General features: G+C 38.6%; 102 protein-coding genes, 1 tRNA gene, 1 other RNA gene and 3 pseudogenes (2 of these 107 cut by a window edge). 45 read left to right on the top strand and 62 right to left on the bottom strand.

Annotated features, from left to right (window positions below):
• Positions 1-1,484, top strand: partial view of a hypothetical protein gene (locus CLV96_RS05585; protein WP_004788973.1) — the 3' portion only. 106 nt of this gene lie to the left of the window's left edge; the window shows 1,484 of its 1,590 coding nt (coding positions 107-1,590); its start codon lies beyond the left edge, outside the window; the stop codon is at positions 1,482-1,484.
• A 48-nt stretch (positions 1,485-1,532) separates the two neighbouring features.
• Here the strand turns inward: CLV96_RS05585 and CLV96_RS05580 are convergent, their stop codons facing one another.
• From CLV96_RS05580 to CLV96_RS05565, 4 genes are all read right to left on the bottom strand, one after another.
• Positions 1,533-2,216, bottom strand: coding sequence for an SH3 domain-containing protein (locus CLV96_RS05580; protein ID WP_004789193.1), 684 nt, complete (start codon positions 2,214-2,216; stop codon positions 1,533-1,535).
• 83 nt (positions 2,217-2,299) lie between these two features.
• Positions 2,300-3,586: a TolC family protein gene (locus tag CLV96_RS05575; RefSeq protein WP_004789129.1), complete on the bottom strand. Its 1,287-nt coding sequence runs from the start codon at positions 3,584-3,586 to the stop codon at positions 2,300-2,302.
• Positions 3,573-6,692 (bottom strand): efflux RND transporter permease subunit, encoded by a 3,120-nt coding sequence (locus CLV96_RS05570; protein ID WP_004788797.1) that lies wholly within the window; start codon positions 6,690-6,692, stop codon positions 3,573-3,575. The genes CLV96_RS05575 and CLV96_RS05570 overlap by 14 nt, the downstream gene beginning before the upstream one ends.
• The gene (locus CLV96_RS05565) at positions 6,692-7,645 is read right to left on the bottom strand and encodes an efflux RND transporter periplasmic adaptor subunit (protein ID WP_004788405.1); all 954 of its coding nucleotides are present in this window, start codon (positions 7,643-7,645) and stop codon (positions 6,692-6,694) included. The genes CLV96_RS05570 and CLV96_RS05565 overlap by 1 nt, the downstream gene beginning before the upstream one ends.
• Positions 7,646-7,841: 196 nt before the next feature.
• Here CLV96_RS05565 and CLV96_RS05560 point away from each other — a divergent pair, with 196 nt between their 5' ends.
• On the top strand, positions 7,842-8,954 hold the full coding sequence (locus CLV96_RS05560) for an MBL fold metallo-hydrolase (RefSeq protein ID WP_004788641.1): 1,113 nt from the start codon (positions 7,842-7,844) through the stop codon (positions 8,952-8,954).
• 2 nt (positions 8,955-8,956) lie between these two features.
• Here CLV96_RS05560 and CLV96_RS20075 read toward each other — a convergent pair whose 3' ends face one another.
• A complete protein-coding gene (locus CLV96_RS20075) occupies positions 8,957-9,085 on the bottom strand; it encodes a hypothetical protein (protein ID WP_004788664.1) in 129 nt (42 codons plus the stop codon).
• 114 nt (positions 9,086-9,199) lie between these two features.
• Between CLV96_RS20075 and CLV96_RS05555 the strand changes: the two genes are divergently transcribed.
• The 7 genes from CLV96_RS05555 (at position 9,200) to CLV96_RS05525 (ending at position 14,787) form a co-directional block, all read left to right on the top strand.
• Positions 9,200-10,231 carry a DUF6242 domain-containing protein gene (locus tag CLV96_RS05555; protein WP_004788762.1) on the top strand — a complete coding sequence of 344 codons (1,032 nt, stop codon included), beginning with the start codon at positions 9,200-9,202 and terminating at the stop codon, positions 10,229-10,231.
• Positions 10,232-10,456: 225 nt separating this feature from the next.
• The gene (locus tag CLV96_RS05550) at positions 10,457-10,723 is read left to right on the top strand and encodes a hypothetical protein (protein ID WP_004788754.1); all 267 of its coding nucleotides are present in this window, start codon (positions 10,457-10,459) and stop codon (positions 10,721-10,723) included.
• A 78-nt stretch (positions 10,724-10,801) separates the two neighbouring features.
• Entirely contained in the window at positions 10,802-11,710 is a 909-nt protein-coding gene (locus CLV96_RS05545) for a hypothetical protein (protein WP_040917568.1), read from the top strand.
• A 124-nt stretch (positions 11,711-11,834) separates the two neighbouring features.
• Positions 11,835-12,410: a hypothetical protein gene (locus tag CLV96_RS05540; protein ID WP_004789105.1), complete on the top strand. Its 576-nt coding sequence runs from the start codon at positions 11,835-11,837 to the stop codon at positions 12,408-12,410.
• Between the two features lie 128 nt (positions 12,411-12,538).
• The gene (locus CLV96_RS05535; protein WP_004788979.1) at positions 12,539-13,051 is read left to right on the top strand and encodes a hypothetical protein; all 513 of its coding nucleotides are present in this window, start codon (positions 12,539-12,541) and stop codon (positions 13,049-13,051) included.
• Between the two features lie 75 nt (positions 13,052-13,126).
• Positions 13,127-14,188, top strand: a complete 1,062-nt coding sequence (locus CLV96_RS05530) for an alkaline phosphatase D family protein (RefSeq protein WP_004788630.1) — start codon at positions 13,127-13,129, stop codon at positions 14,186-14,188.
• A 32-nt stretch (positions 14,189-14,220) separates the two neighbouring features.
• The gene (locus tag CLV96_RS05525; RefSeq protein WP_004788346.1) at positions 14,221-14,787 is read left to right on the top strand and encodes a TetR/AcrR family transcriptional regulator; all 567 of its coding nucleotides are present in this window, start codon (positions 14,221-14,223) and stop codon (positions 14,785-14,787) included.
• A 3-nt stretch (positions 14,788-14,790) separates the two neighbouring features.
• Here the strand turns inward: CLV96_RS05525 and CLV96_RS05520 are convergent, their stop codons facing one another.
• From CLV96_RS05520 to CLV96_RS05495, 6 genes are all read right to left on the bottom strand, one after another.
• Positions 14,791-16,548, bottom strand: a complete 1,758-nt coding sequence (locus CLV96_RS05520; protein WP_004788452.1) for a TPM domain-containing protein — start codon at positions 16,546-16,548, stop codon at positions 14,791-14,793.
• On the bottom strand, positions 16,545-17,345 hold the full coding sequence (locus CLV96_RS05515) for a DUF4349 domain-containing protein (RefSeq protein ID WP_004789038.1): 801 nt from the start codon (positions 17,343-17,345) through the stop codon (positions 16,545-16,547). Before CLV96_RS05515 ends, CLV96_RS05520 begins: the two co-directional genes overlap by 4 nt.
• A 48-nt stretch (positions 17,346-17,393) precedes the next feature.
• The gene (locus tag CLV96_RS05510; RefSeq protein ID WP_004788813.1) at positions 17,394-19,142 is read right to left on the bottom strand and encodes an N-acyl-D-amino-acid deacylase family protein; all 1,749 of its coding nucleotides are present in this window, start codon (positions 19,140-19,142) and stop codon (positions 17,394-17,396) included.
• A 105-nt stretch (positions 19,143-19,247) separates the two neighbouring features.
• Positions 19,248-20,432, bottom strand: a complete 1,185-nt coding sequence (gene leuA2 / locus CLV96_RS05505) for a 2-isopropylmalate synthase LeuA2 (RefSeq protein ID WP_040917708.1) — start codon at positions 20,430-20,432, stop codon at positions 19,248-19,250.
• Positions 20,433-20,624: 192 nt separating this feature from the next.
• The gene (locus CLV96_RS05500) at positions 20,625-22,058 is read right to left on the bottom strand and encodes a sodium:solute symporter (RefSeq protein ID WP_134151854.1); all 1,434 of its coding nucleotides are present in this window, start codon (positions 22,056-22,058) and stop codon (positions 20,625-20,627) included.
• A gap of 9 nt (positions 22,059-22,067) precedes the next feature.
• Positions 22,068-22,667 (bottom strand): CBS domain-containing protein, encoded by a 600-nt coding sequence (locus CLV96_RS05495; RefSeq protein WP_004788414.1) that lies wholly within the window; start codon positions 22,665-22,667, stop codon positions 22,068-22,070.
• 118 nt (positions 22,668-22,785) lie between these two features.
• Here CLV96_RS05495 and CLV96_RS05490 point away from each other — a divergent pair, with 118 nt between their 5' ends.
• From CLV96_RS05490 to CLV96_RS05475, 4 genes are read left to right on the top strand one after another with little or no spacing between them, the layout of a single operon-like run.
• A complete protein-coding gene (locus CLV96_RS05490; protein ID WP_040917710.1) occupies positions 22,786-24,687 on the top strand; it encodes an AMP-dependent synthetase/ligase in 1,902 nt (633 codons plus the stop codon).
• The gene (locus CLV96_RS05485) at positions 24,684-26,258 is read left to right on the top strand and encodes an acyl-CoA dehydrogenase family protein (protein WP_004788583.1); all 1,575 of its coding nucleotides are present in this window, start codon (positions 24,684-24,686) and stop codon (positions 26,256-26,258) included. The genes CLV96_RS05490 and CLV96_RS05485 overlap by 4 nt, the downstream gene beginning before the upstream one ends.
• A 3-nt stretch (positions 26,259-26,261) precedes the next feature.
• Positions 26,262-27,527 carry a sensor histidine kinase gene (locus tag CLV96_RS05480; RefSeq protein WP_004788528.1) on the top strand — a complete coding sequence of 422 codons (1,266 nt, stop codon included), beginning with the start codon at positions 26,262-26,264 and terminating at the stop codon, positions 27,525-27,527.
• Positions 27,511-27,933 (top strand): MaoC family dehydratase, encoded by a 423-nt coding sequence (locus tag CLV96_RS05475; RefSeq protein ID WP_004788910.1) that lies wholly within the window; start codon positions 27,511-27,513, stop codon positions 27,931-27,933. The genes CLV96_RS05480 and CLV96_RS05475 overlap by 17 nt, the downstream gene beginning before the upstream one ends.
• Here the strand turns inward: CLV96_RS05475 and CLV96_RS05470 are convergent.
• Complete coding sequence (locus CLV96_RS05470; protein ID WP_004789002.1) at positions 27,917-28,282, bottom strand: DUF1292 domain-containing protein; 366 nt, start codon at positions 28,280-28,282, stop codon at positions 27,917-27,919. The genes CLV96_RS05475 and CLV96_RS05470 overlap by 17 nt on opposite strands.
• Positions 28,282-28,575 carry an HNH endonuclease gene (locus CLV96_RS05465; protein WP_004788310.1) on the bottom strand — a complete coding sequence of 98 codons (294 nt, stop codon included), beginning with the start codon at positions 28,573-28,575 and terminating at the stop codon, positions 28,282-28,284. Before CLV96_RS05465 ends, CLV96_RS05470 begins: the two co-directional genes overlap by 1 nt.
• Before the next feature lie 49 nt (positions 28,576-28,624).
• Between CLV96_RS05465 and CLV96_RS05460 the strand changes: the two genes are divergently transcribed.
• Complete coding sequence (locus CLV96_RS05460; protein WP_004789241.1) at positions 28,625-29,737, top strand: acyltransferase family protein; 1,113 nt, start codon at positions 28,625-28,627, stop codon at positions 29,735-29,737.
• A gap of 3 nt (positions 29,738-29,740) precedes the next feature.
• Here the strand turns inward: CLV96_RS05460 and CLV96_RS05455 are convergent, their stop codons facing one another.
• Entirely contained in the window at positions 29,741-31,117 is a 1,377-nt protein-coding gene (locus CLV96_RS05455; RefSeq protein WP_004788508.1) for a flavin monoamine oxidase family protein, read from the bottom strand.
• Between the two features lie 105 nt (positions 31,118-31,222).
• On the opposite strand from CLV96_RS05455, the gene CLV96_RS05450 reads away from it, so the two are divergent.
• A complete protein-coding gene (locus tag CLV96_RS05450) occupies positions 31,223-33,337 on the top strand; it encodes a 7TM diverse intracellular signaling domain-containing protein (protein ID WP_004788700.1) in 2,115 nt (704 codons plus the stop codon).
• Here the strand turns inward: CLV96_RS05450 and CLV96_RS05445 are convergent.
• From CLV96_RS05445 to CLV96_RS05375, 15 genes are all read right to left on the bottom strand, one after another.
• Positions 33,334-34,260 carry a 50S ribosomal protein L11 methyltransferase gene (locus CLV96_RS05445; protein WP_004788875.1) on the bottom strand — a complete coding sequence of 309 codons (927 nt, stop codon included), beginning with the start codon at positions 34,258-34,260 and terminating at the stop codon, positions 33,334-33,336. The genes CLV96_RS05450 and CLV96_RS05445 overlap by 4 nt on opposite strands.
• A 2-nt stretch (positions 34,261-34,262) precedes the next feature.
• Entirely contained in the window at positions 34,263-34,886 is a 624-nt protein-coding gene (locus CLV96_RS05440; protein ID WP_035983954.1) for a helix-turn-helix domain-containing protein, read from the bottom strand.
• Between the two features lie 39 nt (positions 34,887-34,925).
• Positions 34,926-35,612, bottom strand: a complete 687-nt coding sequence (rsmI, locus tag CLV96_RS05435) for a 16S rRNA (cytidine(1402)-2'-O)-methyltransferase (RefSeq protein WP_004788772.1) — start codon at positions 35,610-35,612, stop codon at positions 34,926-34,928.
• The gene (locus CLV96_RS05430; protein WP_004788584.1) at positions 35,609-36,436 is read right to left on the bottom strand and encodes an HAD family hydrolase; all 828 of its coding nucleotides are present in this window, start codon (positions 36,434-36,436) and stop codon (positions 35,609-35,611) included. The genes rsmI and CLV96_RS05430 overlap by 4 nt, the downstream gene beginning before the upstream one ends.
• A gap of 6 nt (positions 36,437-36,442) precedes the next feature.
• Positions 36,443-37,228, bottom strand: a complete 786-nt coding sequence (locus tag CLV96_RS05425; RefSeq protein WP_004789267.1) for a M23 family metallopeptidase — start codon at positions 37,226-37,228, stop codon at positions 36,443-36,445.
• Between the two features lie 252 nt (positions 37,229-37,480).
• Positions 37,481-38,722 carry a sterol desaturase family protein gene (locus tag CLV96_RS05420; RefSeq protein ID WP_004788752.1) on the bottom strand — a complete coding sequence of 414 codons (1,242 nt, stop codon included), beginning with the start codon at positions 38,720-38,722 and terminating at the stop codon, positions 37,481-37,483.
• A gap of 19 nt (positions 38,723-38,741) precedes the next feature.
• Positions 38,742-39,617, bottom strand: coding sequence for a 16S rRNA (adenine(1518)-N(6)/adenine(1519)-N(6))-dimethyltransferase RsmA (gene rsmA / locus CLV96_RS05415; RefSeq protein ID WP_004788481.1), 876 nt, complete (start codon positions 39,615-39,617; stop codon positions 38,742-38,744).
• Entirely contained in the window at positions 39,571-41,403 is a 1,833-nt protein-coding gene (locus CLV96_RS05410; RefSeq protein WP_004788966.1) for a ComEC/Rec2 family competence protein, read from the bottom strand. Before CLV96_RS05410 ends, rsmA begins: the two co-directional genes overlap by 47 nt.
• Positions 41,404-41,445: 42 nt before the next feature.
• Positions 41,446-42,414 (bottom strand): tryptophan--tRNA ligase, encoded by a 969-nt coding sequence (gene trpS / locus CLV96_RS05405; protein ID WP_004788738.1) that lies wholly within the window; start codon positions 42,412-42,414, stop codon positions 41,446-41,448.
• Positions 42,411-44,381 carry a hypothetical protein gene (locus CLV96_RS05400; protein WP_004789020.1) on the bottom strand — a complete coding sequence of 657 codons (1,971 nt, stop codon included), beginning with the start codon at positions 44,379-44,381 and terminating at the stop codon, positions 42,411-42,413. Before CLV96_RS05400 ends, trpS begins: the two co-directional genes overlap by 4 nt.
• A 2-nt stretch (positions 44,382-44,383) precedes the next feature.
• Positions 44,384-44,965, bottom strand: a complete 582-nt coding sequence (locus CLV96_RS05395; RefSeq protein WP_004788865.1) for a LolA family protein — start codon at positions 44,963-44,965, stop codon at positions 44,384-44,386.
• A gap of 22 nt (positions 44,966-44,987) precedes the next feature.
• Positions 44,988-45,947 (bottom strand): electron transfer flavoprotein subunit alpha/FixB family protein, encoded by a 960-nt coding sequence (locus tag CLV96_RS05390; protein WP_004788769.1) that lies wholly within the window; start codon positions 45,945-45,947, stop codon positions 44,988-44,990.
• Between the two features lie 10 nt (positions 45,948-45,957).
• Positions 45,958-46,719, bottom strand: coding sequence for an electron transfer flavoprotein subunit beta/FixA family protein (locus CLV96_RS05385; RefSeq protein WP_004788877.1), 762 nt, complete (start codon positions 46,717-46,719; stop codon positions 45,958-45,960).
• 67 nt (positions 46,720-46,786) lie between these two features.
• A complete protein-coding gene (locus tag CLV96_RS05380) occupies positions 46,787-47,086 on the bottom strand; it encodes an LIC10362 family protein (protein ID WP_040917572.1) in 300 nt (99 codons plus the stop codon).
• A gap of 16 nt (positions 47,087-47,102) precedes the next feature.
• Complete coding sequence (locus CLV96_RS05375; RefSeq protein WP_243836413.1) at positions 47,103-47,933, bottom strand: hypothetical protein; 831 nt, start codon at positions 47,931-47,933, stop codon at positions 47,103-47,105.
• Positions 47,934-48,013: 80 nt separating this feature from the next.
• Here CLV96_RS05375 and CLV96_RS05370 point away from each other — a divergent pair, with 80 nt between their 5' ends.
• Positions 48,014-49,363 carry an adenylate/guanylate cyclase domain-containing protein gene (locus CLV96_RS05370; RefSeq protein WP_004788538.1) on the top strand — a complete coding sequence of 450 codons (1,350 nt, stop codon included), beginning with the start codon at positions 48,014-48,016 and terminating at the stop codon, positions 49,361-49,363.
• Here the strand turns inward: CLV96_RS05370 and CLV96_RS05365 are convergent.
• A complete protein-coding gene (locus CLV96_RS05365; protein WP_004788448.1) occupies positions 49,360-50,829 on the bottom strand; it encodes an HD domain-containing phosphohydrolase in 1,470 nt (489 codons plus the stop codon). The genes CLV96_RS05370 and CLV96_RS05365 overlap by 4 nt on opposite strands.
• A 374-nt stretch (positions 50,830-51,203) precedes the next feature.
• Here CLV96_RS05365 and CLV96_RS05360 point away from each other — a divergent pair, with 374 nt between their 5' ends.
• Genes CLV96_RS05360 through thrB form a run of 3 tightly spaced genes read left to right on the top strand, consistent with a single transcriptional unit; the run spans position 51,204 to position 54,950 of the window.
• Positions 51,204-52,388, top strand: a complete 1,185-nt coding sequence (locus CLV96_RS05360; protein WP_004788542.1) for an acyl-CoA dehydrogenase family protein — start codon at positions 51,204-51,206, stop codon at positions 52,386-52,388.
• A gap of 53 nt (positions 52,389-52,441) precedes the next feature.
• Positions 52,442-53,962, top strand: coding sequence for a phytoene desaturase family protein (locus tag CLV96_RS05355; protein ID WP_004789047.1), 1,521 nt, complete (start codon positions 52,442-52,444; stop codon positions 53,960-53,962).
• Between the two features lie 34 nt (positions 53,963-53,996).
• Positions 53,997-54,950: a homoserine kinase gene (gene thrB, locus CLV96_RS05350; protein ID WP_004788491.1), complete on the top strand. Its 954-nt coding sequence runs from the start codon at positions 53,997-53,999 to the stop codon at positions 54,948-54,950.
• A 2-nt stretch (positions 54,951-54,952) separates the two neighbouring features.
• Here thrB and CLV96_RS05345 read toward each other — a convergent pair whose 3' ends face one another.
• Positions 54,953-55,591 carry a hypothetical protein gene (locus tag CLV96_RS05345; protein WP_004788309.1) on the bottom strand — a complete coding sequence of 213 codons (639 nt, stop codon included), beginning with the start codon at positions 55,589-55,591 and terminating at the stop codon, positions 54,953-54,955.
• 2 nt (positions 55,592-55,593) lie between these two features.
• A complete protein-coding gene (locus CLV96_RS05340) occupies positions 55,594-55,905 on the bottom strand; it encodes a hypothetical protein (RefSeq protein WP_004788721.1) in 312 nt (103 codons plus the stop codon).
• 162 nt (positions 55,906-56,067) lie between these two features.
• On the opposite strand from CLV96_RS05340, the gene CLV96_RS05335 reads away from it, so the two are divergent.
• Positions 56,068-57,117, top strand: a complete 1,050-nt coding sequence (locus CLV96_RS05335) for a DsbA family protein (protein WP_004788564.1) — start codon at positions 56,068-56,070, stop codon at positions 57,115-57,117.
• 31 nt (positions 57,118-57,148) lie between these two features.
• Positions 57,149-58,132: a malate dehydrogenase gene (locus tag CLV96_RS05330; protein WP_004789024.1), complete on the top strand. Its 984-nt coding sequence runs from the start codon at positions 57,149-57,151 to the stop codon at positions 58,130-58,132.
• A 98-nt stretch (positions 58,133-58,230) separates the two neighbouring features.
• Here CLV96_RS05330 and CLV96_RS05325 read toward each other — a convergent pair whose 3' ends face one another.
• Positions 58,231-59,088, bottom strand: coding sequence for an alpha/beta fold hydrolase (locus tag CLV96_RS05325; protein ID WP_004789220.1), 858 nt, complete (start codon positions 59,086-59,088; stop codon positions 58,231-58,233).
• 189 nt (positions 59,089-59,277) lie between these two features.
• Between CLV96_RS05325 and CLV96_RS05320 the strand changes: the two genes are divergently transcribed.
• Complete coding sequence (locus CLV96_RS05320) at positions 59,278-59,694, top strand: MarR family winged helix-turn-helix transcriptional regulator (protein ID WP_051012812.1); 417 nt, start codon at positions 59,278-59,280, stop codon at positions 59,692-59,694.
• 6 nt (positions 59,695-59,700) lie between these two features.
• On the opposite strand, the gene prmC is transcribed toward CLV96_RS05320, so the two are convergent.
• From prmC to fusA, 7 genes are all read right to left on the bottom strand, one after another.
• Positions 59,701-60,582 (bottom strand): peptide chain release factor N(5)-glutamine methyltransferase, encoded by an 882-nt coding sequence (gene prmC / locus CLV96_RS05315; RefSeq protein ID WP_004789100.1) that lies wholly within the window; start codon positions 60,580-60,582, stop codon positions 59,701-59,703.
• 6 nt (positions 60,583-60,588) lie between these two features.
• Positions 60,589-60,661: transfer RNA gene (locus tag CLV96_RS05310), tRNA-Arg, on the bottom strand.
• Between the two features lie 2 nt (positions 60,662-60,663).
• Positions 60,664-61,296, bottom strand: coding sequence for a Crp/Fnr family transcriptional regulator (locus CLV96_RS05305; protein WP_035983956.1), 633 nt, complete (start codon positions 61,294-61,296; stop codon positions 60,664-60,666).
• 11 nt (positions 61,297-61,307) lie between these two features.
• Positions 61,308-62,360: a tetratricopeptide repeat protein gene (locus CLV96_RS05300; protein ID WP_035983957.1), complete on the bottom strand. Its 1,053-nt coding sequence runs from the start codon at positions 62,358-62,360 to the stop codon at positions 61,308-61,310.
• A 25-nt stretch (positions 62,361-62,385) separates the two neighbouring features.
• Positions 62,386-63,615 (bottom strand): amidohydrolase family protein, encoded by a 1,230-nt coding sequence (locus tag CLV96_RS05295; RefSeq protein ID WP_004788778.1) that lies wholly within the window; start codon positions 63,613-63,615, stop codon positions 62,386-62,388.
• Positions 63,615-64,253, bottom strand: a complete 639-nt coding sequence (locus CLV96_RS05290) for an LIC_10271 family cell wall hydrolase (RefSeq protein ID WP_004789048.1) — start codon at positions 64,251-64,253, stop codon at positions 63,615-63,617. Before CLV96_RS05290 ends, CLV96_RS05295 begins: the two co-directional genes overlap by 1 nt.
• 102 nt (positions 64,254-64,355) lie before the next feature.
• Positions 64,356-66,473, bottom strand: a complete 2,118-nt coding sequence (gene fusA / locus CLV96_RS05285; protein ID WP_004788960.1) for an elongation factor G — start codon at positions 66,471-66,473, stop codon at positions 64,356-64,358.
• A 126-nt stretch (positions 66,474-66,599) separates the two neighbouring features.
• Between fusA and CLV96_RS05280 the strand changes: the two genes are divergently transcribed.
• From CLV96_RS05280 to CLV96_RS05260, 5 genes and pseudogenes are all read left to right on the top strand, one after another.
• Positions 66,600-68,126: a TrkH family potassium uptake protein gene (locus tag CLV96_RS05280; RefSeq protein ID WP_134151852.1), complete on the top strand. Its 1,527-nt coding sequence runs from the start codon at positions 66,600-66,602 to the stop codon at positions 68,124-68,126.
• A 45-nt stretch (positions 68,127-68,171) separates the two neighbouring features.
• Complete coding sequence (locus tag CLV96_RS05275; RefSeq protein WP_040917576.1) at positions 68,172-69,206, top strand: hypothetical protein; 1,035 nt, start codon at positions 68,172-68,174, stop codon at positions 69,204-69,206.
• Positions 69,203-70,102 carry a decaprenyl-phosphate phosphoribosyltransferase gene (locus tag CLV96_RS05270; RefSeq protein ID WP_040917577.1) on the top strand — a complete coding sequence of 300 codons (900 nt, stop codon included), beginning with the start codon at positions 69,203-69,205 and terminating at the stop codon, positions 70,100-70,102. Before CLV96_RS05275 ends, CLV96_RS05270 begins: the two co-directional genes overlap by 4 nt.
• A gap of 5 nt (positions 70,103-70,107) precedes the next feature.
• Positions 70,108-70,617 (top strand): TlpA family protein disulfide reductase, encoded by a 510-nt coding sequence (locus CLV96_RS05265; protein WP_004788853.1) that lies wholly within the window; start codon positions 70,108-70,110, stop codon positions 70,615-70,617.
• Between the two features lie 17 nt (positions 70,618-70,634).
• Positions 70,635-71,408 (top strand): annotated as a pseudogene (locus CLV96_RS05260) (hypothetical protein).
• Between the two features lie 16 nt (positions 71,409-71,424).
• Here CLV96_RS05260 and CLV96_RS05255 read toward each other — a convergent pair.
• On the bottom strand, positions 71,425-72,288 hold the full coding sequence (locus tag CLV96_RS05255; RefSeq protein ID WP_004788863.1) for a hypothetical protein: 864 nt from the start codon (positions 72,286-72,288) through the stop codon (positions 71,425-71,427).
• Between the two features lie 58 nt (positions 72,289-72,346).
• Here CLV96_RS05255 and CLV96_RS05250 point away from each other — a divergent pair, with 58 nt between their 5' ends.
• The 5 genes from CLV96_RS05250 (at position 72,347) to hemH (ending at position 77,839) form a co-directional block, all read left to right on the top strand.
• On the top strand, positions 72,347-72,895 hold the full coding sequence (locus CLV96_RS05250; RefSeq protein ID WP_004789271.1) for a polyhydroxyalkanoate synthesis regulator DNA-binding domain-containing protein: 549 nt from the start codon (positions 72,347-72,349) through the stop codon (positions 72,893-72,895).
• Positions 72,896-72,940: 45 nt separating this feature from the next.
• Positions 72,941-73,828, top strand: coding sequence for a HEAT repeat domain-containing protein (locus CLV96_RS05245; protein WP_004788636.1), 888 nt, complete (start codon positions 72,941-72,943; stop codon positions 73,826-73,828).
• 65 nt (positions 73,829-73,893) lie between these two features.
• Positions 73,894-74,808: a cysteine synthase A gene (gene cysK, locus CLV96_RS05240; protein WP_004788535.1), complete on the top strand. Its 915-nt coding sequence runs from the start codon at positions 73,894-73,896 to the stop codon at positions 74,806-74,808.
• Between the two features lie 57 nt (positions 74,809-74,865).
• Positions 74,866-76,761 carry a type IA DNA topoisomerase gene (locus CLV96_RS05235; protein ID WP_040917580.1) on the top strand — a complete coding sequence of 632 codons (1,896 nt, stop codon included), beginning with the start codon at positions 74,866-74,868 and terminating at the stop codon, positions 76,759-76,761.
• Positions 76,751-77,839 carry a ferrochelatase gene (gene hemH, locus CLV96_RS05230; protein WP_004788336.1) on the top strand — a complete coding sequence of 363 codons (1,089 nt, stop codon included), beginning with the start codon at positions 76,751-76,753 and terminating at the stop codon, positions 77,837-77,839. Before CLV96_RS05235 ends, hemH begins: the two co-directional genes overlap by 11 nt.
• Here hemH and CLV96_RS05225 read toward each other — a convergent pair.
• Genes CLV96_RS05225 through CLV96_RS05195 form a run of 7 tightly spaced genes read right to left on the bottom strand, consistent with a single transcriptional unit; the run spans position 77,810 to position 86,025 of the window.
• Positions 77,810-79,021 (bottom strand): protoporphyrinogen/coproporphyrinogen oxidase, encoded by a 1,212-nt coding sequence (locus CLV96_RS05225; protein WP_004789109.1) that lies wholly within the window; start codon positions 79,019-79,021, stop codon positions 77,810-77,812. The genes hemH and CLV96_RS05225 overlap by 30 nt on opposite strands.
• Positions 79,018-80,358, bottom strand: coding sequence for an oxygen-independent coproporphyrinogen III oxidase (gene hemN / locus CLV96_RS05220; protein ID WP_004788377.1), 1,341 nt, complete (start codon positions 80,356-80,358; stop codon positions 79,018-79,020). Before hemN ends, CLV96_RS05225 begins: the two co-directional genes overlap by 4 nt.
• The gene (locus CLV96_RS05215; protein ID WP_040917581.1) at positions 80,355-81,398 is read right to left on the bottom strand and encodes a uroporphyrinogen decarboxylase family protein; all 1,044 of its coding nucleotides are present in this window, start codon (positions 81,396-81,398) and stop codon (positions 80,355-80,357) included. Before CLV96_RS05215 ends, hemN begins: the two co-directional genes overlap by 4 nt.
• Positions 81,395-82,678: a glutamate-1-semialdehyde 2,1-aminomutase gene (gene hemL, locus CLV96_RS05210; protein WP_004788763.1), complete on the bottom strand. Its 1,284-nt coding sequence runs from the start codon at positions 82,676-82,678 to the stop codon at positions 81,395-81,397. The genes CLV96_RS05215 and hemL overlap by 4 nt, the downstream gene beginning before the upstream one ends.
• Positions 82,675-83,628: a porphobilinogen synthase gene (hemB, locus tag CLV96_RS05205; protein ID WP_004788534.1), complete on the bottom strand. Its 954-nt coding sequence runs from the start codon at positions 83,626-83,628 to the stop codon at positions 82,675-82,677. Before hemB ends, hemL begins: the two co-directional genes overlap by 4 nt.
• Positions 83,625-85,178 carry a hydroxymethylbilane synthase gene (gene hemC, locus CLV96_RS05200; protein WP_243836411.1) on the bottom strand — a complete coding sequence of 518 codons (1,554 nt, stop codon included), beginning with the start codon at positions 85,176-85,178 and terminating at the stop codon, positions 83,625-83,627. Before hemC ends, hemB begins: the two co-directional genes overlap by 4 nt.
• Positions 85,153-86,025, bottom strand: coding sequence for a Rossmann-fold NAD(P)-binding domain-containing protein (locus CLV96_RS05195; protein ID WP_004789170.1), 873 nt, complete (start codon positions 86,023-86,025; stop codon positions 85,153-85,155). The genes hemC and CLV96_RS05195 overlap by 26 nt, the downstream gene beginning before the upstream one ends.
• Before the next feature lie 106 nt (positions 86,026-86,131).
• Between CLV96_RS05195 and msrB the strand changes: the two genes are divergently transcribed.
• Positions 86,132-86,512 (top strand): peptide-methionine (R)-S-oxide reductase MsrB, encoded by a 381-nt coding sequence (gene msrB / locus CLV96_RS05190; RefSeq protein ID WP_004788485.1) that lies wholly within the window; start codon positions 86,132-86,134, stop codon positions 86,510-86,512.
• A gap of 160 nt (positions 86,513-86,672) precedes the next feature.
• Here the strand turns inward: msrB and CLV96_RS05185 are convergent, their stop codons facing one another.
• Entirely contained in the window at positions 86,673-87,119 is a 447-nt protein-coding gene (locus CLV96_RS05185) for an LEPBI_I1174 family sigma 54-regulated protein (protein ID WP_004788591.1), read from the bottom strand.
• Positions 87,120-87,224: 105 nt separating this feature from the next.
• Between CLV96_RS05185 and rnpB the strand changes: the two genes are divergently transcribed.
• Positions 87,225-87,573, top strand: an RNA gene (gene rnpB / locus CLV96_RS05180) — RNase P RNA component class A.
• A 1,199-nt stretch (positions 87,574-88,772) separates the two neighbouring features.
• On the opposite strand, the pseudogene CLV96_RS20145 reads toward rnpB, so the two are convergent.
• A pseudogene (locus tag CLV96_RS20145) lies at positions 88,773-89,114 on the bottom strand (nuclease-related domain-containing protein); the annotation flags it as partial.
• Positions 89,115-89,157: 43 nt separating this feature from the next.
• Here CLV96_RS20145 and CLV96_RS05170 point away from each other — a divergent pair.
• Positions 89,158-89,763: an LBF_1134 family protein gene (locus CLV96_RS05170; protein WP_004788361.1), complete on the top strand. Its 606-nt coding sequence runs from the start codon at positions 89,158-89,160 to the stop codon at positions 89,761-89,763.
• Here the strand turns inward: CLV96_RS05170 and CLV96_RS05165 are convergent.
• Positions 89,760-90,353, bottom strand: a complete 594-nt coding sequence (locus CLV96_RS05165) for a precorrin-2 dehydrogenase/sirohydrochlorin ferrochelatase family protein (RefSeq protein WP_004788656.1) — start codon at positions 90,351-90,353, stop codon at positions 89,760-89,762. The two genes, CLV96_RS05170 and CLV96_RS05165, sit on opposite strands and share 4 nt — an antisense overlap.
• Positions 90,350-91,135 carry a uroporphyrinogen-III C-methyltransferase gene (gene cobA, locus CLV96_RS05160; RefSeq protein WP_004788443.1) on the bottom strand — a complete coding sequence of 262 codons (786 nt, stop codon included), beginning with the start codon at positions 91,133-91,135 and terminating at the stop codon, positions 90,350-90,352. Before cobA ends, CLV96_RS05165 begins: the two co-directional genes overlap by 4 nt.
• A 165-nt stretch (positions 91,136-91,300) precedes the next feature.
• On the opposite strand from cobA, the gene CLV96_RS05155 reads away from it, so the two are divergent.
• On the top strand, positions 91,301-93,067 hold the full coding sequence (locus CLV96_RS05155; RefSeq protein ID WP_004788558.1) for a diflavin oxidoreductase: 1,767 nt from the start codon (positions 91,301-91,303) through the stop codon (positions 93,065-93,067).
• Positions 93,068-93,074: 7 nt separating this feature from the next.
• Entirely contained in the window at positions 93,075-94,742 is a 1,668-nt protein-coding gene (locus CLV96_RS05150) for an NADPH-dependent assimilatory sulfite reductase hemoprotein subunit (protein ID WP_004788669.1), read from the top strand.
• Here the strand turns inward: CLV96_RS05150 and CLV96_RS05145 are convergent.
• The 9 genes from CLV96_RS05145 to CLV96_RS05105 all read right to left on the bottom strand — a co-directional run bounded on the left by CLV96_RS05145 (position 94,739) and on the right by CLV96_RS05105 (position 103,459).
• Entirely contained in the window at positions 94,739-95,644 is a 906-nt protein-coding gene (locus tag CLV96_RS05145; RefSeq protein WP_004788881.1) for a bile acid:sodium symporter family protein, read from the bottom strand. The two genes, CLV96_RS05150 and CLV96_RS05145, sit on opposite strands and share 4 nt — an antisense overlap.
• On the bottom strand, positions 95,645-96,715 hold the full coding sequence (locus tag CLV96_RS05140) for a TauD/TfdA family dioxygenase (protein WP_004789243.1): 1,071 nt from the start codon (positions 96,713-96,715) through the stop codon (positions 95,645-95,647).
• Between the two features lie 68 nt (positions 96,716-96,783).
• Positions 96,784-98,016 carry a sulfate adenylyltransferase subunit 1 gene (locus tag CLV96_RS05135; RefSeq protein WP_004789059.1) on the bottom strand — a complete coding sequence of 411 codons (1,233 nt, stop codon included), beginning with the start codon at positions 98,014-98,016 and terminating at the stop codon, positions 96,784-96,786.
• A complete protein-coding gene (cysD, locus tag CLV96_RS05130) occupies positions 98,016-98,924 on the bottom strand; it encodes a sulfate adenylyltransferase subunit CysD (protein WP_004788435.1) in 909 nt (302 codons plus the stop codon). The genes CLV96_RS05135 and cysD overlap by 1 nt, the downstream gene beginning before the upstream one ends.
• A 7-nt stretch (positions 98,925-98,931) precedes the next feature.
• Positions 98,932-99,657, bottom strand: coding sequence for a phosphoadenylyl-sulfate reductase (locus tag CLV96_RS05125; protein WP_040917712.1), 726 nt, complete (start codon positions 99,655-99,657; stop codon positions 98,932-98,934).
• A 67-nt stretch (positions 99,658-99,724) separates the two neighbouring features.
• The gene (locus CLV96_RS05120) at positions 99,725-100,789 is read right to left on the bottom strand and encodes a sulfate/molybdate ABC transporter ATP-binding protein (RefSeq protein ID WP_004788856.1); all 1,065 of its coding nucleotides are present in this window, start codon (positions 100,787-100,789) and stop codon (positions 99,725-99,727) included.
• A complete protein-coding gene (cysW, locus tag CLV96_RS05115; protein WP_004788731.1) occupies positions 100,779-101,594 on the bottom strand; it encodes a sulfate ABC transporter permease subunit CysW in 816 nt (271 codons plus the stop codon). The genes CLV96_RS05120 and cysW overlap by 11 nt, the downstream gene beginning before the upstream one ends.
• Positions 101,591-102,418 carry a sulfate ABC transporter permease subunit CysT gene (cysT, locus tag CLV96_RS05110; RefSeq protein ID WP_004789168.1) on the bottom strand — a complete coding sequence of 276 codons (828 nt, stop codon included), beginning with the start codon at positions 102,416-102,418 and terminating at the stop codon, positions 101,591-101,593. The genes cysW and cysT overlap by 4 nt, the downstream gene beginning before the upstream one ends.
• A gap of 3 nt (positions 102,419-102,421) precedes the next feature.
• Positions 102,422-103,459, bottom strand: coding sequence for a sulfate ABC transporter substrate-binding protein (locus tag CLV96_RS05105; protein ID WP_004788427.1), 1,038 nt, complete (start codon positions 103,457-103,459; stop codon positions 102,422-102,424).
• 178 nt (positions 103,460-103,637) lie between these two features.
• Between CLV96_RS05105 and CLV96_RS05100 the strand changes: the two genes are divergently transcribed.
• The 7 genes and pseudogenes from CLV96_RS05100 to CLV96_RS05070 all read left to right on the top strand — a co-directional run bounded on the left by CLV96_RS05100 (position 103,638) and on the right by CLV96_RS05070 (position 113,697).
• Positions 103,638-105,278, top strand: coding sequence for a flagellar hook-length control protein FliK (locus CLV96_RS05100; RefSeq protein WP_004788314.1), 1,641 nt, complete (start codon positions 103,638-103,640; stop codon positions 105,276-105,278).
• A gap of 46 nt (positions 105,279-105,324) precedes the next feature.
• Positions 105,325-105,858 (top strand): annotated as a pseudogene (locus CLV96_RS05095) (flagellar hook capping FlgD N-terminal domain-containing protein); the annotation flags it as partial.
• A gap of 68 nt (positions 105,859-105,926) precedes the next feature.
• The gene (flgE, locus tag CLV96_RS05090) at positions 105,927-107,321 is read left to right on the top strand and encodes a flagellar hook protein FlgE (protein WP_004788893.1); all 1,395 of its coding nucleotides are present in this window, start codon (positions 105,927-105,929) and stop codon (positions 107,319-107,321) included.
• Between the two features lie 97 nt (positions 107,322-107,418).
• Positions 107,419-109,764: a tetratricopeptide repeat protein gene (locus tag CLV96_RS05085; protein WP_208325384.1), complete on the top strand. Its 2,346-nt coding sequence runs from the start codon at positions 107,419-107,421 to the stop codon at positions 109,762-109,764.
• Entirely contained in the window at positions 109,761-110,756 is a 996-nt protein-coding gene (locus tag CLV96_RS05080; protein ID WP_004788864.1) for a hypothetical protein, read from the top strand. The genes CLV96_RS05085 and CLV96_RS05080 overlap by 4 nt, the downstream gene beginning before the upstream one ends.
• A gap of 50 nt (positions 110,757-110,806) precedes the next feature.
• Positions 110,807-112,786 (top strand): HD family phosphohydrolase, encoded by a 1,980-nt coding sequence (locus tag CLV96_RS05075; RefSeq protein ID WP_004788972.1) that lies wholly within the window; start codon positions 110,807-110,809, stop codon positions 112,784-112,786.
• Between the two features lie 74 nt (positions 112,787-112,860).
• The gene (locus CLV96_RS05070; RefSeq protein ID WP_004789175.1) at positions 112,861-113,697 is read left to right on the top strand and encodes an enoyl-ACP reductase FabI; all 837 of its coding nucleotides are present in this window, start codon (positions 112,861-112,863) and stop codon (positions 113,695-113,697) included.
• A 2-nt stretch (positions 113,698-113,699) separates the two neighbouring features.
• On the opposite strand, the gene murD is transcribed toward CLV96_RS05070, so the two are convergent.
• Positions 113,700-115,121: a UDP-N-acetylmuramoyl-L-alanine--D-glutamate ligase gene (murD, locus tag CLV96_RS05065; RefSeq protein WP_004788333.1), complete on the bottom strand. Its 1,422-nt coding sequence runs from the start codon at positions 115,119-115,121 to the stop codon at positions 113,700-113,702.
• A gap of 59 nt (positions 115,122-115,180) precedes the next feature.
• Between murD and CLV96_RS05060 the strand changes: the two genes are divergently transcribed.
• Positions 115,181-115,343: the start of an STAS domain-containing protein gene (locus tag CLV96_RS05060; protein ID WP_002971981.1), read on the top strand. Its footprint extends 170 nt past the window's final position; only the first 163 of its 333 coding nucleotides appear in the window; the start codon lies at positions 115,181-115,183; its stop codon lies off the right edge, out of view.

Raw genomic sequence — 115,343 nt, 5'->3', positions numbered from 1 at the left:
ATAAGGGTGCTTTTAAACTTTCCGATTCCATTATCGAAAAAAATCCAGAAGATGTTTTTGGATGGCAATTAAGAATGAATTCATCATCCCAATTGGCAGATACCAAAGGCCAATGGCCGAGGGAATGTGTTTCTTCTGCTTTGAAGTTTGCTGAGATTAACAAAGCGGAAGAAGCTTCTAGCATAACAACTGCAATCTGGTGTTTAAATCACGAAAATCAATATACAAAAATGGTAGAGTTGATTCCCAAGGTGATTCCGCATGCAAGAACCAAAGTGGGAGACGGCAACTATGCACTTCTTATCAATGTTTTAGCGGTAGCATTCGATAGATTAAATGATCAGAAAAACGCTCGTTCTATCTTGATGCGAGGGCTAAGCGAATTGAGTGGGACGCCGGCTGCTTTACAAACCGGATACAATTTAGGTGATCTTTTCCGGGATGAAACGATGTCTTTGGAGGAAAGAGAAAATTGGCATAACCTTTTTTCTGAAAACCTTTTTAAAGAAAAAAAGGATCATCCACTTTTTCCTTCCATAGCATGGAATACTTCTTTACTTACCGATCTTTATGTTTCGAAAAAAAAATACCATGATGCTTTTGAGGTGATCTCCCTTTTGTATCCTGAGATGGATGCCCAACTGCTTGGTCATTGGAAATTTTTAAGAGATCAAATTTACATCAAGTATCTTGCTCTCAAATTTAAAACAAAAAGACTTAAGATTCCTCCACGAAAAACCTTGAAGATGGTGTTTTTAGTCATACCCAAAACACGTTTGAAAGGAGATTTGCCATCCCAAGTAGCCAAATTTCAAAATTTAGATTCTGATTTGAATCCCAAAGATGTTTCAGATCTACTTCTGAGTTTTGAATATTTCCGAGATTCTTTTGAAGACCTTTCCAACGGTATCCACTGGGATCATGAAGTTTTGCAAACCAACTCAGAAATTCAATATACAAATTGTATCGATGATCGATTTCGGTTTGTGATGCAACCTTCTATTGGTTCCATTGTCCCTCAACTTACAGAAGACCAGTTGAAAACCATACGTGCTGCTGATGGTGTCATCGTAGTATGGGCTGGCACTCGCCAACCGGATGGTGTGCTCATCACCAATGGAGGTGGGACAGAATGGAATTATGGAACTGAAGAAGATCCGGATGTTCGTTTGACCATTCTTTCTGACTCAAACAAAAAAATTGCAAGTGGTAACCATGCGAACCATCCTATCTTTATCTACCATGAGTTGTTTCATGTTTTAGAGTGGGCATACCACCAACTAAAATTTCCAAAAGACAATCATCCTTACCAAAGAAGAAATGTTTGGCCATATGATTATCAGGGTGAAACGGAATGGGATTTTTATTCAGAAACTTTTCAAAAACGAATGATGAAAGAAGACAACCTTGATCGTGTTTATTGGCAAGGTCGGAAAGAAGGTTTTTACGGTATTTTAATGAAAGAACAAGGGAAATCAAAATAAATTGAGAACATCCACTTCCTTTGAAAGAGAGGAAGTGGATAGAAGTTTTTAGTCTCCACCTTGAACAAAAAAAATCATCTTCCAATTTTTATTTTTTTTTGAAAAACCAACTCGGTGGTCCATAGGGCTTCTTAAGTATTGTTCACAAACATACCCAATCTGTCCGTCGGAAATACAAACTTTATTCCAATTACATGGTTCGCTGGGGTCTGGCTTTAGTGTTTCATCATATTCATTTTTAACAAACTCCCAGCTAAGCTGCGTTAGGACTGCACCTTTTTTTGATGGTTTGTTCCGAATATTGACTGTGTTTCCTGTGATGAGTGAGAAACTATAAGAATCAACCGATTCCGGAGTTTGGGTAAATAAAAATGGAGCTGACCAAATATTGTCTTTATAGGCAAAACCAAGATTGATGGTTTTCGAAAAAACATTCCAAAAATCAGATTTTTTTGGATTTTTATCCAAATTCCAATACTTTAAAAATTTTGTTTTTCCCATTCCATCTTCGGAGAAATCAAAAGATATCTGTGGATCGACAATAGATTCTACAAACTTTATATCTTTGTCTTGGATTGCTTTTTCTAACTTTTGTTTAAAAGAAAAAAAATCCTTATCTTCTCTCGACGCATCTGTTGGTTTTAGAAAAACGGGTTCAAAAGGTTCGCAAGGTAAGATTTGAGAAAAAGTTGAGGTGAGGATGAAAGATATGATGGAAATTTGAATTTTCATTTTCGTTCCTGGTGTTCAAGTTTTTTTGATTGCCCATTATGGTATAGGAGTTGAACAGATGGCAACTAAATTTTAGTGGTTTGTTAATTCGGTTCGTAATCAAAACCGGCAATGTATTTCAAATTTAATAAAGCCCTTTCATATTCTACTAAAGCATCAATGTATTTTAATCTTGTTTCGTTATAGGACCTTGTCGTGTCTAAAAACTCAAGTAAGGTGGATCCACCACCTTTATAAGCTAACTCAACAATTTTGACCGCTTGTTGTGACTTGAGTAAAGAAATTTGGCGCATTTGTTCAAGAGCATCAAACCTAACTTTTAATTCCTCTTCGGTAATCGCCATTTCTTTGGCTAAGTTCAGATACAGTTCTTCGCGAAACAGCGCTGCCTGTTTTCTGGCTGATTGGCTTTTGGCAATTTCGCCTTGGTTTCTGGAAAAAACAGGTAATTCTAAATTAGCGGACATACCATACATAAATTGATTTTGTTGGACAAGTGAATCAAATAGAATACTGACATTGGGAACTGCATTTGCTTTTTGTAGTTTAAAATTTGCCAAAGCTACGTCTTCAGCATTTGCCAGAGCTAAATAGTCGGGACGTCCTTCCGTAGCTAGTTTTAATAATCGATCAGGATCAATTTGTGGAAATTTTTTTAAAGAATCTAAATTACCTGAAAGGATGATATCCATATCACTTGGATTTAAACCTAAAACAACAATGAGTTCATTTTTTAGTTTTAAATAATCAACTTGGGCAGAAACTTTTGCTACTGCATATTGGTCTTGGGCTACTTCCGATCTTAATAATTCTAATTTTGATATATCTTCTTTTTTGAATCGAATTTTATTAATTTCTACAATATTGACAAGATTCTTATAGTTTTCTTCGGCTAATAAATATCTTTCTCTAGCAGCAAGCGTTGCAATAAATAAATTCCCCGTACCCAATGATATTTTGCGAAGTGATTCAAGGAAAATGAGTTCCTCCATTTTTAGTCGTTTGTTTGCGACATTGATCCTTTCTTCTCGTTTGTTTTCTGTCTCATAAATAAAGCCAAAGCTGACACCATATTGATTTCGATTGGGGTCAAATTCTTTGGAGGTTGGGTTGTAGGGTAAAACATCAGCAACAATATTTAAAAAAGGATTAGGGCGAAGACCAGCAGTGATTTTATCTGCTTTACTAAATTCAATTTCGTATTTTGCTATCGCCACTTGTTTGTTGTTTTGAAGTGCGAAACGGATGGCTTCATCGAAGGTAAATTCTTTTTTCTGTTTTTCCTTTGCAAGAATAGGTAAACAAACAAAACAAAAAGTTAGCAAAAAACAAACAATTGAATGTTCTAAATTACAATTAGATTTGCGCATGACGTAATTTTCTTTGTTCGCTTAAATAACAGAGTAGGGGAATGGTAAAATTTCCTATGATGAGAGTAAATAACAAACCACCCACAATCACAGTTGCCATTGGCCTTTGAATGTCGGAGCCAATTTCATTAGTTAACATGGCGGGAAGTAGGCCAATGATTGCGGTCGTGAGTGTTAAAAATCTCGGACGAAATTGAACTTCTGAAACATGGGAAATTAGTTTTTTAAGATCTTCTTCTGTTTTGATTGGTAAATTTTCTTTTTCGTGGTTAAAATTAGAGACAAAGAGTACGCCACCCATAATGGAGATCCCGAAAAGAGATATGAGTCCCACACCTGAAGACACGTTAAAGTGCATTCCTCTCATCAAAAGAAAAGAGAGTCCTCCCAGAGCTGCAACAGGTATACTCGACATAACCAAAAGACTATCAGAAATGTTATGAAACATTAGGTATAATATAAACAAAATAATTGCAAATGTAAGTGGGACTGCAACCATCAAACGTTTACTTGCTCTTGTTAGGTTTTCGAATTGTCCTCCCCACTCTATCTCAACATCGGCTGGTAGTTTGATTTGATTTGTAACGATTTTTTTTGCCTCATTCACAAATCCACCTTGGTCTCTTCCTTCGATGTTGATCCAAACCGATACCATCCGATTCCCATTTTTCCTGGCAATTTTTGCAGGCATTTCCTTTAGTTCTAATTTGGCTACTGAAGATAATGGATATTTACTTTCATATTTACTTTTGATATTAATATTCCCGATTGAATTAACAGACGTTCTATACTCTTCTGGATATCGAACTGTAATATTATAAATGTGATTATCTAAGTAAAGTTTGCTAATCTCTTTGCCACCAACGGCAATTTCTGTTATATCTTGGATGTCAGAAAAATTGATTCCGGCCCTTGCTGCCGCTTCTCTATCAATTGAAATCACCAGTTCTGTATTTGGACCTTCTTGTTCGATTCCTATGGCAGAGACACCTTGAACCTTTTCCAATGCAGACTCAATTTCCGTTGCTTTTTGCCAAAGGACAGAAACATCCCTACCCGAAAGTTGAATGGATAGGTCTGCTGCAGATCCTGTCACTGCTTCCGCAACATTGTCAAGAATGGGTTGCGAAAAACTAAACTTAGCACCGGGAACAATTCGTTCAAATTTCTCTTTGATTCGTTCAATCATTTCGGATTTTGAACCAACGGTTTTCCATTTAGAATAATCTTCCAGGGTGATCAAACCTTCAATTCGATTGGGACCAAATGGATCGGTTCCATCATCGTTCCTTCCTGATTGGGTAATGATTACCTTTGCTTCAGGAAATTCTCCTACTGTTTCTCTCAATAAGTTGGCTACGTTTGCAGTTCTATCTAAATGAATTCCGGTTGGTAGTTTACATCGGAAATTGATCGCACCTTCATCTAGTTCCGGTAAAAACTCTGTTCCAAGTCCTATGAAAACTAAAAACAGAAGTGTGGCGACAACGAGATAGATACGAAGACTTATCTTTTTTGAATGGTTTAGAAAAAAATGAAGAAACTGAAGGAAGTAAGCCCTTGCTTGCGTAAGGATAAATAATTCTTTTGTTTGGCGACGATGTTCTTCGTTAAAAAAACGAGAGAAAATAACTGGTAATACCGTAAGAGAAAATAACAAAGCACCAATGAGTGTGAATGCCAATCCAAAAGCCATTGGTTTGAATAATTTTCCTTCCACTCGTTCAAAAAGAAAAATTGGAAGATAAGCACAAAGGATGACTGCGATAGAATAAAAAACTTCTTTTTCTGTATGGTCTGAAGAACGAAGGATCATTTCGTCTAGGGATAATTTCTTTTTTGATAACGAGGAAATGGCAATTGTTGTAATAATTCCTTCTATGATTACAATTGAACTATCTACAATGATTCCAAAGTCAATGGCACCTAAGGAGAGGAGATTGGCAGGAATTTCGATCAAATGCATCAAACAAAATGAGAATAATAAAGAAAATGGAATGGTGACTGCAACCGCTAGTGCCACTCGATAATTTCCGAGAAGAAAAATCAAAACAATCATGACGATTGTGATTCCTTCCATCATGGTTCGAACTACTGTTTTTAGAGTATTGGATACGAGTTCTTCTCGATCATATAAGATGCGAAGGCGTATACCTTTATTTTTTAAAAAACCTTCCAGATTTTTAATTCTGTCTTTTACTAATCGTAATACCTCTGTTGGATTTTCCCCTTTCCGCATCATGATGATGCCTTGTACACCTGAATTGATTTCTTTTCCTGATTTTAAGCGATACCCTAAAATTCCTTTAGGAGGATGCGGTATGACTCTTACTTTCCCGATGTCTTTTACATAAATTGGAATGTCTTTTTTTTCTGTAACAATTATGTTCTCAATATCTTTTTCGTTTTCTATTGCACCTAATGCTCTAACCGGGATCGCTTGGTTACCATGTTTAAAAATGTTACCTCCGGTATTGGCATTGTTTTCTTCAATTGCTAACACCAAGTCTCTTAGGAAAACATTGTATTTATCCTGATTGATTGGATTGATTTCGATTTGGTATTCTTTGATATCTCCCCCGAAGGTGATGACATCAGCTACACCTTGGATCTGTTGGAGCCTAGGTGCTAACTCCCAATCTTGAATGCTTCGAAGTTCCATCGTGGGCATTCCGTCTCCTTCCACAGCATACCGGAGAATTTCCCCGACAGGAGAAGTTAAAGGTCCAAGTTCAGGAACTTCCGTTCCTTCGGGTAATTGAATGGATTTTAATCTTTCGTTGACCTGGTTTCTTGCAAAATACTCATCAGTGTGATCTTTGAAAGTCAAACGGATCACAGACAATCCAAAAATACTTTGTGACCTAGTTGTTGTTAGGCCTGGAATCCCGGTTAACGCGCGTTCTAAGGGAATGGATACCAATTTTTCAACTTCAGAGGAGGCGCGACCATCAAACTTTGTAATCACAATGACTTCGGTATCCGAAACATCTGGATAAGCATCGATTTTTAAATGTGTTACAGAATAAACTCCAAAAGCAGATATCATTAAAAAACAAAATAATACGATTGGTGAATTTTTAAGTGAAAAACGAATAAAACTCATTAGTAACCGAAACTAAGTCCTTTTAATAATGTTGATCCATGTGATACAACTCGATCGTTAATTTTTAGTCCCGATAAAATTTGTGTATATTCTTCCGTTTCGATTCCCGTTTCGACTTGGATTCTCTGAAAGCTACTGGAATCTACCTGTTTGAAAATATAACTAGTATCACCAATCAAAATGATCGATTCATTAGGTACTGAGAGTGCTTCGATATTTTCTAATTCAACTTGTCCTGTACCAAACATTCCAGGTTTGAATTGGTTGCCGGTATTTTTTGTAACGATTAAAACTTTGACTGTTCGGCTTACAGGATCAATCACATCGGAAATGGAATCTATTCGTGTTTCAAATCGTTCACCGGGGAAGGCAGAAAACTTAATATACAATCTGGATTGGATTTTAACTCGGTTTAGTTTTGTTTCCGGGATGTCTCCTACGATTAAAATATTCCCTGGTTTGAGTTTTGTTAATTTATCAATCGGTATCCCTTGCATGCGGAGTCGATTTAAATTTTCTTCCATCGACGCACTCATTTGTTGTAATTGAACATTGGCATCATTTAGTTCTTTGCCAGCAGCTGCTTGGTTTTCTACTAGATATTTCAAACGAGAATAAGACTTTTTGGCTCCATAAAGTGCGGCTTTGCTTTTTAAATATTCAGAATAGATGATGGACTGTTCTTCTGTTTCAAAGTGATAGGAGTAACTAGCTTCTTTGGATAAGACACAGACTACGGCAATGCGTACAGGAATGGAAAGTCCTGCACCGAGATTACGGTATTCGGCACTGGATAGAGAAATTGTGGAAGGGAGGTCACCTTCTGATTTTTTGATGATCTCTCCATCTTGAATTACGTGGAAACTTGCGATGCGAGGACGATTCTCTTCGGGTTTAGAGTGGCAGAAAAGGGAAAAAAGGAACAAAAATAAAAGAGCAAGAAACTGAGGCATACCGAGACCTTTTCTTACTCTATTCGGTAAGTAAGTGAAAGCAACCGGAAAAAGGTTTTCTTAAATCTAAAAACCGGCTTTTGGTATAACAAAGCCAAAGAAAAATTAAAAGTACTCGAAAAATGAAGGTCACCAAAGTTACTTTTTTTTCCATTCATTGAGTCTAAACTCAGATTCATTTATTGGAGAGAGTTACTTGCGATATTTATCATTTTATCTATTTTTATTCTTTGTCCTTTCCCTTACGCAATGCAAAGCCTTCGGAAAAGATCCGGAGGGTTCCCATCTTGAAAAAATAAAAACATCCACACATTATGACCACACTCGTGAACAATTTGTAAATCGCAGGCCTGATGTTTTAGAGAAAATGCGAGAGAAACAAAATTTCTTTTCGCTTTTCTTTAAATTTGTCTTCGGTGGAGACAAACACCAAAAACCAGATGTAAAATTACCCGAAGAAAAACCAGACTTCTCTGAATTTTTAAAACCGGACGAAAATATAAAATTTATTTGGTTTGGGCATTCTACCTTTCTTGTGAATATAGAAGGAAAACTTTTGTTTTTTGATCCCGTGTTTTCCGAGTCCGCTGCTCCTTTTAGTTTTATGGTGAAACGATTTCAAGATGCAGTGGTTAAGTTAGAAGAACTGCCTCCCATTGATTATATCATTATCTCTCATGATCATTATGATCATTTGGATATGCCTACCATAGAATTTTTTAAATCAACAAAAACTAAATTCATCACACCACTGGGAGTTACTTCTCATATAAAAGAATGGGGTGTTTCGGACGATCGACTAACGGAACTTGATTGGTGGCAGAGTTTTGATCTTGGAAAAATAAAAATTGTTTGTACACCAGCCCAACATTTTTCGGGAAGACGAGGAATGAATGGGAATAAAACTTTATGGTCTTCATGGACTGTGATTGGTGAAAAAGAAAGATTCTATTTTAGCGGTGACTCTGGATATGATGTACATTTCAAAGACATTGGAGATAAATTTGGGCCATTCGATCTTACCTTTATCGAAAATGGACAATACAATCCGATGTGGGAAGCCGTACATGTTTTGCCAGAACAAACAGCAAAAGCACATTTGGATTTAAAAGGCAAAAGGCTTGTGCCAGTTCACTGGGGGATGTTCAACTTATCACTCCATAGTTGGTACGAACCAGCAGAGTCTTTGGAGAAACAAGCTGAGGTTTATCACATTGATCTTCTCACACCAAAATTTGGACAAATTGTTAAAATTCGAGAACCCAACCTAATGGAACGTTGGTGGAAAAAATTCATCCAATCGGAATGATTCTAATTTAATGCCATCTGACAAACTTCGCTTTCGCCAGTTTGTCGGTGGATAGACACGATGATGGGATCATTCTCATCCATTTGTAGCAAAATCCTAGACAAAACATCCAAAAATAGTTCATTTAACATAGGAAAGTTTTTCCCTCATTTCTCTCTAATTTATGTTAAATGCAGGAATTGAGGTTTGACAGGTCATTAGAATATTCAAATAGTGAACGTTAAATTTTATATTGGTGTTCTAAAATGAGAAAAATCCTCCGCCCTGTTCTTTTATCAACTTTGCTTATTTATTCCGCAATTGGTTGTACTCCGAAATCGGATAACAATGATTCCTTGGCTTTGGTTTTGTTAGGGGGTTTGGCTTCGGCCAATGGTTCCAGTGAGGATTTAAGTTGCCAAAATAAAACCCTCAATTGGACGATCAGAACATCGCCGAATACAAATATGTGGACATCAGTAACATACGGCAATGGACTTTTTGCTGCAATTTCCACTGCTGGTGCGGCAATGACATCCCCTGACGGAATCACATGGACAGCGCGTTCTTTTACTCAGGCAAATGCGTTTCAAGGTATCACTTTTGGCAATGGGCTGTTTGTTGGCGTTTCTGCCAACGGAACCGATCGAGTGGTGACCTCAACTGACGGAATTACATGGACACCACGGGCACATGTGGGAACAAATCCGTCCTACCAATCGGTAGCTTATGGAAACGGTATCTATGTAGCAGTGGCTTTTACTGGTCATGTAATGACATCCCCCGACGGAATCACTTGGACTAGCAGGACTGCTTCGGAAACAAACCAATGGAATGCAGTAACGTACGGAAAAGGTCAATTTGTGGCTGTAGCTAGTAGTGGAAACAATCGGGTAATGACATCTTCCGATGGAATCACTTGGACGGCACAAGCTGCCGCAGAAGCAAATGCATGGCTGGGCGTTACTTATGGAAATGGTTTGTATGTAGCCGTTGCTGGTTTTGGAAGTACGAATAGCAATCGAGTAATGACCTCTCCGGACGGAATCACCTGGACGGCCCGTACTCCTCCAGAGGCTAACGATTGGCGAGGGATTACATATGCAAAAGGCATCTATGTCGCTTTGTCTTTAACAGATGGAACCAATCGAATCATGAGTTCCCCAGATGGGATCAATTGGAAAGGTCAAGTCTCACCAGAAGCTGTGGGTTGGAAATCAATTGTTTATGCAGATAATAAATTTGTCGCTGTCTCTGGTTTTACTGCAAGTAGAGCGATGACTGCTAGTTGCGAATAAATGTAGTCTAGTTGTTGTTATGTGATAGGTTTTATATAACAGAAGTTACAGATTGTTTGCACTACTTCCCAACCAGAAAGTTTACTGATGGTTGGTCCAAAGAAACACGAAAGTCTGTAGGAACGTAATTACGTTTGAAAAAATCGAGTATTTGGGGAAAGGATTTTTCTGGGAATTGTACGGAACGATCCTTTCTTTTTTGGAGTTCTCATTTCTGTATTTTTGATGGATCAAAGATCTGTTTATGGGTATTTGTCTTTTTTTCCTTTGGTGACTTCTGCTTTCTATTGTTATTTTTTTCGCGGTCACTTAGAAAAATCAGATATAATAAAACTCTTTGAAACTTTTCAAATCCTCTCAAATTCCGAAAACTTACAGATTTTTGAGAAACTGGGATCCAATCGGTTGGCTGCGATTATTTTTCTTGGTGGTACTTTTGTGATTCTTACCTTGTATCCAATTTATTTGATTCTTTTGGCTTTGTTTAGATGATGAATTTGAATAAAAAAAATAAGTTTTAAAACCAACATCCATAGTTCATCACCCATCTCTCCTATAGAGGTGGTCAAGATGACAAAAAAAATATTTCTATTTCTGATCATTAAGATTGGATTGTTCACTACATCTTTCTTCGTGATATTGAGTTGTTCTTCTAATGATCCAAGTGGAAGTGGGTCTTGGATGGTGAGCCTTCTCGGACTTGTATCCCCGGCGGCAGACGGTAAAAAAGAAACAGGAGAGGATCCAGGTTTTGGATCTGAGGATGTTTTTTCCATTGAATCTGTTTCACCTACAGTGGTATTAGAAAATTCTGAATTTACGATAGTCGGTAAAAATTTAGAAAATGTAACAGAAAAGCAATTGTTTGGTGATGATTATTCTAAGTATTTAAAATTTAAAGAGGTTACAAATTCAAAAATTACCGTTTCCGTGGGGCTTTGTGCCGATTTGTACTTTGTTGTTCCCTTATTTGGAAACAAAGAGAACAGCCAACAAATTTCTATCTCCTGTCTCGGATCTTTTCGTTATCCGATTCGTTCTGCTAAGTTTGATTTGGGTAAGGCCATCACTGCTATCTCACCCAATTTTTCTGAAAATTCTTTGAAGGTTCTAAAATCTTTGGGAGAAATCAAATTTGTTTTAGAATCGAAATTACCAGAAGGAATACTTTTGGATGCAAACTCAGGGGATATTTCGGGAACACCAACGGAGACAACAGGGAATGAGTTTCGATCTTACAAGGTATTTGCAGAGTTAAAATCAAATCCTACTTTCAGAATCCAATCGGAGGTGCGAATGATTGTTCTCACAGAAGAAGAAAAAATCAATCGGACCTGTCGGGTTATGGTTCAGACTTCCACTTGTAAAGGACCTTCGCCGCACCTTTGTTCCAATTCCTCAATCTGTTATATGAGCCAGTTTGCTTGTGAAATGGATCCAAAATGTGGGTTTATAGAACCACCTAACGCCAGCGATTGAAGCGGAAATCCTTTTGCAAAGCAAAAGATTGCAGCGGAAAGCGCGGTCGCTGCAAGGGGTCTGAGTTCCATTTACAAAAATTTGCGAGGCGCCCTAATTTTTTCTAAAATGAGGAACCAAACAAATGAATTTTGAACCTACCAAAAAAACAATAAGTAGGTTATGTATGTTTAAATATTTGGTTTGGTTGTCGTTTCTTTCTCTCCTTTTTTGGAGTTGTTCTCACAAGGAGGATCAGGATCTCATTCCTGGGACAGAACTTACGGGAGATAAAATGGCAGATGTGTTAGTGCTTGCTGTTCTTGCCACTCCACCTTGTCAGTATTTAACGACTGCCAATTCTAGTTCTCCATTTGTTTTGGGCGAAGGTTCCATTTCCATTTGTAGTGTTCAGGCAGTAAATGGATCACTTACGGTTCAGGTTACGGGAACGTATGAAGTAACGGCTAACTCGGGGAGGCAAACTCTTACATCCTCGAGTTGTACTTCGAGTCGGTTTGATTACCATATCGCTTTGAAAGACGGGAATACCGAACTTTTTTCTTCAGGGGTTTCTTCTACCAAACAACTAACATTGGAATCCGGGAAAAACTACATCCTGCAATCGTCAGGGTTAGTGGATGCTTCCCAATACCAGTGTCAGGGAAGACCTGTTGCTTCCAGTATCACTCCGTATCGAATCAATCTTCGAAAATTATGATTTAAAATTTTACCGAAGGATCCATTTCTTTCATTTCTGTTTAGAATGGAATCTTCGGTTTTAGGTAGTATCCGCAATTGCGGTAATCTCTCATCGCATCTCTGTTAGTTTTTATTTAGAATGGGAACATGAAACTTTTGATTTGGGTTATGTTGCCAAACCTTCTGATCTGCGTTACACTTGGATTTTTATTCCAATGTACGCCAGTGGATAAAAAAACATATTTTAAAGGTTTTTATCATACCCTGGACAGACGGCCGCATGGACAACTGGCTTATGCAGAGAAACACGGCTACAATTCTGAATGTTTGGTTTTAATGGAAGGACCTGTCCCCAGTCGTATGGAACCTTGTTCCATCGGGGATAGGAGGTCGGGAAGAGATATGTATCAGGAATCTGAGGTAATTGTGGCGGGAGATTTTTTTCCGATTGATTGGTCCTTTGCTGGTTACGGGTATGAGTTACATGTAACAAATGAAACTTATCAAAGTATTGTTTTTTTCTCGAGTTATTCAAAAAGAAAGGGGCCTTCTCGGTTTTCACCTTGGTATTATCGCCGTGATATGTATGGGACAGAAGTGAAGCGATACAATCCCGGATACCCGTATCGAATCACTCCATTTTATGCAATAGGTCGTTAGAAGATTTCCGATTGACGAACAGGGGAAAATTCTAAAAAAATTTAGATACAATTCTGATTTGAATTTGAACCCAATATGAAACAGTTTTCCACCTTTCTTTTGTTTTTTTTATCCATCCTTTGTTTGCAATTTTTTCAGTCTCCTGTGTTTGGGAAAGACCATAAAAAGATTCATATTGGATTTGGCTCTTGCCTTCACCAAGACAAAGAAAGTCCCATTCTTGGGTTATGGGAAAAGGAATCATTTGATCTCATTCTTTTGTTAGGTGATAATATTTATGCAGACAGTTTGGTTGCTGAGGAAAAAATTCCTGCTTACCAAAAACAATTTCTTCGCCCTGAGTGGAAAAAAATCAGAACACAATCTAAAATCCTGGCAACTTGGGACGATCATGATTACGGGATCAACGATAGTGGGGGAGAATATACCGACAAAGTAAAAAGTCGCGAGGTATTTATATCTTTAGTGGGACCCTTGATGCCAAAAGGTCGAAGTTTTGGAACCAAGGAAGGAAAAGGAATTTTTCATTCTTATTTTTTAGAATTGAATCAGAAAAAAATTCATATCATCATCCCAGACACAAGATACTTTCGTTCTCCATTAAAACGTACGTTTTTTTCTTATTTTACAGGCAAAGGTCGTTATCGTCCCAATGACTCTCCGGACGCCACACTTTTAGGAGAGGAACAATGGGCATGGTTAATTGAAGAATTTAATAAACCTTCAGATTTACTTGTTTTTGTTTCTGGAATACAAGTGATTCCGACAGAACAGCCATTTGAAAAATGGGGAAACTTTCCAAGTGACAGAGAAAGACTGTTTCAACTTTTTAGGGAAGCGAAAACAAAGGAATTCGTCATTCTTTCTGGAGACAGACATATTGCAGAAATATATGAATTTCCAATAACGGAATCCCGAAAATTAATCGAAATCACATCCAGTTCTCTTAATTTACCACTTCCATTTTTGCCATTGGAATATGATTCCGAATATAAACTTGGGTCTGCCTTTAGAGAAGAGAACTATGGGTCTTTACAGATTCAATTTAAAGATGGAAAATTGGTTTGGCGTTCTCAGATCAAAGACAAAACTGGAAATGTAGTTCTTTCCTATCCTAACAATGATTCTAAAGAATGAACTTTTAAAAAAACAATCGGAGGATCCTCGTTTTGAAACCCAAACAAAAAATCTTAGAAAGTTCCTTTGCATTGTTTCGAGAAAAAGGTTTTCAAGCCACGGGAATTGCAGAAATTTTAGATAAAGCTGGTGCTTACAAAAAAACCTTATACGATCATTTCAAATCCAAAGATGACATTGGGTTCGAATATCTAAATTATCTTTCTGAACAACAAAGAGTTGTTATGTTAAAGGTTCTGGCGAAAGCAAATAATATGTCAGACTTCATTGAAAAATGGGTAAACTTTATTGTCAGAAACCAAAGAAATACTTCTCGAAAGGACTGCCCGATCGCTCTTTTTTCAGGGGAAATTTCTCATTTAAGTCAGTTTGATGCATATCGAAATAAAGCAGTACACCATGTTCTAGAAACAGTGGAAACTTGTATTCTTACCTTTTCTCCTAACTTAAAACCTGAACTTGTTAAGGCATTGAGTTATGAATTATATATGAGTTACCTCGGTGGCCTTCGGTTATATGCTTTAACGAAAGATCGTAAGGTGATTGAGAGGATGAAGTCACAAATGGTTGCATCCGCAGAACGTGTTGTTAAAAGTTAAGTATCACCAACTTCCACTCGCACCACCACCTCCCGACCGTCCGCCGCCACCGGAATAGGAGCTACTTGATGACCTGTAGCTTGACCCGGAACTAGAACCAAATCCACCACTTGAGGGGGAAGTCATGAAGTTTGTGAGTGCACTGTGAACTTTATTGGACCATCCAAGTTTTCGAAAGATCATAACAAGGATTAGTGCCAAAAATATAGAACTAAAAAATGAAATGGTTTGGTATATGTTAGGTGAATCATATAAGAAGGAAGTATGTAGTCTTATTCTTTGCCAGAGAATAAAAAACAATGCATTAAAGAATAGAAAACCTTCACCTCCAATAAACCCCAAAAAACCGATCAAAAAGGAAAGAGCAAAATACCACTTCCATAAAAAATGTGGCTCTAACGTTGGTTTTACGGTTTCTTTTTTTGATTCTTCCTTTTGAGAAGGATCTAACTTAGTTAAATGATAAAGAAAATAGTTTGTTGCTTCTGCTGCTCTGATACATATCCAATCAATGTCTCCCGACTTTAAATCGGATTCTATTTCAGATCTAATTTTTGAATTTAGAAGTTTTTGTTCATTTTCTGGATCATTTGATGCAAATGGGAGAAATGTATTATGATCAGTATGAACATAGAGCTCTTTCCTGTTCAGTGAAAATAAAATTGTGATTGCAGGTGAATTTTTAAAAGCTAAGTAATGGAATTTTTTTGCGTCTAGTGCTAAATCGGTGTTTGTATCAAGAAATAGAATTTGTGTTTTTATTTTAAAATTGGACTCGATTTCGTTTACTGTATCTTTTGCTCGTTCATATGAAAATGATTCTAATACATCATGGGGATCGTAAACTCCTGTACCTTCCGTAATGACTTGTTTGTTTTTATGCTTTAGATAGTTGAGCATATCTAAAAAAGAAAGATAACTGTAGTTCGTAAAATCTGATTGTTGTTTTTCTTGGTATCTTCTGTTGAAGATTGTGTTTATTTTATTGCGACTGAGTGACCATCCGAGTTCGGGGGAAGTGACAATGGTCCCCATAAAACCATTTTTAGGAGAAACAACAAATATCACTTTGTTTTTATTTTCTTTGGTATCTTGGTTATTTAAAAGTAACTTTGTTGCTTTTGCCTCTAATCCCCAGGTGGTTTCAGATGGTAATACACAAAATTGAAAGTGCAAATTGGATAGAGCTTTAATTTCCTTTTTTAAAAGCGGAATTGTATCTGGATGTAACTCTTTTTCGACATCATTAAAAGGTTCTGGGCAATTTTTCTCCAAAAAAGAGGCGGAACCTGTTCTCAATTGGTCTAGTATTGCGATTGTGCCTAAACGTACTGCCTCCGATGAGTTACCTGATTTCATATTGGGGATAATGATTTCATCAATGATTCGCTTGGAAAGGATGTCTGTAAGAGTGTCTTCTAGACCATAACCAGCTTCAATGCGAACCTTTCTATTATTGGGAGCTAATAAAAGTAATATACCATTGTCCTTTTCTTTGGATCCTAGTTTCCATTTTTCAAAAACTGCAATCGCTTCTTCCTCTATGGTATTTTTTTCTAACGAATCCGTAATATAAATCACGAGTTGGTTTGTTGTTTTTTTTTCTTCCTCTAATAATCGTTTTTCTAATTCTATTTTTACTTCATTCGGCAAAAAGCCAGTAGGATCAACCACGGGACCTGTGAGTTCGGGGTATGGATCCTTAATTAGATTACAAAAACTACAAAATAAGATGAGTGAAAGGAGTGGAAAACATTTCATTCAGGAATTTCTGTTTTCTCTTTTGGGATCTCTTGGACAAACATCCAAATGATTCCGTCTTTTACTTTCCCAAGACCGAGATAAAGATAATAAAAAGGATATCCTAGTGGCCCAGGTTTGTATTCCTTTTGTACAACTGGTTCCCATTTTTGACGTACTTGCACATGAACAGAAGATAGTTGGACCGCACTAGAAAGATATTTTAATTTCCCCTCCCATCTTTCAATGGATTCGGAAACCTTATTTAATTCTGCTTCGACTTTTAATGTTTCTTCTAAAGTTTTTGCCGATTTTAATATTTCCAAAAGTCGAACTCTCATTTTAAGAGAATTCTCCATTCGTATTTCAGTGTCTGTGTAATCTTCCGTTACGTCTTGTGCAGATACTTCTTCGGAATAGTTTTGTGATTGGTTTCGTAAGGTAAATAAAAACTGTTTTAGTTTTTCTGCGGGGATTTTAAGCTGAACACTTCCATTTGAACTGTATTGAAGCGCATAACCTCCATAAGATTCTGCAAGTTTGATGATCTCGGTTACTTTGGATTCAATTTCTTTTGACTGCAAATTAACATTCACAGAATAGACCATCATTCTTTTGTGGACTTTGGGATTATTTTGGTTTGCCTCCCCAGAAGGAGTTACTACGGGAGCGGAGGAAACATAGTCAGGACCTTCATCATAAGAACGACTGAATGATTTTTTTTCTCTGCCCATTTCTTTTGAGGAAGAACAGGATACAAAAAGAAAGGAAATGCTGAGGAAAAATACGAAGGAAAAAAGTTTTTTAAAGATTTCCATGTTGGATACTGAGTTTAATCCTCTCAGTATCCAATCGCAAATCTTTTTTTATGTGCCGATTGTGGATTCTAAAAAGCTACCATAACCTTTTTCTTTTCCAAGGGCAGTGACAGGTTTTCCTTGGTCAATGGCCAGTTTTCCGTTGATGTACACTTTTTTCACAGTATCATCGTTACGGCGAACCCAACGTTTGAAGTCTTCCATAAATGGCATAGGAGCTTCTACATCTTTTGCCAGAGACTCGTCCAATTTATTTGGGTCGATTAAAACTAAGTCGGCTCGTTTTCCTTCTTTGATGTATCCAGCATCAATTCCAAACCAATCTCCAATTTCTCCCGTAAGTCTATGGACTGCTCTTTCCATTGTCATAAAAGGTTTTTTTTCGAGTTCTGCATCTCTTACTAGTTTTAACATACGAAGTGGAAAATTGTAGTGGGCCATTCCTCGTAAGTGCGCACCCGCATCCGAAAAACCGATTAAAATGTCTGGATAGGATACAATTTTTTGTAATGGTTCTTTCCTGTGATTGGCCATCACCGTATACCAACGTACTTTATTTCCATGTTCGGCTACAAGATCTAGGAAAGCTGTTACGGAATGAACACCTTTCTCTTTGGCAACATCATCAATTGATTTCCCAATGAGAGATTTGTCAGGTGCGTCCACGATCTTTGTTTCTTTGAAGTTACGATGGAAAACTCTTGGTAAAAACCAATTTGTCCATTGGCGTTTAAACCAAGACCTATAACTTGGATCTTTCATAAGTTGTTTTCTTTCTAATTCATCTTCGATATGATTTGCTTTGGCTCCGGCAGCAAATTCTTCAAAAACAACAACGTCCATTCCATCTGCATACAAATCGAAAGGTTCCGGAAGGGCTTGGAATTTAAAGTCAGATCTGAAAATGGTGTTTGTGATCCTTCCGATGAGTCCAAGAAGTTTATATAAACCTGGATCAAACTTAACATCCATAAGAGAGATGATTGTTGTTTTTAGTGGTTTACGAAATAAACCAAACGCTTCTTTTAAAAACATCAAAACATTGACTTTTGTCGAAACATTCGGAACACCTTGGAAGACCTTTCCTCTTTTCCTCAGTGTTTTGTTTAGGTATTGGTATTCGCTCCAATTTGCATACGTGGAAGGTAGAGGTCTTGATCGAAATCGAGATCCATCCATCTTATCCCAAATCAGAGTGTTGATAGAAAGACCCATAAAACCGGCATCAAGTGCTTCTTCGAGAATTTGATTCATTCTTTCTAACTCTTGTTTTGTGGGAACTTCTCCTTTTGTTAAGGATCGTTCGAGTCCCATAACATGAGCACGAATGGCTGAGTGGCCAGCAAAAGATGTAACATTAGGCCCAAGGGGAATATTGTTTAAATGTTTTTTGTATTCTAAAGCAGAGTTCCAATTTTTTTTACTTTCGAGGATGGATAAAACATTCTTCCTGGGAATTGCTTCCACACGACTAAACATGTCAGCCAAATCAGTTGGATCACCAACGGCCAAACTTAAAGAACAACTTCCGAGAGAAATGGTGGTGATTCCATGGCGAACTGACTCTGAAAGGTCTGGAGACATTTCAATCTCTGCATCATAATGTGTATGAAAGTCGATGAATCCCGGTGTGAGCCAAAGACCTTTTGCATCGACGACTGTTTCACCAGGCTTCGGACTTAATTCTGTTTTTGATATGGATAAAACGACTCCATCCTTAATTCGCACATCCCCTATATAAGATGGATTTGTGCTGCCGTCGAAAATTCTCGCCTGTTTGATGAGAGTGTCTGCCATGATACCTCCGGAAAAACCAAACGAAATTATGGCAGATTGACAAAGATTTGTCAATGATTCGTTAAGAATCACTCAAAAGATTCTCTGGACGAAAACTCTCTTTGTTCAGAGAGATGCCACCAAACCTGTCGCTAATTCCACTAACTCTGCTTCGGTGATTTCTCTGTTGTTTTCCTTTGAAGAAATGGACTTGGCTGTCTCAAATAACTGATGTACTTTTGTTTGGGGCACAAAAATTCCTCGGTTTTCTAATAAAAATTGGATGGCTCTATGTCCCGATTGGTTGGTAAACGAGATGGTTTCTGCATCTTTTCTGCCGACAAATTCGGGAGAGAAAGTCCGGTAAGCACCTTTTGATTGTTTTATGGTCTTTGCGACACCATCTTGGTGGATACCAGACCTGTGCGAAAAAATATCTTCTCCAATGATGGGTGTTTTTTCTCCAATAGGAATGCCTGTCATTTCAGCAATTCGTTTTGCAGTAGGATAAATCCTTTGGAAATTAATTCCTAAAGTTTCACCATTTTGATGTAAGGCGATACACGTTTCATACAAATTAGTATTTCCTGCTCTTTCTCCTAATCCATTCAAAGCCACTTCAATTTGTTCAGCCCCCACATAAACACATTCTACGGAAGTGGCAGTGGCCATTCCTAAATCATTGTGTGTATGAACCGAAACTTTGGCTTTGTTTCCAATGAACTCACTTATTTCCTTGACCATATTTACAAACACCATCGGTCGGTAACGTTCGACTGTATTGGGTAAGTTGATGATATTGGCACCAGCTTCAATCGCCGATAGAAACGCATCTTTCGTGAATGCAAAATTTTCGATGGCATCACCAAAATGTTCACCTGAGAATTGGATCTCAACTTCTGGTCCGACAATGGACCTAGCAAAAGAAACAGACTTTTGAATCTTTTGGATGACTTCTTTTTCAGAAATTTTTAAAACATTCCGAATGGAAAAATCACTTACGGGAAATACAATATGCATTCTCGGTTTGTTCGCATATTGGATGGCATCCCAGGTTTTGGCGATTTCTGTTTCATTGGCTCTTGATAATCCTGCAATCGGTTTACCAACTGGTGCTCGTTTGGCTAAGGTCTTACTTGCAACAAATTCTGTTTCATTAGAAGAGGGGAATCCTACTTCGATTCCATCTACATTCAATTCGACAAGTAAGTCGAAGACTTCTATTTTTTCTTCTAAGGTCCAGGGTTTTCGTAAAGCCTGGTTTCCATCCCGCAAAGTAACATCTTGGATTTTAATTTGATTTGGTTTCATGGTTCCTCCACATCCGCTGCCACTACCACCGGGAGGACCCAAAATAAAAAAAGCCCACTTCCCGGTTGGGAGTGGGCTTTGTCACACAGCACGTTCTCCCTCGATCTATAAAAGTCCGAGGAGGAGGAGTAACTGAATGTTAGCAGATAATTTCATACTTAATTTTTAGACGAACTCGTATGGGATTTCCTGTCAATTTTTTTTACGGAAGAAATGGGAAATTTGAACAAGAAATAACAAAGTTCCAAATCCGATGGGGACAAGAAGGGTGAAGGAAATTTGAAATCCAAGTCCAATGGCCACTGTAGAGAGAATGCTTAAGAGAAAAAACGTTGAAAACACAAATCCAGAAACAGGCAAATTGGTTTTCCCACGAGCTAAAAAGAATACAGCAATGGATGGTCCCAAGGTGTAGGAAAAGATGGTGAGTCCCATTTCTAATATTCCTTTCTCCCAAGTTTGGATGAGAAAGTAAGGAATGAGACTGGAACCAAAAAGGGTGATCCCAAAAAAGAGTGAAAGAACTTTGGGGCTAAACCACCGGTCCATTTCCCAATCCCTGGCCCAAGTCAAAGAAAGGGAATTGATTGTAGAACTCAATGTGGACATGGCACTAGCAAGGATAGCCGCAACAAGGATGCCAAGAAAAGGAGAAGGAACTTCATTGATAATGAATTGGCTAAAGACTTTATCAGGAGCCATGTTCTGGCCCGCATAAAATAAATAAAGGAATGAGCCGATCAGTAGAAAAAGAAAAAATTGTAGGATTACAACAATTGCACTTCCAATTAAAATCTTTTGACCTGAGACCAAATTTTTTGTGGCTATGACTCGTTGAACAAGCATTAGATCGGTTCCGTGAGATCCAATCGAAATGAACGCACCACCTATCAGTGCAAATATGATAAAATAACTATTATCTCCTGTGGGAAGATAATCCAAAACCAAAAAGTTCCACTTTCCTAAATTTTGTAATTGGCTTATACTTTCTCCCAAATCTATATCCAACTTTAAAACAAGAAGTCCTAAAGCAAATATTCCGCCGATGATATAAATAAACCATTGAAGTACATCGGTAAATACAATGGCCCGAAATCCACCTACCACAGAGTAAATGATGGTAACGATGCTAAGAATGGTAAGAGCAAAGATCCCCAGAAGTTCTGGTGAAAAATTTAAACCCATTCTTTCCAATAAAAAAGCAATTGGTAAAGAACTAACATACAATCTGATTCCATCACCTAAAAGTCGAGAAATGGTAAATACAAATGAGATAGTTTTTTGTGGAGATTTGCCAAATCGATTTCCTACATATTCGTAAACAGAAATGGTATTTCCAGAAAAATAAGATGGCAAAAGGTATAAGGCAACGATGGTTCTTCCAATCAAATACCCGAACGCAATTTCTAGGAACCGATAATCACCTTTAAATGATAACGATGGAATACTTAAAAATGTTAAACTTGAAGTTTCCGTTGCGACAAGAGAAAGTAAAAGAAAAATCCAATGGATTTCTTTTTTTGCTAAATAAAAATCCTCTTCTTTTTGGTTGTTTTTTGCAAAATGAAATCCAAAATAAAATACGATGATAAAATAAAATACAAGAACGAATAAGTCCCAAATCATAGAATTCCTTTAAGCAATGATATTTAAATTTGGATATTTCAACAACAACCGGAGTAAATCTGAACGAGTGATAATACCAATAGGATGATTATCGTCATCTACCACAGGAATACATCCAATTCTTTCTTCCAAAAGTACTTTGGTTACCCCTCTAATTTCTGATCCCGGAGATCCGACTAACACTCGCTTGGTCATAATGTCTGAAATGGGCCAGTCCCTCTCGTAAGACTTACTTTTTTCTAAAATGTCCCTATCAGAAACAAAACCGACTAGAGCCCCTAAATCGTTTGTGATGGGGAGGTGCCGGATTCCGTTTTCCAACATAAAATCCAAACAATTGGATATGGTTTCGGAAGAGGGAAGACTGAAAGCAGGTTTTGACATGATTTCATGGAGGAAATAGACCGGTTTTTCCGTTTGGCCCGCTGATTCCTGATACACATCACCCGGTGAGCGATGCAAAAAAGAAGAGGTGGGAGGTGGGGAGGTTTCTTCTCCTTTCCCTGAAACAGGTGAAGACTTCCCTCCGGGGTGGATTTTGTGGACTCGATCGGCGTAAGTTGCCGGTGGATTGGGTAAAATGCGTCCATCGTGAATCCAAAAGAACATAATTGTGCCTACCTATCAGAAAAGTTTGTCAAAAATACGAAAAAACTTGCAAAAAACGAACAGTGGTTTTTTATGCATCCTACATTTCCGAAAAGTTCCATACGAAAAGGCAAAATCCATGACCCAACACTACGATAACCTCTACCAAGCCCTCACCCACGTTGCAGAAACTCAGCCAAATAAAATTTCCTTTCGGAAGCGAAAATCGGCCAAAGATTTCCCTGGAATCAGCTTCGGAGATCTGAAACAGTTTGTCGACCACTTGAGTTTGGGTTTTATCGAACTTGGTGTGGAGGTTGGTGACCGGATTGGATTTTTCTGTGATGCCACAGTCAATTGGCTTAGGACTGACATTTCGATTTTAACCTCCGGGGCCGTGGTAGTGCCAAGGGGAACAGACATTGTCCGTGAAGAGATTCTTTATATTCTAAACCATTCCGAAGCAAAATTCCTGGTAGTTCAAAAACCGAAAGATAAAAAACGAATTGATGATCTGTTAGGTGAACTTCCGCACCTCAAACAAATTTTTATTTTGGAAAATGACCAAGGTGATTTGTATACGGGTGAAAATTCAATCCTATCAATCGCCGAAAAAGGCAACGAGAGATGGGGTCAGAACGGCAAACAAACGTTAGAGAATAGGATTCGTCAAACTGATCCTGATGCACTTTCCACTTTGATTTACACTTCTGGAACCACGGGGAATCCCAAAGGTGTGATGTTATCCCAAAAAGGATGGATCACAGCCATTCAAAATACAATTTCTCGCCTGGATATGAATTCAAACGATAATGCCGTAAGTTTACTCCCTCCATGGCATGCATTTGAAAGAGCCATTGAATATGCAGGAATTTTTCTTGGGATCGACTTTTTAGTTTCCAATATGTCGTCATTAAAAGATGACCTAAGAGACTTTCGACCTACAATTTTTCCTTCTGTTCCAAGAATTTGGGAATCGGTTTATAACGGAATCATTGCTAAAGTTGCAAAAGAAGGTGGGTTTAAAGAAAAGTTATTCCATTTCTTTTTAAGATTTGGTTCCACTTGGGCGCATTATTATGCAATGTGTTTTGGTTTCGAATTTGAAATTAAAAAACCGAACTTCATTGTGTCTCTCGTAAAACGTACCTATGCCTTTTTGATTTTAGTGTTTCTCTCTCCATTAAAACTAATTAGCATTCAAATTTTTTCTGCCATTCATAAAGCCTTAGGAGGAAGGATTCGGATCTGTATTTCTGCTGGTTCTGCTCTTCCAAGTGTTGTGGATGGATTTTTATCTGCCATAGGACTAAAGGTTTTGGAAGGATATGGGATGACAGAAACTTCAGCTGTTGTTTCCATACGGTCCAATACAAAACCAACCAAAGGTACAGTGGGGATTCCAATTGCTGGTTATCAAATTCGACTAAAGGATGATACTGGTAAGATACTCACAGATGTTGGAGCGAAAGGAACTCTTTGGATCAAATCAAAACAAATTTTAAAAGGTTACTACAAACGTCCAGAACTCAACCAAGTTGTTTTTGATACTGACGGTTTTTTTGATACTGGAGATTTAATGATGATCTCCCATCGAAACGAATTGGTTTTTGCTGGTCGTTCTAAGGATACTATCGCTCTGATTGGTGGAGAAAACGTAGAACCCATTCCGATTGAAGACAAACTATTAACTTCTTCTTTTATCGACCAAGTAATGGTTGTGGGGCATGACAAAAAAACTCTTGGTGCTCTCATTGTTCCCAACTTTGAAGCAGTGGAGACAAAGATCCCTGGCATTTCTAAAGAAAAAGCAGATGAGTGGAATGCCAATCCCAAGGTTCGGGAGTTATACCGAGCAGAAATTTCACGCATTATATCTCGCGAAAACGGATTCAAAGGGTTTGAGATGATACCAGCTAACAATTTCTATGTGGTTCCTCGGCCATTTGATCCCGATGTCGAAATGACACGAACTTTAAAAATGAAGAGAAATGTCATTTCTGATGTATTCTCAAAACAAATTGAAGGAATTTACCAATGATACACCCAAAACTGAATCCCTATCTAAATGAGGAGGAAAGAAGTTTTTACAATACAGTTTTCCAATTTTCGGAAGATAAAGTTTTCCCTTCTGCAGAAGAAAGAGATGAAAAAGAAATCTGGTCGGATGATTTATGGAAAGAATTTAGCAAAGCAGGTTTGACCGGGCTTACTATCCCATCGGAATTTGGTGGGGAGGGCGCAAGTTGTTTACAATGTTCAATCGCAACTGATGCATTCGCATCTGGATCGTTAGATGGTGGAATGGGGCTTTCCTGGGTTGCTCACTTAGTCATTGGAACCATGCCGATTATTTTCCAAGGAACTAACGAACAAAAATCAAAATACCTTCCGAAACTTGCTTCCGGTGAATGGATGGCCGGTTTTGCTCTTACCGAACCAGCTTCTGGATCAGATGCCGCTTCACTATTAACAAAAGCTGAGGAGGTTGAGGACGGTTGGAAATTGAATGGTACAAAAATGTACATCACCAATGGTCCCGTTGGCCAGGTATTTGTTGTAATGGCCCGTACATCTGAAAAAGGAAGAGGGCCAATGGGGATATCCGCTTTCATCGTTGAAAGTCATACTCCCGGATTTAAGGTCAGTAAGGTTTTGAAAAAATTAGGTCACCATACTTCTATGACCGCTGAACTAGTGTTTGAGGATATGATCATTCCGAAAGAAAATTTACTGGGTCCAATCAATACCGGGTTTATGAGGATAGGGAAAGAAACTTTGGAATGGGAACGGACTGTTTTTGTTGCTGGTCTTGCTGGTGCCATGGAGTTTTGTTTTCGCAAAGGGCTTCGTTATGCGAACGAGAGGATACAGTTTGGAAAACCAATTTCAAGTTTTTATGGAATGCGTGATATCCTAGTTCGGAACTGGGTTTATATCCAAGCTGCACGAAGATTGATTTATTGGGTAGCAGAAAGGAAGGATCGAGGAGTTGCATCTCCATTAGAAAGTAGTTTAGGTAAACTTATCTCTTCGGAAATTGCAGAGGATGTTGCAAAAGATTCTGTACAGTTGTTTGGTGGATATGGTTATATGAAGGAATATTCGGTCGAACGATTTTACCGAGATGTAAAATTGGGCACCATTGGTGGAGGGACCAGTGAAATCCAACGTTCGATCATTTCTTCCTTATATCCAGGGAAAGAAAAGTTTTTAAAAGATTTTTCTAAATTAGAACTAGAATCAACCCTAACAGACAAAATTCAAAATGTACTTTTTGAAATCATACTTTCTATGGATTCAGAACCAAATCGAAAAAAACAACAATCCGTGGAATTTGCTTTTGCAGACGTTTTGTCCATTTTTGTCATCCTTTCTCTTTCAGAAATTGACACTCATAAATCTACAGAATACTATTCTCGTGATGAAAAATTGATGGATCGAAAGTTACTTTCGTATTATCTTGTGGGCAAGTATCTTATGTCATTCACACGACTTTCTCATTATGTTCCCGAAAAATTGATCCAACTTTGGGATTTTTATTCTCAATTAGGGAAATCAATTGAGGAGTCTGTACATGAGCGTTTTCACTCTCTTCAGGAACTTTTGTAACCCATGAAAGCAGCTAGCCGAATTGCATTTTTTTATTTGTTATTTGGCTACGTCTGGATTTACTTTTCAGACTATGCAATTTCTCTTATATTCAAATCTACTGAAGATATTAGGGAATCCCAAAGTCTAAAAGGTTGGGGATTTGTGACTGTATCTGCAGTCATCATTTTTATACTTTTGGTTCGGGAGCTAAGGAGGCAGAAACACGTTCTATTTGAAAAAATAGAGTCTGACCAACTTTTCCAAATCATTTTGGAACGGATTGAAGATGCAGTGATTGTTTTCAATTTGGATACTTGGAAAATAGATTTTTTAAGTGAACAAGTTTCTCGTTTATTTGATATCCCGACAAAAGAAATTCTCATTCATCCTGAACTCCTGATCGAACGTGTCCACGAAGGCGATAGAGCTCGGATGACCAATATTTGGATGAACCAATTACGAGAAAATCATACTGGGTTGCTATATCGTATTTGTATGTTAGATGGGAAAATAAAGTGGGCGTTAGAACATCGTCTGTATATCCCAACAAAAGGTGGAAGTGCCAATAAAGCCGTAGCTGTCATTTCGGATATGACAAGTTATATGGAAAACCAATCCCAGCTTGAACGTTCACTAAAGGAAAATGAAACTTTGTTGACGGAAGTCCATCACAGAGTGAAAAATAATTTAGCGGTTATCATTTCATTTTTACAACTTCAAGTATATTCCTCTCCACCAGAAACTGCTGATATTCTGGAACAAAGTATTGTCAGAATCAAAGCTATCGCTTTGGTGCATGAAAAACTTTATAGTAGCAAAAACTTATCAGGTCTTAGTTCTGTAGATTATATTACAAGTCTTGTGGAAAATATCAAACTCATGTATATGAGAACAGACATTCGCATCGAACTTGATATACAAAAAATCGAATTTAATATTGTCGATGCAATCCCTATGGGTCTCATGATCACGGAAATGTTGACTAATAGTTTTCGTCATGCATTCGGCGGTGGACAATCTGATGCTCTCATTAAAATTGATTTTATTGTAATGGATCAATTCAATTATGAATTAAAATATCGAGACAATGGAATTGGTTTCCCTCCTGGCCTTAATTATAAAAAAGCAGAATCCATTGGATTATCTGTAATTTTTTCGTTATGCAGTCAGATGAACGGTCGCGAAGTGGAATGTTCTTCCGCACCAAATGAAGGTGTATTTTATCATTTTGCCTTTTCACCAAAAAAGGCAATCCCAAAGGAAAATATAAATGTATCAAAAGGGTAAAAGTTTTTTAGAAATTCAAATCGGTGATTCTGCGTCATTTACCAAAACAATTACTGAAACGGATGTATATCTCTTTGCAGGGATTAGCGGGGATTTTAATCCGCTTCATGTTGATGAAGAATACGCAAAATCAACTAGTTTTGGAACGAGGATTGCTCATGGAGGACTTGCTGCATCACTCCTTGCCCCTGTGCTTGGGATGAAGTTGCCAGGCCTTGGAACGGTTGCTTTAGAAACGACAACCAAATTCAGAAAACCTGTTTATTTTGGAGATACAATCACTTGTTTGGTGGAAGTTGTTGAAAAGGTAGAAAGATTAAAAGCAGTAAAAATGAAGATTGTTTGGACCAACCAAAAATCAGAAGTAGTGAGCAAAGGAGAAACTCTTGTCATTCCTCCCGGTTGAGGAATTGACCTACGAGTCCAATTTCGTCTTCAACATATTCACGAATTTCTTCCAATTCATCTTCATCTAATATTTCTTCTAAAATTTCCTCTCCTGACTCATCTTGCCCAATTCGCATGACGATGTATCCTGGGACGTCGGAATCAGGATCATCCATTTCCACATTAACAAATTGAAATTCTTGTTCTGTGCTTGGTAGGAAAACAAGGTAATCATTTCCCATTTGAGAAAAGGAATAAAATACTTCCCATTGATAATTGTTTCCCTTTTCATCCACCAGATCTATTTCTTCTGTGACTCTACTAGGAAGAAAGTCATCACCTTGGAATCCGAAATCTTTTATATCCATTAGGAGAAAAACTCCTTCTCAAAGGGAAGACTATGTTTTTTCTTGAAGTTGCATTCTTTGCATGCTGGAACTAAATTAGCCTTGACTGATTTCCCGCCTCGAATAAGGGGAATTAGGTGGTCCATTGTCAATTCTTCCACTTTAAATTTTTTTCCACAATAATGGCAAATTCCGGAAGAACGTTTGTTCTTCCACCACGCACTAGTTTTTAGTTCTTTTGCCTTCTTTCGTTCCCTTGCTATTTCTTCATCGCTCACATCGGAAAAAAAAGAATCGGAAGGTGTATCCGTCATAATTTAAAAAAATCTGTTTTTTTCTCTTCGTCAAGAAAAAGATGGAGGAATGGGAAGATTGGTTTACCTAGATAACTTGAGGTCCTTTGCACTTTTACTCGGAATTGTGTTTCATGCTGCCATTGTGTATGCTTCGGAGATCAAATATGCCATTCAAGTTGAGGATCGGAGCGATGTTCTTTCTTATTTTTGTTATTGGATTCATAGTTATCGAATGCCAATGTTTTATATGATTTCAGGTTTTTTTTCCGCTATGGTTTGGGAAAAAAAAGGGAGGAACTTTTATTTAGAGGCAAGATTTAAACGTGTGTTAGTTCCAACGATCTTTGGACTTATTTTTCTAGCACCTATCCAATACTACCTTACCGAAAGGATAAAAAGTCCCAATATAGAGCTTTTATCATTTTTAAAATTCTTTTTCACAAAAGAAAATTTTCAACATTCTCATATTTGGTTCCTTGTTGATTTGTTTTGTTTTAGTATTTTATATAGTTTGATTCCAAAATCCATTTTTAAATCAAAACTATGGAATCAAATTTCTCATGATTTTTTTAGATATCTAATACTTATTGGTTTTTGTTTTTTTACTGTATTTCTAAGTCATATTCAGATTTCCAAAGGAGAATCTTATTACGGAATCTTTAAACTAACATTTATTTTTCAGTTTTCTTTTTTTCTTTCTGGAGTCTTTTGTTATCATTGGAAAACCATTTTGACACCTAAAAATATTTCCCTATTGAAAGTGTTCTCTGTTTTTGTTTGGGCGATTGTTGTCTACTTAGTATTTCGAGATTTGGAGATTGAGGATCCGCTTTGGATATATTTTCATTATGCGAACGTTTGGTTGAGGCCAATTCATATTTTTTTATGGGTTCTTTCTCCGTTCCTTTGGACAAATTTTCTTGTTTCTGTGTTCCAAACCTTTGGCAATAAAGAGGGAAAATTAGGATCTTATTTGATTGAAGCAAGCCTGCCCATCTATTTAGTCCACCATCCTATCTCTTTATTTTATGCGTATTGGGTGAGAGAGATGGATTGGGGGATATGGGTGAAGTTTTTTTCCCATATCCTTTTTGTTTTACTGGTCAGTTTTTTCTTATACGAAGTTTTCATCCGAAAAATAAAACTCTTTCGTTTTGTTTTCGGATTAAAAACAAAATAGGTTTTATGTTTTACTGATGGCTTGGATTGCAGAGGCGACTGCAGAATCCATACTTCCAGTATGCAAGGCCAAATGTTCTCCAGCAAAATAAACACGTTCAAAAGGTTCGGCCCAAATATCTTTGATTCCGAAACTTCCCGGTGGAAACAAAGATACAAAACCCGGGCGCCCAGTTGTTTTTTGAAAACTATGGAAAACGAATGGAGATTCAAGAATTAACTCTAAATTTTCAACTTCTTCCAATGAGGATGTCATAAGATTCTTTTTCTGGCGATCACTTCCTTTTTCAAATAAAGCCGCTCTATCTCCAGTTGAAATTGATGTAACGGCAGTTACGCTACTCCCAATGGCTGCTTCAGAAACATACAAAGTTTCGGCAGCTGTATTCGTGGAAAGAAAGAGTTTTGATAGAGATTCTTTGGATTTAACTAAACTCAAGTTTTTGGAAATTTTCCCTGTTTGCATTCTCAATGCAGAATAAATCAAATCTTTTGGTAATCCAGGAGTCCATTTGATATCTAGAACGGCAGCAGCAGGTAAGGCACAAATGACTAAACTTCCTTTTACAGATCTACCAGAAAACAATTCAACTGTGACTTGATTTTTTTGTTGTGAGACTTTGGTTACGGTTTCTCCTAAAATGATTTCCTGATTTCGCAATGAGTTCGTTAGTTCTTTGATGATTCGTTCAGCCCCACCTCTCACTTGGAATTTAGGTTTGAGAGCCGATTGTAAAGCAGAAAGATCATCTAGCACGGATTCGCTTGAAATTTGGTTGAGATCCGCACCTAGAATCACTCGGTAAAGATCATTCATTGAACGGATTTCTTCTTCTGTTAATCCTTGGTATCTTGCATAAGAAGAGAAATTGATTTTGTCCAATCCTTGTTTTTGCGTAGTTCCCAAAGATTTATGTAGTTCAATGACTTTGTCTAAGGTTTCGATGGATGCAGATGAAATTTTTAAGAAATCAGCATTTGTTTTTTGGAATGAAAATCGATCGGTTATACTTGCGGGAACCAAATCTAAGTTCAGTTGTTTTACTAAACTTTTAATGTCGGTTTGGCCTTCGCCTATCCACTCACCACCTAAATCTTGTAAGATCCCTAGTTCTGGGTTTTCATAAGTGGCAATCCTTCCACCCAATTTTTCTCCTCTTTCGATGACGGTCACATCATAGCCGGTTTGTTTTAAGAGGTAAGCCGCATAGAGACCCGAGAGTCCTCCACCAAGAACAATGGCTTTTTTCCCACCACTAGACTTCGGTTTGGTTTCAGTCGTTGTTATCGTTGTGGTTTGTCCGAATGATTTTTTGGGAAGCAGGACGCCTGCACCGAAAGTGACAGCGCTCATCTTTTGTAGGAAACTTTTTCGATTCATAGAACTTTCCCCTATTTTAACATTGGAAACAAAAAAGGCTAGAAAAATTAGAAAAATACAATCTAGTAACTTTGTCTTTTTAAGCGAATTGGGAGATTATTGCCTTTGTCTTTCCAGAATATAAAATTATTTTTCCTTAGTCTCCTGGTGTTTTTACCTGGAATTTTGTTTTCGGAACCTGCGGTTCTGCTTTCCCCAGAAATCACCGGTAAATCAATTTGGTCGGACGTTCTTGTTTTGGAAGACAAAGGCCAATCCATTTCTGAAGAAAGTATTACCAATGGATCTTTGGATTCCAAATTTCAAAAAATTAGTTCTCCCAATTTAGGTTTTTCTCAATCTACTTTTTGGATTCGAGTTTTGGTAAAAAATCCAACCGAAGATACAATCCGTTGGAATTTAGTATTTGATTTCCCACTTTTGGATGAAATTAAAATTTTTGGAATTGGACTCCCTAAGTCTCTTGTTCGAACCTTAGGTGATGCTTTTCCTTTTTCAGAAAGAAATTTAGATTATCGAAATCCCGTTTTTCCATTGGAAACCCAACCAGGTGTAACTTCTGTTTATTATTTAAAAATTTTGTCCGAATCCACTATTCCGCTAACAATGAGTATATGGACAGAACGTGAGTTTTATGATCAATTAAATAAAGAACAAATTATTTTTGGGTTATTTTACGGAATCTTATTTGTAATGATTGCTTATAACTTTTTTATTTATATTTTCACATATGAAAAAAGTTATCTTTTTTATATGTTTTTTGTTAGTTCAATTTTTTTCTTTCATTTTATCAATAACGGATTTGCCTTTCAATACCTTTGGCCTAATTGGATTTTTTGGGCGAACCATTCTCTTCCCTTTTTTATTTGTGTTTCTTGTATCACGGGCCTTATTTTTTCGGATAATTATTTAAGTTTAAAAAAACATCTTCCGAAAATTTCCAAATTGATGTGGTTATGGGCCGGAATCCTGTTTTTGTTTTCATGCGCTACATTTTTTTTGAGTTATCGGATTGCAATGGTTACTTCCATTCTGCTCACCGTACCAACAGCTCTTGTTATGGTTTTTAGCGGAGCTTCTACTTATTTGTCAAATGTAAGGGCAGCTCGTTATTTTTTGATCTCTTGGTCGTTTTTTCTTACCGGTGTTCTTTTGTATTCTTTAAAGAGTTTAGGATTATTGCCAGACAACCAGATCACAAGATGGACCATTCAAATTGGAACTGCTTTACAAACGATTCTGTTATCCCTTGGACTTGCCGATCGAATTAATTTTTTAACACGAAGTCTCAGAGATCATATTAGAGAACTATCCCATGCAAAGTTAAAGATCGAAGAATCTGAAAAACGATTTCGTGAAATTTTCCAAGGTTCGGATGAAGTCATCTTAATGATGAATGAAAACTTCGAAGTGATTAATGCGAATAGGGCCTTATCAAAACATATGGGCTTTCGATTGGATGATTTACGTGGCAAAAAAATTACAGATTTAGTTTATACAGGTAAAGACCAAAAGTCTGACTACAATGTGATGTATGTTACAGATAAGTTAACCGATTTAAAAATGACAGGTTCTATTATTAATTTTAAGACAGAGTTTGATCAAAAATATGTAAAGGAACCAAAGGAAATGTACTGTAGGTTGCAATACATTGACTTTGATGAAACCCGGGAAGTTTTGGCGACCATGTCCTCACAATTTGAGGATACAATCATCCAATTGATTGAATCAGAGAAAATTGAGCTCTCCATGAATAATTATTTACGTAATGCAGAAATTGTTTCTCAAAAGATCACTTCCCAACTCGCTAAGTATCTCACCACTGTGGAACAAACAGAGGTGAGATCTTCGGTTCGCGAAATCATTATCAATGCAGTGGAACACGGCAATTTAAATATTAGTTTTGATGAAAAATCCAAGGCTCTTATGGAAGGAAATTACTTAGAATTTTTACAAAAAAGACAAGAAGACCCGCGGTATCGTCAAAAACGAATTAAAATCGAATATTCTTTTAACAGAGAATATGTTGCATATCGAATCACAGACGAAGGCCGTGGTTTTGATCATAAAAAACATATGGAAAAATCGTTAGAAGAAATGAACGAAGCTCATGTGCAACATGGACGCGGGATCCTTATGACAAAATCTGTTTTTGATCGAATTGAATACAACGACCGAGGTAACCAGGTCAGTTTGATTAAGTATTTAAATAAAGATTAGTTTCGAACCCAATCTAAAACCCACCATTCATTCCATTCTTTGGAGTAGAGTAGTTTGCCTGGTAGATGGCTCTGTAGTAAACTTAAAAACTGGTCTTTTTTTTCTGTGATGATACCTGAAAAAATAATTCGTGGTGCTTCAATTTTTGCCAAATGACGAATGTTTTGTGAAAGTACTGCAAATGTAATATTGGCAATGGCTAAATCATATTTGGCATTGGATAACTTCGGATTGTCTATTCCCGACTCTTCTACACTGAATTGAAATCCTTTTGGGTATTCATTTTCTTTCCAGTTAGACCACGCGGCCTTCACAGCATTCGGATCAATATCTAAAGCAAAAATTTTGGAAACACCAAATTTAGCAAGTCCTATGGATAAAATTCCAGAACCTGTTCCCACATCACATGCGGATTGAAAATTGAATTCTCCATGATCATACAATTCATCCAAATACTCTAATATAAGTTTGGTGGTTTCATGGTGACCTGTTCCAAACGCAACACCTGGATTGATGAAGAGTGGAATCCCCCCATTGGGTTTCCAAAGTTGGATGGTTTCAGGTTCGTTTTTTTCCCAAGTAGGAATCACCCAAAGTTTTTTCCCAATGGAGAATGGTTTATAATATTCCTTATAGGCTTCTTCATAATCACGAGTTTCAATGTTTCGTGATTCTGCATTCGAATTGTCCGGTGCGTTGATTTTTAAAAAGATAAGTATCTTTAGTTCTTTATCAATTTCGTCAGTTTGTAGATAAATCCGGATGTTGGTATTGTCTCGGATAAGCCCCTGGTCTTTTTCTTTAGGGGCTTCTCCATCAAATAAAATTTCGTAATAACCAACACACTGTAATGTATCTAACAGTTCATAAAAAATGTCAGATAATTCTTTTGGTAGATTAACTTTGAGTTCTCTATATTCCAATCTTAACCTATTTCGTCCGTATAATCCATAACAAGATACATGAGAGTTTCTTGGTCTGTTGGATTGGAATACTCATGCGAAACATCGGCTTTAAAGAATACAGAATCTTTTGGTTCCAACTCCACAACTTTTTCACCAACGCGTAACCGCAGTTTGCCGGAAACAACTACCAAGTTTTCAGTGGTTCCTGTTTTATGTGGCTCAGCAACTTCATGTCCGCCGGGTTTTAAAATAAGTTCATAAAATTCTGTTTTGCGATTTCCGAGAAAAGGGAAAAGTGCCCGGCTAGCAAAGACTTTTGAATTAGAATACAAGACTTTGGAATTTTCCGCTTTGAGAATATGGATACCGTCTTGGTTTTTCTCTTTGAGGAGCTCAGAAAAAGGAACATTGAGTCCGTTTGCAATCTTCCACAACACAGAAATCGTAGGAACTGACTTCCCTTGTTCGATCTGTGATAACATCGCACGACTCACACCACATCGGTTTGCGAGTTTATCCAAAGAAAAACCTTTTGTATGACGGATGAGTTTCAGATTTTCTTTGACGACATCTGTTATATAATCGCCAGACTCTGAAATCAACTGGTCTATTCCGTCACTCGGTTGCTCTACTTTACTTACCATTGTCCAAGCGTCCAATATAACAGAGGTGCTGTCAAGAAACTAACGTTTGATCCTTTCTTTTTTCTCTTCCACCACAAAGACGGGGGGAAGTTTCAGACCTTGCGGAAATTTTTTATGAATTTCTTTTGCCGAACCGCGAAAACTCGTTTCACCTGCCATAGAGATTCCTAGTGCCAGAAAGATTTGGCGATCCCCTGGGAGGATTTTTGCTAAGGTTTCCAGACAATGTTTGGCCCGGTAAGGTGTTTCATAAAAAGCAAGGGTGATCCCAAGCCCCATGTATTGTTTCAAAGTTCGTTCTCTTTCTTTTTCCTCTCTAGGCAAAAATCCCAAAAAGAGAAAAGGAGAGGTGGCAAACCCAGAACTTGTTAGAGCAGCGATAAGAGCTGTTGGTCCTGGAGCCGAACGAACTTCCACTCCCATCTCCCAAGCCAGAGGGACAATCCACTTCCCTGGATCTTCTAGGCCGGGACTTCCCGAATCAGAAATGAGGCAGGTTCTTTTGGTGGTCGCAAGTTTCATTGCGATCTCATCCATTTCTTCCCTAGAAGTATGTTCGTTCAGAAGGTCAAATGGTTTGGAAATTCCTAACTTCTTTAAAAAAGTAGAGGTGGTCCTTTGTTCTTCACCAATGATCCAGTCTGCTTCCTCTAACAAGGCTTTGGTGCGAGGAGGGATGTCTCCATCATTTCCGATGGAATTTGATACTAAATAAAGTCGATTCATGTCAGCACAGGAGGAAAAGTAAAATAGGGTTGGATATAAATTCCTTTGTTTGCACAGGCAGAGGCAAATTCAGGATTGTCTCTGTTGATGGCTACGGCCATTTGTTTGGCTCGGCAAAGCATCGGGTAGTCGTTAAAGGAATCTCCAAACGCAAGGTCTGGATATACACCAATTCTTTCTTCGATGGCTTTTACTTTTCCTTCCCCATATGTATAAGGTTCAATCAGTTTGTGAGTGTATTTCCCGTTTTCACCTAACTCTTGTCTCATCCCAATGACCTTGGATTCTTCCACGGGGAAGAGGTGGGAAATGGCCGCAATCCCGGGTTCAGGAGATGCGGTTACAATGTACACTGTCCAATTGTAGTAGTTTAAATAAGCGATTAGATCTTTCATTTCCACTTGGGGAAATACGCCGGAATCTTTGTCGTAGTGATTGACTCGCTCCCAGGCCCTTCTCGATACTTCATAGTATTCTACCTTGTCCATTCCCTGAAAGATAAAACTAGTCCAGCGGTATCCTCTTTCGATTCCGTATTCTTTTAATTGGTAGGTGTATTCTTCCCAAACCAATCGTTCCTTTTCGGCAAAACTTAATTTTGTATGGTCCCTCCAAAGTTCTTTATCTCGAAAAAATTCGGATAAATCATGCGGCACAAATTTAAGCCCATCATGGAGGAGTTCATCCATGATCTTTTCACCGAAGTCGTTGCGAATGAGTGTGTTATCGAAATCAAAACAGGCAATGCCTGGTGCTTTAGGTATGATGGATGTCAGACGGTCGAAAATTTCGTCCGTCCAACTGTTCTTTGTCAGGTTAGTCACTAATACTTAGTCTGCAAATCCAACGATGCTTGTGGCAACTCCTTCTTCATAGGGAGTGAGAAAGTTTTCTGGATTGAGATAAACATTGTGAAATCGAACTTCAAAATGGACATGAGGACCAGTGGACTTTCCGGTATTTCCGGAAAAAGCAATGATCTGTCCTTTGCGAACCACATCCCCAGGTTTTACAAGTAACTCTTGGTTATGGCCATACACTGTATGAAAATGATTCATGTCATGGTGGTAAATTTTGACTGCCAAGCCATAATCCCCGCTGCGACCTGCTTCTTCTACCACTCCGTCTGCGGCAGAAAGGACAACGGAATTTTTCGGAATGGCGATGTCGAGACCCGTGTGCCAGGTGTTCCAGCGCCTTCCAATCCGAGAAGAGATTCGGGATTTGTGATTGGGTAAAACTGGCCAAATGAATTGGTCAATGGGAGATTCGACAGTTTCGCGGAAGAGTTCTTTTTCTTGGAGTCCCCGCATATATTCTGCAGAATAAGGAAAGAAAATGGAACGTTTCAAACGAGGAAGATCTGCCTCTTTGAGGTTATTGATCTCCATTACCTCTTGGGCAAGGATCCCAAACTCAGAAGCCTTTTCGAGTAGGCTTTTTTTCTCTGCATTTAGGTCTACCCAAAGACCCCACTGCTCGTTATAACGTTGGAAGACATGGTTGTCCAAAAAAACAGGACCATTTTTTTGCTTCTGGTAGGCCGCATAGGCGGAGTAGGTCACTACAAACAGGATTAGGACTAGAATGATATAGTAACTTCGGTTTCGCTTCATCTCATTTCGCCTCAAAAATTCTGGTGCAATGCCAAATTCTCACGGGCCCTCGTCCGGTCAAGGGGAACGGTCGAAGGAATCCGCCCTATTCATGGCATTTATGTGACATAACACTGAGAGTGGTTTTCAGGTCACCTGTTTTTCTGTAGTTAAAATGATTAGAGAGCAGTGTTCAGAGGGGGAAACCAAACTTCCTACCAGAAAGAATCTGGTAGGAAAGAGATTGTGATCCGCTATTGATTCGAAAAGAGATCAGGCTGCCTGGGCTTTCTGTCCGCTGGTGCGATAAAGGTAGATTCCAGCCACGAGGAGGCAGACAATTCCAATCGCATAATAAGCCCAACCCACACCAAAGTAACCTAGGACGAGAAATCCAAAGAGGAGCCTTGTAATTTCCATGGCTCCCGCCCAGGACTTTCCTTCGATCAGAGCATTGATGGCAAGTAGGGACAAAGTCACCCAAACGGTCACAAGGATTTGAGAGACCATCGAAAATTTTGTCACAAACAAAAGAAAGGCAAAGGACAATAGGAGGACGAGAACAAACCAAGTTGTCGTGTATGTTCTCACTTCCGATTGGGGTTTCGGATCATATTTATGAAAAGTTTCAGGGCGAACCTCGGGGATAGGCAAAAATCCTGCTGGTTTTGTTCCTTCTCTTGGATACCAACCTGGTGGCTTGAAAAATACCTTAATTTTATCTAAGAAATACGGAGCACTGGCCGCTTGTTTGATCAGTTCCCAGTAGTAATGGATATTGGCATACACTGGATTGAAACTACGGAGGGGTTTGACAGTTCCATACACACAAGGTTCTGTTTCTTCTTGGAAAGTGCCAAACATACGATCAAAGATAATAAAGATCCCACCATGGTTTTTATCAATATAGATCGGATTGATTGCATGGTGGACACGGTGGTGGGAAGGAGTCGAGAGAAGGAATTCACCAATCTTTCCAATTTTACCCACTGCTTTGGTATGCACCCAAAATTGGTAAATGAGATTGATTTGTCCGCTGGCAAGATACATCCAAGGGTGGAATCCAATCAGAGCCAAAGGAACATAAAAAATCCAAGAGACAATCCCACCGAGCCCTGTTTGGCGGAGGGCCACTACTAAATTGTATTCTTCGCTGTGGTGGTGGATGACATGACCTGCCCAGAGGATATTGACTTCGTGAGCTAAACGATGAGACCAATAATAACAAAAGTCTTGTCCGATAATACAAAGGATCCAAGCCCAAGGGTTGGTCATGGCAAATTCAAAAAAACGGAAGTGTTCGTAGATATAAAAATAAGCAAAGAGTCCAATCCCTTTTTGGAAAAGTCCCCAGATTTGGGAAATGATCCCCGTGCTCAAGTCGGCGATGGAATCGTTTAACCGGTAGAGGGCTTTGTTTTTGCGGTATCCAATGTAGACTTCGATTCCAATGAGTAAGAAGAATACAGGAATGGCATAGGTAACAATGGGCGGAGGTGTGAAATTCTCGAACATAGCGGTGTTAATTTTGCCATCATTTTGACAAATGGTCAAGTAAATGTTGACCCAGGGTCAGAAATTGTTCACGGTTCAATTCCTCAGGTCTTGCTGTGGGTGGGATTTCTGCGTCTTGGATGGCTTTTCCCAATGCCTCACGAAAGTCTGGGTCCTCCGAAAAAGGCGATTCTCTTAGGCTTACCTGAATCTGTTTTCGTTTTCCCCAAAATAAAGTGCGAAGCATTCTCGACCAGAGCTCTACCTCCGTTTCGTTTTTGAGTTTCCATTGGTTTTCTTTCGATTCCTTTTTGGGAGAAAGTAGGATCAGGGCGGAATGGATTTTGGGAATGGGGAAAAAACAATTTTTATGAACTGTCTTTAGATATTTCACATCGCAAAATGCAGAGAGAAAAACAGATAAAGACGAGGTTTCTTTGACAAGGCGTTCGGCAAATTCCTTTTGTACCATAAAAATTCCCCCTCGAAAATTGCGACAGTGGATGACAAGGGTATTGATAATCTCCGTAGTTAGGTGGTAGGGCAAGTTCCCAAATACAAAAACCGCTTCTTGGTAAATATGAAAGAGATTTTTTAATGCATCTCCCTCAAATAACAAAGCTTTTGGAAACTTTGGTAAAATTTCGTCTTTAGCCAATTGGATATAAGCATGATCGATTTCGAATAGATAGGTTTTTTTGTCCAAGCTGAGAACGGGATAAGTGAGAGTCCCGAGGCCAATTCCAATTTCTGCTAAGGAAATATCATTAGTTAACAAAGGTTCTGCGGATTTTACGATAAAATCGACTATGTTCTGGTCAATGAGGAAGTTTTGCCCAAATTTCTTTTGGGCTCGAATTCCTTTGGCTTCAAAATAGGTCTGGATGTTGGAGATAGTCGCGTAAGGGGATTTCAAAAGTTTCCTCAACGAGTATCATTTTCCAAGCAGTAGAAATCCCAAGTAGTTTTTGGTATTGGATCCATTCATTCGCTTCCTTTTTTTTCCAAGGGGGGAAATCCAAAAGTAAAACACCTTTCCAATCTGGGTTGGTTTTGGATCGGTCCGCTTCTCTCGTTTGTTTTAAAAACTGTTCTACACCCTTGGGATTCCCATCAAAACGAATGATGGAAAAAACTGGGTTCATCTCCGCACCTAAAATTTTTTGGTTTTTTAGTTTGATAGGAAGTTGGAATTGACGGATCCAATTTTCTGAATGGGATGTTCCATGCCAAAAAACGTCCGTTATTTGGTGGTTTTTGATTTGAGAAAGAACTCCAGGCAAACAAGACTCTGATTCAAAAGAAATGGATTTTGGTGGAGGAAATCCAGGTGACGGTTCCGTCAATTTTTTAGAATAACAAGTTCCAAACAGATATAAATGATCTTCGAAACGAATGGAAAGATTTCCTTTTCCAAGTTTTGTTATGAATTTTGGGAGAAAGGGTTGTGTGGGGTAAAAGTAAGAAAATCCGAAAAACAAACTTGGAAGAATATAAAAACAAAATCTTAAAATGGGTCGGTTTAAAAATCGAAGTTTGGAATAAAAGGGAATGCATAGAATGAGAAATACGGAAAGGGCAAAAAGATCTTTAGGAACGTTCATCCACGTTTTATATCCCCGGCCATATTCAGAAAAAAAATGAAATAATTTTAGAAAAATAGAGAGTTCAAATGAGGTTGGAACCCAAATCCAAGATGTAAGTGGTTCTAATAAAAAACTGGGAACAAGGCTTTGTACAAATAAAGTCATATAAAGTGTTGGCAAAAGAATTCCTGCCATTGGAACCAATAAAAAGTTAATTCCAATCCCTCCAAAAGAAAAAGAGCGAAAATAATAGACAAGAATGGGAAAACTACAAAGTGAACAAGCAATTGTTAGATGAAGATTCTCTTTAAGAAAGGATTTTGAATCAGGAAATATAAGTTTATCGAGATTTGGTTTTATAAAAAAAATTCCAAAGACCGCTCCAAAGGATAACAAAAATCCAATGCTTAAAAAATCATAAAATAGAAAAAATGCAATGCAAGCGGAGGAAATGAGGAGTAAATCGGCAGGTCCAATTTTTCTGTAGAACAAAGAAGCTGTGAGAGTCAAAAAAACAAATAGGTAGGCTCGTAAAAATGATACTGGAAAATCCAGAGCAGCCAAATAGATAAATCCCAGACTTAACGATAGGAATAAAGAAATCCATTTACGTTTTGGAAAGCATAGATTTCCAAAAAACTGTATGGAACCAACAAAAATCCCCAAATGAAGGCCTGAGGCAGCAAACAAGTGTAAGATGCCTGATTCTTTCGCCAGATCTTTAAAATCGACCGGAATTTCCTTTGTGGATCCAGTCACAAAACCCATGACGATACGTGATTCAAATTTACTGAGAGGGGATTGTTTGATCTGATTTTCTAAATGAGAACGAAAAAAGGGATTTGTGATTCTTTTGTGTGTTTGTCCTTGAAAGTCAGCAAGAAACAAAAAGAGAAAGGAGGCAAAGAAACAAAGGTAAATTCTTTTGTCACTTTGGTGTGAAGTCAATCTCGGAAGGACTGAATAAAGGAGGAAGAGGGCGAGAAACGTAAAGACTAAGAGAGAATGAAACCCGGGAGTTTTTGTTCCCAGTTTCATGAGGAAGGCAGTTCCGCAGATTCCAAGTGAGAACCAACCAAAATCGGCTCTGGGGAGTAAGTAAGTCTCCGGCTTCATATCCGGAGAGGTAAAAAAAATCTATTTTTGGTTCTTTCCGTTTTAAAAAGGATAAATACCGAGAGTTTTCCGAACGTCTATGATTTTTGCCTGGGCGACCGTTTGCGCTTTTTCTTTTCCTTCTTTGAGGACTTGGTGCACATAATCCAAGTTTTGTGCTAGTTCTTCACGTTTGGACCGGAAAGAAACAAAGTGAGTTAAGATGGAATCCAAAAGATCTTTTTTGAGATCTCCGTATCCAGCCCCACCACGTTTGTATTTTTCAATTTGTGATTCTTTCTCGGAAGGAGAAAGAAAAAGAGAATGGATTTGAAAGATCACAGAAGTTTCTGGATCCTTTGGTTCCTCTACGGCCTTCGAATCACTCACAATCGACATTACTTTCTTTTTGATTTCTTTTTCTGTCCCAAAGAAGTCGATCGTGTTTTTGTAAGACTTCGACATCTTTGCCCCGTCCACACCTGGAACTGTCGCCGTATTTTCATCAATATCCGGTTCAGGGATGGTCAAAACCGAACCAAATTGTGTATTAAATCTTTCGGCAATGTCACGAGCAAATTCTAAATGTTGTTTTTGATCTTTGCCAACGGGAACTTTTTCTGCAGAAAAAAGTAAGATGTCACTTGCCATTAGTACTGGATAAGTAAAAAGTCCGGCTCCAGGGACAAAACCTTTTGCTACTTTATCTTTAAAAGAATGTGCCAATTGCAATTGAGAGACGGTGATGGATTGAGATAAATACCAAGTGAGTTCTGTGACTTCGGGAACATCACTTTGAACCCAGAAAACTGTTTTTTTAGGATCGACACCTAATGCTAGTAAGTCAATTGCGCACTCTAAGGTGAAATTCTTTAATTCTTCTTTGGATCGGAAGGTTGTGAGTGCATGTAAGTTTGCAATGAAAAGAAATAATTCTTCTTTGGATTGGTAGTCTAAAATTTTTTTAATCGCAGAAAAATAATTACCTAAATGAAGTTTGCCAGATGGTTGTAATCCAGTAAGGACTCTCATGATTCTCCTTCCGATTCTGAAACATTCATTGTATCGGAATCAGCTTGGTTTTCGGAAGACTCAGAATTTCCTGTGTTTCCAGCTTCTTTGTGGAAAGTGGAATAAGTGAGTCTTTCATATTCTTTATTCAATTTGATCAGTTCTTGTTCGATTTTACGATGAGCTGTGAGTTTGGAAGTGGTCGCCGGATCTTTAAAGATCACTGCATAGTTATAGAGGTATTTGGTGAATTGGATGAACACATCTTCCACCTTCATCCCGTTAATTCTTTCTTTGGCCACAACCATTTTGTCAAAATGAGGAATAAACCTTTGTGCAATTTTTACTTCTTCAATGACCTTATCTTTTGTAGATACGATTTTATCGTTCACTTTTCCTTTGGATTCAGTGACTTTTGCCATCAAATGGTTTTCTACAATGATATTGAGTTTATTTGCAAAACTTCCAAAGAACTCAGATGCTTCTTGTAAAGCTTGCACAATCGTTCCTGCAATTTGATCGTTTGCTGCATTCCCCGTGCTGTAATCCATTCCGTATTGTTGGAAACTATATTGAAAACTAGGGAATTTTTTATTGAAGTTGTCGATGGTTCGAACGAGTGAATTGAGTTGGTCGATTTCGTTTCTAAAAAGTCCCGGTTGGATGAGAAGGAGTTCTTGGTTTTGGTTTTTGTCACCAAGACGAACATATCCTTCGATTAAATTGATGTAAACTGTTTGTAAGTCACGTAACAAAAGATAAACGAGTCTATGTGGTTGTGATTTATAACTATTTTTGACTGTTTGGCTTTTGGCTGACTCGGGCATATGGTGAGCCATAAAATCATCCACAACCGCATTTAAAAAATCAAAACTGATTTTCCCTTTATCATCTATGGAAAAATAACGAGAACGTAAATTCGTTAGTTCTTCTTTTTTGAAAGTTCTTGTGTTGATATCGTCAGAAATTTTTGCAACGGTGATCTCCACTTCTTTTTGGATTTCCCTTGCTGCTTGGAATTTATGTTCTTGGATGGCAGGAACACGTAAGTCAGAAACAATCTCTGGCCAAGTAAACATTTTCTTTTTTGCTACAATATAAAACGCAGTGATCGCATCAGATAGCTTTGGTTTGGTGTTTTCTAAGTTAAGCGCATAATTCACACCTTCCATAATTTTGCCGAGTTTCGGTGTGAGTTTATCATCCATTTTGACAATATCTGGAAGATTGGATAAAATAATATCATTCGCATCACTTCTTTGTAAAAAGCGAACATAGAACATTTGCATTTTTAGAGAACGCTCTAAAAAGATATCGGCAGAAATTTTATCCAAAATCAAAGCATCCAAAGAGGCGAATGCATTATAAAACTTATTAAAGTTGTTGATGATATTATAAACAAGGGGAGTCCAAATCCTCCAACCTTGTTGTTCTGAAACGCGAAGGGCTTGGATGGTTGGAATCAGAACATCCTCTTTCATTCCTCGGAAAAGTTTTTCTACATTATTGGAAATGGTTGGGTTTCTTCCAAAAAGTCCAATGTCGATGGTCCCTGTATCTTTTCCAAACTTGCTAATGGAATTGTTTACACTACCGGCGCCACCGCCAAACAAACCAGCAAGAAGACCACCACCTTGTCTTTGTTCGATGGCTCTTTTTTTTGCGGGGCTTTGTTTTTGTTTGGCACTTTCGATTGTAACTAAGTCACTAGAACGTTTTGGTTTTGATTCTGGCGTTATAGGCCTGGAAATGACTTCTCTTTTTGGTTGTTCTCTTTCGGGAAGTCCGCGGTCCCTACCATCTTCTTTTTTGGGTTTGTTTTTATTTTCATAATCTTCATCCACTTTGCGAATGAGATCAATTCGAATGAAAACATCATTGGATTTTAAAATGGCCTCATCTATCAGCGCTTGGTGTTCCGGTGTCCGCGTTTTACGGTACAAGTCGGCAAATACGCGGTGTGCTTCTGTACGTGAAACCGGAGTCACAATTACTCCTTTTGGTTGAGAGGGTTCTCAACAATTTGTGAGCTTGTAGGAGGTTGGAAATTGAATAATCCCGTTCCAAGACCAATGTTTGTAGCAATCCCAGAGAAAGCTACTTCGGTGATTTCTTCATCGGAACGTTTCATTTTGAGTACACGAGGGAGGTCGTTATCAGATACAACCAAGATAATTTCATTATACCGCTTGGTATTGGAAGTTAGACGAAAAGTTCTGCCACTAACTGACACATTTTCGTAACCGGAAAGAAGTCCTCCAAGGCCACCTGAAACACCTTTCAGGTCTTGTTTTCCTGCAATGGATGAATCTGGATTGTAAAACCATAAAATCCGACCGTTGGAAGATATAATCCTTCCGTCGCTGAATCTGACATGAAGTTGGTTTGGGCTTTTATAGGAAACGACACCGGTCAGGCCACCATTGACAGTGACAGAGGCGCGAAAACTTTCTAGGGAATTCATTTTGCCAATGACGGCATTCAAACGATCCCTTCCATCCTCTGCCCAAAGGATACCCGTTTGGACAGAGAAAAGGAGAACAATCGAAAATTTAGGAAGGAAATTCCTCAAAGGACGAAAGTTCGTATTGGGATTAACCCAATACTTTTTTGAACTCAGAAGTAAGTGCAGGCACTACTTCGAAAAGGTCGGCAACAACACCGTAAGTCGCTACTTTAAAAATAGGAGCATCTCCATCTTTGTTGATGGCAACGATGTATTTAGAAGATCCCATACCCGCTAAGTGTTGGATGGCTCCGGAGATACCGCAAGCGATGTAACAGTTAGGGGAGACAGTTTTTCCTGTTTGTCCTACTTGGTGTGAGTGAGAAATCCATCCTGCATCCACAGTGGCACGGGAAGCACCAAGAGCAGCACCAAGAGTGTCAGCCAAGTCTTGGATGATCGGCCAGTTTTCAGGTCCTTTGATTCCGCGTCCGCCAGATACAATGATAGAAGCATCAGCAAGTTGTACTTTGTTTCCACCAGAAAGATCTTTAGAAAGGGACTTTGTTCTTACTTCACCAGCAGAAGCGCCAGATTTTTCTACTGCACCCGCTCCGTCTTTTGGAGTTACTTCTTGTGAGTTGGCACGTACAGTAAAGATTTGAATGTCAGAAGTGACTTTGAAATTTGCATACGCTTTTCCAGAGTAAATTGGTTTTTTCGCTACCACTTTACCACCGTCAACAGAAAGACCAACCGCATCCGCAACGATACCAGCATTTGCCTTGATCGCTACTCTTGCAGAGTATTCTTTTCCTTGAGCAGAGTGTGGGATGAGAACCACTGCAGGTTTTTTCTCTTGGATGATTGCAAAAATTCCATTTGCATAACCTTCAGGAGAAAATTCACCAAGGTTTGCACCGATCACTGTGTCAGCACCAACCGCTTTCAAATCACCTGCAAACGCATCCACGTTTTCAGTAATGACTACTGTATGAACTTTACCACCAATGGAGTCCGCAATTTTACGAGCTGCAGAAGTAAGTTCTTTTGAGATTTTTTTAAGTTCGCCGTTTTTTAATTCACCAACTACTAAAACATCAGCCATGTTCGTCTCCTTAGATGACCTTCGCTTCTTCGCGAAGAGCTTTTACAAGTTGAGATGCAAAACCTTGTGCATCTGCTGCTTCCAGTTTTCGACCAGCGATACGTGGAGGAGGTGGTTCGAGAGATACAACTTCGAGTTTAGATCCAGTTGCTCCGAGTTCTTCCGGTTTTTTCACATCGACCGGTTTTTTCTTCGCAGACATGATTCCTTTTAAGCTAGGGTATCTTGGTTCGTTCAAACCTTTTTGAGCAGTCACTGCGAGAGGAGCTGTTGTTTCTACAACCTCAGTTCCACCTTCGATTTCGCGAGTCGCAGTCACTTTGTTTCCGTCAAACTCAAGTTTGAGGGCCATTGCCACGTGAGGTATGTTCAATCTCTCTGCAATTTGAACCACAACTTGTGAACTATCTGTATCGATGGATTGACGACCACCAATCACTACATCTGCATTTTCAGCTTTGATGAGGTTTGCAAGAAGTTCGGAAGTGTATGTAGAGTCAAAAGTTACGTAGTCATCCACTTTTACGTGAACAGCTCTGTCTACACCCATAGCGTATGCAGTACGAAGTGCTTCTACGGCACGATCTGGGCCGAGGGACACTGCGATGACTTCTCCACCGCTTTTTTCACGAATTCTGATTCCCTCTTCGATAGCAAATTCATCATAAGGAGAGATGATCCATTTTACGCCAGCTTCGTTGATCGATTTGTCGCCGACTTTGATATTGGTTTCCGTGTCCGGAACCTGTTTTACTAGAACAACAATTTTCATTCCTTAACCCCGTTTTCGTGGATTACCTTAGACCAGAAAACGGGAGCGAAGTCATAAGGGAAGTAATTTATTCTCGGAAGAAACTGTATTTACTCCAATTGTAGGCCCAAATGATCCAGAGAATGACGACAAGGACGTTTGCATCACTCCTGAGGTAAAAGGAAAATCCTAAGGTGAGTGGAAATAGTAAGAAGAGTGAGAAGGCGATGAGAAGGACCAAATTCGGAGTGAATTTCCAGTCTTTTGTGGTCGCTTGGATTTGCACCAGGATACTTTGTTCGGGATTTGGCACCAATTTTCGAAATCGGAAAGAGTAAAGAAGGACAAAAACCAAAAGTGCAAGAGAATGGAAGCAAAGTAACCACATAAACCCACCCTAAATTTTAAGGAAGTAGGGAGAAGAAAAAAAAGATTTGGGGAAGGAGGAGAGGAAGGTAGGAAAGTTCGCAAAGGGACTTGAATGGAAAATTCTCCGTTCCGAGGAAAGTACAAACACCCAACCAAAGATAGGCGAGTCCCATCCCGAAGAAAAAAGGGTCTTTGACTTGGCCCTTCGTCCACAAAAAAATAAGGAAAAAAACTCCTGCTCCCAAAAGACAAAGTACGACCATCCTTAGCCTTTTCGGACTGAGATTTTGGTTTAGGGTAAAGGTATTTTGCCTTTGGTCAAACTTCCGATCCAGATTGTAGGTAAGGAGGACATTGGCAAAAACATGGAGAAAAAATACAAAGGCTAGTCCATCCATGTTGTCAAATCCTCCAAAAGGGGCGAGCACCCCGAGTGTATAAAATCCTGAAACCAAAATTTCTTTAGGGACTGGAGACTTCGCTCGCACTACCAAACCAACACAAAATAAAAAAGATAAGAGGAAGGGAAGGTTTTCCCAAAGAAAAGTAAATTCATAACAAATTCCAACAAAAATTGAAACAAAAAAAAGGAGGATTAAGATGATAACGATTGTTCGTTGGAATTTGTTATAAAAGTTTCCTCTTTCTGAAAGTAGTTCTTTTTCTCTTCTAAAATCCCATAAATGATCTGCCAAATACAAAGCCCAAACAGAACTTAAATAAAAAAGGAAAAGGGTGGGAGTTAGGTTTTGGTTTCGATACAAAGAGAAAAAGGAAAGGTTGGCGAAAAGGGAAATCAGGATGTCCAAAGCAAGAAAGGAAGCGAGTTTTCCCATTCGAACGATGAATTCGTTTTGGAACATCATTCATTGATAAGGACGGATTCTGATTTGGCAAAGAGAAAATTCCCTTGCCATGAAAACTTTCCGTGATGGAATGTCTGCCAATGTTCGCATCCATACTCAAAGCCATTCGTTCAGTATATTGCATTCGTGACCAGTTTCCAAGATACATGTCAGAACTTCTATACCAAGAAGAACAAATGGGAGCTCTGTTTGCAGTTCGGTTTCGGTATGTGATTGGAGTGGCCCTTGTTGCTAGTGCAGTAGCCAATCTAAGTAATACAGATTCAGTATATGGATATTTAACCAATTATGTAGCGATTACATTTTATTTTATTAATACCTTTGTTCATGCTCAAATTTTAAAAAAAAGTAAAGGGCATTGGAAAACAAAGTATGATTACATTAGTTTGTTGATCGATAACCTTCTGGTGACTGTGACTATTTTTAATTGGTACATTTTAAAAGGGGAAGGAAATCCAAATTTTCTTGTAAAAACTCCATTGGTTGTATTTTATCTTTTGCCTTTGTCTTTAAGTTTATTCCAATACCGGTTTTCTCTCGTTAATTTTTCCTTTGTTTGTTTTTTATTAAGTTATTATGGGTTTCTGATATATGCATTAGTGGATACAAAGTCAGTAAGTGGAAATGATTGGAACCAGTATGTGCTTGGAGATCAAATCATTTTGTCGGATGCTTCCGTGACAAAACCTACAGTTTATTTAGTTTTGGTTTTTGCTATCTCCTATGCCATCTTTCGAAGCCTCCGAATGTTATTAAAATTTGCTGCAGCTGAATCGCAAAAAACAACCTTATCTCGTTACTTTTCTCCTGACCTAGTTTCTGAAATTGTTTCGGAACCTGAAGTGATCGCAAAAGGCAAACGTCAAAAGGTTACCGTACTTTTTAGCGATATCCGAGGGTTCACTCAGTTTTCAGAACCAATGGATCCAGAAACCCTATCTATTTTTTTAACAGAATTTCGTCGCCGTATGGTACGAGCCATCTTTCAGTATGGAGGGAGTTTGGATAAATTCATTGGGGATGCAGTGATGGCTACCTTTGGTACTCCATCTCCATCAGATACACAAGGAGAAGATTCGAAGAATGCTGTTCTTGCCGCCAAGTCTATGTTAAGTGAACTTGCGCAATGGAATGAAGACCGAAAAAAAATGGGGGAATCAGAAATCAAAATCGGAGTGGGGATTCATACCGGCGAAGTTTTTTGTGGAAGTATTGGATCAGAAGAGCGAATGGAATACACAGTCATTGGTGATACAGTGAATACTGCGTCGCGAATCGAGTCTGCTTGTAAAGATCTGGGTGTTACTTTTTTAATTTCGGAAGCTGTTTGGTTAGAAATTGGATCACCAACCGGTTGGGACAAAAAGGAACTTGTGACTCTAGTGGGAAGAGAACAAAAAATTCATCTTTATGCACCAAACGGATCTTAGGATGCCATGTTGATTTTATAAACAGCTTCGTGAAGGGCAGGATTGAGTTCTGGGTCAATGATATAAATCACACGAGATGTACCTGCCTGTAAGGCCAAGTCCATAATTGCTTTCCTGCGATCAATTTTAATGCTGTGTAAATCAAAATCGGCGATTTTGAATTTGTTTCCTTTTTGAAACACTGGATTGATGCTACAGATCCTTTGGAGTTTTGGTCTTGTTTGGTAACGGCCAACATCCAAAACAATACAAATATCAAAATGGGCTCTTCTTTCGGAATCTACGGAAGCAGTGATAACAAAGTCACCAAAGTTCACAATGTTTTCGTTATTCGTGAGGGAACTTCCCACATAATCTAAAAGATGTCTGATATTTTTATTGCTGTAAGAGAAAAAAGAATCATTTAAAATCATCTTAAGAGCTGTAGAAGATTTGAATGCTGGTCTCCATGGTTGGTTAGAAGTAAGAGAAGCATATTCGCTCGCTAAAGAAAGAATGGCAATGTCTTCTTCAAAACTAGCGGAGGTAACATTGTTTTCTTGTAAGTGGAGTTGGAGTTCAATGTCCTGTATGATTCTTTCTTTTCCAACTTCTTTGTTATATTTGTCTCGGACAGACATGAGTTTGGTAAACAAAGACCTTGGATCAGGAAAGTTATTATTCACTCCATTGCCGCGGTATGGTCTGTGGTGATTTAATATTAAAGTACGAACATGGGAATCAATTTCTGGCGCTGGGAGAGTCATCAAATAACTGATAATAGGGTGTTGTTGGACAACGGTGTATTCCTCTTTGGTAAGTTTAGGATTGTTTTTGATATCCAATCGAGAATATCCTACATCTGCTAAGTAACTTGCCATCATGAGGCTGAGATGGTCTTTTTTGTTGGATTCTTCTTTGCCTTCGTTGACAATCTTTTTTGTACGAACCTTCATCCCCATTGCCACCACTGTGCGTTTGGTCATGAGCTCCGATTCGACAGAAACCCCAGCCACTCCAAGGATCTCTAAAATATTAAAAATTCCCAGTTCATAGTCAGGATTACTTGTAAAGTCGGTAAGAAGTTCATTGACCGAGTTTTGCACAAACACGGCTTGTTCGGATGAAAAGGATGTTTTTCGAAGGTCTTCGATGAGGGCTTGAGATTGTTTGGCAAACCGGGCTGTTTTTTCTTGGTCGAATAATTTTGTCGTACGGCCTGGTTCTAAAAACTGAGCCCCATTCTGTTGTTTCGTTTTTTTAAGTTCAGAGATGAGAAAATAAACCCCTTGCATTTCAAACTTTAGTAGTTTCCCGAAATCTGCTTCGGTAGGGTTTCTTTTTTTATGAATGAGGATTTGTCCGTCTTTATTGTAAAGATCGAGAGGGATGTTATTGTTTTTACGAAAACTATTTAAAGATTCTTCAGTTAACTCAAATTTGGCGAGCTTTTCTCTAGGTACTATGTTTGTATCGTTTGTGCTCATTGTAATTTTTGCTTATGTGACGAAGGTTATTACCAGATGTTATGGTGATGTTTCAATAGAATCGATAAAAAGTAAATCATTCCTTAGAATTTAATATTACTTTTTGATTTATTGAAATGTCCTATTAGGGTATTTACTAGTTCTTAGTAGTGATACGATTATCAGATGTACTTTCTGTTTTAACTTAATATCAGTTGTGTCAATGTATGTATGGAAAAATAATCATTGTTAGTTGTAGCGAATTTCGCCTTTCCATTTTCTTTTTTCATTCCGAGAAAAACTGTTCGTTTTTGTAGCGAATTCAATCTTACTTAGGCAATTCCCTTTGGTTTTTTCGTTTACAGGTTCAGGAAAAGTACGAAAAAATTATTTCCATGAATACGCTTTCGACAAAAAAATCATCTCTCGATTTATTTAATCCTACAGAAGACCACCTGGCATTAAGGGAGTCTGTAGCATCCTTTGCAGAACGCGAAATGGATGAACAAGCAAAAGAAAACGATGAAAATGAATCATTTAATACCATGCTTTTCAAACGCCTTGGTTCAGAACTTGGAATTTTTGGAATTACAGTGCCGGAAGCTGATGGTGGACATGGACTAGACCCGCTTGCTTCTGTCATCATTCATGAAGAGATGTCTCGGTTTGATCCAGGATTTACACTTTCTTATTTGGCTCACGAAGTACTTTTTGTGAATAATTTTTTCTATAGTTCCAACCCTTCTCAAAGGAGTCGTTATTTGAGTAAGGTCATTACAGGAGAATGGATCGGTGGGATGGGAATGACAGAACCTGGTGCAGGTACGGATGTCCTTGGAATGACCACAAATGCAGTGAAGAAGGGCGATCGTTATATCATCAATGGAGTCAAACAATACATTACCAACGGATCCATTGGACAGGTTTTTCTTCTTTACACTAAGTTGGAAAAAACTTCCAAAAAAATGACCTCATTCGTGATCGAGTCATCGTACAAAGGTTTTTCGGTTGGTAAAAAAGAAGAGAAGATGGGAATGCGTTCTTCTCCTACCACTCAACTTGTTTTTGAGGATATGGAAGTTCCGGAAGAGAATTTACTCGGTTTGGAAAATGGGGCTGTCACTCATATGATGCGCAATTTAGAAATTGAAAGAGTCACACTTGCGGCACAATCACTTGGAATTGCTCGCAGATGTATTGATATCATGTGTGATTATACCATCCGCCATAGAGAAGCTTTCGGAAAAAAACTTTTGGAGTTTGGCCAAATCCAAAGAATGGTGGCCGAATCCTATGCAGACTACCAAGCAGCTCGTGCACTTGTCTATCATGTTGCAAGTGAACTTGGACCGGATGTCCGTAACTCACTTGGTGCGGCCTCCGCAAAATTGGTTGCAACCCAGATGGCGGAACGTGTTTCAAGAAATGCCATTCAAGTGTTAGGCGGGTATGGATACTGCCGTGAATATCCTGTGGAACGATTGCATCGGGATGCGATTTTGCTTAGCATTGGTGGGGGAACGAACGAAGCCATGCAAAAAAACATAGCGAGCGATTTGAAAAAACTTTGGTCCGAATAAACAAATCACTTTAATTTATATCCATCTTTCTGTGCAGAATGGTCTACAGGAAGATGGATACATTTTGGGATGTAGTAGTCATCGGTTCTGGGTTTGGCGGACTTAGTGCCGCTTTGTCACTTTCGGAAAAAGGCAAAAGAGTTTTGGTTTTAGAAAAAGGTACAACTCCCGGTGGTTGTGCTTCCAGTTTCCGGAAAAATGGTTATATTTTTGAATCAGGAGCAACAACCCTCGTGGGTTTGGAACCTGGGCTTCCCTTCCATAAACTTTCCTCCGAATTTCAAATTCAATTTCCACTTTTCCCATTAAATCGATCGATGGTGGTTCATTTGGGTGAAAAAACTGTTGAGCGTTACCAAGACCGCAAGGAATGGGTTCGTGAAGCAAAACGTGTGTTTGGTGGTGGTCTCCGAATGGAAGTTTTTTGGAATCTTTGCGATTTCATTTCTGAATCAGTTTGGAGTTTGTCCGAGAAATACAGATTCTTCCCTTTTAAAAATCTTTCCGATATATTGAAATCGATTGGATCTTTTCGACCTTCTGATATACTCGTTTTATTTTTTTCCTTTGTGTCTTTACGTTTTGTTTTAAAATGTTTGGGCCTTACAGAGAACAAGGCATGGATCCGGTTTTTAGATGAACAACTTTTGATCACAAGTCAAACTACATCGACAAAAGTTCCCATGGTCTTTGCATCCGTCGGACTCACGTATCCGCAATTACAAAACTATGTAGTCAAAGGGGGAATGGTTTCTCTTTCAGAAACGATCCTTCAAAAAATAGGAACAAATGGTGGAAAGATTCTCTATAAACAAGAAGTCATACATCTTAAAAAAATCACGACACCTGAAGGGAATCAGGAAAAGATTTGGGAGTTGCGTACGAAACATAGTGAGAACTTTTTATTTCATGCTCCTTTGGTAGTATCAAATCTTCCAATTTGGAACCTAATAGAGATTACTGATGACTTACCAAAACTAAAAAAGAAAACTACAAAATTTGAAAAAGGAATTTGGGGCGCTTTTTCAATGGGGATTGCCATACAAACCAATCCAGCCGAAGAATGGACAAGGACAGAATGCCTTCACCATCAGATCCATTTGAAGACAACTTTGCCTTATGGAGGAGGAAATTCGATATTTCTTTCTCTTTCCCATCCCGAGGATCCCATTCGTTCACCAAACGGTGTTCGTATCCTCTCCATTTCGACCCATATAGAAAATCCTGAATCTTGGATTCGTGATGTTTCTTATCTAGAAAAAAAGAAAAGAATGGAATCAATTGTGATTCAAACCTTAGAGGAAAAGTTTCCTTGGTTTCAAAAAGAAAAAATTTTGTTTCAACATTCTGCAACACCTGTTACGTGGAAAACTTGGACAGGTAGGAAATTTGGGAGAGTGGGAGGGATTCCTAATTCCTTTTTTTCGAATCCTTTTAAAATCTTGAGTAACCGATCGGAAGATCCAAACTTACTTCTTACGGGAGATACAGTCTATCCAGGACAGGGAATTCCGGCAGTAGTCCTTGGTGGTCTTTATGCAGTAGAACAATTCTTAGAAAGAAAGAGAGGTTGATTTTCGAATCAGGTCTTAGAGCCTGGGCGAAACGATGATTCGCCTTCCTAAGATTCTGATCCAAGTGCCGGGAACTTCTGCCAACTTGGGACCTGGTTTTGACCTTATGGGCCTTGCCTTGGATCTTCATAACCAATTTGAATTTAATTTTTCCAAAGAAATCACAGAATCCAAAACAGAATTAAAAAACGGCAAGCCCCTGCCATTTTCAGAAAAAGAAGATTTAGTTCATCAGTCATATCTTTCTTATTTTAAAAAATTTTTACCAAGTGTTACACCTCCACCTTATCATTGTAAAATGAGTCTATCTTTGCCCTTAAAAGGTGGGCTTGGTTCTAGTGCTTCCGCTATTGTCGCAGGTCTTTCGTTAGCCAGGGAAGTGCACAAACGATTGGAACCTACTTCTGTTCCAACAGAACCAGAGTTTACACAGTACTTGGCTGAATTTGAAGGACATCCTGATAATACATTACCTGCTTATTTGGGTGGGTTTGTTTTCGCCTATTCAACATTTGGTGAAAGGCTCAGATACTTTCGTAAAAAATTTCCATCCTCCGTTGCCATTTTTGTATTAACACCAGAGTTCCATGTTTCTACTGAGGAATCTAGAAAAACACTTCCAAAATCTTATGCCACAGCCGATGTGATTTTTAATTTGTCTCGTATTGGTGCTTGGATGCATTTTTTGGACAAACGAAAGTTTGGTGATCTTCTTGTTGGTTTGGAAGATAAGATGCACACACCATACCGAATTCCTAAATCCTCTCCCTTATTCCCCTTGGCAGAAACCTTTGCAAAAGCAGGGATTGGGTATTGTTTGTCTGGATCTGGACCAAGTTTACTTGTATTTTTAGAACGAAAATCTGTTAAAACCAAACAGGCAGAATTAGAAAAAACAGTTTCTTTGGTGATGGGAGAGGCAAAGATTCCTTACTCATTCAAACGAGTGAAACCAGATGGATTCGGGGTTCGAATCCAATTCAAATAGTTTTAGTCTTCCTCGGCTCCTTCTTCTTTTCCAAATCCATAAACGTCTCCGCGAAACCTAACCTTTCTGTTAATCCCTGGTTGGATTTTTCCCACTTCAAAGGTAAACTTCATTCTTTCCTTTCCAGATCGATTGAAGTAAAAAGAAGAGGTGAGGGAGACTTCGATAAAGTTTACCATCCGTTCTTTTGTTATTTTATCGGAGATACGAAATTCTACTGGGTGGCCAATGATTTCGTAAGATTCAAAACTTTCCTTGGATTCCATTTTTCCATAATGTTCCATCCGAGGTGGTTTGTAGAAGGTTGGTCCATTTTTTAAAACGGTAATGGTGTAATCTTCACTATCACGACTTTTTTTGAACTGAAAGATGAGGTGGTCTTCTGAGATCGCATTACAACGTGTAGCAAGGTTACCGGTTTTGCTTCCCACGTGAAAACTTGCAAACCGACTGAGTTCGTCGACCACTAGATCGTATTTGTCTCCGGTTTGTACGGGAATAAATCGGTCGGATTCCTTTCTGGAAATGACCGGATGGATGAACTGGTTGTACACAACAAGTCCTAGTCCCAAAACGGCTACGGTCAATACTCCGCTAAGGACCAGGATGAAACTGTCGAGAATGGCAATACTAAGAAACAAACTTACCTTTTTGTATCTACCTTATGATTTTTGGGAGACGGTAGTGGGGTACGTGTCACTAAAGAAAGTAAGTCTTTCACTTCTTCCGGTGAGATGATTTGGTTTAATTTCTCTTCCAAAGAGGCAGGAGTTGGTTTTAAAACTAAATCCTCTGGTTTTATTTTTGGATCTGCATCAACCTTCGTGACCATTTGGGCCTTGGGAGCCTTTTCTTTGAAAGATTCTTTTCCTTCCTCCGATTGTTTCCCTGTTTGGGTGGGAATCGTAGGGGGAAGTGGTGCGTGTGAGTTTCCTTGAATGTTAATTGTATTCATTTTTCCCAAACCTCCGTGTTCAGGATCAGCTTTTGAGAAAAAAATATCCTTTTCCCTCCCTCAGATTTTCGGACATTTGCCAGGCGGCTTTAGCGAAAATCGATCATTTTTTTAGCTTTTTTCCGTTTGATTGTCCGCTTTATGGCCGGGAAGCTGGCAGGGATGGAAAATATTTTTAAAAAGTGGATGGAAAATCCCATCTCCAAAATCGTCCTAGCGACCAATTTCGTTTTCGCCCTTCTCTTTATCGTCAGTGTTCCTTCCTTTGTTCGGGAATACATTACCCAAGATGCGGTCAGTATCGGCGGAAAAAAATATGACCTGAGTGATGTGAAAGAAACTTCTCCAATTGCGTATTCCAAATTCCAATCGGAATACAAAAGTCTGATAAAAAACACACTTGGAGAGTTTGCGCAGGACAAATTATTTGAACTTGTTGCAAAAGATAAAAACATCAAACCTTCTGAAGTGTTAAACCAAGGTTTCACTCCAACAGAGCCATCAGAAGAAGATATCCTTAATGTTTATATGTCCAACAAAGATCAGTTAGGTGGAAAATCTTTAGCTGAGACAAAAGATAAAATTGTGGGTTTTCTAAAGAGCCAACAAGAACAAGAACATAGCCGAGCCGTTTATCGAGACATCGTAACTAAATATCCAGTTGAGTTTTTAATCAAAGAACCAGCAGCGGTGAGAGTGACAGTAGAAGAAAAGAATAACCCTTCCATCGGACCGAAAGATGCAAAAATTACGGTCATTGAATTTTCTGACTTTGAATGTCCATTCTGTAAGCGAAGTCAAGACGTGAACCAAAAACTTCGTGAAAAGTACAAAGGCCAAATTCGTTGGGTTTTCCGTGATTTCCCACTTCCATTCCACCAAGATGCAATGTATGCACATATGGCCGCTAACTGTTCTGTATCAGAAGGAAAATACTGGGATGTGTTTAACTTGTTTTTTGAAAACAGTGGAAACTTAGGGAAAGCAAATGTGGATACTCTTATTGCGAAAGCTGGTGTTTCTAAAGACAAATACCAATCCTGTATGAGAAATGCTTCGAGTTTAAAAGCAGAAATTGATGCAGACATTCAAGATGGGCAAAAAGTGGGTGTGAGTGGAACTCCTGCATTTTTTATCAACGGGATCTTTGTTTCAGGAGCTCTTCCTTTCGAAAACTTCGATGAGATCATCCAAAAAGAATTAAAACAATAATCATAAATTATAAAATTAAAGGAAAATTTATATGAGCAAAAAAGTAAAAGTTGCTGTTACTGGTGCTGCCGGACAAATCGGATATGCACTCTTATTTCGTATCGCTTCAGGACAAATGTTTGGACCTGACACTGCAGTGGAACTCCAATTGTTGGAACTAGAACAAGCTCTTCCTGCTGCCAAAGGTGTCATTATGGAATTGGACGACTGCGCTTTTCCTCTTTTGGAAAAAGTTTCTGTATCTTCTAACATCGATGAAGCGTTCCGTGACATCAACTGGGCCCTCCTTGTTGGTTCCGTTCCAAGAAAAGCAGGAATGGAAAGAGGAGACCTTCTTAAAATCAACGGTGGAATTTTTACAACACAAGGAAAAGCAATCGAAAAGAATGCGGCAAGTGATGTAAGAGTTTTAGTTGTTGGTAACCCATGTAATACTAATGCTCTTATTGCTATGAACAATGCAAAAGGTGTTCCGTCTGACAGATGGTTTGCGATGACTGGTCTTGATGAAAACCGTGCAAAAACACAACTTGCCCAAAAAGCAGGAGTTCTTGTAAAAGACGTTTCCAACGTAGCGATTTGGGGAAACCACTCCGCAACCCAATACCCAGACTTTTACAATGCAAAAATCAAAGGAAAACCAGCCACAGATTTGATTTCTGACCAGGAATGGCTGAAAGGTGATTTTATCTCTACCGTTCAAAAACGGGGAGCAGCGATCATTGCAGCGCGCGGAGCATCATCTGCGGCTTCTGCAGCAAATGCAGTCGTTGACACAGTGCATAACATCGTAACTCCTACAAAACCTGGTGATTGGTTTAGTGCCGCTTGTCACTCTAACGGTGAGTATGGTGTGGACAAAGGCCTTATCTTCGGATACCCACTGAAATCAGATGGAAAAAAAGTAGAGATTGTTACTGGTCTTGAAATCAATGCGTTTGGTAAGGAAAAATTCGATATCACTCACAATGAGTTGAAAGAAGAAAGAAACGAAGTAAAAGACATGTTAGGTTAATACTCCTTCGTCTTTAGAGAATTCATTCTTTAAAGACTGCTATGTTTGTTTTTAGGAAAGCTCGCAAACCCCTTAAGGGTAGCGGGCTTTTTTATTTCCTAAGAGTCAAGAAGTGCGTTTTGAAACTTGCTTAAGAATTCCCTCGGTCTTTCCAAAAATGGTAAGTGGCTACTTTTTTCCATCACTGTCATTTTGATTTGAGGAAATTCTTTTAAGATGGGATCCCAAGTGTAATAGGGTGCCACCTGAAAGTCTTCTTTTCCCATACAAATCCAAGTTGGAACGGAAAGTTTTTTGAAGTAATCTGATACATCAATATCACGAAACACTTCGCCAAAGAGATAATCAAACGCCAATTTGTTTGTGTGGATTCCTTCCCAAAATTTTCTAGAAGGAAAAGGGATATGATGAAAGCCTTTGGCTTCCAAACTCACACAGTAATGAATGAAAAAATCTTCCGGCGTCCTTTCTATATTTTTTTGAAATTGCATTTGGTTTTGTAAATGGGCGGCTTTACGAATGTCAGATGCTTCCCTCTCGAAATAAACTTCTGCCTCAGACATGGGACTTCCATGACTTGGGCCCGTTGAAACCATCATGAGACTGGTGACATTTTCCGGATATTGGGACGCATAGGCAAGGGCCATATACCCATGTCCAGAGTGGCCAATGATGGGACATGCGGGGATTTTTAACTCTGTTTGTATCAATCTAAAATCTTCGAGTAGTTTCTCTAAAGAATAATCATCTTTTGTTTCTTTTAAGGTTTTGGTTCTCTTTGCAAACCCTCTTTGGTCCACCACCGTGATCTGGTATTGGTTGGCCATCTCACTTGGGATGACTCTTGGATAATACAAAGCACTCCCAATCCAAAATAGGGGAGGGCCATCTGTATTGTTTTTTGCCACTTGGAGGGCAAATCCTTCTCTTTCTATCGTTAGATATTTCCATTCCATAACATTTCCACAGGTTTCGGATTTTTTCTATTTTTGTGATTAGATTATAGTTGCATTATGCAACTATATGGTTGTAAATTGCAACTATATGGTTGTAAATTGCAACTATAAAAGACTTGTCAGTTTTTAAATAAAATTTGGACTAGAATCGTGAAAGGGGAAAACCTCTCAAATTATCTCGGGATTTATATGAGCGAAACTTTGCTTTTGATGAGGAGGTTTCTATCGGATGAATTTATCAAAAAAAGAATTGGGATGCGCTTTGAAGAATGGATGTCACTCCTTCCTTTGGTCGATTCAGAAAACCTAAATCAAAAAGAATTGAGCAAACGTCTTGTCAGAGACAAAACCACAATATCTAGGCTTGTCGATGGTTGGGTCAAAAAATCGTGGGTAAAACGAGTTGTTTTGGATACGGATAAACGTCAGTATCATTTACGTTTCACCAAAAAAGGGAAAGAAATTTGGAGGAAAGGGATTCCGATTGTTCGTTCTGCCGATCAGGTATTTCGTAAGGATCTCTTAGAGAAAGAGGAAAAGGAATTGTATTTACTTCTTTTTAAAATCCAATCGTCAGTTCAATTCGCAAACCCAGAAAACAAATAGAATGATTCATTCTAAAGTTTTTTTAGCAAAAAGAAACCGCTCTTTATTCGAACTGTCTAGTATGATTTTTGTATCTACAAAACCAATTGTTTTTGCCATTTTTTCTAAATCCTTGCTATACAGTGGATGGGTTTCTAACATCAACTTTCCACCTGGTTTCAATCGTCCAAAAATAGAATCTAACAATTGTTTGTGAAATAAATGGAAGTCTGAAACGAATAAGGCCATATGAGGTTCATAGTCGAGTACATCGGGCATAATTTCCGGTTTTTCTGATTCTGGGATATATGGAGGGTTTGAAACAATCAAATCAAATTGTAATTCTTTAGGAAGAGATGAGTCTAAATCAGAAACATAAAAATTAGTTTTTTCTGTTAGGTTGTATTTTTCTGCATTCCGGCGGCTCACATCGATTGCTTTTTCAGATAAGTCAGAGAGGGTCACAACACTCGATGGTAAAAGCTGTGTTAGGCTAAGGCCAATACACCCACTCCCTGAACAAAGATCCCAAATTTGAATTTCATTTGGTTCGACGAAAGATAGTTCTTCTTTTCTTTTCCAAAGGTAGTCCACAAGTTCTTCTGTTTCCGGTCTTGGGATCAGGACATCATCCGTTACAAAATACTCAAATTTATGAAATCCTTTTTTCCCCGTGATGTATGCGACAGGTTTTCTTTTGCTTCTCTCTACAATTCGTTCCCGATACAGGTCGATTTCCTTTTGCCCGAGAGGCATCTCAAATTGAGAATAGAGTTTGATGCGAGGGAGATTTAAGAGATCAGAAAGAATCCATTCTGCATCTACACGAGGGTTTGGAATTTCCTTTTTCTCTAGAAATTCTGTAGACCGTTTTAAATAATAAAGTAGAGTTCCGGGTTCTTCCGCCATATCTTTTGCCCCCAACAGGATTCGAACCTGTGTCCCCAGTTTAGGAAACTAGTGCTCTATCCACCTGAGCTATGGGAGCTTTTACGTAGGTTTACGTTTCTGATTCACTATCCTTTGGAAATCGGAGATATTGTGAATAACAATTTTATCCGGATAGAGATCTAGTTTGCCTGTTTTTACATATTGCATGAGCACTTTTTGGACTTCCCCAACAGGTTGGGCACACCAATTGGCAATGTCATCCACAGTGGCAGAAAGGATAATTTCATTGTATACATCATTGTTATACTGTTTTTCGTATAACATCACAAATACGTCACAGACCTTGCCAATGATATCATCCATAAGTAGGATCATGAGGCGTCGTTTTTGATCATAAATCCGAAAGGAAAAAATGTGAAGGAGTTTCATCGCCAGTGCCGGGTTTTTAGTCATTAACATTTCGAAATTGGCACGGTTGAAGTTGAGGGCTTTCACTTCTGTTACAGCAATGGCAGTGGCAGAACGAGGTTGTTCTTCTAAAATTGCCATCTCTCCCAAGATATCCCCAGCTTCCAAAACATCCAAGGTTTTGATACTGGTTCCAATGGTTTTTGTGATTTTGACTTTCCCTTCTTTGATGAGGTAAAAGTCGTTTCCCGGTTCATACTCGCAAAACAATACTTCATTGGGTTGGAATACCTTTCCAAATTTACCAAACATGGCTTCTAACATTTGGTCGTTCACTATTTGCCTCCTTTGAGTTTGGATTTAGCATCTTCAGAGATACTATCATCCAATGGTGGCATTTGAGTTACCTTTTGGAATAACTGTTTGGCTTTTTCTTTTTCCCCTGAAGCCTCTGTAGCAAGCGCTAGGTGGTAAAGGTTTTCTTTTAACAAAAGACCTTTGGGATATTTTTTTATAAAATTAGAAAAATGAGCGATGGCTCCAGGATAATCCTTGGCTTTGAAACTAGACTTACCCATATAAAATAAAGAATTTTCGACAAACTGTTCTTCTTCTTGGGTAACAGAATCCGTCCTCTCTGATACGGTTTTGAATAGGTCGATCGATTCTGCATACTTCCCGGCATTCATAAGAGTAGAAGCTTTATCGTATTGAGAGAGAATAGAATTGGGATCGATACTAGAATTAGAGTTTTGGGATGGGACTGCCATCGTTTTTAACATTTCCTGAAGTTTGCCTGCCTGGGCACCTGGTTCAGGTTTGTAAACTAACTCTTGTATGGTGAGAGGAAAAGGAGTTTTTTTACGAGCTAAATCGACAAGTTGTCTGGCTCGATCTACGTACATTCCGTCCGGATAATGTTGTAAGTATTTTTCGAAAGCATATGCTGCGTGTTCAAAGTTCCCATTTTTATAAAAAACTTCCGCAACGTTCATCAGTTCAAAAGCCGGGTTCTTGGCTTCCCCTTGTCCGAGGATTTCCCTAACCTGGCGGTGGACCTGGCGGAGTTGGCTCGAGAACACTTTCAGCATTTTGATGATGAGATGTGTTTTGTCTGAGACAAATTTCTCGAATTCGGGGACTTTGAAGACAAGAACTGTAGCGGCTCCAATGACTTGTGCCGTTTCTTCCCTAGGATAACGACCGATGGCACTCTTAACTCCGAAAAACTCACCGAGTTTTACATCCTCTTTCAGTTCCACACCGTTGATATTCGTGTAAGTTAGTACAACACGACCTTTTTGTAGTACAAAGATATCCTCCGCCTTGTCTTTCTCGAAGTAGACGATGGAACCTCCTTTGTAATTACGTACTATGGGACCTGACAACTCATGCCTCGCTTGCGCTTCATTTTCAAAAATTAGGTAAAAAAGCCAAACTCTTTTTATAACCGACACTGTCAGAAACTTGTTTCAAGAGTTTTTTTGGAGAACCAGCAACCAATTTCAATTTACCACCAAAGGATAATTCTTCCGTTTCCAAACCAAAATGTAAAAAGAGAGATCGGTATTCTTCTGAACCATAAATTGGATATCCATCCACCACAACTAAATCGATCTGTTGGAAAGATAGTTCTGACAGATTGACCTCGCTTGCTTTTTTATCATCGTTTATTATGAGTAAATCGGCAGAAAGGCCTGGCATCAGTGCATCAGGATTTCCTAATCTAAATGCTTTCCTTGGGTTTTCCGTGACCATTTTTAATAATGTAGTTTCGGCTAATTCTTCTCCGTACAATCCGAAGTATATAGATTTTGCTGTTTTTAATTCTTCTAAAAGATTTACAGCTCCACTTGGTGAATAATCTGTCCCCAAACAAACATTAACTCCCATGTCTAAAAAGAGTTTAATATTTGTTGTTTTTCCAAAGATATGGAGGTTAGATGTCGGACACCAAACAACTGAGGCACCTTTTTCTAGAATTTTTTCCACTTCTTTCGGTCCAAACGGCAAACAGTGTACGAGTACAGAATGTCCGCCAAGTGCGTCCATTTTTTCTAAAAGACGAAGGGATTGTTTGGAATCATCATCTAATCCTTCAGCAAGATGGGTGACAAAAGGAAGCCCTGCATGTTCTGCCATCCTATATTCTAAAGCTGGGCCTTCTCCCCAACCCAAACTATAATTTCCAATGGAATGGGCTAATGTGTAATCGGAGATGAGTTTTACTGGAAGAATTCCTCGGAATGGATTTTGAACATGATGGGGGATATGATCAAAAACAGTTGTGACACCAGCAAAAAGATTTTTATAAGCACCAAGGTAGTATAAAATTTCAGGATCTATTTGTTGTCGTTCCGCAAAGACCCCGGAACTTTTATACAAATTATCATAGGACAACCAGGACTGGTGTTTTTCATTCCCACCTACTTTGGGAAGATAACTAGCGAGGAGATGGTCATGGGAATTGACAAAACCTGGATAAACTTTTTTTCCTTTTAGCGGAATGGTTACAGAACCATTGTTTGGTGGCAGGTTGCTATCAATTTGCGAAATTTTTTCTCCCTCCACAAGGAGATCGTTTGTTTCTAATTTTCCATTCCGATAAACTGAACCTGATTGGAAGAGGATTGAATACGCCATTAAATTCCTCCCTCCAAAATTCGTTCGGGATTTAAACTTTGTTTTTGTTTGTTCACCTGGAAATACAGGCCTTTGTCTTTTGCTAAGATTCCCAACCTATCTTTTGATTTTACTTGTTGTCCTTCTGTAACTTGGATTCGTTCTAAGTTTCCATAAACTGAATAGAGTCCATTTGAGTGTTCTAAGATCACAAAGTTTTCATACCCATCCATATAATCGACATGTACCACTTTTCCGGGCAGACTCGCACGTACAAGAGATGAGATACCTCTTTGGAATTGGATTCCATTGTGAGGGTCGTAGGTTAGTTCCGAAAACTTTTTTACCACTCTTTCTTTCCTCTCCAAAGGATAAGAGGGTTTTTCTTTGATGAGAGACTCGGGAGAAACAGAAACCTTTTCATTCCCTTTGGGAATCCTAAGGAGTTCTTTTTCATAAAGATTTTCACTTGTGGTACGACCATTTAACTTGGCTAAGGTTTCGGCAGAAACTTTGAATTTTCGGGCGATTCCAAACCAGGAATCCCCTTTGGTCACACGGTAATTAGAAGTTGGCTCTGGTTTTGGGCTTTGTTTGGAAGAAGCAGGAGATACAAGAACGATGCCCAAAAAAAATAGAAAGTATCGAAGATTTCGCATCCGGTAACCCTTCTAAATGTATCGACAGGTCGCAGGGAGAGAGGGCAATAAAAAAGGCGGGTTCCCCCGCCTTTTCCAAAATCAAACCAAAGGGAGAAGGGTTTATTCTTCTTCTTTGTTGTTGACCTTGTATTTTTTCATAAGCTCGTCCGCTACGTTTCTTGGAACAGGAGCATACTTGGAAAATTCCATAGCAAACTCTGCTTTTCCTTGGGTAGAAGAACGAAGAACTGTAGAATATCCAAACATATCAGCAAGAGGGACTTCTGCTTCAATTTTAGCATAACCGTTTTCTTCAGTTGTGTTTAAGATCATTCCACGTCTTTGGTTGACAGACGCAAGGATCGCTCCTTGGAATTCAGTAGGACCTTCTACTTCCACTCTCATGATTGGTTCGAGAATGATCGGAGCTGCTTTTCCGAATCCTTGGCGGAATCCGTAACGAGCTCCAATTTGGAAAGCCATATCGGATGAATCCACATCATGGTAAGCACCGTCATTGATCACACAACGAACCCCAATGATAGGGAATCCAATAAGAGATCCTCTTTCTAAACAAGAACGGAAACCTTTATCACAAGATCCGATGTATTCGCGTGGGATGGAACCACCGACGATTTTATCTACGAACTCGTAATCTTTTCCTTCTTCTTGTGGGATTGGTTCGATGTAACCTGCCACACGCGAGAACTGACCTTGACCACCCGTTTGTTTTTTATGAGTGTAATCAAATTCTGCAGATTTTGTGATGGTTTCACGGTAAGCAACTTGTGGTGCACCAGTGACAAGATCCACACCATACTCACGTTTCATCCTTTCGATGTAAACTTCGAGGTGGAGTTCTCCCATACCTTTGATGATGGTTTGACCTGACTCTTTATCGATTTCTGTTTGGAAGGTAGGATCTTCCTTTGTAAAACGGTTGAGAGCCTTTGCAAGGTTTGGAAGTTGTTTTGATTCTTTACATTCAATGGTAAGAGAAATCACCGGGTTTGGAACAAACATGGACTCCATAGTCACTTTTGCTTTTCCGTCAGTGAATGTATCCCCAGAAGCACAATCGATACCGAATAGAGCTACGATATCTCCCGCTTCCGCTTTTGTGATATCTTCCATATCGTTTGAGTGCATACGAACAAGACGTCCAATGTTATGGCGTTTGTTGTTAGAAGAGTTGTAGATCGTCATCCCTTTTTCGAGTCTACCTTGGTAAACACGAACATAAGTTAACTGACCGTAACGACCGTCTTCTAGTTTGAATGCGAGACAAACGAGTGGTTTCTCTGGATCTGATTCTAAATTGAATTCGTTTTCTTCGTTACCGATTTCTTTTGCTTTGTTCTCAACATCATAAGGAGATGCAAGGTAATCAGCAACTCCGTCTAGAAGTCTTTGAACACCTTTGTTTTTAAAGGCAGAACCCATAAATACTGGAACAAATTTAAGAGCAAGAACACCACGGCGAATCGCTTCTCTGATTCTTGCTTCTGAAGGCGCACCTTCTAACATTTCTTCAGTGAGTTCATCGCTGAAAAGAGAAACCGCATCAAGAAGAGCTTCTCGTTTTTCGTTTGCTTGGTCCTTTAACTCATCCGGGATATCTGTAATTTTGATATCTTGTCCGTTTGGACCTTCGAAATAATATGCTTTCATCTCTACTAGGTCAACAATCCCTTTGAGATCGTTTTCGAGTCCGATAGGAAGTTGTACAGCATGAGCATTGAGGTGGAGTTTTTCACGAAGTTGTTCGATCACTCTCCAAGGGTTAGCACCGGTACGGTCTAGTTTGTTGATAAAGGCAACACGAGGAACGCTATAACGTTTCATTTGTCTGTCTACAGTGATGGACTGAGACTGAACACCAGCAACTCCACAAAGAACCATAATCGCAGAGTCAAGTACACGTAGCGAACGTTCTACTTCGATTGTGAAGTCAACGTGACCCGGAGTATCAATAATGTTGATGGTAATGTCTTTCCAAGTAGCATAAGTTGCTGCTGATTGGATTGTGATCCCTCTTTCTCTTTCGAGGTCCATACTGTCCATAGTCGCACCCACGCCGTCTTTTCCACGAACTTCGTGAATGGCATGGATTTTGTTCGTATAAAATAAAATACGTTCAGTAAGGGTTGTTTTACCCGAGTCAATGTGTGCGGAAATTCCGATGTTACGGATTCTTTCCAATTTAGGGTCGCGTTTTGTTTCTGTCGCAGAGGTCATATTTTCCTCAAAAATAAGGTTAGAGTTGAATTGATTCTACCAAAATCTGAAATCGACTGCGTTTGTAAAGTACTTGGGATTTTTGGTCAAAGGGAAAATCCTGGAGAAAGTAGAGATTAGGGGAATATGCCACTAGCGCGCTTCAATCGATTTTTTCGAACTTTGTCTTTTGCCCGAGTGGTTTGTTTGGGTTTTTTTGCCGCCATCCTCCTTGGTTCCTTTGCCCTTTATATCTCAGAACTAGGGGAACTTTCCTATGTGGACAGTTTTTATCTTTCGGCATCTTCCATTTGTGTGACTGGGCTCTCTCCTGTCCCACTTTCCGGATTAGAACATTCTACACATTGGATCATGCTCTTTCTCATCCAATTGGGTGGACTTGGGATCATCAGTTTTACGGTGATTGTCGGGTTTCTCATTACCCAAGGAATTTCGAGAAATGCCAGATTCAATGCCTTTGTCGGAGCGGCCATCGACACCCAAGCCGAAACGGAATCTCTTGCCACAAACGAAGTCAATCGGATGTTACTCTCCATCATCAATATTTCCTTTTCCTTGGAAATTTTAGGAGCCATTGGACTTTATCTGCATATGCCTGATGGGGTGGAAGGTGGAAACACTCGCTGGTTTTTTTCTTTATTTACTGCCATCTCTTCCTTCAATAACGCTGGTTTTTCGATTACGGATGATCTCAGTGCTTTGCGTCTAGATCCATTTTCCTTATACATAGTTTCTGGCCTTGTGATTTTTGGTGGGATTGGATTTCCCGTGATCATTCTTTTGGAAAAATTCCTTCTCACTGTATTTGTTCGGATTTTCTACCGCATTGAAGTGATGGCAGAAACTTTAATGATGGAGAAGGCATTAAAAACGGGAAACGTTCCTAGGTTTTTGTTATTACCTGCCCAGTTCTCTGCGTTTTTAGAAAACCGGATCGAAGACTATAACAAACATTTACGAGGTGAGACGACAAGAATCCAATCCAAACTTTTGGTATATGGATCTTTCACTTTACTGTTGTTTGGTTTTGTTGGAATTTATTTTTTAGAAAAATCCAACCCACATACATTCCATGGGTTAGCACTTGTGGATAAAATCTCCAACGCTTTTTTTATGTCTGTCTGTTCCCGTACGGCAGGATTTTCGACAATGGATCTTGGGCATTTAAATGACGCAACAGTGATCATCATTACGGTTCTTATGTTTATTGGTGGTGGCCCACAAGGAACTGCTGGTGGTATTAAAATTACCACCTTTGTTCTGTTACTTGCCTATTTGAAAAATGTAATTCAACCCTCCAAACCGGTGATGTTATTTGGGGAAACTGTTTCGAAAAATTCCGTTGCAGTTGCCATTCGCGTTTATTTTCTTGCCACAATTGCTTTGGCCTTTGTCTTTATTTTTCTAGGAATTTTGGATCAAAACCAACATTCGCTCCATGTAATTTTTTTCGAACTTATCTCTTCTTTTTCCACGGTTGGTTTTAGTTTGAACTTAACATCCCAACTAGGAGACATCGAAAAGTTATTTTACGCAGCCGTCATGTATGTGGGTCGAGTGGGCATTTTTACTGTCCTCATTGCCGCCACCGGCCACTCCGGGGTTCCTAAAATGGGAACCGTTGATGACGGTGTGAAAATCCAAGTCGGTTAGAATGGGCATAAAAATCAGTTTTAGTATTTTGAGGATGGGGAAGACTTGGTATTTGTGAAATTAAGGATTCGAGATCTATTGTTTTCTCCTTGGAAAGCGCCTCTTTTGGGGCCTCAGGAACAAACATTTGAGAAACAAAAAGAATCTCAGAAGAAAATTTTGACTAAACTTGAGTCTCGTTTGGAATCGGTTGAACTTCTTTTGTCCAATGAAAAATTAGAAGATGCAAAACTTCTCTTTCGGGTTTTGGCTTTCGATTTAGTTAACTTCCAATTACAAAGAGCCAACCAAAAGGAAATCCCAATTGATGGAGACCTAAATAGTTTTGTCATTCCAGAAACAGATAGAAAAGTAAAACCGTTTGGATTCACCAAATCTTTGGACCAAGTTTATCTTTTTAATGAAAAGGAAATGGATGAGGTTTTGTCGTCGGCCGTTGATACCTATGAATACCTTTTGTATGAATCTAAAAAAGAATTTAAGACACGATACCAAACTGCTTTGGATCAGTTTCGATTCATCAAACAAATTCGTTTTTTTTTGCTAAGTGTTGTTCTTTCCTTTTCTATCTTTGGATTCATCTACTACCAATACAAATATCCTCAAATAAAAGACCAATCCATCAAGTTGTATAGTTTCATCGGTAAAGATAGACCAGAAACTTCTGAGTCTATGATGGTATCTAGGCCCGTTTTTAAAAAAGACGTTGGGAATTGGGTAGATTATGAATGGACCTTACCTGATTTAATGTCTACGTTTGGTGGCCTGCGAATTGATCCTTTAGAACAAAGAGGGATTCGATTTTCTCTCGACCAAATATCAATTTTGGATGCCAAAGGCAAAGAACTGTATCATAAAAAGTTTGTTGTAAGTGCTAGTTTGTTACCAGAAGATTACCAAGATTTTTTAAAGATATCAGATATTAAAACTGTCGGAAAACAGACACCAGGCGAACTTGTGGAGATGGTTACCACAGGAAGAGATCCACAAATTCATTTGGTGTTTCCTATCCTTACAAATGCAAAAACCGTCAGATTAAAAATGAAATACATTGAAGCCCATAAAGTGAAGAAAAAATGATCTACCTATACCTCAAATTGATGCGTGTTCCCCAGTGGGTAAAAAATATTATCCTATTTGCCGGATTGATTTTTTCTAAAAAAATCTTTGAACTTCCTTCGTTAACAAAAGTTTGTTTAGCATTCCTTTGTTTTTCACTCGTGGCAAGTTGCCAATATGTTTTTAACGACTTCTTAGATCAAAAAGAGGATGCAAAACATCCAGAGAAAAAACATAGACCACTTGCAAGCGGAGAATTGGACTCAGGAATTGCATTGGCAATCACAGGAGTCATTTTACCTGTAGCCCTCATTGGTGCTTATAAACTATCTCCAGTTTTCTTTTATCTCACAATCTTCTACTTACTCTTTAATATGTTATATAGTAAGGTTTTGAAACATATTGTGATTCTAGATGTAATGAGTATTTCCATAGGATTTGTGTTACGTGCCATTGCCGGTGCCGTCGTCATTGGTGTGGAGTTTTCTCATTGGTTATTACTTTGTACATTTATGTTGGCACTCTTCTGGGGATTTTCCAAACGCCGAGGTGAGATCAATATTCTAAAAACGGATGCAGGGAAACATAGAAAGATTTTGGAAGAGTATTCCATTGAGTTTTTGGATTTGATGATGGCTGTGGTTGCCACCTTAACTCTTGTGAGTTATGTGATGTATACAGTCAGCCCTGAAACTGCAAAAAGTTTAGGAACCCCTTATATGGTGTATACAGTTCCCATTGTTGTGTATGCGATCTTTCGTTCCCTTTATATCATTTATATAAAGAACATGGGTCATAACCCAACCAAAGCCATCCTCACTGATGTCAGTGTCCTTGTTTCTGGGTTTATTTGGTTACTCCTCATCTTATTTTTAATGTTTGGGAACATATCGGGCCAAAACCCAGTCTTACAATAGAGACTATGAAAATTTGGAAGCAGTTGCCGTATGGATGGAAGGTGGTCTCCGCCTTTGTTTTCTTTTTTTCGACCACCCTTTGTTTTGCATACTTTAAAGGGCGGGACACCCATCCCGGTGTACCCATTGAAATCCTTGCCACCACTCCCACAGAGGCCAATTCGTGGAAGGGGCATCCCAAGGTAGTGTATTTTTGGGCGACTTGGTGCACCATCTGTAAGGCATACGCCCCTATTTTAGAAGCCAATTTAAAGTTTTTACCCAAATCCACCATCTTTCTCTCTGTTTTGGAAGCTGAAGATTCCGAAGAAACCAAAGACATCATGACAAAGCTCACTCCCGATGCAAAACATCCGATTTATGCTGCCGACTACAGAATGTTAAAGGAATGGAGGATTTCTGCTTATCCGACGACTGTTTTTTTGAATGAAGAAGGACAGGTTGTGTTTTCGGATACAGGAATCTTGAGCCCACTTGGGTTTTGGCTCCGTTCTTTTCTTTTGCGCTTTTTCTAATCTGTCGATGATATAACATGGATTCTTCCTTCAAACCCAAACCGCTTTTGAATAAGTCGGAACTCCGGCAAATCAAACGCAGTAAAACTAGGGTAGAAGGAAAAAAGGTCATCACTGATGACGTAAAAAAACTCAAATCTCTCAAGGTCACACCAGAGCTCAGTTTTCAGGAATCACTCGATTACTACAAAGAGCCGATTTGGATCGAATATTACATTCCAAAAGAATCTAGATTTGCTTTTGAAACCAAATATCTATTCATCCTTCTTGTAGATCCAAAAATCACAGACGAACCTTGTGATGCGGAAAGAAAACGGGCCTCTGCCAATCGCGAAATTGTGGATGTATTTGCTTATATGGAATCCCATCCAGAATCGATACGACTCATTGAAGATTCTTATCATTCTACAATTTCGATGCATGAAACAGTTCATCATATCTTTAAAGCCTATAAAGAAACGGGAGCAACGGAAGATTTAAAAACTGCCTGCTATTTAACAGAAGCACTTTTAAAATATGAACCAACCATTGCCGGTCTTACCTATTTTAGAGACTATGTAATTTATAATTTAAACTTTTTCATTCGCACTCTGAATCGTTTGAAGATAGAGTTTGCTCTCGAGGATGCCACTGTTTCCTTACTCATCAAACGCAGAAATGAACTTTAGGAATTGGAAAATCGTCCTGAAGATGAAGACTTCGATTTACTTGCTGCTCTTTTTTTTGAGCAGGCCTTTCCGAATCGCGGTGCGGGTGAACTTTCAAGTGACGATATGTTACTTTTTGAATAGTGAGTTTTAAACTTCATTATAAAAACCAATGAAATAAATCTAAAAGATTCTCTATTTCTGGAGAAAAAACTTCATTTTTGATGATGTTGGTCTCGGTGAGTTGCATGGTTATGGGAATCTTTTTTTCTTGGAAGGTAAAACTCAATTTCGAAACCGATTTTGTTTTTTCTTTCCATTTGGTTTGTGTATTTGATTCTTCTTCCAAAGGGAAACTATGCAGTAAAACATTCCAAAAATCTTGTTTGGAAACTAATACTTCAGAGATGTTTCCTATCCCTGTTTTCAGATCCCTATAAAGATGTTCTTTCATAAAGTCTTTGATCCCGATGGATAAAAATTGTTTTTCTCTTTTTAGTTTTGTAAGGCCCGGTACAGTGATGTGTGGATCGATGACATCCCAATCCAAAATTAGAAAATGACAAGTCCCTGTTTGGATCCTTTTGAGAAGAAATTCTAAATTTCCTTCTGCAAAAACAGTTTGACCCATGGTTTTTAAAAATACTGACAGATGTTTGTCTAAATTTTGATCCTTTGTGTAAATGACCCAAGTCAATTTTGACATAGGTAAGGTTTTACATGGCAAAGTATGGATTTCTGTGAAAGGTTTTTCCCATAACAAGGAAACACTGTTGTTTTTATAATCTTCTTTTTCTTCTTTTGTAAAACTACCGCATAATATTGGTTCTATGCTCCAGTCTAATAATTCTTTTGCAATTTCCGGATTTGGTTTTGAAAAAAGGCGAATGGAGTCTGGATAATCTTTCCAAGTTTTCTGCGTACATTCTTTTACGACAAACCCTTGTGCTTGTAACCATGTTACGATTAGGTTTTTTTCTGCGTCGGGAAGTTGTGTCAAAACAGCACCGAATAGAGTGTCCATTACGATTGTATTTTAGTTGACCCCCTAGGCTTGAAAGTCATTTTAAAAAGCATCTCCGATGAAGCTCCTTAAGCGATACGCAAACCGAAGACTTTATGATCCAGAAACTAGTTCCACCATCACACTAGAAGATGTGGCAAAGATGATCATCGGAGGAGAAGAAATCAAAGTCCAAGACAATATGACAGGCGAGGACATCACTCCTAAAATTTTGGGACAAACCTTTCTTAAAGTGAGTTTGGGACAGCGAAACGAAGACTTTTCCAACTTTATGTTGACCTCTCTCATTCGGGAAACGGGACGTGATGTCTCTGGCCTCTTTGAGCGATTGATTCTTGGGGGCATTGGAGCCAACTACCTCACTTCGGAACGTCTGGAAAAAATTGTCAATTCTATGGTGGAACTGGGCGAACTCAAAGAGGCGGACTTTAGCCACTACCGCGAAGATCTACTGCGTAAAATGGCCTCTCGGGCCAGTGAAAAAAAGGAACAAATCCAAAGGGATTTGGAAAAGTTCAGCCAATCTATTTTGGAAGAGGACAAGGCAACCCTTGGCGATCTTTCCGAAAAATTAAAAGAAGTCGCAGAAAAATTGAAAGAAAATTAACGAAAAAAGAAAAGAATATCCGTCCCTACTTAGAGGCGGTTTAGAATGATTCGAAAGGTTTTTTTGCTACTCTGTTTTCTCTGGGTTTCTGTTAGTTTATTTGCCGATACAGAAGAAGATTTTTTTGAAATCCAACGTGTTCGACTTTCTTCTTCCAATGTATTTGAAATTCGTGATGCCATTGACAAACTTACCTTTGTTAAATCAAACCAAGGAATTCGAGATATCATTTCGGCAATGGAAGGTTCTCTGAATTTTCCTTCAAGTCCAGGAAACGCCCCTGCCGTAAAATTTTACGCAGCCCAGGCACTCGGTAAAAAAGGGGACAAAATTGCTATACCATATTTAATCAAAACATACCAAAAAGAATCTGCAAACATTCCAGAACATAACCCTTTGGCACGCCGAACATGGAAAGACGGTGTGGCGGGTAGTAGTTCTCCATCCAGTCCTTATTTTTATGAGGATGGTGATATACCAATCACTTTGGCTTGTGGTGAAATTTTGCGGGCCTTAGGTTCTTTACCTCTCACTCCTGAGTCAGAATCGACAATCAAATCTGCACTCTCGAGTCCCAATTTTTATCTTCGCAGTTCTGCCGCCGATGCTTTGTATTTTTCAGGTAAAAAAGAATCGTTATCTAGTCTGCAAGATGCATTGGGAAAAGAATCCGTCCCTTATGCCAAAATTTCCATTCTTTCTGCCTTGGTTGGTTTGGAACGATTGCCAAACCAAAATTATAAATCCGTTTTAGAATCACTGACTGACAAAGATCCAGAGGTGCGAGGAAAGGCATCCGATGCACTGAAAAGATTGGATTTCCGAACGTCAGCACCTTACTTAGAAAAGGTGATTCAAACCGAGAATAACTCTAAAGTTTTGAAACAAATGAAATCAGATTACCAATTTCTCGTTTCCATTCGTACTCCTTAAGTTTTCTATTTTTCATTGTGGACAAATCCGCTTTTTCTCTTAAAATGTGACAGAGCGGAGAAATTATGAAATTAAATAGCATTCTAGAAGCCATCGGAAATACACCTCACGTAAGATTGTCACGACTTTTTGGAACCGACCATGAAGTTTATATGAAACTCGAAAGACAAAATCCTGGCGGATCAATCAAAGATCGAATTGCTCTCGCTATGATTGAAGAAGCAGAAAAATCAGGAAAATTAAAAAAAGATTCTTTTATTGTGGAGCCAACTTCCGGAAACACCGGGATCGGTCTTGCGATGGTGGCAGCTGTAAAAGGTTATGCGATTACACTCGTAATGCCAGAGCATATGTCTGTGGAACGAAGAAGAATTATGGCGGCATATGGAGCAAAGTTTGAATTAACACCAAGGGAAAAAGGGATGCCTGGCGCGATTGCAAAAGCACAAGAAATTGTAGCTGCCAATCCTAATGCTTGGATGCCGCAACAGTTCGAAAACGAAGCCAACATCCAAGTTCATAGAGAGAAAACAGCAGAAGAAATTGCAAAAGATTTCCCTGACGGTTTGGATTATATCATCACTGGCGTTGGTACTGGTGGGCATATCACAGGATGTGCTGAGAATTTAAAAAAGAGATTCCCAAAACTCAAAGTATTTGCTGTGGAACCAGAAGGTTCTCCTGTTCTCAGTGGTGGTAAACCTGGCCCACACCCCCTCCAAGGAATTGGTGCTGGATTCATTCCTAAAAACTGTAAAACAGAATTGCTTGATGGGATCATTACAGTTGGGAAAGATGAAGCCTTTACTATGGCGGTTCTTGCAGCTAAAAAAGAAGGAATTTTTATTGGAACTTCTTCCGGTGCTAGTCTTGCTGCTGTTTCGAAAAAATTAAAAGAAATTCCTGCAGGTTCTAAGGTTCTTACTTTCTGTTATGATACAGGAGAAAGATACCTATCTGTTGAAGGATTGTTTGTTTAATCGGGGCCAATTATCACCAAACTTTTAATAGTCGAATCACCGACAAAAGCAACAACAATCGCATCTTATTTAGATAAGGATTGGGTTGTTGTTGCTACCAAAGGTCATATAAAAGACCTACCAACCAAATCCTATGGGATCGATTTTCAAAATTCATTTGAACCGGAATACGAATGGTTAAAAGGAAAAAAAACAATTTTTTCCGCAATCAAAACCAAAGCCAAATTAGCTTCCATCATTTATATTGCTAGTGACCCCGATCGAGAGGGAGAAATTATCGCCAAACATTGTTTTGATGAATTGGTGAAACTCAAAAAACCAATGTTTCGCCTTCGTTTAAAGGAAATCTCCAAAGCGGAAGTAGACCGTCAGATCAAACTTAAATCTGGTTTGGATTTAGCAGAGATTGAATCACAAATTGCAAGACGAATAGTAGATCGAATTTTTGGATTTGAGGTTTCACCTGATTTATGGAAACAATTAAAAATTTCTTCCTTATCAGCAGGACGTGTGCAATCCACCGTCTTACATTGGATCTGTGAAAGAGAAAAAGAAATTCAAAACTTCTCTAAAGAGATTTACTACCAGTTGAAATTACATGGTTCTGTTTCTGGCGAGACTGTGGTTTTAGACCATCAAACAAAAGATAAATTAGATTCTAAATCGATCCAAAAAGTCCTTACGGATATAAAAATCCTACCGGAACCAAATCAGCTAAAAGAAATTCTATTATCCGAGATCAAAAAGAAAAATATCAAAAGAAATCCACCACCGGCATTCTCTACAGCAAGTTTACTCGAAACAAGTTTTCGTATCTTAGGTTTTGATTCCAAAAAAACAATGAAACTAGCCCAAACGCTCTTTGAGGGAAAATCCATTGGTTCTGGAGAACGAATTGGCATTATCACCTATATGCGTACGGATAGTACTCGTGTGTCCGATTCGAAACGAGAATTAGGAGTGAATTACTTAAAAAAACATTTTCCCGGTTTGGTTTTGGAAGGATCTATCTCTCCCAAAAAACAAAAAAAATACTCTCAAGATGCCCATGAGGCCGTGATCCCCATTCGTCCAGATTATAGTCCAGAGGTCATTGGTTCTTATTTATCAAATGAAGAAAGAAGTTTGTATAGCTTGATTTGGGATCGTTTTTTGACCTCGCTAATGAAGCCAGAGTTAGGTGAGGAAACCGTTTATGAATTCCATAAAAACAATCATGTTTTTATCTATAAAAATGAATTCATCACAGATTCTGGATTTAAGGCTTTTAGAAAAAGGGATCAGAAAAAAAGCTCGAAGAAGTTTGATTGGAAGATAGGAGAGCAGTTTTTATATGATTCGCACTCTATCGAAGAAAAACAAACGGAACCACCCGTTCGATACACACAAGGCAAACTAGTACAAAAGATGGAAGATACAGGAGTGGGGCGGCCATCCACTTATGGAAGTATCATTGAGACCTTAAGAACAAGAAAATACATCGTAGAATATCATAAGTCCATTGGGCCAACAACCCTTGGAATGATAGTGGATGATTATCTTTTTCTTAATTTTCAAGAGATGATTGGAGAATCATTCACCAAAGACTTGGAAAACAAGTTAGACCAAATTACCGAGGATAAATCATCACGTATCGATCTGATCCAAAATTTTTATGATAGTTTGCTAGGTTTGTTGCGTACGCCGAGAAAAAAATATACGAGTACGGAAAGAAAGTATCCCAAATATAAAGAAGAAACTCTTCCTGGTTCTTACACAAAACCCAACCCAAATCGTTCCGCAAGGATAAAAGCCTCTACAACTAAAATTTCTATTCCCAAAGAGCAGACGAATGCAAAAACTTGTCCCGTTTGCAAAGAAGGTGTTGTGAAAACGAAACTAGGGAAAAAAGGAAAAACCATTTATTTCTGCTCGCGTTACCCGCATTGTGACTACATCACTTATGAATCATAAACAAAAGAAAACACTCATTCTCGTGAATTTGGGTGGTCCACGGACATCTGACGAAATTGAAGTTTTTTTGACGGATCTATTCACGGATCCTTTTGTTTTCGATTTGCCTTTGCCTGAATTTTTGCGATTGCCTTTGGCACGTTTGATTGCCAAAAAGAGAACCCCCAAAGTGAAAAGAACATATGAATCCATGGGATTTGGGGGTGGTTCTCCGTTGGTTTCAGAAACAGAAAAACAAGCCAAAGTTTTGGAAAAAATCTTAAACGACAAAACTTCAATCGATTGGACAGTCAATGTGGCAATGACCTGTGGTTTTCCTCATATCAGAGATCCCAAATTTGAAAAACCAAGTCCTAACACAATTTATCTGCCGTTATATCCACAATTTTCTCGTTCTACTGTACTTTCTACTCTTAGTCATTTAGAAAAAAAATTTCATGAATGCCCTATTGGGAGTGGGGGATATGTTCCAACTTTTGCTCGCGACTCAAAATACCACCAAATATCAGCTAGGTTCATTTTTGATTTTTTCTCTGGTGTTTTGAATGAAGCAGATTTTTTACATTTTCCGAAAGGCAAATTAGCGAACGATTGGAAAAATCTTGATTTGGTGTTTTCTGCTCATGGAGTTCCTATGCGGTTGATCCGGAAAGGAGACCAATACATGCAAGAAATTGAATCCTCTGTTTTGGGGATCACTGAAGTTTTACGATCTTATGGATTCCTTGGAAAATCACATATATCTTATCAAAGTAAGGTAGGACCTGCAGAATGGACCGCACCGAGTTCATTAAGTTTGATAGAGTCTCTTGCGAAAGAAGGTAAATCAATCGCAGTTTTTCCTATCAGTTTTGTCAGTGATCACTTAGAAACCTTGGAAGAAATTGGAGAACAGTTTAAAAATCTTGCCTTAGATTCAGGAGCGAAAGATTTTATTCGAATTCCAGCATTTGGTACGTATCTTCCGTTTTTGGAATACCTTGCAGAGAAAGTATTGTTGGCCGACGGTTCGATCAATGAATGTTTATGTAAAAAAATGGGAGGAGAGTCACTCACTACTTGTCGATTCAAAAAGTGATCTGAGCCCTATTCCTTTTCTATAATTCCCAAAAAAACGAATATCGATTCCTTTTTTTAACCAATCGGCTTCCATAACATCCATAATACGGTTAAACTCAAATAACTTTCTATCGTAAGCTGGAAATACGCCGTTCCACGAAGTAATATACACTTCGTTAGGCGAATCGGTTTTATTTGTAATACGTTCACGATCTTTTTCGAGTATGGATTCCCAAGATTCATTTTCCGATTGTTTGGCCGATTCTGGATAAATCCATGTTTCTGAGTGGAGTCCATGTTTGGACCGGCCCGGAAAGATATCAGAATTGGATAAGACACCGAGTGCGCGGATTCCTTCGTTTTTTGCAAAGAGGACACCAAAACAGGGTTTTTTGGTTAGGTGGAATCTTCCAAATCTTGTAATGGTTGTAATCGAAAGTAAGTTAGGTGTTTCGTTTGGTTGGATTCGGTTTCCAAGTACTGAGATTAAACTTTTTAATGAAATACAAAATCGGATCTTACCTTCCCATTTTAAGATTTCATCCAAAGTCTGCATTGGGTAATTGGTTTTGATTTCTATTCTAGGTTCTAAGTATCGGACTAAATAAGAAACGAGATCACCCATTCCTTGGGGAAAAGATACAGTTCCGAGAGATTTTCCTTTTTTCTTTTTGATTTCTTTTAAGATCGTGTTTTTCCCTGAGCCATCCCAGTTAGAAAAAATTGATTCTGCTTGAAGCGCATCCAATCTTGTTCCGTAAACTCCACCGATGGCGGGTTCAATGATATTTTTTGTAACCGAAGTCCCAAACATTTGACAGGCCCAGGTTTCGAAGTTTTGAGTTTGATTAAACTTTATCTTTTTGAATCCAATGGCAAATAAAAGTTTTAGTCCAGCTAATATTGAAATAGGTAACCTAGAAATTTTCCCCTTTACCCAAAAGTATCTTCTTTTCGCAGCTTTGTTCGGGAAAAGCGGAGTTAGGCCAATGTCATCTAACATAAGTTTGATTTTGTCTGTCAGTAATACTCCATTGGCAGCAAGTTCCACTAATCCTTCTTCTACAGTTTTAGTGCCAATCACTCCACCTAACTTTTCTGACTGTTCATACAAAATTACGGAGTCACCACGTTTTGTATGATGGTAAGCAAGAAATAATCCAGTAATTCCTCCTCCAATGATATGAACTTTTCTGTTCATATCGCTTTTGAGAACACTGGTTTTGTCGGTTGACTAAGTTGCAATTTTTCATCGAAGGCCATGGCAACAATTCGTAAAAATGGTTTGCCAAGCTCGGTAACGATAAGTGTTTCCTCTTCCCAATGAACAAGCTTGTCTGATTCCATCTCTTGCAAAAAGTTCGAGACATGGGATTTGATATCGTTCGGAACTTTCACTTTCCAAGAGGTCATTAAATCTAAAATTAATTGTTTTCTCTTTTGATCTGATCGAGTCAATTTGTGTCCACGTAGGATCGGGATGGTTCCATCTAAAATAGATTTACGATACTTCATTTCTAGTTTTTGGTTTTGAAAAAATAGATTTGGAGTTTCAGAAATGGAAGATGAACCTAGCCCTAACATAACATCTGTTTTTGATTCACTATAACCCATAAAATTTCTATGGAGTTTATTTTCGTTGAACGCTTTCCATAATTTATCGTGAGGTAGGGCAAAGTGATCCATTCCAATTTCACGGTAACCTTCTTTTTCTAATAACGATCTTCCCATTTCATAAAGATCACGTTTTAAAGTGGGTTCAGGAAGATCTTTTTCTGTGAATAATCTTTGTGAGGCCTTAATCCATGGAACATGTGCATAAGAATAAAATGCGATTCGGTCTGGTTTTAGTTCCAAAGTTTTTTCTATCGAATACTGCATGGAATCGAGGGTTTGTTTTGGTAATCCATAGATTAAATCGAAATTGATAGAATCAAACCCTAGAACTCTTGCTTCTAAAGTGATATTTTCTGTGAGTTCAAAGGGTTGGATTCTGTTGACTAACCTTTGGACTTCTGGATCAAAATCCTGAACTCCCAAACTAATTCTTCGAAATCCCAACTTTTGTAAAAGTTTGAGTTGGGAAATTCTTGTTCTCCTCGGATCTACTTCGATGGAATATTGTGGATCTTCTGCCGGATTTAATTTAGTTAAAATAAATTCGATCGTGGATTGTAAATTGTAATCGGAGAGATAAGTTGGACTTCCGCCGCCTAAATGAAGTTCACTTAAGTTCTTTCCATTTAAACTTGATACTTTTTCTGAATATAGATGCAATTCGTTTTTTAGGGCAGTGACATAGGGTTCTTCTACCGTATGATTTTTTGTGATGGAAGTATTACAACCACAGAAAGTGCATAATGTTTCACAAAAGGGGATATGGAGATAAATTGCTAATTTTGAATCTTTAGGAGATAGATATGTATCCAATGATTGTATGCATTCATCTAAAGTAGGAGAGTCAGTCCAATAAGGAACTGTCGGATAACTCGTGTATCTTGGGGCAGGCGTATCATATTTTTCGAGTAGATGTTTCATTCGCTAAATACCTTCCTTGTTTCGTCAATGAGGAGATGAATGGAAGTTTCGGGTGTAAATTGTAAAACTCCATGACCAAGGCCAGCCACCCATCCTTTTCTTTCTTTCGGATCTAAATCTTTGATGGATAAAAGATACTCTCTAATTTTGTGTTTAAGAGTATTTGGATCAGCAAACAGTAGCTCTTGATCGAAGTTTCCTTGGATAAAACCTTTCCCACCGAAGGTTTTTAATGTCTGAGAAATCGAAAAACGATGGTCTACTCCAAATCCTGCTAGGTATGGGATTTCATGAATTCGTCTAATATGTTCTTCTGTTGAATTTTTAGCATAATAACCAATTTGTTTTGGATAGATTTTTGCAAACTCAGAAATCGGTTCTACTACGTAACGATTGAAGTTATAGGGATCCAACATTCCTGCCGCCGTATCAAAAATCATAACCACTTCTGCTCCGCCTTGCAGTTGTAACTCTATGTTTTGTTTCAATAGAGGAACTAGGATTGAATATAATTGATCTACGAAGTTTTGGTTGGTTTTGATAAAGGAAAGATTTCCATCATGTTTGCCTATACTTGCATAAGTCATAAGTGTGAAGGGTCCACCTACAAATCCAATGAGAGAAACATCTTTTGGTAAAACTTCTCTTGTTCGAATGACTGCTTCTTTTTGAAATTTTAATCCTTCAATTGCTTCTTCCGGAGTTTTTAAACGTTTTAAATCATTTTCAGAAGTGAGAGAAAATGAAAGTTTAGGGCCTGGATCATACTTTAATCCCATTCCGAGTGCTTCTAGGGGAAATAGAAGATCGGAAAAAAGAATGCTCACGTCAAAACCAAATTCTTTGACCGGTCCAATTGCTACTTCTGCTGCAAGTTCTGGTTGTTTGCATAAATCCATAAAACTATAAGTCTCTTTAAGTTTACGGTAGTGAGAGTGGTATCTACCTGCCTGGCGCATAAACCATATCGGTGGGACTGATTGCGGAATTAGGTTTAAAGCATTTCTAAATCTTTCATTTCTGAATGTAGTAGTGATCATTTTATTTCCTTTAGCGCCTGTTTGGTTTTGTTTAAGGTTTCTTCTATTACTTCGTCACTATGGACAGTGGATAAAAATCCAACTTCATATCCACTTGGGGCAAGATACACACCAGCATTTAGAAGTTTATGGAAAAAAATTGCGAATTTTGCTTTATGATCGCTAGGGATGTTAGTTATGGTTCGAACAGTATTTTTTGTTTTTCCTTTTAACCAAAATAGGCTCCCGAATGTTACGGCTTCCCAATCATTTTCACCTGACTCTTCTAATAATTTCAAAATACCAGAAGTGAGTTTTTTAGTTTTTGATTCTAATTCAGGGTAAGGATTTTCATTCCAAGCTTTGGTTAAAGTTTTTAAACCTGCCCGCATACCAACGGGATTTGCTGATAGAGTTCCCGCTTGGTACACCGGGCCACTTGGTGCAACCAAATCCATTAAGTCTTTTTTACCGGCATAGGCTCCCACAGGAAAACCACCACCGATGATTTTTCCATAACAAACTAAGTCTGGAACAATTCCAGTAAGTCCTGCCATACCTTGAAATGATACTCGGAACCCAGAGATCACTTCATCAAACAAAAGTAATGTGCCATATTTGTTTGTAAGTTCTCTACATTTTTTTAAGAATTCAGTTCTTTGGGGAAGGAGTCCATAGTTTGCGGGGACGGGTTCTATCGCAAGACATGCGATATCTTTTCCCTGTTCTTGAAACAGTTTTTCTAAAGCATCTTCATCATCTAATGGTAATACGAGTGTATTTTGAATGATCTCGGGACCAATCCCTTTGCTATCGCTGGAACTGAGACCGGCAAGACCGGAACCTGCTTTTACAAGTAATTGGTCGAGGTGTCCATGATAACATCCGTCAAATTTCAAAATTTTACTTCTTCCAGTGGCTGCTCTTGCCACGCGGAGAGCACTCATTACTGCTTCTGTCCCAGAATTGACAAAACGAATTTTTTCTACCCAAGGAATACGGCTTGTGATGAACTCAGCTAGCTCCAGAGAATAAGGTTCACAGGCACCAAAGGACCAAGCTTTTTTTACTGTATCTTCCACTACTTCTTGAATTTCTGGATGTCTATGGCCGAAGAGAAGTGGACCAAAACTTAAACAATAGTCTATGTATTGTTTTCCTTCAACTGACTTTAAATAGGCGCCATTTGCTTCACTGAAAAAAACCGGTGTACCGCCAACAGAGGCAAAGGAGCGAACAGGGCTATGTACGCCACCAGGAACAACATTTTTAGAACGAAGAAAGAGTTCTTCTGAATTCATGAATACAACCTTTGTGCAATTCTTGCACCATATGTAATTAAATATGAAGACCCGGCTCTTCTGAAGACATCCCAAGTTTCTTTTAATCCATCTTCAAAATTTAAAAATCCTTCGTTGGCTAAATACACCAAACTGGCATATTCGCCACTGACTTGATAAGCACCGGTAGGAAGTCCTGTTTTTTCTTTGATCGGTCCGATAAGATCAATTGCAGTCATTCCAGGTTTAACCATAAGTAAATCTGCACCTTCTTCTTTATCTCGAATGGATGTGTGGATTGCAGTATCACGATCACGAACATCAAGTTGGTATCCGCTTCGATCTCCAAATTGTGGTGAGGAATCGGCAGCACCGCGGAATGGTCCGTAAAAGTTACTTTTGAATTTTGTGGAATAACTCATGATCGGAACCATTGTATGTCCATTTGCATCCAATATTTTTCTATGTGAACCGACTCGACCATCCATCATATCACTTGGAGCAATTCCATCTGCTCCTGCATCAGCATAAATTAATGCAAGGTCGGATAATCGTTTTAAAGTTAATTCAAGATCTATGGTTCCTGATTTGTGGAAGTGGCAACAATGCCCTGTTGTTGTCACAGAACAGATGCAGGTGTCTAACCAGAGAAACATATTGGGAAAGTTTTTTTTGATAAGGCTGATGTTAGAATGATAAAAGTCCTTTGGAAAACTGGTGTCCGATTTATCTTTTGGCACCATAAATAATAAAAACTGAGATACTCCTGCTATTAAATCGGATTCAATTTGTGTTAAAATGGATTGATTTGTATCGCGATAAACACCTGGTAATCCTTTGATTGGTTCCTTTTCAGAAATACCTTCTGCAAGGAAAAGTGGTTGGATCATTTTGTTTACATTTAATGATCCTGTTTCGCCTAAGTTTCTTAAGTATTGATTGGAACGTAATCGTAGTGTTTGTTTTTTCATGGTTTTATATACCTTTCTACCCAAGAATCAAATGAAAGTGATACGAAAACTCTGGTTGATGCTGCAGTTTCACCTATCATCTGTTTGATTTTTTTAAATGTTGATCCAGGTCCTACAAAATGAATTACATTTAATAATTCAGGAAATCGTTTAGTGATGATATCAAATTCCGAACCACTCCGCCAATAGGCTGCTTTGATTTTCGAAATATCAAAAGGAACAGGGATTTCCGGTGCAGAAACAAAATAAGTTGGGACAACTGGATAAATGCTATTATGTTTGTCAGAGTCTACATGAGTCAGTTTAACAAACTTTGGACTCCTTCCCAAGAGAAGTTCAATGTTTGGTGGTTCACTTTCACCTAATCCGTCACAGGTTCCATTTACCCAAAATCCTCTAAGAGCTAAGTCTTTCCAGGTCGAAAGTCCAGCGGACCAGAGGATTTGATTTGTTGGGTTTACTGATAAATCGAGAGGGAATGCATAACCTCGGGAGACAAATACATCTACATCTTTCGGTATGGAATACGTTAACCGTTCCCTCTGTCTTGCTGCCATCTTTGCGTTCGGAGGCCAAACTTCATTTCGGTGGAAGTTAAGATTGGGGCTACCTGACAATTCTTTTGTAAATAAAGTTTTTCCATCTTCTGTTTCTCCTCTAACAAAAGTTATTTTTCCGTAATCTCTCGTTAAGACAGAAACTCCGATTTTTTGATGGCACCCACCACCATATTGCGACAAAATTTTTCTTTCTTCGTTTGCTGTTAATTCAGCATCTGCATCAGAAATTTCTCTTAAGATTGTTTTTAAAAGTTTATCTTCTTTTCTTATTTCGGCACAAAGGGCACCCTGAGCGGGGGCACTAGGGAAAATAGAAGAAGGCATCACCATAAATAGTGAAAGGTTGATTGTTTCTCTAATTAATTGTTTTACGTCGCCAAGCTCAGGGATTTGGTTTTCTTCATCATTGAAACTAAGGATTCTATCTAAAGCCGCTTTCGCAACGAGGATCCCTCCATTTTCATGTTCCATATATTTTCGAAGTCTTGTCTGGATGTTTCCTCTGACAGATTCGATTTTGACCTGGAAGGAATTAATCGGTGTTGGAAAGTAGGATTTTACAAAATCATGAATATGATGTTCTCTTCGTGGAGAAGAAGTAAGGATCGTAATTTCTGTTGGTGCGGAGATCCATTTGTTTCTTTTGAATAACAAAACATCTCGAACATCTTCTCTTGGTAAGATGGGAACTAAAAGTGTGTCTTTACGTTCTCTTAAATCCATATCTTTCCAGGAATGAATGGCGATATCAATTTTATGATTTAATAAATCTTCTTGGAGGTCTTTTGTAAAAATTCCTTGCCCTGCAAATTGCCAAAGCGGTGTTTTGAGATCTTTATCGCCTGCAGATTCTCTAAAAACTGTTTGGAACTCTTTTGTTTTGTTTTTTTGTCGGAGTGTTTTGATTACGGATAGAATTTGAATTCGAGAAAGAAGGGAGGACCTTCCTCCTACCTTGATGATATCAGACAAGTAAATCTTCCCAGCCATTCATAATATGTATTTGTTCTTCCTCCCGTTCCCTAGTGAGTTCCGTCAGAAAAAATTGTAAGTCCATTTTAACCGATTGAATTTGTTCATCCGTTTCTTGGAGATCACTTAAAATTTGCGATAGAGGAATGTAATTTTTATAATTATGGTTTTTGATAGTCGTTTCTCTAAAATCCAAAATGAAAGATGAACTTTCTATCATGGAATCCCAGTTAAATGGTAAAAAACTTGAAGCGATGACGATTGCCTCTTCTCCTGGTTGGTAGTCTTCCCAGTGATGAGTTGTGATTGGAAATTCCTTTTGTAAGTCGTTTAGTTTTGTTTGGTTTCGACCAATGAGTCGGACTTCTTTGTCTTTTGAAATTAGATAAGGAAGAATTGACGTCGCAAGTTTTCCAGTCCCAAGTAAGGTAACAGATTTGTGTTTTTGCAAATAAGATTCAGCAACACTTCCATACGTTTGTCTTCCAAGTCCGGTTAAGTATTTGGAACGAATTTGTTTTGTGTGTTCCAATATTTGGTCTCGTAATCGTAAGAGAGATAACGCAAATGTAGATTCATTTACTTTTTCTTCCCGGAAACGATCGCGAAACTGTGCTTGGATTTCTGATTCTCCAAACAATTTGGATCGTAAGCCGGAAACAACTTCGAGTAAAAACCGGTAGGCTTCAAATCCGTGAAAAACTTCGTAACCTTTATAAAAACGTTCGGATTCTGCGATGGGGAAAAGGCGTCGATCACCAAATGCAATATTCCTTTGGCAAGTTTGCCAAACCTCTAAACCGGCATCGTCTAAAGGATTGCCGACGGGATCATTTGAATGTAATAGAATCAGGTTCGACCACATAATTTTATTCTATCAAATACAAAGTTCCAACTGTCACAAGATTGTCAGTCTCTAAAAAAATAAAATATGATATTGAAACTTAGTCTCAATTAATAAGGATTGGTTTATGAAGAAAGAAGAAAATTGGAAAGAAAAACTCACTCCCTTACAATACCAAGTCACTAGGGAAAAAGGCACCGAACGCCCGTTTACCGGTGAATATTATGAACATAAGGAACAAGGTACTTATCTTTGTGTTTGTTGCGGTGAAGCTTTGTTTTCTTCGAACGCAAAATATGATTCTGGTAGTGGTTGGCCTAGTTACTACGAGCCGGTTCGCAGGGAAGCAGTGGGAACGGAGTCAGACCAAAGCCATGGTATGGTAAGAACCGAGATTCATTGCCAGAACTGCGGAGCCCATCTTGGACATGTTTTTCCCGATGGACCAAGGCCAACTGGTTTACGTTATTGCGTTAACTCCGCTTCCCTAAAATTTCAAAAAGAATGAACTAAGGTAGAGTTTGTCTTATTTGTTTTGAGGTTAAGGATTTTCCTTAGAAAGTGGGTTACTTTTGAAAGCGAGTTACTAAAGAAAGTCGGTTACTTTTGAAAATGAATTACTAAAGAAAGTCGTTTGCTTTTGATACCCACTTTCTTTGGTAAGTCACTTACTCTTTTAACCAGGATACTTCGACACAGCCGTCAGGTTTTCTATTGTCGGGCATGGCGGCTCGGTCGAACGCAACAGCCCCTAGATTCACACCGATACGGAGAGCAATTCGTTTTGCTAAGTGAGAGTATTGGTTGGCTTCGCATCGATTCCCTAACCGGGATTCCAATTTTGAAATCTGCAAGAGTAGGCCTGCGTTCCCTTCGGACTCTTTCATACCGATCGCATGTTTTAATTGAATGGCTTTTTTTAGGTCTTCCCTTGCAGAGAGTAGGTCGTTACTTTCCATTTTGACAATCGCTCTTTCTTCCAAACTCAGGATGACTGATGGAATACGGGAAAGCCTCGTGCTGCGAAGGATGTCATCTGCGGATTCATCCAGGAGGGGATTTGCATACAAACCAAAAGAAATGATGAATAGTATAGCAATTTGGTATTTGATCATACAATTGGTGCCTCACTGACTCCCTTCTGTCTATTGAGTGCATAATTTGTGCCAATTGGAATAAATACTCATAGACGATATCGATACTGAGTTTCCAATGAAACTGACTCTGGCCGAGCGATCGCCTTTTTCCTGCCTTCCGGGAGGAAAGGGGAGGAAAGTCCGGACACTAGGGGACAATCGGACCGAGTAACACTTGGGCTTTTGGGTTCTAGAAATGGAAAACAAGGGACGGAAAGTGCAACAGAAAGTAAACCGCCTATTTTGGTAGGTAAGGGTGAAATGGTGGGGTAAGAGCCCACCGCTCTATTTGTAAGGATAGAGGCGGGTAAACCCTCCGATGTGCAATCTCAAGTAATCAACCGTTATGAGCATGTCCCGCCAGGTTGTGGGTAGAGAGCATCAGATAAATGGTCGCATAGAACAGAATCCGGCTTATGGGCCAGAGTCACTTTTTTTCAAAATGGATTGTATTACTTCTTCTTCGTTAGGTGGATAAAATACACATACTAAACTTCTAATTTTCAAAATGGTTTCTGCAAGTATTGTTCTTGTTTCTGTTTGGTTCCAATTTTCGAAACCGATGAGGATCCCGCAGGTTTCTTCCATTCCAACAAATTCTTTTGAAGAGTAATGGCGCATACCATTCTCATTCAGAAATTGTTTTAATCCGGCCTGCATAATGTATTCTTCCGATTTGTAGATGACAACGATTTCATCGTTTTCTACTTCTAAAACTTTTTTTGCATATCCAAAGCACCATCTAATTTGGTCTGAGACATCCTCATCATTTTTTATAAATTGGATATCCGAAAGATGGTTTTGGATCGGTGATTCAGAAAAATCATTGAGTAGAGCATTAGCGAAGTTGACAATTTCTGGTGAATTCCTGATATTTCGTTTGATATCCCATACATGAACAGGAAGGGAGTTCCAATAATCTAACATTGGCGAAGCCATATACTTAAATTGGCGAGATATAAAAATGATCCAGTTTTTATGCTCCCAAAAATATTTTGATAAAAATAGTAAAACTTCCTTTTCTGGTTTTTGATCTAACACATCTTCTATACCATCTGCGATCAAAAGATCAATATTGTTGTGATTGATTTCGTTTATATTGGTAATTAGTTCAATATTGTTTTGTTCTGGAATATTGGCTAACTCATCTTTCCAAATTTCATATAGTGCTTTTGCGCCTTGCCATAATAAAACTTTTTTTCCAGCTCGTGCATTTTGTAATGCCAACTCTCCTGCAAGAATTGATTTTCCTGAACCAGTACTACCAAAAACTATATTATGAGAATAGTTGTTGATTCCTTCAACAAGTTGAAACTGTTCTTTGGTGAAAAATAGTAAATTTTCTTCTTCTCTTTCCTTTTGAGATCGAAAAGTCTGAAAGAAGTTTAGATTTTTTTTAATAATCTCGTGAGCTTTTACTAAAACAGATTCCGGTAATGGTTCTCTGTTGTATCGAAAGAAGATAGATTCTAAAATAGAATTTAAATCAATGTCATCCTCTACTTCTTTTCCTCCAAATACATACAAGTGCATATCATTCGGCAAATGAAATTCTTTCCTTTCATTTTTTAAAAAGAATATAGCACTATCATAATAATCTACTGGAAATAAATCAGTGAGTTGGTTATGGTTTTTAAAAAATTCACGAATTAGGTCTCTTTGTGTTTGGACTTGTTCGATTGGATTTGAATAAGATTTTCCTTCAACAGGTTTCCAATCTCTCTCTCTTACGTTATAAAATTCCCATTCACCTTTTTTTTGTCTCCACTTCCCGTTTTTGAGTTCAATCGTAATCACACCATAGGGTGAGACTACAAGGAAGTCAATTTCCCTCATTGGGATGTCGGGAGTGATGAGGGTAAGCGAATAATAAATATTACAATTTAGGCGGATTTCTTTGGAAAAGCGGTTATAAAAATGGGATTCTAGCGAAATATCTTTCGCTTTTCCGTGAAACTGTTTGGGATAGATCATTTTTTAGTTCTGTAAACTGACTGCCAGTGTTTCCATTGGTGATATGAAACTGATACCACCAACCTTATTTTTCTGCCTATTGTTTTGTGCCTGCGCCGGTGGAAATATTAAAATAAAGATTAAACCTGATCGCTCCGGTGATTTGGTATTGTATCAGAAAAAAATCACAAAAACAACTTCAGGACTGCCTTTCGGAACGGGACTTGTTTCTACAGGGGAACTTGAGATACGTATCAAAGAAAGGGCCTATCGTTTTAAAGATTATACACATATCCTTCCACCAGGATTTCGATTGATTGAGTTTACGGAAGATCAAACCCATGAAATCCAACTTGTTGTTGATACTAGTAAAACATCTGCGCTTTTGTCAGCCCTTGAGATCAATAGAGATGAAATTAATTCTATTTTAAACGAAGCTAAATTACGAGATGACTTACTTCGTTTCAATACGCTGGTGGAATTTATACAAATCGAAATTCAGTTCCCTTTCTCAATTAAAAAAGTAAAATTTTCGGAACCAAGAACTCCTGGTGAATGGACGGCAAGGCTTGATAGCAATGAAAAGATGATTGTGAATATACCCTTACATTCAGTTTGGTCTAACGAACACCCACTTACAACCATTCAGATCTATCCCGAATCTAACTAGGAATTGTGGAAGTATTTCGAGTTTAAATTTTGAATGATTTCTTTTAAGGCAAGTCTTCTTTCCTGATGGTCAGGAAGGATCTCCTTTAGATTCCTTCTCATTTCAAAAAGTGTTTCCATTAGTTCATGATCTTCTTCTGGAAGAATTTCTTCAAAGAGTTTCCGGAGTGTAGAGGATACACCTGCAAATTTACCGTCGGTAGAAATTGCAAATTGGACAGGGCCAACAGATACAGTTGATGAAGAATAAAAATCACAATTTTTTGGATCGTCGACTGAGTTTACCCAAATTCCTTTTTCTTTTGCCAAGGTCCTAAATTTTTGATTGGTTTCTGGATCGTTTGTTCCTAAAAAAATAATATCTCTATGGCATAAATCTTCTTCTCTAACTGGCCGTTCTTCTATTTTGATTTCGGGGTATTTTGTTAAAAAGGTTTTTACTTCATCACTAATCTCAATGGAAATGACTTGAATTTTGGCACCTGTATACTCAAGGCCATTAAGTTTTTCAAGACAGGCATTGCCACCTCCAACGATCAGGATGTTTTTGTTTTCTAAATTTAAAAAGATTGGATATTTTTTAAATATCATTCTGTAAATAGATTCTGAAGTGTAAGGTTGTTTAATTTTTCTTTACGATCGAGTAACGGTCGCATCGCTTCACCTACATAAAGAATTCCTGGCCCACTGGATTGTTTTATGATTCCGTTTAACGCAGTTTCTGCGAGAGTCGATGTTGTATAAATTGGATTTCCTCTTCCTACATTCTCGGCAAGGACAATCGGGGTCATTCCAACGATTCCTTTTTGGATCAACCGTTCCGCTAATTCTTTTGTTTTTTTACTTCCCATGAGAATGGCAATGGTTCCTAAAAAATTTTCCATACCCATCCAACTGCGCTCATCTTCTAAAATGGTGTGACCATCCAAAATGATGATTTGTCTAGAGACACCACGAACGGTGAGTGACACACCTAATTCAGCGACACCCGTTGTCACTGAACTGACCCCCGGGATCACCTCAAAAGGAATTTCCGCTTCTTCTAAACTTCGTATTTCCTCTGCTAGTCGACCAAAAATAGAGGCATCCCCCCCTTTTAACCGAACCACTTGTTTGCCGTCTTTAGCGAATTCGACAAGGAGAGAGTTGATTTCGGTTTGGGTGCGGGTATGTTCATTGGCTCTTTTTCCGACATAAAGGATTTGGGCATCCACGGGAAATAAGTCTAAGAATTCGGGATCGAGAAGTGCATCGTAGAGAATGACATCGGCGGATTCAATTCGGTTACGGCCACGGAGGGTCAAAAGGTCAATAGGGCCCGGGCCACCGCTCACAAAACTAACAAATCCATGTTCTGTCTTATTGGAGGACATATCTGCTATATCTTGCGATATTGCTGGAAATAGTCAAGTGATTGGCTAATTATTTCTACAAAATCTCCATTTTTTTGGTTTACTTGGGGTGTATCTCTGGGGAAAGATTCAATTTATCAGACTTTTTGGATGTTTTACTGGAATCCAAATCAAAAATAGGTTTTTATGCTATCCGATGAGAAACGCAATCGATTTTTACAGTTACTGAAGGAATCTACAAAAGATGAATGGGTGTGGATGTCTGGGTATTTGTCTGCCCTTACGCAGGCAAGTATTGGCGGGAGTGTCGATGTATCTCTCACTCCCCCTGTAAGCATTGATTCAGGTGGGGACCCTTTACATGGAAATTTAAAAGCCCAGCCGATTCAATGCAGTGTGGTTTATGGTACAGAAACAGGGAACTCTAAGAAATTAGGAACAGAACTTGTAAAAAAATTAAAGGAACTTGGTGTCTCTGCTAAGTTAAAAAGCACAGATACTTATAAAGCCAAAGACCTAAAAGAAGAAGAATATTTATTTGTCGTTGTCTCCACTCATGGAGATGGAGAACCGCCACAAGCAGCAAAACCTTTCATTCAAATTTTAGCAGATACTAAAGAATCCTTATCTAAGGTAAAGTTCGCAGTGCTTGGATTAGGTGATACAAGTTATCCACTTTTTTGCCAAACAGGTGAAGATGTTGATTCTATGTTGGCGAAGTTAGGTGCGGAACGCATCCAACCATTAGGTAAATGTGATGTAGATTTTGATTTGGTAGCAAAACCCTGGATGAGTGAACTCATTGCAAAACTCAATGCTCATTCCAAAACTGCCACTACACAAAGTCCAAAACAATCACAAAGCCAGGTCGCAAAGCCAACATCAGGTGGAAAGGTTGTGTATGAAGGTTCTGTTGTTACTAATATTGTTTTAAATGATATTGGTGCTAGTAAATCGACAAGACATATTGAAATTAAAACCACTGTACCGATTGACTATCTTCCCGGAGACAGTGCTGGATTTCTTGCCTACAATCGTGATGATGAAGTAAATCGTATCCTATCTTTATTAAAAACAGATAGGGAAACTCGTGTTACTTACAAAGGGGAAACATGGATGGCTTACGATTTATTTCGTAAAAAAGTATCCGTTCGTTTTTTGCCCGACAGAGTGATTCAAAAATATGCAGGACTGATCGGAAAAGAAATCCCTTCCGGTAAATTGGATTTGGATGTTTTACTAACTCTAAATCCCTCTGAAAAAAAACTAGAACTCCAAGCTTTAGTAGATATATTGGAACCGATTGTTCCCAGATATTATTCGATAGCTTCCAGTCCATCGGCCCATGGAGAAGATGAAGTCCACCTCACTGTCGCAGAAGTCGAAATTGAAACCTTTACTGGAATCAAAACAGGCTTTTGTTCTGGTTATTTGTCAGAATTAAAAGAAGGGGATGTGGTTCCTTTTTTTATCCAAAGAAATAATTCCTTCCGTTTACCGAGTCCAGATACAGATATTATTATGATTGGTCCAGGAACAGGGATTGCTCCATTTCGAAGTTTTTTATTTGAAAGAGAACAAAATTCCGGGAATGGAAAAAATTGGTTAATTTTTGGAGAAAGAAATTTTGTCTCCGATTTTTATTACCAAACAGAACTTTTGGAACTTATGGATACCGGCGTATTACATAAGTTAAATACTGCTTTTTCTCGTGATACAAAACAAAAGGTTTATGTGCAGGATCGGATGGGTGAAAATGCATCTGAACTTTTGAAGTGGATTGAAAATGGTGCAGTGATTTATCTTTGTGGGTCAAAAGACCCGATGAGTAAGGATGTCGATCGTAAACTCATTGAAATTTTATCAGAAAGAACTTTTGATACAGGAAAAGATGCTTCTGATTACTTAAAAGAATTAGAAGAAGCTGGTCGCTACATTAAGGACGTTTACTGAGGGAATTATGGCAGAACAAAAAAAAGAAACATTAGCAGAAAAAGTAAAACGTCTTAGTCGGGGCTTAAGAGGAACTCTTGCTTTGAGTTTGAAAGATGAACATACAGGGTCTTTACGTTCTGATGACCAACTCTTACTTAAGTTTCATGGAATGTACCAACAAGATGACAGGGATCGTAGAGAAGAACGTGCTGCTAAAAAATTAGAACGTTTGTATTCCTTTATGATTCGTCTCCGAATCCCAGGTGGAATGATTGGGCCAGTACACTGGGAAGCATTACATAATGTGGCCGGCGAAAATTCCACAGGAACGATCAAAATCACCACTCGCCAAACTGTCCAACTACATGGTATTTTGAAATCAAAAATCAAACCTACGATCAAAGCTTTTGATTCAGTTTTTTTGGATTCGATTGCCGCTTGTGGAGATGTGAATCGCAATGTAACTTGTACATCAAATCCTGCCACAAGTCCCTTACACAAAGAAGTGTTCGGATATGCAGGTGAAATCAGCAGATCTTTATTACCTAAAACAAGAGCCTATTATGAGATTTGGCTAGATGAAAATCTTTTAGCTGAAAAAGAAGAACCTGAAGATCCATTATATAAAGACGTATACCTTCCTCGTAAGTTTAAAATTGCAATTGCGATTCCACCATACAACGATGTAGATCTTTTCACAAATGATATCGGCCTCATCGCTATCATTGAAAATGGACAACTAATCGGTTTCAATGTGGCTGTTGGTGGGGGCCTTGGAACCACTCATGGAAATCCAGATACATACCCACGTGTTGGAACAGTATTTGGATTTATTCCAAAAAAAGATATTTTAAAAGTTGTTTATGAAATCGTAACCGTTCAAAGAGATTTTGGAAATAGGGAAGATCGAAAACTTTCCCGTTTAAAATACACTTTGGATCGATTAGGTGTTGAGTTCTACAAACGTGAAGTCGAAAAACGGGTGGGGATTAGTTTTGAACCTGCAAAAGATTATCAGTTCACACAAAGGTCAGATGATTTTGGTTGGAAACAGGATGTGGCAGGTAACTGGCATTATACTGTATTTGTGGAAAATGGTAGAGTTTGTGATGAACACGGATATAATTTAAAAACAGCGCTTCTGGAAGTTTCCAAAACCAGACGCGCAACTTTCCGCTTTACTTGTAATCAAAACCTTATCCTTTCCGATATTTTCCCAAAGGATAAGGATCTCATTGAGTCCATCCTTGTAAAGTTTGGTGTTCACCGAAAGACAAGTGAAATATCGCCTATTCGCAAAAACTCCATTGCTTGTGTGGCATTAAACACTTGTTCGCTTGCTTTGGCGGAAGGACAAAGATACCTTCCGAGTCTCATTGATAAAATTGAACCCATTCTTACAAAACATGGGCTGGCAGAGGAACCTGTTTCCATCCGTATGACTGGTTGTCCGAATGGATGCGCAAGGCCGTATATTTCGGAAATTGGTCTTGTGGGAACCTCGTATGGAAAATACAATTTACACTTAGGTGCAGATGCCGAAGGATATCGACTCAATCGTAAGTATAAAGAAGATTTGGATGAGACGGCAATTCTATCTGAACTAGATGGACTCTTTGGAAGGTTCTCGAAAGAGAGAAATTCCAAAGAATCTTTTGGAGATTATATCAATCGAATTGGAATCTTAAATTAAGGTTCCAATCCTTTCGAACTCTTGTTCCAATAAGTAGCAACCGCGGCACCGGCGATCAGGTGCCAAATTCCCCACCAAGCACAAATCATTGCCATTCCACCGAGGCCATCAAAGAAACTAAAAACAATGGCAAGACCAAGACTTGAGTTTTGAATTCCGGTTTCTATTGCTACTGTCTTTCTATCACTGAGAGGTAACCGGAAGATTTTGGCAAAATAGTATCCAAGAGAAAGTCCAGCAAGATTCATCACGAAGACCAGACCAAAGAGAAGGTGAATGTATTCTTTAAAAAATTTCCAGTTAGTTGCAAGAGCACCCACGATAAAGAAAGCGAGTAGTAAAATGGAAATCCTTTGCACTGCTCGTTTCACTGTATGAGTTAATTTGGGAAATAGTTTTTGAAAAAGAATTCCGAGTATCAGTGGGACAACCAGGAGCACGGTGATGGAAATCAAAATCTCATAGGGGCTTACTGAGATCGACTTTAAGTATTCTCTTGTGACGGGAAGTAAATTTCCCCAAAAGAAAAATCCAATAGGAGTCAGAATAAAAGCAAATGCAGAAGAAAACGTTGTCAGACTCACAGAGAGTGCTAAGTTTCCTTTTGCCAAATGTGTGAAAAAGTTAGACATATTCCCACCTGGACAGGCTGCCACTAGTACCATTCCTAGAGCAAGACCAGGGTGTGGGTTCACCACCCAAATGATAAGCAGGGTGGCTATTGGTAACAATATGTATTGGCTAAATAATCCAACAAACGCTGGTTTGGGGTAGCGTAAAAGTAGTTTAAAGTCTTGGAGTTTTAATTCCAAGGCAATTCCAAACATAATAAAACCAACTAGTGCATTGATTAAATAGACCGAGTCTTTGTTAAAGTTGAGACGAACTGAATTGATATCCATTTAATCAGACCATCCTACAAGAATTCGTCTCGGCCCAGTGAAGGGAAGTCTTCCGTGAGAAACTGACAAATTGTCAATGATGAGTACATCTCCCGTTTGCCAAGGAATGGCCACTAAATGTTTCCAAAATACATCTGATATAGATTTCATTTCTTTTGCCGAAATTTCATCTCCATTTCCATAAGTCACGTGAACATCGTGTGATTCTGATCCAGAAATTCTTTTGATGGTTGTTAGAAGAGTGAGCAGGAGTGCTACACTGAGAGAACGAATTGTTTTTTGTTTTTTGAAAATTTTCCAAACTTCACTAACAGCTGCTTGGTAATGAAAGGTTTGGGAATGGTTATGCCATGCAATGGTTTTGGCTTGCGGATGAATTCTAAATCCTGATTGTTCATTGGTAATGGTTAAGGAATCTTTTCCAAACCAATCTAGATGAAATCTATTTTGATTTGATATTTTTTCTACTTCTTCTAAGTTTGTAGTACCAAACATTTCATCCCAACGTTTTGTTTTCCATAAAGAGAACCTTGCTTTTTTGGATGGACCATCATATCGCCTTCGATAGCGAATCCCATGTTTCTCAATTTTTTCTTTGATTTCTGGATTAATGTCTTTATAAATTTCCCGAAGATCGGTGAGAGGAGTTTCACCGCCAGTTTCTGAAGCTTTTTCTGCATAAAAAAATAAAAGTTTAGGTGGGTTATCTAAGAAACTCATCTCCGCATGTTGCATGATGGGGTAGTGGGGAGGGAGTTCACTTGCAGTAAACACATGTTTGACGACTTGGTCTCTTGGAGAAGTTCCTAAATAAAACTCACCAAGTTTTTTTTCCTCAGTTGCGAAGAGGATGGATTGGAAGTCGGTTGCCTCATGAACCGGAAAACCACGAAAGAGAATCGCCCCATAGGTCTCTAAATCCTCTCTCCATTCTTTCTGGTTTTTCTGAATCCACTTCGTAAGGCTCAGTATATCCTTTTCTTCAGAGGGCTCGTAGACAAGGGGGAGTTTGGTCTCTCCGATGAAAGATTTGCGGATCCATTGTGATCGGGTAGCGGTGGTCTGAGTCATAATACTGCCAGTTTAGCGAAACCGGCAGTATTAAATCAAGAAAAAATCTGCTATATTGAACTAAATTTCTACAATAACATTCCAGCAGCTACGGTTTGGTTGGTACCTTCATCTACTAAAACGAAGCTCCCCGTTCCGCGGATTTTAGAATAAGGGTCATAGGCTACGGGTTTTGCTGTTCGGATGCTCACTTTTCCGATTTCATTTAAGGCCAGGCTCTCCTGTACTTTCTTCTCATGGGTGCTTGTTTCCACCCGATATTCCAAGGACCGAATGGAAGCTTTGACTGCATTCGTTGTTTGGCGCAGTAAATACTTCGAACCAGGTGTCATTGCCTTTTGGTCCATCCAACAGATATGGGCTTCCAAATCTTGGGAAGTGGTAGGCTCACTGCCACTGACAACTAACATATCCCCACGACTCACATCAATTTCATCTTCCAATCGAATCACAACAGACATCGGTGCGAAAGCTGTCTGGACTGAACCAGCATAAGTATCGATAGCTTTGATTTTTGATTTTAGTCCACTTGGTAAAACGGTAATGGAATCACCAACAGTGAAGTGACCACTTCTGATTTGACCCGCATAACCTCTGTAATCATGGTATTCAGCTGTTTGTGGACGGATCACATTTTGAACAGGAAATCTTGGAGCAGGTGATTCTTCTTCTGTGTGAATTTCAATTCCTTCTAAAAATCCAAGAAGTGAGTTCCCTTTCCACCAAGGCATAGAAGTTGATAGGTCTACCACATTGTCACCATTGAGAGCGGAAATGGGAAGGAAGTGGATGGATTTTAAATCCAGATCTTTTGCAAAGTCTAAATATTGTTTTTGAATGTTTAAAAACACTTCTTCTGAAAAATCAACTAAGTCCATTTTATTGACACAAACAACTACATAAGGAATCCGAAGGAGAGAAACAATATAGGAATGGCGGTAAGTTTGTTCGATGACTCCTTTTCTGGCATCAATGAGAATGATTGCAAGATCAGAGTTAGAAGCACCAGTCACCATGTTTCTCGTGTATTGAACATGACCAGGTGCATCGGCGATGATAAACTTTCTTTTTGGAGTCGAAAAATATTTGTAAGCAACGTCGATGGTAATCCCTTGTTCTCTTTCTGCTTTTAATCCATCAGTGAGAAGGGCTAGGTTGATTTGGCCATTCACTTGTCCTGCTTTTTCAATGGCTTCTAATTGGTCTTGGAAAATCGATTTACTATCGTATAACAATCGTCCGATGAGGGTTGATTTTCCATCATCCACGCTTCCTGCCGTAATAAAACGTAAAATATCCATTAAAAGTATCCGCCTTTTTTTCTATCTTCCATTGCCGCTTCGGAACGTTTGTCGTCCAATCGAGAGCCTCTTTCTGTCGTTCGTGAAACTTGAATTTCACGAATGATATCATCGATTGTATTGGCTTCTGATTCTACAGCCGCTGTACAAGTCATATCACCTACAGTTCGAAATCGAACGGTTCTTGTTTCTACTTTGTCGGTATTGTCTAAAGTGATGAACTTCGATACCGGAAATACTAGGTCTTCTCGCCATACAATTTCTCTCCTGTGTGAAAAATATAAGGAAGGGAGTTCAATGTTTTCTTTTCGAATGTATTCCCAAACATCAAGTTCTGTCCAGTTGCTAATAGGGAAAACACGAACGTTTTCCCCGACATGGATTTTCCCATTATAGATATTCCAAAGTTCAGGGCGTTGGAGTTTCGGGTCCCAAGATCCAAACTCATCTCTTACAGAAAAAATTCTTTCTTTGGCACGTGCTTTTTCTTCATCCCGACGAGCCCCACCAATACATGCATCAAACTTAAACTCAGCAATGGTATCGAGAAGTGTCACTGCTTGGATGGCATTACGACTAGGGAACTTTCCTTTTTCTTCGACGGCCTTTCCTTGGTCTATCGAATCTTGCACAAAACGAACAATGAGTTTTTCTCCGGTTCGTTCAGCTAGGTCGTCCCTAAATTTTAGCGCCTCATCAAAGTTATGTCCTGTGTCGATGTGAACCAGAGGAAATGGAAATTTTCCAGGCCGAAAGGCTTTTAATGCTAAATGCACTAAACAAATCGAATCCTTTCCACCTGAAAACAGAAGGGCAGGTCTTTCAAATTGTGCTGCTACTTCTCGTAAAATATAAATGGCTTCCGATTCTAGTTGGTCTAGATGGGAAAGTCGATGTAAATCGGTCATATTGGTATTATCCTTTTTTCGGTGTGAGTTTGCCGTCTACCCAGTGTAAGCCGCACTCTTTCTTCGATTCTTGTTCCCACCACCATCGGCCTGCTCGAAAGTCTTCTCCTGGTTCAATGGCACGGGTGCAAGGTGCACAGCCAATACTTGGAAAACCGCGATCGTGTAATAGGTTGTATGGTACGTTGTGTTCTCTGATATACTTCCAAGTATCTTCAAAAGACCATAAAAGTAGCGGTTGGTATTTGATTAAATTTCTTTGAGGATCTGATTCGAAAATTGACATTTCGGTTCGAAATCCAGATTGGTCTTTTCTAAGACCTGTCACCCAAACTTCTTTGTCTTTTAAAATGGCATCAAGAGGAACGAGTTTCCGAATCCGACAACATTCTTTTCTTAAATCTAAAGAATCATAAAATGCATTGGGACCATTCTGTTCGACGAAGTTTTTGATTTCTTTCTCGTTTGGATAAAACGCTTCAATTTTTGCCCCATAACGAATGTTTGTTTTTTGCCAAACATCATAGGTTTCTTGGAAGAGACGCCCTGTGTCCAAAGTAGCAATCCGAATTTCGATTTGGTTTGTTAGGATGGCATGAGTGATGGCTTGGTCTTCCAGTCCGAAACTTGTGGTGAAGACCACTTTTCCGGGAAAATCCAAACTGAGTTGTCGTAAGCCCTGTTCCAACGAGAGGGAGTGATAGGTTTCTGTCAAAACTTCCAAATTTCCCATTTTTTCCAATCCTAGCATCCAATGTTTTGTATATTGGACGATTTGTAAACTATATTAGCGGAAAATATTAGATAGAGAAGTCTTCTACGTAAACTTTTGCTTTTTTAATCCTCAAATAGACGGTCTCACCAGGCAAAAGGTTCAAAAGACGGTAGGTTTCCTGTTCCAATACGGACTCGATGAGGGTTCCAGTGTCCACTCGTTTCAGTTCTACCCGGACATTCCTTCCGGTGGAATGGATGTATTGGATTTCTGCTGCAATCCCTTGGTCAGACTCTCTGACAATTTCCACATCATAAGGGCGAACATAGGCCACAGCCACCGATTCTTTTACATCTTGGTGTTCTGTGCTATCGAGGGCTAAATTCCCAATTTTTGTTGTTCCTTCCTCGATTCGTCCATGAAAGAGATTTACATCTCCTAAGAAATGAAAAACAAAAGGAGACTTTGGTTTGTTGTACACTTCGTCCGGGCTTCCTACTTGTTCTAATTGACCCTGATTGAGGATGACAATTCGATCACTGACTTCCAATGCTTCTTCTTGGTCATGTGTGACAAAAACACTTGTGATGTGGATTTCATCATGGAGACGGCGTAACCAATTGCGTAGTTCTTTTCTGACTTTTGCATCTAAGGCACCAAAGGGTTCATCCAGTAACAAAAATTTTGGTTCGATGGCAAGAGCCCTTGCCAGTGCCACTCTTTGGCGTTGGCCCCCAGACAATTCATGCGGGTAACGATTGTGAAATTTTTCTAATTGGATAAGGGTGAGGAGTTTCGAAACTTTTTCGCCAATTTCTTTTTTAGAAGGTCTTAGGTGTTTTGGTCTCACTTCCAAACCGAAAGCAATATTTTCTGCGATGGTCATATGACGAAATAGGGCATAGTGTTGGAAAACAAATCCCACTTCGCCATTTTGAATTTTGGATGTAGAAAGGTTTTCCCCTACAAACTCCACCTTCCCAGACGATGGTTCTTCGAGACCGGCGATGATGCGAAGTAAGGTGGTTTTTCCAGATCCAGACGGACCAAGAAGGGCCACAAGTTCCCCATCAGGAATGGAGAGGTTGACATCTTTTAGAGCGGTGAACGACCCAAAGGTTTTATTGACATTACTGATTTCAATCGGCATTTTTTTGACTCGCGGTTCGTTTTTCCAAAATCAATTTAAAGATGAGAGTAAGCAGAGAGAGAAACACCAGTAAGGTGGCACATGAAAAAGCACCCACAGAATCAAATTCATTGTATAACATTTCAATGTGAAGGGGAAGAGTAGTTGTTTTTCCACGGATATGTCCACTAAGAACAGAGACCGCTCCAAACTCACCCATAGCCCTTGCGTTACAAAGAATAATCCCGTATAACAATCCCCATTTGATATTAGGAAGGATGACACGCCTGAGAAGTTGGAGGAAACTCGCTCCAAGTAACAACCCAGCTTCCTCTTCTTCTCTCCCTTGGCTTTGCATAAGCGGAACTAATTCCCGGGCCACGAAAGGAAAGGTAATGAATACTGTCGCAAGGATAAGGCCCGGTGTATTAAATACGATTTTGATTCCATGTGTTGAAAGAAAATCTCCAAAGTAACCTTGTCTTCCGAATAACAATAAAAAGATGAGACCAGAAACGACAGGTGAAACAGCAAAGGGAGAATCAATGATGGTGACTAAAATATTTTTGCCAGGAAAATTGAATCTTGTGATCGTAAATGCCGCGGTCACACCAAAGATTGTATTTAAAATCACGGAAACTACAGAGACTTTGATGGTAAGTCCAATAGCATAAAGAGCATACTCGCCCGTAATGGATTCGATGTACTTTGTATATCCTTCCGAGAATGCTTCCGAAAAGACCGTATAAATGGGCAAAATCAGAATGATTCCAGCGAAGAAATAGGCCAAAATCACAAGAAAAATAGGGAAAATCTTATTTTTCATGATAATTTTTTAGAGGCCCTTTCTTGGAGTAAATTAATCAAAAACATAAAGACAAAGGATGTCAGTAACATCACAAGAGCAATGGCCGTTGCCTTTTCGTATTCGTACTGTTCTAGTTTGGTGACAATGAGGAGGGGAAGGATTTCTGTTTTTCCAGGAATGTTTCCGGAGATAAAAACAACCGATCCATATTCACCAATACTCCTAGCAAAAGCCATTCCGGTTCCTGCAAGCAGCGAAGGCCAAAGTTCAGGCAGTAAAACTTTATAAAAGGTTTGGAAGGGGGAGGCACCAAGACAACGTGCACTCTCTTCCAGTTCTTTGGGCAACTCTTCGATGACAGGTTGTACGGTTCTTACCACAAAAGGAAATCCAATAAAGACTAAAGCAATGACAATCCCAATGGGAGTATAGGCAATTTTGATTCCCCACTGGTCAAAAAAAGATCCAATGATTCCATTTTGTGAATAAATGGTAGTGAGAGCAATCCCTGCAACTGCGGTGGGTAAGGTAAATGGCAAATCGATCAGTGTATCTAGTAATTTTTTAAATGGAAAGCGGTAACGAACAAGTACCCAAGCAAAAAGAAAGCCCACAAAGAGATTGATGATAGCAGAAATGATTCCTACACTAAAACTTAGATAAAGTGCCGAGCGAATTCTTTCGTCAGAAAATACTTCCAAGATCCCGGAGACTCCAATCCCAAGGGAATGGAAAAAGAGTCCGAGAAGAGGGATGACAACAACCGCAGACGAATAAAAAACTGTCAGTCCTAAACTGATTCCTAAATGTGTTTTTTTATACGGCCGCGTTTCTATCAGCATATTTTACTTAGTTTTGTAGATGGCATCAAAGACGCCAGCATCTGCAAAATGTTTTTTCTGAGCAGAATCCCAAGTTTCCCCTAAATCGGATAGGGAAAATAATTTAATATTGGGAAATTCTTTCGCAGAAGACTTTGCTATTGCGGCATCAATTGGTCTAAAAAAATGTTTTGCGATGATCGACTGTCCTTCTTTTGTATAAAGAAATTCTAAGTAGGTAGTCGCTTTTTCCAAATTGCCTTTTTCTGTAGCAGTTTTGGTAACAACGGCCACAGGAGTTTCCGCTTTGATGGATTCAGAAGGATACACAACTTCTAATGTGTTTTTACCAGATCTTTTTTCCTCATCGAGTGAAAGTTTTGCTTCATTTTCCCAAGTAATCAGAACATCACCAATCCCTCTTTGTACGAAGGTAGTTGTGGACCCGCGAGCTCCCGTATCAAGAACCGTTGTGTTTTGAAAAAGCGCTTTCACAAACTCAGTTGCTTTTTCGTCTGATTTGTATTTGCGTTTTGCAAATCCGTAAGCCGCTAGATAATTCCAACGAGCTCCACCACTTGTTTTGGGGTTAGGAGTGATGATGGAAACTCCTGGTTTTACGATATCATCCCAATCTTTAATTTTTTTCGGATTGGATTTACGAACTAAAAACACAATGGTCGAGTAGTAAGGAACACTATGATTCGGGAGTTTTTTCTCCCAATTTGCATCAATTAACCCTGATTTGGCGGAAATACTATCGATATCGTAGGAAAGAGCAAGACTTACAACATCAGCGTCCAGTCCATCGATGACCGCACGAGCTTGTTTTCCAGATCCACCATGAGATTGTTGGATCGCAAATTCGTTTCCTTTTTTGGCCTTCCACTCTTTCAAGAAGGCTTTGTTAATTTCTTCATATAATTCTCTTGTGGGGTCGAAGGACACGTGGAGGAAAGTGGATTCCGCAGCTAAGGAAGAGAGAATCCCCAAGCTAAAGAAAATGCACAATATGGCAGAAATTCCTGGTTTTATTTTCGAAATACGAGTGTTTATTTTCATTTTTGCGCCCTTTTGTTTAATAAATCAGAATCATCCTCCAATTTAGTGAATTTTCGTCAAACGAAATTTATTTCGTAAAACCAGCTTTTTTCTCTTCCCGACATAAACCAGAAAAGGAAGAAGATAATTCTCTCAAGGAAATCTGGGGAAGTTCGATCCTTAAGGGAGAAGGCACCCTATGAACGTAAAAGTCCCGAACCAAAACGTAATTCAATTCCCCCAAGTAGATTGGAAGTCTTCCAAATCCGGTGGTGCCGAAAACCATTCTATGGCGGTGCGGGAAAGTTTTGGGGAAATTTTGGAACGAGAGTTCCAGGTGCATTCCGAAAAAAAATTACCTGGTTCTGAATACAAAACACTCGGGCGAGAAAAAGAAGAAACACCTTCTCCTTCGGAAATCTCCAAATCGGAAGATATCGCAAAGCAAGGATTAAGTGGTCCTTCGGAATCTTCCGATGAAACAACGGTTGCAAAAGAATCTACATCTTCAGAAGAAATGGAAGAATCTAGTGAAGAAGAAGATTTGGATCGGGATGCGTTGGAGTATAGCCTTGGCCTTGTAACCTCCCATACTGATTGGGACAGGGCGTTAGTTTCTGCAAACCAATTGAATGAACTAACAAATAAAGAAAAAACAGTTTTACTTTCCTTACAAAAATCAGCGGAGAAAACCACTGCTTATTCTCCTAAAGAGGGAACTGCCTTCATCGATGAAGCCAAAAAACTTGCGATGAATTTTTTCCAAACAGAAAAAATGGCGAAGCCAAACGAATCAACATCCTTAAAAACACAAATGCTATTGGAGAAAGATTCTAATTTAGTTCGTTTTCCGAAACAGGATAAAAAATCCTTAGAAAATAAAAAAGGGACTGAAAAGTTAGAATCCTTTGGAGGGAAAAAAGAATCCATCCATTCCGGTTCTGTTGTTTCCGATTTGGTATTTGCGAAAGGAAAAGAAGTGAAAGTAGAAGGAACATCCGTTCCAAGCGAACATTCTGTTCGAAAAACTGAAACAAAATTAAAATCTAGCAAACAACCAAAAAACGGATCGGAATCAGGAGAGGTTTCTTCTGAACAAGATAAACCAAACCAAACTTTAAACTCTGATAAAATGATTCGTTCTCTTGGAGTGAAAGATAAAGAATTTCAAAAACTAGATTCTAAATTTCCTTCGGCTTCTGAAAAACAAAAATCCGCAGAAGCAAACTTAGTTCCCAATATCCAAACGACAACTTCTTCCAAATCAGGAGAAGAGGGTGGCCGTCCTTCTGACGAACGTAGCCCTAAACAAGGATTTACATTGTCTTCGTTAGAATCCAAATCCATACAAAAAGCGGAAGAGATTCGGACTGTAGAAAAACAAACAAAACCTAAAGAAACAAATCTCAAACAAAACATCGACGAACTCATCAAACAAGCTCGGTTTGATATTGTACAAAATGGAAAGTCAAGTGCTGAGATTGTAATGAATCCAAAAGAATATGGAAGGCTAACTTTGAAAGTCACTGTGGACGGTGAGAAGGTGGAAGGACGAATCCTTGTAGAGTCCGAAGAACTTCAAAAATCATTGCAAAACGAAATCCAAACCATCAAAGAAAATTTAAAAGAATCTGGCCTCGACTTACAAGCACTCATCATCGATTTATGGGATGATGGAAGTGGACTGACAGATCGCAAAGAACAAAATGAACTCTACCAAACCATGATAGAAGCGGCCCGGTTTCGCAATTCAGAAAATCATTTGGGTTTAGAAGAATCTTCTGACCAACTTGTGCCACCAAACTTCGAAGAGTCCAAGGCATTGGAATTTTTCGCATAAATCACCAGTCAATATAGAAAAAAAAGAGGATCTCATGCCAGACGGAATGCAAGATATATCAACACAAAACTCGGCTAGAACCAAATACTTTGAAGGTGATAGAACCTTTAATATTCGCAAACATTTGGACCAATTAGAAAAAGAAGAAACAAGTGGTTTAAAGGGAATCGAAATTCGTGAGAAACAAAAGGAACTTGGAAAGGATGATTTTTTAAAACTCCTCCTCACTCAACTTTCTCACCAAGATCCAACAAACCCGGTGCAGGACAAAGACTTCATTGCACAAATGGCACAGTTTTCATCCCTCGAACAGATGAAAAACATTTCTTCTGGAATTGCCAGAATGGAATCTAAACAAAGTTATTCGGTCGTAGGTAAAATTGTTTCAGGACCAGATCTTGTCACGGGTGAAGATGTAACGGGACTTGCTGGTGCCATCATGTTTGACAATGAAGGAAAAACCTACGTTCGTGTGAATGGGAGAATGCTTGATGTTGCAAAAATCAATTTGATTTCTGATCCATCTCTTCTCAAACCAGAACCTGAATTCCAACGTCCGGCGAATGTACCGAATAATACATTAAAAAAACAAGAAGCTTATCAGGATTAATCAAAAAAGGTCGATAGAAAAAGAGAGGATATAACGTTATGATGAGATCACTTTACTCCGGAGTTTCCGGATTGAAAAACCACCAAGTAAGAATGGATGTTATTGGTAACAACATCTCCAACGTGAACACACACGGATTTAAAACGGAGCGAGTTACCTTCCAAGATATGATCTCCCAAGAGTTACAAGGTGCTTCTGAACCAAATGAAAGGATCGGGGGAACAAACCCGAAACAAGTCGGTCTTGGTTCTCTCATCGCTGCAATAGATAAAATTATGACTCAAGGTGCTTTACAAACCACAGGAAAGAACACAGATGTTGCCGTTTCTGGAGAAGGTTTCTTTGTTGTAAAAGATGGAGACAAACAATTTTATACTCGCGCCGGTGCTTTCAACGTAGATAAAAACGGATTTTATGTAAACCCTGCGAACGGATTAAAAGTACAAGGTTGGAATTCTCGTTTGGATGATGCCGGAAACAAATACATCAACTCTGCGGGATCTTTGGAAGACATCATGATTCCTCTTTATTCCAAAGAACCAGCTCGTGCGACTCAAAATGTAGATTTTCAATCCAACCTCAATGCAAGTGTTGCGGCAGTTCCTTCTGATGCAACCGAAGAAGACATCCAACGTTATATCAATGATCCAGACCCTCGTCAAAGAAGAGGCCATGTAACATCAATTAATGTTTATGATGAACTTGGAAACACTCGCCAAATGGGAGTGGAATTTTACAAAATGAGAGAAAACGTATGGAAGATGCGTTTCAAATTGGAAGATGCAAGCCAAGTTTCTGTCGACGTAAGTGGAACGGGTGGAGAGAACACAAAAGTTTCAGGAAACCAAGAACTAGAAGTATCTTTCACGCCAGACGGAAAAATCATCTCCGTTTCTGACGGTGTGGATTCTCAAACCACAGGAAAACTAAAAGCAGATATTTCCTTCCGCATTCCAGGAAATCCAACAGCTCAAAAATTCAGTTTGAATTTAGGAGAAGCTGGTCTTGTGGGTGGAATCACCCAGTTTTCATCTGATTTTACAACAAAAGCTGTGAAACAAGATGGATATCCGATGGGATATATGGAATCTTTTTCCATCGACAACACAGGAACTGTGACAGGAGTATTTTCCAATGGAGTGCGCCAACCACTCGCAAGGATTGCTCTTGCGAACTTTACAAACCCAGCTGGTCTCAATAAAGAAGGGGACACAATGTATAGTTACTCTTTAAACTCTGGAGATGCAAACATTGGTGAGGCAGGAAGCCAAGGTCGTGGAAAAATCAATGCAGGACTCCTTGAGATGTCAAACGTTGACCTCTCTGATCAGTTTACCGATATGATCGTGACCCAAAGGGGATTCCAAGCCAACTCGCGGACCATTGTGACTTCTGACCAAATGATCCAAGAAGTTCTAGGTCTCAAACGATAAGATTTTAGATCGAACGGGGGAAACCCCGTTTTTTCCTTGAGTTCTGCAAAATTCTAATCAAACTGGGTCAAACCAAACGATTTAGAATTTGCAAAACTTGTCTCGCTTTCAAAAAAATACCCTTCTTACTTTTTCCCTTCTGGCATTTGTCGCCTATGCTCCGTTATATTATTCTATTCGGAACGCGATCAAAAAAGAAACCTTACCGGTGACATATGAATCGCCTGACTCAGTTTCCTATTTTAGTTTAGGGGATTGGGAGGTTACCGGAAAAGAATCCGATCCCAAAACTCTTAGGATCCTTTCCGAACTCATTGATTTTGAATTCCAAAAAGTCACTGGGGGAGTTTATCTCGGAAAAAATAACTCTCTCTCCTCGGCAAAAAAACAAAGGACCAATTTTGTTTTGTTGGGCGCATTCGAATGGAAAGAAAAGGGGATAGAATTCACTCCCCGATTGAGTTCCGTTGAACAAAAATCCACTTATTCGGGTAAATCCGTTTTTCTCCCTTATGAAGAACGTGGGAAATTGGTTTCTGTCATTTACCGGTCACTTGCTCATCTTTTAGATGAAACCATTCGGTTGCATCGTTTGATGAAGCGGTCTCCTGAATGGAAATTTCCTTCCGCGGATGAATTTCTTTCCGAATCAGAGTTTGTCAGGTTATCGGAATACGATCCTACATTGTCCTATGAAGAAAAAAACTCATTTCTCAAGTCTTTAGAGTTTCCTTCTGAATATTTGCAATTCTTAAAGATTGGGATCAGTTTAGAAAAAAAGTCGGAGGATTCATTCAAAGAGATTTGGCGTAACGTTGACGGAAATTCCAATCTTTCCGCCTATACGAAGTTTTACGCTGCCAAATACATTGCGGAGTTCTATTTCTTAAAAAAAGAATTTAGTAAAACTATTGAATATGCAAATGCCGCAAAAAAAGAAAGAGAATCTCTGAAAACCGTAATTCATAGTGATTATGCTGATACCATTTCTTTGTTAGGAAAAGCTCTGGTTCTTGACGGAAAAAAAGAAGAAGCTGTATATTATTTAACTTCAGCAAAAAAACTTTATGAAACATTGGGTCTGCTCTTAGATCCAGTTTCTGTGGAAAATTCCTATTTTTACGGTCTTCTTCTTTATGATCTCGCACAACCCGAACTTGCATCCTATGAATTGTCCTCCATTCGAGGAGAGTTTTCAAATGGATTGGATCAAGTTTATTTGGATTTTAATTTGGCAAAGGTATATTATGATTTAAGCAGATACGATGCCGCCTTGTCTTTGTTAAAAGACCAGAGGCAAATTATTATGGATGAAAGTTTAGCCAATCACGACATCGCTTTGTATTCCTATAATTTATATGCGGCTACTCTTTACAAGTCTGGGAAATGGAGCATCGCAAAATCAGTTTGGGAATCAATTGTGAATGCCAAATCTATATATGGAATAGAAGAAAAACCTTATCATCGGTTTGCCCTTTTTAACTTGGCAGTTCTTTCTAAACTCCGAAACAATCCAGAACAAACAGAAACTTATTACAAACAATATGTAAGGTTATCGCCTTATGGACAAATTGTGGACTTACCTTCAGTGGATCGTTTTGAAATTGGAAAGTCCATATATCCTTATACTTGGGATAAACCAAACCCTAATTCTTTTACCGAGTTAGAAGAAAGAACAATCAGGTCGTATACTGGCCGGTATTTGTTTAATGGTCAAGATGAAGAAATCCGAGCAAGGACTTATGAAAATAGATTAGAAGATACAAATTTATTTTTAGATGATTTGTTAAATACGAAGGCCTTTCTTTCTAAACCCATGTCGGCACTTCGTAAAACTTTGTTTGGTGACTTAAAACGATTTGAAAAAGGAAATCAAATTGTATTCTTTGATATTGGGCCAGCTTTAAATCACCCAGAATATCCCGGTGTTACCTCTCTTGCCGTTGCAAAACACTTTTCTGGAATGGAAGTCGTATTATGGGAGTTACCCGGAGAAGTAGATTTATTTTTAAAGAAAGTAAAACCAGAATTAAAAGATAGGCTTTATTCATTCCCGAACATTCGTATCCTTTCTGGAGATGGAGTGGGTGAGTTCCAATCGGTTTATGCAGATCCAAAGAATTGGATCCTTAGAAATCGACCGATTCCTAATCTAAAAGGAAAAACCATTATCATTCGTGCAGCAAACTCCATTGATATCTATGAGCCTTATACAAAAATCCTTCCCCATTTCCTAAACATTGGAAGCGAACTCAAAGCAAACCCGATCCTTTATTTTTTCAACAGAAGTATTCTCTTAAAACCAGCTGGAAAAGAAAAATTCATTCTAATCGGGAACCAATCCATCAGAGGATTCCACCATAATTTTCAAAGTTTGGATCGTAATGGAGAGCCACCGTATTCCATCCTTCCGTTTACTGTCAGTGAGGAAGTAAACCAATGAATTTATTTGAAACAGAGTTTCTCTTTTGTATCCTTTCCGGTTTCTTTTTGTTCCATACACTTCGCCGAATCTCCGAAGAAGGAAAACGTAATGATTTAATTTTCCTATGGACCTTCATTACCGTTTTTGGTTTTTTTATGACTGAAATTTTAAAAAGATGGGGAATCCGTTCAGAAATTTGGAATACAGATTCTATATTTGTCTATATCACAAAAAGTAATCTATTGTTATTTCTGACTCATTCTTCATTGGAAGAAAGATGGTTTTCTTTTCAACCATTGAGAAGGTTCTTCGTTGCGACTTTTATATTTTTGTTTTGGGTTGGAGTTCTATTTGGAATTCATTTTTTTCAAACGACAATCCTTGTCCAAGACAGCACATTGATTTTACCTTTTGCTATTTCTCTCGGTGCTTTAGTCTGGATTCGGGAAATGTTTTGGCCTCTTGAAGAGGTCGGTAAACAAAAATTAACTTATGACGCTTCTCATTTTGTTTACTTAAGTTTACTTCCAGTTGTTTTTCTTGTTTTGTCGCCCTGGAAAGCGGATGTCCGTTTTTATTCCTATGTATCTAACTTTCTTTTTTATGGAATTGTTTCTTCGTTAGGTTTTTTATTCGTTTCGAAATGGAAAAAAGAAGACGTTTCGTACGCATCCGAGATAGGGATTTGGATTGGAACTTTGGCCTTTTCTTCCTGTTTGGGAACAGAAATTTTGGTGGTTCTGCCCTTAGCTTTCCTTTCCGGAATTTTTGGCCGTTTGTTGTATTCTTATTTGGCCTTGCTTCGTTGGTCGGAGTCGGGAATTCGGGGTGTTTTGTCTTTTCTTTACCCGGCAATACTGGGAATATTCGTTCCTTTTTTGCTAGCTGAGCCGAATCTTTGGGTGCATTCACCCTATGTATTGTTAGGGGTTCAGGTTCTCTATTTTTTAAGTTTTTATTTGGTCGCTTGTCTTAGTTTCGGAATCATCCTGCTCTTCAAACAAAAGTAAGATTATTTTTCGAAAAAACAATCGACAGTCGATTTTTTCGTGTCGATAGTATGCCTGTGACCAAATCTTCGGATTCGAAATTCATCATAACGGACGATCCTTTTTTTGAAGGCAAAATTGCCGATTATTCCAAAAAAATCAAAGCCAAGGTTTTGACCTTAAATGAGTTAGATCAAATTGAATCTGACTCAAACGGTCGCATCGCCAAAGTATTATTTTATATCTCAAGGTATGAGTTGGAATCCAAACACCATGAGATCCATCAATTTTTGAAGAACCATCCCACTATCATGTCGAACTTTATAGTGCGAGCTCCCATTGATTATACTGGATACATAGCTTTAAATATAGAAGAGGATTTGTTTTTTACCAATGTTCCTGATGATGCTCCCCTTATCTTTTTAGTTAAGGCACTTGCGAATGCTTTCACTAGTCTCCAGATGGTTGTAGATAAATTTGAACTTCAAAAACGAATTAATGTTTCTACAAATGAAATTTCTAAACTAACGAAAATTGGGATTAGTCTTGCGAACGAAAAAGATTTTACGAAACTTCTTCGTGATATTTTGAATTCAGCGCGGGAAATTTCCAATTCTGATTCTGGTTCTTTGTATCTAGTAGAAAAAGATGAAAGGGGAAATCCTCGCAATCTTAGATTCAAAATTTCTGCATTAGATTTGAATTCCGATGAATTTATTTTACCCATCAACAAAAAGAGCATTGCAGGTTATGTAGCTTTTACTGGAAAACAACTTAATATTCCAAATGTGTACGAATTGTCCGGAAAGGAAGAGTATAAGTTTAACAGTGATTTTGATAAAATGAGTAATTATTATTCGAAATCAATGTTAGTTGTTCCTATGAAAGACCACCACGATGAAGTGGTGGGAGTCATTCAGCTCATCAATCGGAAAAAAAATTTCCAAACCAAGTTGTCATTAGAGGAAATGAAAACCAATTCCATTTTGGAATATGATAAGTATTCGGAAGAATTGGTGATGGCTGTGGCAGGGCAAGCGGCAGTTGCAATTCAAAATAACAACTTGGTTCATGACATTGAAACCTTGTTTGAAGGATTTGTCACAGCGAGTGTATCTGCCATTGAATCCAGGGATCCAACCACTTCCGGTCATTCGTTCCGAGTGGCTCAATACACTGTCGGACTTGCTGAGTCAGTAAACGAGATTCAAACAGGTCGATTCAAAGATGTACATTTTAATGAGTCTCAGGTAAAAGAAATTCGTTATGCTTCTCTTCTTCATGATTTTGGAAAGGTTGGAGTTCGGGAAAAGGTTCTTGTTAAAGCCAAAAAACTAGAAGATTATGAGTTGGATTTAATTCGATGGCGTTTCCAATTTATTTTAAAAGATGTCGAAGCCAAACTGGCTCAAAAAAAAATCGAATACTTAAAGAAACATGGAAACAATGGTTATGCTGAATTCGAGAGATCCATACATTTGGAATACACTTTAGAAAAAGAAAAACTAGAAGAGATGGTTCGAGTGATTTCTGAATCCAATGAACCTTCTATTTTAGAAGAAGGTAATTCTAACTTTTTGGAGGAGATTTCAAAGATGAGTTATCATACCACCGATGGAAGCCAACTAAATCTCCTCATGCCAAAAGAATTTAATTTTTTATCAATTCGTCGTGGTTCTTTGGACTTTGACGAAAGGAGAGAAATTGAATCTCATGTGGAACATACGTTTCAATTTTTATCAAAAATACCTTGGACAAGAGAACTGAAAATGGTTCCTGCCATTGCGCACGGGCATCATGAAAAATTAAATGGATCGGGGTATCCACGAGGATTGTCTGCAGTTGAGATTCCAGTCCAAGCCAAAATGATGGCCATTGCTGATATCTTTGATGCACTGACAGACCAAGACCGCCCTTACAAAAAAGCAGTGCCATTAGAGCGTGCTTTTGATATATTAAAGATGGAAGTCCGAGACCAACACATTGATGGGGATCTATTGGATATCTTTATCGGTAGTCAATCCTATGAAAAAATTCTGCACAAACGATAAATAAAACACGAAAAAAAGTTCGCATTTTCTATCGTCTTTTTATACCGGGACCAGTCTAATCGCTGAGGGTAAAAATGAATTTTAATTTAGCAGGTAGGACCGTGATCATCACGGGAATTACGGATTCTTCTTCACTCGCTTTAGTAATCGCAAAAGAGTGTAAACAGTTGGGTGCCAAACTCATTTGTACAGGACTTGGAAAAACAGAGTTTCACCAAAATCTTTCTGAAGCTGGACAATCTTTTTTAGAACGTACATATTCAGATTTCACAAATACCGTAAAAGTAGAGTTAGGTGATGATACCATTGTATATCCATTAGATGTGACCATTCAGGCAAATATTGATTCTTTTGCTGATTTTTTAAAATTGAATCAAATAAAAATTCATTCCGTTTTACATTCCATCGCAATGGATAAGACAATTCGCCAAGGAAAAGTAAAACCCATCATGACAATAACACGAGAAGAATTTATGGATGCAATGAATGTATCTGCATTTTCGCTTCTTGCTCTTACGCAGAGTCTTTACCAAAGGGATATACTCGCCGATGAAGGGTCGATTGTTGCTTTGAGTTATTTAGGAGCAGAGAGAATTGTTTCTCATCCTTACAAAAATATTGGAATAGCAAAATCTGCTTTGGAGAGATTAGTAAAAGAAATGGCGATGGAATTAGGAAAGGAGAAACAAATACAGGTCAACGCAATTCGATTTTCTCCTTATCGAGCCAGTAAAGCAGGTTCTGCAATCGAAGGACTTGAAGAGGCAGAATCAAATTGTCATCTTCTTTCCCCTTTAGGAAATGCTTCAGCAAAAGATTTAGCAGAAGAAGTGGCTTATTTGTTTCGACCAGGAAACCGTATCACAGGCGAAATACGGCATGTGGATGGCGGTTATCATATCCGTGGGTAAAATTATGAAAACAATTGTTTGATCAAACTTTCGAAATGATTTCCTCTTTCTTCAAAGTTTTTATACAAATCAAAACTGGCTCCTGCCGGTGAAAATATCACCGACAAGGAGTTTGGTTTATTCTCTTTCTTTATAATAGTCGGAGAATCAATCGTATTCAAATGAAGAGTTGAATCTATTTTATTTTTTAGATCGGTAACAAGAGTGGGAAGGTCTGAAAAATAACGAACAGGAAGTCCAGTTTTGTCAAACTCAGATTTCCAAACTTCCAAAGCCTTCCCATAAACCCAAATAGGACAAGCTAATTCTTTCCATCTTTTTAAAAAAGGCTCGATGGGCTCTGTTTTTGGAATCCCTCCTAAAATCAAAAACAATCCATCCTCTTTTTTGAATCCTGAAATTCCCGAAAGCATGGAATGTAGGTTCGTCGATTTTGAATCATTGATGAATTGGATTTCTTTATATTGATTTTTAAATTCAGTACTATCGATTTTTCTGAATCGGTGTGGAAGTCCGGTAAAGGATTCAAAACTGTTTTGAATTTCATTTGAATTCATTCCCATTGATTCACTAAGAGCAATGGCAAAACATAAGTTCATTAGGTTGTGTTTCCCATTCAGTGGGAATTTGGAAGCATCATAAATATGATTTGGTGTGTGAATTTGATTCGGATTTAAGCTTACATAGTAGTTTTGACCTTCGCCAATAAATTGTAAGTTGGAATATTCTGAAGGTTGATTGGAGAGGAACTGTAAAAAGTTTGGATTGATGAATGATTTGTGAAGAGGATTTTCTAAATTTTGAATTTTCCATTTTGCGTTTGCATAGGATTCCATAGTTTTATGTCGTTCCAAATGGTCTGAAGCCAAATTGAGAATGGCAGAAGCAGTTAATTCTAAGTTAGGTGAATCGTCCAATTGGTAACTGGAAAGTTCTAATACCACTAAATCAAGGGGCTCTAAACAAAAGGATGAAAAAGGAACTCCAATGTTTCCTCCCATTTTTGAATTGGGAAATTTGGATTTCAGAATATGGTATGTTAGGGCTGTTGTTGTTGATTTTCCATCCGTTCCCGTTATTCCAATGATTGGTCCTTTGTAAAAAATGCGTGCCAAACAAATTTCGCTTAAAATCGGAAGCCCTTTTTTTTTCGCTTCTTCTAAGATCGGATGTTCGGGGAGGATGCCTGGGCTTTTGATGATACAATCAATCCCTTCCAGTCTTTCCTGTGGGTGATTGTCTGACAAAACAGAAACATACAAATCTGAGTTTGCTTTTTCTGGAAACTTGTCTGCCAAGAGGGATCGTTTTCCCAAAGAAGATAATAACTTGGCGGAGGAATCACCAGAGGATCCGCCACCTAAAATAAGGAAATTTTGGAACTGCTCGAGGTCGGAACGTGTAGGAATGGATTCAGAAAACATTGATTGACACTCCGCTAAAATACGATGATTTTGTAAAATCATATCAGGTGGGTAAATCGGTGCTGAAACACGAAGTGAAAGACGGAAAACTAGTCGTTTATCTGGAAGGTCGATTGGACGTTTCTGTGGCAAATGAAGTGGAAGAGGGCCTTATGGAACTCATCGATAATGCTGGACATCGAAAGGTCCTCTTAAATATGAAAGATGTCGAATATATGTCTT

This window comes from Leptospira meyeri (assembly GCF_004368965.1).
Classification (GTDB): domain Bacteria; phylum Spirochaetota; class Leptospiria; order Leptospirales; family Leptospiraceae; genus Leptospira_A; species Leptospira_A meyeri.
This window is presented reverse-complemented; position numbering and strand designations above follow the sequence as displayed.

Excerpts from the sequence above, each read along its gene's own strand:
- CLV96_RS05580 (WP_004789193.1), bottom strand. The coding sequence starts at position 2,216 with ATGAAAATTCAAATTTCCATCATATCTTTCATCCTCACCTCAACTTTT.
- CLV96_RS05575 (WP_004789129.1), bottom strand. The coding sequence starts at position 3,586 with ATGCGCAAATCTAATTGTAATTTAGAACATTCAATTGTTTGTTTTTTG.
- CLV96_RS05570 (WP_004788797.1), bottom strand. The coding sequence starts at position 6,692 with ATGAGTTTTATTCGTTTTTCACTTAAAAATTCACCAATCGTATTATTT.
- CLV96_RS05565 (WP_004788405.1), bottom strand. The coding sequence starts at position 7,645 with ATGCCTCAGTTTCTTGCTCTTTTATTTTTGTTCCTTTTTTCCCTTTTC.
- CLV96_RS20075 (WP_004788664.1), bottom strand. The coding sequence starts at position 9,085 with ATGTTAAATGAACTATTTTTGGATGTTTTGTCTAGGATTTTGCTACAA.
- CLV96_RS05555 (WP_004788762.1), top strand. The coding sequence starts at position 9,200 with ATGAGAAAAATCCTCCGCCCTGTTCTTTTATCAACTTTGCTTATTTAT.
- CLV96_RS05550 (WP_004788754.1), top strand. The coding sequence starts at position 10,457 with ATGGATCAAAGATCTGTTTATGGGTATTTGTCTTTTTTTCCTTTGGTG.
- CLV96_RS05545 (WP_040917568.1), top strand. The coding sequence starts at position 10,802 with ATGACAAAAAAAATATTTCTATTTCTGATCATTAAGATTGGATTGTTC.
- CLV96_RS05540 (WP_004789105.1), top strand. The coding sequence starts at position 11,835 with ATGAATTTTGAACCTACCAAAAAAACAATAAGTAGGTTATGTATGTTT.
- CLV96_RS05535 (WP_004788979.1), top strand. The coding sequence starts at position 12,539 with ATGAAACTTTTGATTTGGGTTATGTTGCCAAACCTTCTGATCTGCGTT.
- CLV96_RS05530 (WP_004788630.1), top strand. The coding sequence starts at position 13,127 with ATGAAACAGTTTTCCACCTTTCTTTTGTTTTTTTTATCCATCCTTTGT.
- CLV96_RS05520 (WP_004788452.1), bottom strand. The coding sequence starts at position 16,548 with ATGAAATGTTTTCCACTCCTTTCACTCATCTTATTTTGTAGTTTTTGT.
- CLV96_RS05515 (WP_004789038.1), bottom strand. The coding sequence starts at position 17,345 with ATGGAAATCTTTAAAAAACTTTTTTCCTTCGTATTTTTCCTCAGCATT.
- CLV96_RS05510 (WP_004788813.1), bottom strand. The coding sequence starts at position 19,142 with ATGGCAGACACTCTCATCAAACAGGCGAGAATTTTCGACGGCAGCACA.
- leuA2 (WP_040917708.1), bottom strand. The coding sequence starts at position 20,432 with ATGAAACCAAATCAAATTAAAATCCAAGATGTTACTTTGCGGGATGGA.
- CLV96_RS05500 (WP_134151854.1), bottom strand. The coding sequence starts at position 22,058 with ATGATTTGGGACTTATTCGTTCTTGTATTTTATTTTATCATCGTATTT.
- CLV96_RS05495 (WP_004788414.1), bottom strand. The coding sequence starts at position 22,667 with ATGTTCTTTTGGATTCACGATGGACGCATTTTACCCAATCCACCGGCA.
- CLV96_RS05490 (WP_040917710.1), top strand. The coding sequence starts at position 22,786 with ATGACCCAACACTACGATAACCTCTACCAAGCCCTCACCCACGTTGCA.
- CLV96_RS05485 (WP_004788583.1), top strand. The coding sequence starts at position 24,684 with ATGATACACCCAAAACTGAATCCCTATCTAAATGAGGAGGAAAGAAGT.
- CLV96_RS05480 (WP_004788528.1), top strand. The coding sequence starts at position 26,262 with ATGAAAGCAGCTAGCCGAATTGCATTTTTTTATTTGTTATTTGGCTAC.
- CLV96_RS05475 (WP_004788910.1), top strand. The coding sequence starts at position 27,511 with ATGTATCAAAAGGGTAAAAGTTTTTTAGAAATTCAAATCGGTGATTCT.
- CLV96_RS05470 (WP_004789002.1), bottom strand. The coding sequence starts at position 28,282 with ATGGATATAAAAGATTTCGGATTCCAAGGTGATGACTTTCTTCCTAGT.
- CLV96_RS05465 (WP_004788310.1), bottom strand. The coding sequence starts at position 28,575 with ATGACGGATACACCTTCCGATTCTTTTTTTTCCGATGTGAGCGATGAA.
- CLV96_RS05460 (WP_004789241.1), top strand. The coding sequence starts at position 28,625 with ATGGGAAGATTGGTTTACCTAGATAACTTGAGGTCCTTTGCACTTTTA.
- CLV96_RS05455 (WP_004788508.1), bottom strand. The coding sequence starts at position 31,117 with ATGAATCGAAAAAGTTTCCTACAAAAGATGAGCGCTGTCACTTTCGGT.
- CLV96_RS05440 (WP_035983954.1), bottom strand. The coding sequence starts at position 34,886 with ATGGTAAGTAAAGTAGAGCAACCGAGTGACGGAATAGACCAGTTGATT.
- rsmI (WP_004788772.1), bottom strand. The coding sequence starts at position 35,612 with ATGAATCGACTTTATTTAGTATCAAATTCCATCGGAAATGATGGAGAC.
- CLV96_RS05425 (WP_004789267.1), bottom strand. The coding sequence starts at position 37,228 with ATGAAGCGAAACCGAAGTTACTATATCATTCTAGTCCTAATCCTGTTT.
- CLV96_RS05420 (WP_004788752.1), bottom strand. The coding sequence starts at position 38,722 with ATGTTCGAGAATTTCACACCTCCGCCCATTGTTACCTATGCCATTCCT.
- CLV96_RS05410 (WP_004788966.1), bottom strand. The coding sequence starts at position 41,403 with ATGAAGCCGGAGACTTACTTACTCCCCAGAGCCGATTTTGGTTGGTTC.
- trpS (WP_004788738.1), bottom strand. The coding sequence starts at position 42,414 with ATGAGAGTCCTTACTGGATTACAACCATCTGGCAAACTTCATTTAGGT.
- CLV96_RS05390 (WP_004788769.1), bottom strand. The coding sequence starts at position 45,947 with ATGGCTGATGTTTTAGTAGTTGGTGAATTAAAAAACGGCGAACTTAAA.
- CLV96_RS05385 (WP_004788877.1), bottom strand. The coding sequence starts at position 46,719 with ATGAAAATTGTTGTTCTAGTAAAACAGGTTCCGGACACGGAAACCAAT.
- CLV96_RS05380 (WP_040917572.1), bottom strand. The coding sequence starts at position 47,086 with ATGTGGTTACTTTGCTTCCATTCTCTTGCACTTTTGGTTTTTGTCCTT.
- CLV96_RS05375 (WP_243836413.1), bottom strand. The coding sequence starts at position 47,933 with ATGATGTTCCAAAACGAATTCATCGTTCGAATGGGAAAACTCGCTTCC.
- CLV96_RS05370 (WP_004788538.1), top strand. The coding sequence starts at position 48,014 with ATGTTCGCATCCATACTCAAAGCCATTCGTTCAGTATATTGCATTCGT.
- CLV96_RS05365 (WP_004788448.1), bottom strand. The coding sequence starts at position 50,829 with ATGAGCACAAACGATACAAACATAGTACCTAGAGAAAAGCTCGCCAAA.
- CLV96_RS05360 (WP_004788542.1), top strand. The coding sequence starts at position 51,204 with ATGAATACGCTTTCGACAAAAAAATCATCTCTCGATTTATTTAATCCT.
- CLV96_RS05355 (WP_004789047.1), top strand. The coding sequence starts at position 52,442 with ATGGATACATTTTGGGATGTAGTAGTCATCGGTTCTGGGTTTGGCGGA.
- thrB (WP_004788491.1), top strand. The coding sequence starts at position 53,997 with ATGATTCGCCTTCCTAAGATTCTGATCCAAGTGCCGGGAACTTCTGCC.
- CLV96_RS05340 (WP_004788721.1), bottom strand. The coding sequence starts at position 55,905 with ATGAATACAATTAACATTCAAGGAAACTCACACGCACCACTTCCCCCT.
- CLV96_RS05335 (WP_004788564.1), top strand. The coding sequence starts at position 56,068 with ATGGAAAATATTTTTAAAAAGTGGATGGAAAATCCCATCTCCAAAATC.
- CLV96_RS05330 (WP_004789024.1), top strand. The coding sequence starts at position 57,149 with ATGAGCAAAAAAGTAAAAGTTGCTGTTACTGGTGCTGCCGGACAAATC.
- CLV96_RS05325 (WP_004789220.1), bottom strand. The coding sequence starts at position 59,088 with ATGGAATGGAAATATCTAACGATAGAAAGAGAAGGATTTGCCCTCCAA.
- CLV96_RS05320 (WP_051012812.1), top strand. The coding sequence starts at position 59,278 with ATGAGCGAAACTTTGCTTTTGATGAGGAGGTTTCTATCGGATGAATTT.
- prmC (WP_004789100.1), bottom strand. The coding sequence starts at position 60,582 with ATGGCGGAAGAACCCGGAACTCTACTTTATTATTTAAAACGGTCTACA.
- CLV96_RS05305 (WP_035983956.1), bottom strand. The coding sequence starts at position 61,296 with ATGTTAGAAGCCATGTTTGGTAAATTTGGAAAGGTATTCCAACCCAAT.
- CLV96_RS05295 (WP_004788778.1), bottom strand. The coding sequence starts at position 63,615 with ATGGCGTATTCAATCCTCTTCCAATCAGGTTCAGTTTATCGGAATGGA.
- CLV96_RS05290 (WP_004789048.1), bottom strand. The coding sequence starts at position 64,253 with ATGCGAAATCTTCGATACTTTCTATTTTTTTTGGGCATCGTTCTTGTA.
- fusA (WP_004788960.1), bottom strand. The coding sequence starts at position 66,473 with ATGACCTCTGCGACAGAAACAAAACGCGACCCTAAATTGGAAAGAATC.
- CLV96_RS05280 (WP_134151852.1), top strand. The coding sequence starts at position 66,600 with ATGCCACTAGCGCGCTTCAATCGATTTTTTCGAACTTTGTCTTTTGCC.
- CLV96_RS05270 (WP_040917577.1), top strand. The coding sequence starts at position 69,203 with ATGATCTACCTATACCTCAAATTGATGCGTGTTCCCCAGTGGGTAAAA.
- CLV96_RS05265 (WP_004788853.1), top strand. The coding sequence starts at position 70,108 with ATGAAAATTTGGAAGCAGTTGCCGTATGGATGGAAGGTGGTCTCCGCC.
- CLV96_RS05255 (WP_004788863.1), bottom strand. The coding sequence starts at position 72,288 with ATGGACACTCTATTCGGTGCTGTTTTGACACAACTTCCCGACGCAGAA.
- CLV96_RS05250 (WP_004789271.1), top strand. The coding sequence starts at position 72,347 with ATGAAGCTCCTTAAGCGATACGCAAACCGAAGACTTTATGATCCAGAA.
- CLV96_RS05245 (WP_004788636.1), top strand. The coding sequence starts at position 72,941 with ATGATTCGAAAGGTTTTTTTGCTACTCTGTTTTCTCTGGGTTTCTGTT.
- cysK (WP_004788535.1), top strand. The coding sequence starts at position 73,894 with ATGAAATTAAATAGCATTCTAGAAGCCATCGGAAATACACCTCACGTA.
- hemH (WP_004788336.1), top strand. The coding sequence starts at position 76,751 with ATGAATCATAAACAAAAGAAAACACTCATTCTCGTGAATTTGGGTGGT.
- CLV96_RS05225 (WP_004789109.1), bottom strand. The coding sequence starts at position 79,021 with ATGAACAGAAAAGTTCATATCATTGGAGGAGGAATTACTGGATTATTT.
- hemN (WP_004788377.1), bottom strand. The coding sequence starts at position 80,358 with ATGAAACATCTACTCGAAAAATATGATACGCCTGCCCCAAGATACACG.
- CLV96_RS05215 (WP_040917581.1), bottom strand. The coding sequence starts at position 81,398 with ATGATCACTACTACATTCAGAAATGAAAGATTTAGAAATGCTTTAAAC.
- hemL (WP_004788763.1), bottom strand. The coding sequence starts at position 82,678 with ATGAATTCAGAAGAACTCTTTCTTCGTTCTAAAAATGTTGTTCCTGGT.
- hemB (WP_004788534.1), bottom strand. The coding sequence starts at position 83,628 with ATGAAAAAACAAACACTACGATTACGTTCCAATCAATACTTAAGAAAC.
- hemC (WP_243836411.1), bottom strand. The coding sequence starts at position 85,178 with ATGGCTGGGAAGATTTACTTGTCTGATATCATCAAGGTAGGAGGAAGG.
- CLV96_RS05195 (WP_004789170.1), bottom strand. The coding sequence starts at position 86,025 with ATGTGGTCGAACCTGATTCTATTACATTCAAATGATCCCGTCGGCAAT.
- msrB (WP_004788485.1), top strand. The coding sequence starts at position 86,132 with ATGAAGAAAGAAGAAAATTGGAAAGAAAAACTCACTCCCTTACAATAC.
- CLV96_RS05185 (WP_004788591.1), bottom strand. The coding sequence starts at position 87,119 with ATGATCAAATACCAAATTGCTATACTATTCATCATTTCTTTTGGTTTG.
- CLV96_RS05170 (WP_004788361.1), top strand. The coding sequence starts at position 89,158 with ATGAAACTGATACCACCAACCTTATTTTTCTGCCTATTGTTTTGTGCC.
- CLV96_RS05165 (WP_004788656.1), bottom strand. The coding sequence starts at position 90,353 with ATGATATTTAAAAAATATCCAATCTTTTTAAATTTAGAAAACAAAAAC.
- cobA (WP_004788443.1), bottom strand. The coding sequence starts at position 91,135 with ATGTCCTCCAATAAGACAGAACATGGATTTGTTAGTTTTGTGAGCGGT.
- CLV96_RS05155 (WP_004788558.1), top strand. The coding sequence starts at position 91,301 with ATGCTATCCGATGAGAAACGCAATCGATTTTTACAGTTACTGAAGGAA.
- CLV96_RS05150 (WP_004788669.1), top strand. The coding sequence starts at position 93,075 with ATGGCAGAACAAAAAAAAGAAACATTAGCAGAAAAAGTAAAACGTCTT.
- CLV96_RS05145 (WP_004788881.1), bottom strand. The coding sequence starts at position 95,644 with ATGGATATCAATTCAGTTCGTCTCAACTTTAACAAAGACTCGGTCTAT.
- CLV96_RS05140 (WP_004789243.1), bottom strand. The coding sequence starts at position 96,715 with ATGACTCAGACCACCGCTACCCGATCACAATGGATCCGCAAATCTTTC.
- CLV96_RS05135 (WP_004789059.1), bottom strand. The coding sequence starts at position 98,016 with ATGGATATTTTACGTTTTATTACGGCAGGAAGCGTGGATGATGGAAAA.
- cysD (WP_004788435.1), bottom strand. The coding sequence starts at position 98,924 with ATGACCGATTTACATCGACTTTCCCATCTAGACCAACTAGAATCGGAA.
- CLV96_RS05125 (WP_040917712.1), bottom strand. The coding sequence starts at position 99,657 with ATGGGAAATTTGGAAGTTTTGACAGAAACCTATCACTCCCTCTCGTTG.
- CLV96_RS05120 (WP_004788856.1), bottom strand. The coding sequence starts at position 100,789 with ATGCCGATTGAAATCAGTAATGTCAATAAAACCTTTGGGTCGTTCACC.
- cysW (WP_004788731.1), bottom strand. The coding sequence starts at position 101,594 with ATGAAAAATAAGATTTTCCCTATTTTTCTTGTGATTTTGGCCTATTTC.
- cysT (WP_004789168.1), bottom strand. The coding sequence starts at position 102,418 with ATGCTGATAGAAACGCGGCCGTATAAAAAAACACATTTAGGAATCAGT.
- CLV96_RS05105 (WP_004788427.1), bottom strand. The coding sequence starts at position 103,459 with ATGAAAATAAACACTCGTATTTCGAAAATAAAACCAGGAATTTCTGCC.
- CLV96_RS05100 (WP_004788314.1), top strand. The coding sequence starts at position 103,638 with ATGAACGTAAAAGTCCCGAACCAAAACGTAATTCAATTCCCCCAAGTA.
- flgE (WP_004788893.1), top strand. The coding sequence starts at position 105,927 with ATGATGAGATCACTTTACTCCGGAGTTTCCGGATTGAAAAACCACCAA.
- CLV96_RS05080 (WP_004788864.1), top strand. The coding sequence starts at position 109,761 with ATGAATTTATTTGAAACAGAGTTTCTCTTTTGTATCCTTTCCGGTTTC.
- CLV96_RS05075 (WP_004788972.1), top strand. The coding sequence starts at position 110,807 with ATGCCTGTGACCAAATCTTCGGATTCGAAATTCATCATAACGGACGAT.
- CLV96_RS05070 (WP_004789175.1), top strand. The coding sequence starts at position 112,861 with ATGAATTTTAATTTAGCAGGTAGGACCGTGATCATCACGGGAATTACG.
- murD (WP_004788333.1), bottom strand. The coding sequence starts at position 115,121 with ATGTTTTCTGAATCCATTCCTACACGTTCCGACCTCGAGCAGTTCCAA.